This window comes from Streptomyces sp. NPDC102278, from assembly GCF_044766345.1.
In the GTDB taxonomy this organism is placed as follows: domain Bacteria; phylum Actinomycetota; class Actinomycetes; order Streptomycetales; family Streptomycetaceae; genus Streptomyces.
On the sequence record NZ_JBIWLV010000002.1, the window covers coordinates 1 to 110,106 of the forward strand.

The 110,106-nt window shown below is 71.3% G+C and carries 110 protein-coding genes and 5 pseudogenes; 51 read left to right on the forward strand and 64 right to left on the reverse strand.

Going from position 1 to position 110,106, the window contains the following annotated elements; translation table 11 throughout:
- Positions 1–435: pseudogene (locus tag ACIRO3_RS04710) on the forward strand (carboxyvinyl-carboxyphosphonate phosphorylmutase); the annotation flags it as partial.
- 242 nt (positions 436–677) lie between these two features.
- Here the strand turns inward: ACIRO3_RS04710 and ACIRO3_RS04715 are convergent.
- A complete protein-coding gene (locus tag ACIRO3_RS04715) occupies positions 678–1,682 on the reverse strand; it encodes a glycosyl hydrolase (protein ID WP_366146999.1) in 1,005 nt (334 codons plus the stop codon).
- A 368-nt stretch (positions 1,683–2,050) separates the two neighbouring features.
- Here ACIRO3_RS04715 and ACIRO3_RS04720 point away from each other — a divergent pair, with 368 nt between their 5' ends.
- Both ACIRO3_RS04720 and ACIRO3_RS04725 read left to right on the forward strand, forming a co-directional pair.
- A complete protein-coding gene (locus tag ACIRO3_RS04720; RefSeq protein WP_404132392.1) occupies positions 2,051–2,524 on the forward strand; it encodes a hypothetical protein in 474 nt (157 codons plus the stop codon).
- 155 nt (positions 2,525–2,679) lie between these two features.
- The gene (locus ACIRO3_RS04725) at positions 2,680–2,937 is read left to right on the forward strand and encodes a hypothetical protein (protein WP_361781483.1); all 258 of its coding nucleotides are present in this window, start codon (positions 2,680–2,682) and stop codon (positions 2,935–2,937) included.
- Between the two features lie 22 nt (positions 2,938–2,959).
- On the opposite strand, the gene ACIRO3_RS04730 is transcribed toward ACIRO3_RS04725, so the two are convergent.
- Positions 2,960–3,865, reverse strand: coding sequence for a restriction endonuclease (locus tag ACIRO3_RS04730; protein ID WP_404132396.1), 906 nt, complete (start codon positions 3,863–3,865; stop codon positions 2,960–2,962).
- A 144-nt stretch (positions 3,866–4,009) separates the two neighbouring features.
- Here ACIRO3_RS04730 and ACIRO3_RS04735 point away from each other — a divergent pair, with 144 nt between their 5' ends.
- Positions 4,010–5,971, forward strand: a complete 1,962-nt coding sequence (locus tag ACIRO3_RS04735; RefSeq protein ID WP_404132399.1) for an acyl-CoA dehydrogenase — start codon at positions 4,010–4,012, stop codon at positions 5,969–5,971.
- Between the two features lie 77 nt (positions 5,972–6,048).
- On the opposite strand, the gene ACIRO3_RS04740 is transcribed toward ACIRO3_RS04735, so the two are convergent.
- The 3 genes from ACIRO3_RS04740 to ACIRO3_RS04750 all read right to left on the reverse strand — a co-directional run bounded on the left by ACIRO3_RS04740 (position 6,049) and on the right by ACIRO3_RS04750 (position 9,418).
- Entirely contained in the window at positions 6,049–6,336 is a 288-nt protein-coding gene (locus ACIRO3_RS04740) for a hypothetical protein (RefSeq protein ID WP_404132402.1), read from the reverse strand.
- 84 nt (positions 6,337–6,420) lie between these two features.
- Positions 6,421–6,885 carry a hypothetical protein gene (locus ACIRO3_RS04745; RefSeq protein WP_404132405.1) on the reverse strand — a complete coding sequence of 155 codons (465 nt, stop codon included), beginning with the start codon at positions 6,883–6,885 and terminating at the stop codon, positions 6,421–6,423.
- Positions 6,886–7,054: 169 nt separating this feature from the next.
- Entirely contained in the window at positions 7,055–9,418 is a 2,364-nt protein-coding gene (locus tag ACIRO3_RS04750; protein WP_404132408.1) for an FG-GAP repeat domain-containing protein, read from the reverse strand.
- A 269-nt stretch (positions 9,419–9,687) separates the two neighbouring features.
- On the opposite strand from ACIRO3_RS04750, the gene ACIRO3_RS04755 reads away from it, so the two are divergent.
- Positions 9,688–10,476 (forward strand): SDR family NAD(P)-dependent oxidoreductase, encoded by a 789-nt coding sequence (locus ACIRO3_RS04755; protein ID WP_404132410.1) that lies wholly within the window; start codon positions 9,688–9,690, stop codon positions 10,474–10,476.
- Positions 10,477–10,602: 126 nt separating this feature from the next.
- On the opposite strand, the gene ACIRO3_RS04760 is transcribed toward ACIRO3_RS04755, so the two are convergent.
- The 3 genes from ACIRO3_RS04760 to ACIRO3_RS04770 all read right to left on the reverse strand — a co-directional run bounded on the left by ACIRO3_RS04760 (position 10,603) and on the right by ACIRO3_RS04770 (position 12,845).
- Positions 10,603–11,814 carry a mannosyltransferase family protein gene (locus ACIRO3_RS04760; protein ID WP_404132413.1) on the reverse strand — a complete coding sequence of 404 codons (1,212 nt, stop codon included), beginning with the start codon at positions 11,812–11,814 and terminating at the stop codon, positions 10,603–10,605.
- Between the two features lie 94 nt (positions 11,815–11,908).
- A complete protein-coding gene (locus tag ACIRO3_RS04765) occupies positions 11,909–12,355 on the reverse strand; it encodes a hypothetical protein (protein WP_404132416.1) in 447 nt (148 codons plus the stop codon).
- A complete protein-coding gene (locus tag ACIRO3_RS04770) occupies positions 12,348–12,845 on the reverse strand; it encodes a SigE family RNA polymerase sigma factor (RefSeq protein WP_404132419.1) in 498 nt (165 codons plus the stop codon). Before ACIRO3_RS04770 ends, ACIRO3_RS04765 begins: the two co-directional genes overlap by 8 nt.
- Before the next feature lie 292 nt (positions 12,846–13,137).
- On the opposite strand from ACIRO3_RS04770, the gene ACIRO3_RS04775 reads away from it, so the two are divergent.
- From ACIRO3_RS04775 to ACIRO3_RS04785, 3 genes are all read left to right on the forward strand, one after another.
- Positions 13,138–13,821, forward strand: coding sequence for a HEAT repeat domain-containing protein (locus ACIRO3_RS04775; protein ID WP_404132422.1), 684 nt, complete (start codon positions 13,138–13,140; stop codon positions 13,819–13,821).
- A gap of 3 nt (positions 13,822–13,824) precedes the next feature.
- Complete coding sequence (locus ACIRO3_RS04780; protein WP_404132425.1) at positions 13,825–14,832, forward strand: MerR family transcriptional regulator; 1,008 nt, start codon at positions 13,825–13,827, stop codon at positions 14,830–14,832.
- 191 nt (positions 14,833–15,023) lie between these two features.
- The gene (locus ACIRO3_RS04785) at positions 15,024–15,959 is read left to right on the forward strand and encodes an FG-GAP repeat domain-containing protein (protein ID WP_404132428.1); all 936 of its coding nucleotides are present in this window, start codon (positions 15,024–15,026) and stop codon (positions 15,957–15,959) included.
- 187 nt (positions 15,960–16,146) lie between these two features.
- Here the strand turns inward: ACIRO3_RS04785 and ACIRO3_RS04790 are convergent, their stop codons facing one another.
- The 4 genes from ACIRO3_RS04790 to ACIRO3_RS04805 all read right to left on the reverse strand — a co-directional run bounded on the left by ACIRO3_RS04790 (position 16,147) and on the right by ACIRO3_RS04805 (position 18,776).
- Positions 16,147–16,368 carry a hypothetical protein gene (locus ACIRO3_RS04790; protein WP_404132431.1) on the reverse strand — a complete coding sequence of 74 codons (222 nt, stop codon included), beginning with the start codon at positions 16,366–16,368 and terminating at the stop codon, positions 16,147–16,149.
- Between the two features lie 237 nt (positions 16,369–16,605).
- Entirely contained in the window at positions 16,606–17,460 is an 855-nt protein-coding gene (locus tag ACIRO3_RS04795; RefSeq protein ID WP_404132434.1) for an NmrA family NAD(P)-binding protein, read from the reverse strand.
- A gap of 157 nt (positions 17,461–17,617) precedes the next feature.
- Positions 17,618–18,088, reverse strand: coding sequence for a hypothetical protein (locus tag ACIRO3_RS04800; protein WP_404132437.1), 471 nt, complete (start codon positions 18,086–18,088; stop codon positions 17,618–17,620).
- A gap of 169 nt (positions 18,089–18,257) precedes the next feature.
- Positions 18,258–18,776 carry a MarR family transcriptional regulator gene (locus ACIRO3_RS04805; protein WP_366147014.1) on the reverse strand — a complete coding sequence of 173 codons (519 nt, stop codon included), beginning with the start codon at positions 18,774–18,776 and terminating at the stop codon, positions 18,258–18,260.
- 247 nt (positions 18,777–19,023) lie between these two features.
- Between ACIRO3_RS04805 and ACIRO3_RS04810 the strand changes: the two genes are divergently transcribed.
- Positions 19,024–19,266 carry a hypothetical protein gene (locus ACIRO3_RS04810; RefSeq protein WP_404132441.1) on the forward strand — a complete coding sequence of 81 codons (243 nt, stop codon included), beginning with the start codon at positions 19,024–19,026 and terminating at the stop codon, positions 19,264–19,266.
- 565 nt (positions 19,267–19,831) lie between these two features.
- Positions 19,832–20,050, forward strand: coding sequence for a hypothetical protein (locus ACIRO3_RS04815; RefSeq protein ID WP_404132445.1), 219 nt, complete (start codon positions 19,832–19,834; stop codon positions 20,048–20,050).
- A gap of 524 nt (positions 20,051–20,574) precedes the next feature.
- Here ACIRO3_RS04815 and ACIRO3_RS04820 read toward each other — a convergent pair.
- From ACIRO3_RS04820 to ACIRO3_RS04830, 3 genes and pseudogenes are all read right to left on the reverse strand, one after another.
- Positions 20,575–20,841: pseudogene (locus ACIRO3_RS04820) on the reverse strand (hypothetical protein); the annotation flags it as partial.
- 445 nt (positions 20,842–21,286) lie between these two features.
- Positions 21,287–21,913, reverse strand: a complete 627-nt coding sequence (locus ACIRO3_RS04825; protein ID WP_404132448.1) for a nucleoside/nucleotide kinase family protein — start codon at positions 21,911–21,913, stop codon at positions 21,287–21,289.
- Between the two features lie 190 nt (positions 21,914–22,103).
- Entirely contained in the window at positions 22,104–22,448 is a 345-nt protein-coding gene (locus tag ACIRO3_RS04830; protein WP_404132451.1) for a DUF5713 family protein, read from the reverse strand.
- A gap of 304 nt (positions 22,449–22,752) precedes the next feature.
- On the opposite strand from ACIRO3_RS04830, the gene ACIRO3_RS04835 reads away from it, so the two are divergent.
- Together ACIRO3_RS04835 and ACIRO3_RS04840 are read left to right on the forward strand one after the other, a co-directional pair.
- Positions 22,753–23,184 (forward strand): SRPBCC family protein, encoded by a 432-nt coding sequence (locus ACIRO3_RS04835; RefSeq protein ID WP_404132454.1) that lies wholly within the window; start codon positions 22,753–22,755, stop codon positions 23,182–23,184.
- 222 nt (positions 23,185–23,406) lie between these two features.
- The gene (locus tag ACIRO3_RS04840) at positions 23,407–23,673 is read left to right on the forward strand and encodes a hypothetical protein (protein ID WP_361781539.1); all 267 of its coding nucleotides are present in this window, start codon (positions 23,407–23,409) and stop codon (positions 23,671–23,673) included.
- A gap of 180 nt (positions 23,674–23,853) precedes the next feature.
- Here the strand turns inward: ACIRO3_RS04840 and ACIRO3_RS04845 are convergent, their stop codons facing one another.
- Positions 23,854–24,213 (reverse strand): hypothetical protein, encoded by a 360-nt coding sequence (locus ACIRO3_RS04845; protein WP_361781542.1) that lies wholly within the window; start codon positions 24,211–24,213, stop codon positions 23,854–23,856.
- A 206-nt stretch (positions 24,214–24,419) separates the two neighbouring features.
- On the opposite strand from ACIRO3_RS04845, the gene ACIRO3_RS04850 reads away from it, so the two are divergent.
- Positions 24,420–24,908 carry an isochorismatase family protein gene (locus tag ACIRO3_RS04850; protein WP_404132457.1) on the forward strand — a complete coding sequence of 163 codons (489 nt, stop codon included), beginning with the start codon at positions 24,420–24,422 and terminating at the stop codon, positions 24,906–24,908.
- A 42-nt stretch (positions 24,909–24,950) separates the two neighbouring features.
- On the opposite strand, the gene ACIRO3_RS04855 is transcribed toward ACIRO3_RS04850, so the two are convergent.
- The gene (locus tag ACIRO3_RS04855) at positions 24,951–26,069 is read right to left on the reverse strand and encodes a helix-turn-helix transcriptional regulator (RefSeq protein ID WP_404132460.1); all 1,119 of its coding nucleotides are present in this window, start codon (positions 26,067–26,069) and stop codon (positions 24,951–24,953) included.
- A 116-nt stretch (positions 26,070–26,185) separates the two neighbouring features.
- Between ACIRO3_RS04855 and ACIRO3_RS04860 the strand changes: the two genes are divergently transcribed.
- Entirely contained in the window at positions 26,186–26,584 is a 399-nt protein-coding gene (locus tag ACIRO3_RS04860; RefSeq protein ID WP_404134065.1) for a VOC family protein, read from the forward strand.
- Positions 26,585–26,686: 102 nt separating this feature from the next.
- On the opposite strand, the gene ACIRO3_RS04865 is transcribed toward ACIRO3_RS04860, so the two are convergent.
- The gene (locus tag ACIRO3_RS04865; protein ID WP_404132463.1) at positions 26,687–27,571 is read right to left on the reverse strand and encodes a hypothetical protein; all 885 of its coding nucleotides are present in this window, start codon (positions 27,569–27,571) and stop codon (positions 26,687–26,689) included.
- 302 nt (positions 27,572–27,873) lie between these two features.
- Here ACIRO3_RS04865 and ACIRO3_RS04870 point away from each other — a divergent pair, with 302 nt between their 5' ends.
- The 3 genes from ACIRO3_RS04870 (at position 27,874) to ACIRO3_RS04880 (ending at position 31,837) form a co-directional block, all read left to right on the forward strand.
- A complete protein-coding gene (locus tag ACIRO3_RS04870) occupies positions 27,874–28,104 on the forward strand; it encodes a DUF6479 family protein (RefSeq protein ID WP_361781557.1) in 231 nt (76 codons plus the stop codon).
- 555 nt (positions 28,105–28,659) lie between these two features.
- On the forward strand, positions 28,660–30,435 hold the full coding sequence (locus ACIRO3_RS04875; RefSeq protein ID WP_404132466.1) for an immunity 49 family protein: 1,776 nt from the start codon (positions 28,660–28,662) through the stop codon (positions 30,433–30,435).
- Between the two features lie 238 nt (positions 30,436–30,673).
- A complete protein-coding gene (locus ACIRO3_RS04880; RefSeq protein ID WP_404132469.1) occupies positions 30,674–31,837 on the forward strand; it encodes a tyrosine/phenylalanine carboxypeptidase domain-containing protein in 1,164 nt (387 codons plus the stop codon).
- A gap of 43 nt (positions 31,838–31,880) precedes the next feature.
- Here the strand turns inward: ACIRO3_RS04880 and ACIRO3_RS04885 are convergent, their stop codons facing one another.
- Positions 31,881–32,768, reverse strand: coding sequence for a hypothetical protein (locus ACIRO3_RS04885; protein WP_404132471.1), 888 nt, complete (start codon positions 32,766–32,768; stop codon positions 31,881–31,883).
- A gap of 129 nt (positions 32,769–32,897) precedes the next feature.
- On the opposite strand from ACIRO3_RS04885, the pseudogene ACIRO3_RS04890 reads away from it, so the two are divergent.
- A pseudogene (locus ACIRO3_RS04890) lies at positions 32,898–33,222 on the forward strand (hypothetical protein); the annotation flags it as partial.
- A gap of 249 nt (positions 33,223–33,471) precedes the next feature.
- Here the strand turns inward: ACIRO3_RS04890 and ACIRO3_RS04895 are convergent.
- The 3 genes from ACIRO3_RS04895 to ACIRO3_RS04905 are packed head-to-tail and all read right to left on the reverse strand — an operon-like array spanning position 33,472 to position 34,669.
- Complete coding sequence (locus ACIRO3_RS04895; protein ID WP_404132474.1) at positions 33,472–33,999, reverse strand: hypothetical protein; 528 nt, start codon at positions 33,997–33,999, stop codon at positions 33,472–33,474.
- On the reverse strand, positions 33,969–34,328 hold the full coding sequence (locus ACIRO3_RS04900) for a hypothetical protein (protein WP_404132477.1): 360 nt from the start codon (positions 34,326–34,328) through the stop codon (positions 33,969–33,971). The genes ACIRO3_RS04895 and ACIRO3_RS04900 overlap by 31 nt, the downstream gene beginning before the upstream one ends.
- On the reverse strand, positions 34,325–34,669 hold the full coding sequence (locus ACIRO3_RS04905) for a PadR family transcriptional regulator (RefSeq protein ID WP_404132480.1): 345 nt from the start codon (positions 34,667–34,669) through the stop codon (positions 34,325–34,327). Before ACIRO3_RS04905 ends, ACIRO3_RS04900 begins: the two co-directional genes overlap by 4 nt.
- A gap of 866 nt (positions 34,670–35,535) precedes the next feature.
- Between ACIRO3_RS04905 and ACIRO3_RS04910 the strand changes: the two genes are divergently transcribed.
- Positions 35,536–36,270 (forward strand): DUF1775 domain-containing protein, encoded by a 735-nt coding sequence (locus ACIRO3_RS04910; RefSeq protein WP_404132484.1) that lies wholly within the window; start codon positions 35,536–35,538, stop codon positions 36,268–36,270.
- 142 nt (positions 36,271–36,412) lie between these two features.
- On the opposite strand, the gene ACIRO3_RS04915 is transcribed toward ACIRO3_RS04910, so the two are convergent.
- The 4 genes from ACIRO3_RS04915 to ACIRO3_RS04930 form a co-directional block, all read right to left on the reverse strand.
- Positions 36,413–37,885 carry a PepSY-associated TM helix domain-containing protein gene (locus tag ACIRO3_RS04915; protein ID WP_404132487.1) on the reverse strand — a complete coding sequence of 491 codons (1,473 nt, stop codon included), beginning with the start codon at positions 37,883–37,885 and terminating at the stop codon, positions 36,413–36,415.
- 384 nt (positions 37,886–38,269) lie between these two features.
- Positions 38,270–40,255 carry a copper resistance CopC/CopD family protein gene (locus ACIRO3_RS04920; RefSeq protein WP_404132490.1) on the reverse strand — a complete coding sequence of 662 codons (1,986 nt, stop codon included), beginning with the start codon at positions 40,253–40,255 and terminating at the stop codon, positions 38,270–38,272.
- Between the two features lie 379 nt (positions 40,256–40,634).
- A complete protein-coding gene (locus tag ACIRO3_RS04925) occupies positions 40,635–41,060 on the reverse strand; it encodes a DUF3592 domain-containing protein (protein WP_404132493.1) in 426 nt (141 codons plus the stop codon).
- 200 nt (positions 41,061–41,260) lie between these two features.
- Entirely contained in the window at positions 41,261–41,497 is a 237-nt protein-coding gene (locus ACIRO3_RS04930) for a hypothetical protein (protein WP_361781592.1), read from the reverse strand.
- 208 nt (positions 41,498–41,705) lie between these two features.
- Between ACIRO3_RS04930 and ACIRO3_RS04935 the strand changes: the two genes are divergently transcribed.
- Complete coding sequence (locus ACIRO3_RS04935) at positions 41,706–42,107, forward strand: PPOX class F420-dependent oxidoreductase (RefSeq protein ID WP_404132497.1); 402 nt, start codon at positions 41,706–41,708, stop codon at positions 42,105–42,107.
- 68 nt (positions 42,108–42,175) lie between these two features.
- Here ACIRO3_RS04935 and ACIRO3_RS04940 read toward each other — a convergent pair whose 3' ends face one another.
- The 4 genes from ACIRO3_RS04940 to ACIRO3_RS04955 are packed head-to-tail and all read right to left on the reverse strand — an operon-like array spanning position 42,176 to position 45,286.
- Complete coding sequence (locus ACIRO3_RS04940; RefSeq protein WP_404132500.1) at positions 42,176–42,901, reverse strand: glycosyltransferase; 726 nt, start codon at positions 42,899–42,901, stop codon at positions 42,176–42,178.
- Positions 42,898–43,485, reverse strand: coding sequence for a class I SAM-dependent methyltransferase (locus tag ACIRO3_RS04945; protein ID WP_404134068.1), 588 nt, complete (start codon positions 43,483–43,485; stop codon positions 42,898–42,900). Before ACIRO3_RS04945 ends, ACIRO3_RS04940 begins: the two co-directional genes overlap by 4 nt.
- A 35-nt stretch (positions 43,486–43,520) precedes the next feature.
- A complete protein-coding gene (locus tag ACIRO3_RS04950; protein WP_404132503.1) occupies positions 43,521–44,291 on the reverse strand; it encodes a PIG-L deacetylase family protein in 771 nt (256 codons plus the stop codon).
- Complete coding sequence (locus tag ACIRO3_RS04955) at positions 44,288–45,286, reverse strand: acyl-CoA dehydrogenase (protein WP_404132505.1); 999 nt, start codon at positions 45,284–45,286, stop codon at positions 44,288–44,290. Before ACIRO3_RS04955 ends, ACIRO3_RS04950 begins: the two co-directional genes overlap by 4 nt.
- A 441-nt stretch (positions 45,287–45,727) precedes the next feature.
- Here ACIRO3_RS04955 and ACIRO3_RS04960 point away from each other — a divergent pair.
- Positions 45,728–47,382 (forward strand): annotated as a pseudogene (locus ACIRO3_RS04960) (catalase).
- Between the two features lie 42 nt (positions 47,383–47,424).
- Here ACIRO3_RS04960 and ACIRO3_RS04965 read toward each other — a convergent pair.
- The 4 genes from ACIRO3_RS04965 to ACIRO3_RS04980 form a co-directional block, all read right to left on the reverse strand.
- The gene (locus ACIRO3_RS04965) at positions 47,425–48,222 is read right to left on the reverse strand and encodes a DUF5984 family protein (RefSeq protein ID WP_404132507.1); all 798 of its coding nucleotides are present in this window, start codon (positions 48,220–48,222) and stop codon (positions 47,425–47,427) included.
- A gap of 116 nt (positions 48,223–48,338) precedes the next feature.
- On the reverse strand, positions 48,339–49,082 hold the full coding sequence (locus tag ACIRO3_RS04970) for a carbonic anhydrase (RefSeq protein WP_404132510.1): 744 nt from the start codon (positions 49,080–49,082) through the stop codon (positions 48,339–48,341).
- 125 nt (positions 49,083–49,207) lie between these two features.
- The gene (locus ACIRO3_RS04975; protein ID WP_404132513.1) at positions 49,208–49,561 is read right to left on the reverse strand and encodes a VOC family protein; all 354 of its coding nucleotides are present in this window, start codon (positions 49,559–49,561) and stop codon (positions 49,208–49,210) included.
- Between the two features lie 73 nt (positions 49,562–49,634).
- Entirely contained in the window at positions 49,635–51,095 is a 1,461-nt protein-coding gene (locus ACIRO3_RS04980; protein ID WP_361781607.1) for an MFS transporter, read from the reverse strand.
- 201 nt (positions 51,096–51,296) lie between these two features.
- Between ACIRO3_RS04980 and ACIRO3_RS04985 the strand changes: the two genes are divergently transcribed.
- Complete coding sequence (locus tag ACIRO3_RS04985; protein ID WP_366147029.1) at positions 51,297–51,914, forward strand: helix-turn-helix domain-containing protein; 618 nt, start codon at positions 51,297–51,299, stop codon at positions 51,912–51,914.
- 61 nt (positions 51,915–51,975) lie between these two features.
- On the opposite strand, the gene ACIRO3_RS04990 is transcribed toward ACIRO3_RS04985, so the two are convergent.
- From ACIRO3_RS04990 to ACIRO3_RS05000, 3 genes are all read right to left on the reverse strand, one after another.
- Positions 51,976–52,578, reverse strand: a complete 603-nt coding sequence (locus ACIRO3_RS04990) for a DUF1062 domain-containing protein (protein ID WP_404132517.1) — start codon at positions 52,576–52,578, stop codon at positions 51,976–51,978.
- Between the two features lie 246 nt (positions 52,579–52,824).
- Complete coding sequence (locus tag ACIRO3_RS04995; protein WP_404132520.1) at positions 52,825–54,021, reverse strand: spore photoproduct lyase family protein; 1,197 nt, start codon at positions 54,019–54,021, stop codon at positions 52,825–52,827.
- 155 nt (positions 54,022–54,176) lie between these two features.
- On the reverse strand, positions 54,177–55,679 hold the full coding sequence (locus tag ACIRO3_RS05000) for a cryptochrome/photolyase family protein (protein WP_404132523.1): 1,503 nt from the start codon (positions 55,677–55,679) through the stop codon (positions 54,177–54,179).
- A gap of 253 nt (positions 55,680–55,932) precedes the next feature.
- On the opposite strand from ACIRO3_RS05000, the gene ACIRO3_RS05005 reads away from it, so the two are divergent.
- The gene (locus tag ACIRO3_RS05005; RefSeq protein ID WP_404132525.1) at positions 55,933–56,571 is read left to right on the forward strand and encodes an HdeD family acid-resistance protein; all 639 of its coding nucleotides are present in this window, start codon (positions 55,933–55,935) and stop codon (positions 56,569–56,571) included.
- Positions 56,572–56,643: 72 nt separating this feature from the next.
- Here ACIRO3_RS05005 and ACIRO3_RS05010 read toward each other — a convergent pair whose 3' ends face one another.
- Positions 56,644–57,063, reverse strand: coding sequence for a PLD nuclease N-terminal domain-containing protein (locus tag ACIRO3_RS05010; protein WP_404132528.1), 420 nt, complete (start codon positions 57,061–57,063; stop codon positions 56,644–56,646).
- A gap of 85 nt (positions 57,064–57,148) precedes the next feature.
- Positions 57,149–57,982, reverse strand: coding sequence for a class II glutamine amidotransferase (locus ACIRO3_RS05015; RefSeq protein ID WP_404132531.1), 834 nt, complete (start codon positions 57,980–57,982; stop codon positions 57,149–57,151).
- 270 nt (positions 57,983–58,252) lie between these two features.
- Between ACIRO3_RS05015 and ACIRO3_RS05020 the strand changes: the two genes are divergently transcribed.
- The 4 genes from ACIRO3_RS05020 (at position 58,253) to ACIRO3_RS05035 (ending at position 61,134) form a co-directional block, all read left to right on the forward strand.
- Positions 58,253–58,507 carry a hypothetical protein gene (locus ACIRO3_RS05020; protein ID WP_404132534.1) on the forward strand — a complete coding sequence of 85 codons (255 nt, stop codon included), beginning with the start codon at positions 58,253–58,255 and terminating at the stop codon, positions 58,505–58,507.
- A 150-nt stretch (positions 58,508–58,657) separates the two neighbouring features.
- The gene (locus tag ACIRO3_RS05025; protein ID WP_361781631.1) at positions 58,658–59,245 is read left to right on the forward strand and encodes a DUF4352 domain-containing protein; all 588 of its coding nucleotides are present in this window, start codon (positions 58,658–58,660) and stop codon (positions 59,243–59,245) included.
- A gap of 286 nt (positions 59,246–59,531) precedes the next feature.
- A complete protein-coding gene (locus tag ACIRO3_RS05030; RefSeq protein WP_404132538.1) occupies positions 59,532–60,137 on the forward strand; it encodes a hypothetical protein in 606 nt (201 codons plus the stop codon).
- Between the two features lie 205 nt (positions 60,138–60,342).
- The gene (locus ACIRO3_RS05035; protein WP_404132541.1) at positions 60,343–61,134 is read left to right on the forward strand and encodes a DUF4328 domain-containing protein; all 792 of its coding nucleotides are present in this window, start codon (positions 60,343–60,345) and stop codon (positions 61,132–61,134) included.
- A gap of 157 nt (positions 61,135–61,291) precedes the next feature.
- On the opposite strand, the gene ACIRO3_RS05040 is transcribed toward ACIRO3_RS05035, so the two are convergent.
- Positions 61,292–61,774: a cupin domain-containing protein gene (locus tag ACIRO3_RS05040; protein WP_366150544.1), complete on the reverse strand. Its 483-nt coding sequence runs from the start codon at positions 61,772–61,774 to the stop codon at positions 61,292–61,294.
- A 193-nt stretch (positions 61,775–61,967) separates the two neighbouring features.
- On the opposite strand from ACIRO3_RS05040, the gene ACIRO3_RS05045 reads away from it, so the two are divergent.
- Complete coding sequence (locus tag ACIRO3_RS05045; protein ID WP_404132544.1) at positions 61,968–62,504, forward strand: DoxX family protein; 537 nt, start codon at positions 61,968–61,970, stop codon at positions 62,502–62,504.
- Between the two features lie 108 nt (positions 62,505–62,612).
- Positions 62,613–62,990 (forward strand): hypothetical protein, encoded by a 378-nt coding sequence (locus tag ACIRO3_RS05050; RefSeq protein ID WP_404132547.1) that lies wholly within the window; start codon positions 62,613–62,615, stop codon positions 62,988–62,990.
- Positions 62,991–63,069: 79 nt separating this feature from the next.
- On the opposite strand, the gene ACIRO3_RS05055 is transcribed toward ACIRO3_RS05050, so the two are convergent.
- Positions 63,070–64,575, reverse strand: coding sequence for a SulP family inorganic anion transporter (locus ACIRO3_RS05055; RefSeq protein ID WP_404132550.1), 1,506 nt, complete (start codon positions 64,573–64,575; stop codon positions 63,070–63,072).
- Between the two features lie 272 nt (positions 64,576–64,847).
- Here ACIRO3_RS05055 and ACIRO3_RS05060 point away from each other — a divergent pair, with 272 nt between their 5' ends.
- Positions 64,848–65,735, forward strand: coding sequence for an NAD-dependent protein deacetylase (locus tag ACIRO3_RS05060; protein ID WP_404132552.1), 888 nt, complete (start codon positions 64,848–64,850; stop codon positions 65,733–65,735).
- Here the strand turns inward: ACIRO3_RS05060 and ACIRO3_RS05065 are convergent.
- Together ACIRO3_RS05065 and ACIRO3_RS05070 are read right to left on the reverse strand one after the other, a co-directional pair.
- A complete protein-coding gene (locus ACIRO3_RS05065; protein ID WP_404132555.1) occupies positions 65,732–66,766 on the reverse strand; it encodes an ArsR/SmtB family transcription factor in 1,035 nt (344 codons plus the stop codon). The two genes, ACIRO3_RS05060 and ACIRO3_RS05065, sit on opposite strands and share 4 nt — an antisense overlap.
- A 169-nt stretch (positions 66,767–66,935) precedes the next feature.
- Positions 66,936–67,274 carry a DUF6355 family natural product biosynthesis protein gene (locus ACIRO3_RS05070; RefSeq protein ID WP_404132558.1) on the reverse strand — a complete coding sequence of 113 codons (339 nt, stop codon included), beginning with the start codon at positions 67,272–67,274 and terminating at the stop codon, positions 66,936–66,938.
- A gap of 276 nt (positions 67,275–67,550) precedes the next feature.
- Here ACIRO3_RS05070 and ACIRO3_RS05075 point away from each other — a divergent pair, with 276 nt between their 5' ends.
- The 4 genes from ACIRO3_RS05075 to ACIRO3_RS05090 all read left to right on the forward strand — a co-directional run bounded on the left by ACIRO3_RS05075 (position 67,551) and on the right by ACIRO3_RS05090 (position 73,204).
- Positions 67,551–69,614, forward strand: a complete 2,064-nt coding sequence (locus ACIRO3_RS05075) for a SpoIIE family protein phosphatase (protein ID WP_404132561.1) — start codon at positions 67,551–67,553, stop codon at positions 69,612–69,614.
- A 259-nt stretch (positions 69,615–69,873) separates the two neighbouring features.
- Positions 69,874–71,037 carry an agmatine/peptidylarginine deiminase gene (locus ACIRO3_RS05080; protein WP_404132564.1) on the forward strand — a complete coding sequence of 388 codons (1,164 nt, stop codon included), beginning with the start codon at positions 69,874–69,876 and terminating at the stop codon, positions 71,035–71,037.
- Positions 71,038–71,168: 131 nt separating this feature from the next.
- On the forward strand, positions 71,169–71,384 hold the full coding sequence (locus ACIRO3_RS05085) for a hypothetical protein (protein ID WP_404132566.1): 216 nt from the start codon (positions 71,169–71,171) through the stop codon (positions 71,382–71,384).
- A gap of 332 nt (positions 71,385–71,716) precedes the next feature.
- Complete coding sequence (locus tag ACIRO3_RS05090) at positions 71,717–73,204, forward strand: APC family permease (protein WP_404132569.1); 1,488 nt, start codon at positions 71,717–71,719, stop codon at positions 73,202–73,204.
- 19 nt (positions 73,205–73,223) lie between these two features.
- Here the strand turns inward: ACIRO3_RS05090 and ACIRO3_RS05095 are convergent, their stop codons facing one another.
- On the reverse strand, positions 73,224–74,411 hold the full coding sequence (locus tag ACIRO3_RS05095; protein WP_365997042.1) for a glycoside hydrolase family 64 protein: 1,188 nt from the start codon (positions 74,409–74,411) through the stop codon (positions 73,224–73,226).
- A 363-nt stretch (positions 74,412–74,774) separates the two neighbouring features.
- Between ACIRO3_RS05095 and ACIRO3_RS05100 the strand changes: the two genes are divergently transcribed.
- The gene (locus tag ACIRO3_RS05100; protein WP_404132572.1) at positions 74,775–76,382 is read left to right on the forward strand and encodes an alpha/beta hydrolase; all 1,608 of its coding nucleotides are present in this window, start codon (positions 74,775–74,777) and stop codon (positions 76,380–76,382) included.
- 124 nt (positions 76,383–76,506) lie between these two features.
- Here ACIRO3_RS05100 and ACIRO3_RS05105 read toward each other — a convergent pair whose 3' ends face one another.
- Complete coding sequence (locus ACIRO3_RS05105; RefSeq protein ID WP_365997040.1) at positions 76,507–76,809, reverse strand: hypothetical protein; 303 nt, start codon at positions 76,807–76,809, stop codon at positions 76,507–76,509.
- A gap of 139 nt (positions 76,810–76,948) precedes the next feature.
- Here ACIRO3_RS05105 and ACIRO3_RS05110 point away from each other — a divergent pair, with 139 nt between their 5' ends.
- Positions 76,949–77,173, forward strand: a complete 225-nt coding sequence (locus tag ACIRO3_RS05110) for a hypothetical protein (protein WP_361781670.1) — start codon at positions 76,949–76,951, stop codon at positions 77,171–77,173.
- A 99-nt stretch (positions 77,174–77,272) separates the two neighbouring features.
- Here ACIRO3_RS05110 and ACIRO3_RS05115 read toward each other — a convergent pair whose 3' ends face one another.
- The 3 genes from ACIRO3_RS05115 to ACIRO3_RS05125 form a co-directional block, all read right to left on the reverse strand.
- Positions 77,273–78,310, reverse strand: a complete 1,038-nt coding sequence (locus tag ACIRO3_RS05115; protein WP_404132576.1) for a magnesium and cobalt transport protein CorA — start codon at positions 78,308–78,310, stop codon at positions 77,273–77,275.
- Positions 78,311–78,470: 160 nt separating this feature from the next.
- The gene (locus ACIRO3_RS05120; RefSeq protein WP_361782586.1) at positions 78,471–78,863 is read right to left on the reverse strand and encodes a VOC family protein; all 393 of its coding nucleotides are present in this window, start codon (positions 78,861–78,863) and stop codon (positions 78,471–78,473) included.
- 271 nt (positions 78,864–79,134) lie between these two features.
- Positions 79,135–80,301 carry an acyltransferase family protein gene (locus tag ACIRO3_RS05125; RefSeq protein WP_404132579.1) on the reverse strand — a complete coding sequence of 389 codons (1,167 nt, stop codon included), beginning with the start codon at positions 80,299–80,301 and terminating at the stop codon, positions 79,135–79,137.
- A gap of 173 nt (positions 80,302–80,474) precedes the next feature.
- On the opposite strand from ACIRO3_RS05125, the gene ACIRO3_RS05130 reads away from it, so the two are divergent.
- The gene (locus ACIRO3_RS05130) at positions 80,475–80,858 is read left to right on the forward strand and encodes a VOC family protein (RefSeq protein WP_404132582.1); all 384 of its coding nucleotides are present in this window, start codon (positions 80,475–80,477) and stop codon (positions 80,856–80,858) included.
- A gap of 100 nt (positions 80,859–80,958) precedes the next feature.
- On the opposite strand, the gene ACIRO3_RS05135 is transcribed toward ACIRO3_RS05130, so the two are convergent.
- Positions 80,959–81,663 carry a DUF4386 domain-containing protein gene (locus tag ACIRO3_RS05135; protein ID WP_404132584.1) on the reverse strand — a complete coding sequence of 235 codons (705 nt, stop codon included), beginning with the start codon at positions 81,661–81,663 and terminating at the stop codon, positions 80,959–80,961.
- 173 nt (positions 81,664–81,836) lie between these two features.
- Between ACIRO3_RS05135 and ACIRO3_RS05140 the strand changes: the two genes are divergently transcribed.
- Entirely contained in the window at positions 81,837–82,598 is a 762-nt protein-coding gene (locus ACIRO3_RS05140; RefSeq protein WP_404132587.1) for a TetR/AcrR family transcriptional regulator C-terminal domain-containing protein, read from the forward strand.
- Between the two features lie 66 nt (positions 82,599–82,664).
- Here the strand turns inward: ACIRO3_RS05140 and ACIRO3_RS05145 are convergent, their stop codons facing one another.
- The gene (locus ACIRO3_RS05145; RefSeq protein WP_404132590.1) at positions 82,665–83,525 is read right to left on the reverse strand and encodes a metallophosphoesterase; all 861 of its coding nucleotides are present in this window, start codon (positions 83,523–83,525) and stop codon (positions 82,665–82,667) included.
- Between the two features lie 428 nt (positions 83,526–83,953).
- Positions 83,954–84,598: an SRPBCC family protein gene (locus tag ACIRO3_RS05150; protein WP_404132593.1), complete on the reverse strand. Its 645-nt coding sequence runs from the start codon at positions 84,596–84,598 to the stop codon at positions 83,954–83,956.
- 21 nt (positions 84,599–84,619) lie between these two features.
- On the opposite strand from ACIRO3_RS05150, the pseudogene ACIRO3_RS05155 reads away from it, so the two are divergent.
- Positions 84,620–85,038: pseudogene (locus ACIRO3_RS05155) on the forward strand (TetR-like C-terminal domain-containing protein); the annotation flags it as partial.
- Positions 85,039–85,110: 72 nt separating this feature from the next.
- Complete coding sequence (locus ACIRO3_RS05160) at positions 85,111–85,827, forward strand: HAD family hydrolase (RefSeq protein ID WP_404132595.1); 717 nt, start codon at positions 85,111–85,113, stop codon at positions 85,825–85,827.
- On the opposite strand, the gene ACIRO3_RS05165 is transcribed toward ACIRO3_RS05160, so the two are convergent.
- Both ACIRO3_RS05165 and ACIRO3_RS05170 read right to left on the reverse strand, forming a co-directional pair.
- On the reverse strand, positions 85,817–86,341 hold the full coding sequence (locus tag ACIRO3_RS05165; RefSeq protein WP_404132598.1) for a DUF4232 domain-containing protein: 525 nt from the start codon (positions 86,339–86,341) through the stop codon (positions 85,817–85,819). The two genes, ACIRO3_RS05160 and ACIRO3_RS05165, sit on opposite strands and share 11 nt — an antisense overlap.
- A gap of 95 nt (positions 86,342–86,436) precedes the next feature.
- The gene (locus ACIRO3_RS05170; protein WP_404134071.1) at positions 86,437–86,907 is read right to left on the reverse strand and encodes a hypothetical protein; all 471 of its coding nucleotides are present in this window, start codon (positions 86,905–86,907) and stop codon (positions 86,437–86,439) included.
- 171 nt (positions 86,908–87,078) lie between these two features.
- On the opposite strand from ACIRO3_RS05170, the gene sigJ reads away from it, so the two are divergent.
- Entirely contained in the window at positions 87,079–88,056 is a 978-nt protein-coding gene (gene sigJ / locus ACIRO3_RS05175) for an RNA polymerase sigma factor SigJ (RefSeq protein ID WP_404132601.1), read from the forward strand.
- Between the two features lie 111 nt (positions 88,057–88,167).
- Here the strand turns inward: sigJ and ACIRO3_RS05180 are convergent, their stop codons facing one another.
- Positions 88,168–88,605: a glutaredoxin domain-containing protein gene (locus ACIRO3_RS05180; protein WP_361782557.1), complete on the reverse strand. Its 438-nt coding sequence runs from the start codon at positions 88,603–88,605 to the stop codon at positions 88,168–88,170.
- 71 nt (positions 88,606–88,676) lie between these two features.
- On the opposite strand from ACIRO3_RS05180, the gene ACIRO3_RS05185 reads away from it, so the two are divergent.
- Positions 88,677–89,771 (forward strand): NAD-dependent epimerase/dehydratase family protein, encoded by a 1,095-nt coding sequence (locus ACIRO3_RS05185; protein WP_404132604.1) that lies wholly within the window; start codon positions 88,677–88,679, stop codon positions 89,769–89,771.
- A 125-nt stretch (positions 89,772–89,896) separates the two neighbouring features.
- On the opposite strand, the gene ACIRO3_RS05190 is transcribed toward ACIRO3_RS05185, so the two are convergent.
- Entirely contained in the window at positions 89,897–91,084 is a 1,188-nt protein-coding gene (locus ACIRO3_RS05190) for an FAD-dependent oxidoreductase (protein WP_404132607.1), read from the reverse strand.
- Between the two features lie 225 nt (positions 91,085–91,309).
- On the opposite strand from ACIRO3_RS05190, the gene ACIRO3_RS05195 reads away from it, so the two are divergent.
- Positions 91,310–91,924, forward strand: a complete 615-nt coding sequence (locus tag ACIRO3_RS05195; protein WP_404132610.1) for a TetR/AcrR family transcriptional regulator — start codon at positions 91,310–91,312, stop codon at positions 91,922–91,924.
- An 83-nt stretch (positions 91,925–92,007) separates the two neighbouring features.
- Here the strand turns inward: ACIRO3_RS05195 and ACIRO3_RS05200 are convergent, their stop codons facing one another.
- The 4 genes from ACIRO3_RS05200 to ACIRO3_RS05215 form a co-directional block, all read right to left on the reverse strand.
- Positions 92,008–93,054 carry an alpha/beta fold hydrolase gene (locus ACIRO3_RS05200; RefSeq protein WP_404132613.1) on the reverse strand — a complete coding sequence of 349 codons (1,047 nt, stop codon included), beginning with the start codon at positions 93,052–93,054 and terminating at the stop codon, positions 92,008–92,010.
- Positions 93,055–93,437: 383 nt separating this feature from the next.
- Positions 93,438–94,199, reverse strand: coding sequence for a class F sortase (locus ACIRO3_RS05205; protein WP_404132616.1), 762 nt, complete (start codon positions 94,197–94,199; stop codon positions 93,438–93,440).
- The gene (locus tag ACIRO3_RS05210) at positions 94,196–95,026 is read right to left on the reverse strand and encodes a hypothetical protein (protein WP_404132619.1); all 831 of its coding nucleotides are present in this window, start codon (positions 95,024–95,026) and stop codon (positions 94,196–94,198) included. Before ACIRO3_RS05210 ends, ACIRO3_RS05205 begins: the two co-directional genes overlap by 4 nt.
- A gap of 337 nt (positions 95,027–95,363) precedes the next feature.
- Positions 95,364–95,939: a ribosome-inactivating family protein gene (locus ACIRO3_RS05215; RefSeq protein WP_404132622.1), complete on the reverse strand. Its 576-nt coding sequence runs from the start codon at positions 95,937–95,939 to the stop codon at positions 95,364–95,366.
- A gap of 408 nt (positions 95,940–96,347) precedes the next feature.
- Here ACIRO3_RS05215 and ACIRO3_RS05220 point away from each other — a divergent pair, with 408 nt between their 5' ends.
- Together ACIRO3_RS05220 and ACIRO3_RS05225 are read left to right on the forward strand one after the other, a co-directional pair.
- Positions 96,348–96,884, forward strand: a complete 537-nt coding sequence (locus ACIRO3_RS05220; RefSeq protein ID WP_351752739.1) for an NUDIX hydrolase family protein — start codon at positions 96,348–96,350, stop codon at positions 96,882–96,884.
- Positions 96,885–97,415: 531 nt separating this feature from the next.
- Positions 97,416–97,655, forward strand: a complete 240-nt coding sequence (locus tag ACIRO3_RS05225; protein ID WP_329447589.1) for a hypothetical protein — start codon at positions 97,416–97,418, stop codon at positions 97,653–97,655.
- Positions 97,656–97,878: 223 nt separating this feature from the next.
- On the opposite strand, the gene ACIRO3_RS05230 is transcribed toward ACIRO3_RS05225, so the two are convergent.
- Together ACIRO3_RS05230 and ACIRO3_RS05235 are read right to left on the reverse strand one after the other, a co-directional pair.
- The gene (locus ACIRO3_RS05230; RefSeq protein WP_361974768.1) at positions 97,879–98,151 is read right to left on the reverse strand and encodes a hypothetical protein; all 273 of its coding nucleotides are present in this window, start codon (positions 98,149–98,151) and stop codon (positions 97,879–97,881) included.
- A 152-nt stretch (positions 98,152–98,303) separates the two neighbouring features.
- On the reverse strand, positions 98,304–99,431 hold the full coding sequence (locus ACIRO3_RS05235) for a glutamate--cysteine ligase (protein WP_365997019.1): 1,128 nt from the start codon (positions 99,429–99,431) through the stop codon (positions 98,304–98,306).
- Between the two features lie 307 nt (positions 99,432–99,738).
- Between ACIRO3_RS05235 and ACIRO3_RS05240 the strand changes: the two genes are divergently transcribed.
- The 3 genes from ACIRO3_RS05240 (at position 99,739) to ACIRO3_RS05250 (ending at position 101,736) form a co-directional block, all read left to right on the forward strand.
- Positions 99,739–100,545 carry a GNAT family N-acetyltransferase gene (locus ACIRO3_RS05240; RefSeq protein ID WP_404132627.1) on the forward strand — a complete coding sequence of 269 codons (807 nt, stop codon included), beginning with the start codon at positions 99,739–99,741 and terminating at the stop codon, positions 100,543–100,545.
- 82 nt (positions 100,546–100,627) lie between these two features.
- Positions 100,628–101,245, forward strand: coding sequence for a TOPRIM nucleotidyl transferase/hydrolase domain-containing protein (locus ACIRO3_RS05245; protein WP_404132630.1), 618 nt, complete (start codon positions 100,628–100,630; stop codon positions 101,243–101,245).
- Between the two features lie 218 nt (positions 101,246–101,463).
- A complete protein-coding gene (locus ACIRO3_RS05250) occupies positions 101,464–101,736 on the forward strand; it encodes a hypothetical protein (RefSeq protein ID WP_361782519.1) in 273 nt (90 codons plus the stop codon).
- A 106-nt stretch (positions 101,737–101,842) separates the two neighbouring features.
- Here the strand turns inward: ACIRO3_RS05250 and ACIRO3_RS05255 are convergent, their stop codons facing one another.
- The 3 genes from ACIRO3_RS05255 to ACIRO3_RS05265 are packed head-to-tail and all read right to left on the reverse strand — an operon-like array spanning position 101,843 to position 105,392.
- Complete coding sequence (locus ACIRO3_RS05255) at positions 101,843–102,205, reverse strand: UBP-type zinc finger domain-containing protein (RefSeq protein WP_404132633.1); 363 nt, start codon at positions 102,203–102,205, stop codon at positions 101,843–101,845.
- On the reverse strand, positions 102,202–103,719 hold the full coding sequence (locus ACIRO3_RS05260) for an ATP-binding protein (RefSeq protein ID WP_404132636.1): 1,518 nt from the start codon (positions 103,717–103,719) through the stop codon (positions 102,202–102,204). The genes ACIRO3_RS05255 and ACIRO3_RS05260 overlap by 4 nt, the downstream gene beginning before the upstream one ends.
- Positions 103,716–105,392, reverse strand: coding sequence for an FAD-dependent oxidoreductase (locus ACIRO3_RS05265; protein WP_404132639.1), 1,677 nt, complete (start codon positions 105,390–105,392; stop codon positions 103,716–103,718). Before ACIRO3_RS05265 ends, ACIRO3_RS05260 begins: the two co-directional genes overlap by 4 nt.
- Positions 105,393–106,176: 784 nt before the next feature.
- Between ACIRO3_RS05265 and ACIRO3_RS05270 the strand changes: the two genes are divergently transcribed.
- From ACIRO3_RS05270 to ACIRO3_RS05280, 3 genes are all read left to right on the forward strand, one after another.
- Entirely contained in the window at positions 106,177–107,586 is a 1,410-nt protein-coding gene (locus tag ACIRO3_RS05270) for a family 2B encapsulin nanocompartment shell protein (RefSeq protein ID WP_365997014.1), read from the forward strand.
- Between the two features lie 64 nt (positions 107,587–107,650).
- Entirely contained in the window at positions 107,651–108,988 is a 1,338-nt protein-coding gene (locus ACIRO3_RS05275; protein WP_404132643.1) for a family 2 encapsulin nanocompartment cargo protein terpene cyclase, read from the forward strand.
- A 14-nt stretch (positions 108,989–109,002) separates the two neighbouring features.
- On the forward strand, positions 109,003–109,884 hold the full coding sequence (locus ACIRO3_RS05280; RefSeq protein WP_404132646.1) for a geranyl diphosphate 2-C-methyltransferase: 882 nt from the start codon (positions 109,003–109,005) through the stop codon (positions 109,882–109,884).
- Positions 109,885–110,106 lie beyond the last annotated feature (222 nt).

The window sequence follows — 110,106 nt, forward strand, 5'->3', positions numbered from 1 at the left end:
GTCGTCGCCCGCACCGACGCGACCGAGGAAGACGACATCCTGCGCCGAGCCGAAGCCCTCGCCGCCACCGACGCCGACGTCATCCTCGTCGACGGAGTCCGCAGCGTCGAATGGATCCAACGGATCCGCACGGTCGCCCACGGCAAGCCGCTGCTGTTCAACCAGATCGCCGGCGGCAAATCCCCCCGCCTCTCCCTCGGCGAACTCACCGACCTCGGCGTCGACGTCGCGATCTACAGCACCCCCTGCCTGTTCGCCGCCCACCGCGCCATGGACACCGCCCTCGCCGAACTCCGCCTCTCCGACGGACGCCTCCCCGCGGCAGAGGACGGTCTGGAGATCGGGGTGAGCGAGTCCACCCGCCTCCTGGCCCGGAACATCGCCCGGCACCACGCCCTGCCCTCCGCTCGGGACAACGCGGACGCGATCGTATGATCCGGGCCGTCGACATGCCTGCCGCCCCCGTCGACACGGCACACCCCGCACAGGACGGTGGCTGAGCCGCGACGCGGCCCGCGGTGAGCCACGCCGCCATCACCTTCCGCAGCGGTCTCCCGCGGGCGTGCCTGGGCGGTGCGGTGCCGGTGCACCGCCCAGGCACGGTGGCGAGCCGTGGCAAGCCGCTGTCCTCGTCGGCTGCTCGAAAGAGGACGGCGAGCGGCGCGGCAGGGAAGGCGTCACCGGCCCCGGCGGGCCGACAGGAACGTGCGGAACACCTGTGCGGAGCGCGGGTTCTGGTCGCACTGCCATACGCCGTGGGGGCAGTAGTCCGTGATGCTGTGGTAGAGCGGTTTGTGCTCGGCGATCCATCTCAGCATGCGCCGCATGTACTCGGGGTTGTCGCCGTTGCGGAACAGCCCCCATTCGGGATACGAGATCTGCTTCCCGTGCGCCCGCGCGAAGTCGACCTGCTGTCGAAGCCCGTACGGCTGGGTCACCTGCTCGTCGAAGGTGTCGCCGGGCGGCTGGTCGTAGCTGTCCATGCCCAGTACGTCGACCACGTCGTCGCCGGGATAGCACGCGGTCCAGGCGATGGCGTCGCTGCCGCGGTTCGGGGCGAAGTCGAACCGCAACCGCTGTCCCTCGACCGAGCGCATGGCGGCCACGATGCGCCGCCAGTACCTCTTCCAGTTCTCGGGGTCGGGACGGCACCGGTGGGTGTAGTTGAAGCCGTTCATCTCCCAGCCGAGCACGATCACCGTGTCCGGCACGCCGAGGGTGACCAGACGCTTGGCCAGCCTCCGGAAGTGGCGATCGTGCTCGCCCCGCGCGCCGGCGCGGATCAGCTCGGCCACCTGCTCGTCGGAGACGTCGGCCTCGTTGCGTTCCTGCATGGGCACGTTCAGAACGAAGAGCCGATCGGCTCTCGCCCTGCGCCACCGGGCCCAGCTGCGCAGGGAATCGGGGGCTCCCTCGATGTTCGACCAGGTGTCTCCGGGCAGGTAGGTGTGCCCGGCGCGCAGCTCGGTGCCCCCGAGCCAGTGCGAGAGGCCCCGCATCCTCTCCACACCGGGCGAGCCGTAGTGGAGGTAGGCGCCCACCGCGACCTCGGTCCCGGCGTTGCCGCCGGGCCCCCCGAGGCCCTCACCTGTGGGCGAGGCCAGGGCGCACCCGGTGACAAGCATGCCGACCAGGACCGTACGGGTGCAGGCGCTCGCCAACCGACGGCCCCGAGGGAACATGACGCCTCCATGGAAATCTCGAACGGTGTGCGTGGTCGCTGGGTGCGCCTTGCACCGATGCTAGGCATCTCGCCCGTTCCCGGCCTGTTCGGTGGCCCGATGCTCGGCTGAACGAACGACGCGGCCGTCGAGGGCTCGACCGGTCGGCCGCCTGTTACGAATGTGCCTCGAACTCGACGAGGAGACGCGTGGGGAGGTGCGGTAAGGCAGCGTGGTCGGGGCCCAGTTGAACGCCCGCCCGTCGCCCAGGGGGACACATGCGGACCCGCGCATTCGCACTCGTACTGACCGTTGTCGGCGCCGCCCTGTCAGCCGGCTGCTCCGGTGGACCCGAAGCCGCCGCGCCGAGCCCGAGTCCCAGTCTCAGCGTGAGTGCGAGTCCCACCCGTACCCCGACACCGACCTCGCCGCCCGAGCCGACGCCCGCCGGTGAGCTCGTCGCCCTCTGGTACAAGCAGGACGGCTCGGAGCGGTACAACGAACTCGCCAAGCGGACGCGCGGCGTCCATGACCTTCACGAACAGGGCCGCGGAGTCATCGACTTCGAGAACCTGTCCGCGGCACTGCGCGCCGCCGAAGCCCACCAGGAGATCCCGGACGCGCCGACCCAGGCGGTGTGGGCGAACGCGCAGAAGCAGACCCGCAGCGGAATGGCGGACGTGCTGTCCGGTTCGTCGCTGGCCCTCATGCCCCTGCCCGCGGACGAGGCGAGGGAGGCGCAGGCCCGGGGGTGGGAGAAGATCGGCAAGGGGCTCGCGGAACTGAAGGACCTGGACGCCCGATTCCGCGCCTTCGGAATCAGCCCCGATGTACTGAAAGACCCGTGGGCTTCCTACAACTGAGCCGTCGACCCGTGACCGCACGGTCCCTCGACGTGGACCGGTGAGGTGAACCTGTACGCCGGATGGCTGAGGGGACGGGTGGCAGCGGTGGCAGTCCACCGGGGCGCACCCAAGGCTCGTGGCCGGAGACGCGCACGAGGGAAGGGCACCAGGGAATGTCGCAAGCCGAGGAGGAAGACGTCGCCGCGCGCCCGATCGGCGGGGTGGGTCGGCACCGGAGCAGAGCCGGCCACCTGCGGACCGCGATCAGGCGAACCAATCTGCTACCGGCATTCTTGGTGCTCACGGTCATGATGGTGGCCTTGTGGCTGATGGGGATGCCATTTCTGCAGGCGCTGACGATTTCGACCGCGGTGAAGATCGCGGTGGCTCTGCTCGAATTCCGTCACCTGCCCGATCCGCCCCGCGGCTGAACGAGCGCCGGCCCACCGCTGTCTACCTACCGGTGGCGTCGGCTTCCTGGGGTCGGGCGTTCCAACGGATCAGGAGGACGGCGGCCGCCAGGCACAGCACGGCCGGTGTGGTCGGTAGGAGGAGGTCGGAGGCATCGCCTTGCCACAGCTGGGCGTTGGTCACCCAGGCCAGGGGCAGGTCCAGCAGGAAGAGGCCCAGGCCGGTCGGCCAGAAGCGGCGGTGTGACCTCGTGGTGAGGCCCCACAGGAACAGGACGCAGGGGATGACGAGGAGGACAGCCGTCGCCACGGCCCGGTCGGGTCGTGGGGTGTAGGAGTCGGAGCCCGGCATCGTCAGTGCGATGACGGTCAGGAAGACGGCGAGAAGCAGGTGCGCGGTGCCGGGGCGACGCTTCTTCGGCTGCGCGGTCGCCGGTGCGTTGTGGCTCGGACGGGGTGCCTCTGTCGCGGTCCCCGGGGAACAGGCGCGCCCGGACGCAGTATCAACCCGTGGGCGCGCCGAGACGCGCGCGGCGTTGATGATCCGGTGGGCGGGGGCGTTGACCGCCGCCATCGATCCGTCGAGACCGTACACGAACAGCGCGATGTCGTTCTCCAGCGCGTAGCTGACCGCCGTCGTGGTGTAACCGCTGCCCGTGAAGAAGAGGAGTTGCCGGTCCAACCTCTGGCCGCGCGCGCCGAACAGGCGCTGCAACTCAGGACGCCCCACCGCCGCCGCCTGGTACTTGACCTGTCCGAGCGCCCGCGCCGACCGCACATCAACCCCGCCGTCGGAGCCTCCGGGCCTGGCGGTCGCGTCGAGGTATCCCCAGTGGCGCATCCACGTGGCCGCGTTGTGTTCGGCGTCCTGCCACGTTCGGACCGCACGTGTTTCTGGCGGAGGCCCGGACCGTACTGCCCGAGAGGATGTTTCGCTGGTCACAGCCACGAAGTATGGCAGGGCATGCCGGGGCCCGGTGGGGGAGGTCCACTCAGAGCACGCGGAGGGCACGCCAAGGGGTGCGCAGGAGGCGGGGGGTTCCGGCGACACGCGTGCGCGGTTGATCGTCTCGCGGCGGGGTAGCGGAGCGGCATGGCTCCCGAGAACGCTTCCACCCCCGCGACCGGTTACGTGCAGCCCGAGATCGACGTCTCGTCGCTCACCGAGGTGCTCGACGGCGAGTACGCCGGGATCCGCGACCTTGTCCGTACGAACCTGGCGACCTACGCCTCGGTCCTCGAAGAGGCCGACGAACTCGACATCGAGGCGTTTCGCGAGCGGGTGCGTGAGGTCGTCGTCAAGATGGCCGCGACGGGCCAGACCGGCATGGGCTTTCCCGCCGAGTACGGCGGGGGCGGCGACGTCGGGGCCTCGATCGCCGCGTTCGAGACGCTGGCCTTCGGCGATCTGTCGGTCCTGGTGAAGGTCGGCGTGCAGTTCGGGCTCTTCGGCGGCGCGATCCTGCACCTGGGCACCGGGCGCCACCACGACGCCTACCTCCCGGACCTGATCACCGGGGAGCTCATGGGCTGCTTCGCGATGACCGAGACCGGGCACGGCTCCAACGTCCAGGCGCTCGGCACCGTCGCGCGGTACGACGCCGCGAGCCGGGAGTTCGTCATCACCACCCCGGACGACCAGGCACGCAAGGATTACATCGGCAACGCGGCCCGTCATGCCGAACTGGCCGTCGTGTTCGCCCAGTTGGAGGTGGACGGCCGGTCCCGGGGCGTGCACGCCTTCGTCGTCCCGCTACGGGTCGGCGGCGAGACGGCCCCCGGCGTCCGCATCGAGGACGACGGCCGCAAGATGGGGCTCAACGGCGTGGACAACGGTCGCATCTGGTTCGACGGCGTGCGGGTGCCGCGCGAGGCACTGCTCAACAGGTTCGCCGACGTCACTCCCGAGGGCGTCTACGAGAGTGCGATCGACAACCCCGACCGGCGCTTCTTCACCATGCTCGGGACCCTCGTGCAGGGCCGGGTCAGCGTCGCCGGCGCCGGGATCAGCGTCTCCAAGGTCGCCCTGACGATCGCCACGAAGTACGCCGTGCGCCGCCGTCAGTTCGAGGCGACCCGGGACAGCGGGGAGCAGGTGCTCCTGGATTACGGCCTGCACCAGCGCCGTCTGCTGCCGCTCATCGCCCGGACGTACGCCCTGCACGTCGCGCAGGACGTCGTACGCACCCAGCTGCACGAGGTCTTCTCCGGTATCGAGGACGACGCGCAGGCGCGGCGCCGGCTCGAATCACGGGCCGCGGGCATCAAGGCGCTCGGTACCTGGCACGCCACCCGGGTCGTCCAGGAGTGCCGCGAGGCGTGCGGCGGCGCCGGTTATCTCGCCGTCAACCGGTTCGCCGCCCTCAAGAGCGACAGCGACGTCTTCACCACCTTCGAGGGCGACAACCACGTCCTGCTGCAGCTCGTGGCCAAGGGACTGCTCACCGATCACGCGAGCGAGTTCGAGGACCTCGACCAGCTCGGCATGGTCCGCTACGTCACCAACCTCGCCGTCGAGACGGTCATCGAGCGGACCTCGGCCCACAAGCTGCTCGAACGGGTACGCGACCTGCTGCCCGGCGGCGACGAGTGGGACCGGGAAGCCGGTCTGCTCGACTCGGAGTACCAGCTCGCCATGGTCCGGTTCCGTGAGGAGCACATGCTCGCCGGCCTGGCCCGGCGGATCAAGCGCGGGATCGACCAGAAGCGCGATCCCGGCGCCGTCTTCTCGCAGGTGCAGGACCACGTCATCGCGCTCGCGCGCGCACACGTGGAGCGACTGGTGACGGAGGCCTTCGTCGACAAGGTGCGCGCACTGCCCGAAGGGGGCGAGAAGGCGGCGCTGTCCCTCCTCTGCGACCTGTTCGCCCTGTCGACGATCGAGGCGGACCGGGCTTGGTTCATGGAGCACGGACGGTTGACCGCCCAGCGTTCCAAGGCGATCAGCCGCGAGGTGACCGACCTCTGCCGCAAGGTGCGTCCCCTCGCGGTCGATCTCGTCGACGCGTGGGGCATCCCGTCCGCCATGCTGCGGGCGCCGGATCTCGTGGGCTGATCCGGGCCGCTGCCGGGCGCGAGAACGCTGGACCGGTCGGCTGTCCGGGGAGCGCCGACTCAGGCGGGCTCGCTCGTTCAGGCGTTCGCCTGGCGCGGGGCGACGACCCGTCGGGGCGCGGCATGGTGCGCCGGCCTTTCGCTGGGGCGAAGGCGCCGCAGCCAGACGGAGGCGGTGATCAGCAGACCGGTGAACACCGTGAGGAGAAGGACGGAGACCCACATCTGCCGGCTCCCCGGATGCAGCCATCCCGCCCACGCGGCCGAGGCCGCCCACAGCAGGGCCCCTGCCATGTAGAGGGACCGGACCCGGCGCAGCCGGCGCGCGGCCCGCAATGACGTGAGAAGTTCCCGCTTCGATGCCATGCCGGGTCGCATACCCCGAAGATGCGCATCTCCACGGGTGAATCTCCACGGATGAATCCTGCGGGTGTTTGATCGGGGACCGTCTCAGGTCTTGGGTGCCCAGGCGGCTTCGGAGGGCGCGGGGCCTTCCAGGGCGTGACGGAGCTTCTCCTTGAGGGTTTTCGGTGGGGCCTGCGTCTCTTCCTCCGTGTGGACGAGGCGGGCGGTGCTCACGCGGATGTGGCACTCGCGGTGTCGCTGCTTGAGCTGGACCAGCCAGGCGCCGTCCTGGGTGAGGTAGGCCTGCCGGGCCGGGGTGTCCCCCGGTCTCGCGTGACGGGCCAGTGTCGCCGGCAGGTGGTGCAGGGCCGCGTCCTCGGCGACGGCACGGGCCTGTGCCTCCGTGCCGGTGACGGCGTGGCTTGCCACCAGTGCCCAGCGGTGCAGTTTGAGTTCCACGCCGTCGGCGCTTCGAGTCGTGCGGGTGTCCTCCTCGATGAGGACGTACCACTGGTCAGTGCCCGTGTGTTCCGTGGGGGCGTGGTCCGTAGGGGTGTGGTCCGTAGTCATGGGCGGAGCCTAGGGCGGCGTTCCGGGGGTGGGAAGCACGACCCCGTGAATCGGCGCCGATCGCCCGGCGGATCACGTACACGGTGGGTCGTGGCCGTCGCCGTGGCCCCCGAGGGGGCCACGGCGCGGGCGACGGGCGATCGGTGAGCGGCGCCCGTCACGTCTTGGGTCAGAACACCGAGTCGAAGCCGGCGGCGGCCACGTCCGAGTGCACGCTCGACGGGACGGCGGGCTTGAACGGGGTGGCAGCGTCACCGGTGCCCGCGTAGAGCTTCGAGCCCGTCGGTCCGACCACGTACAGGTCGCCGCGGCCGTCGCGGTCCGCGTCGCCGACGCCGACGAGGTGGGTGAAGGCTCCCCAGCCGCCGCCGACCTTCGTGCGGGCGGAGAACGTGCCGTCCCCCTTGCCCTCGTACAGCCACAGGACGCCGGAGGTGTCACGGGCGACGAGGTCTCCGGCGGGGCTTGCGGTGATGTCGCCGACGGCCGTGAGCTGGTTGTAGGTGCCCCAGCCTCCGCCGAGCTTCACGCGTCCCGCGAACGGCGTGCTCGCGTTGCCCGTGGCCTTGTAGAACCACAGGGTGCCCGCCGTGTCGGTGGCGAGCAGGTCGGACCTGCCGTCGCCGTCGAGGTCGCTTCCGCCGGTGAGCCGGCTGTAGATGCCCCAGCCTCCACCGATCTTCGTCCGGGCGGCGAAGTTGCCGTCCCCCTTGCCCTCGTACAGCCACAGGACACCGTCGGCGTCGCGGGCGACCAGGTCTGCGGCCCCGGCCCCGGCGATGTCGCCGACGGCCTCCAACTGGTTGAAGATCTGCCAGCCACCGCCCATCCGCACGCGTCCCGCCGAGTACGTGTCCGCGGAGGACGGCGTCTTGACGGTGTCGTCGCGCCACAGCACGCCCGAAGCGTCCCGGGCCAGCAGGTCGGGGCTGCCGTTGTCCGTGTAGTCGTGCATGTTGGTCGCGCGGACGACCTTGAAGGTGCCGGACTCCTTGACGTCCGGGCCGATGCCGTTGAGCGGGGCGGCGTCGAGCTCCCACGTGTAGTCGCCGCTGGGGGCGAGCGAGGCGTAGTCCTGGGCGTTGAGGAGGAGCCCGTCCCAGCGGAAGGTGACGGGACCGCTGCCGTGGGCCGTGTTGTGGTCGAACGTGAACTGCTTGCTCTGACCCGTCCTGACATGACGCAGGGTCACGGTCCCCTTGGCGTTGTACCGGGAGAGGGTCCAACTGAGCGTCGTTGCGCCGCCGTTCTTGTCGAGCTCGGCGACCTGCGGGACGTCCGTCTTGACCAGCGTGAGCGCGGTGGACTCGCCGGTGCTCGCGATGAGCGTGGCGAAGGGCGCGCCGTTCTCCCCGAGCGCGATCCGGTAGATCCCCTCGCCCTGGGCGAGCGTGCCGCCGCGCACCAGGAGCGCGCCGTCGGGGGTGGGAACCGCGGACGTGGCGTGGTCGAGCAGCTTCACCGTCGACTTGTCGATGACGTTGACGGCGTTGAAGACGAAGCGCTCGGAGGGGCTGGTGTGGTTCTGCGCGTACGGCAGGGGGGCGTACGCGACCCAGTCGCCCAGGAGACTGACGTGCGTGCTGTTGGCGTTGCCCAAGTCGGCCAGGATCACGGCCGGAACGCTGCCGTTCCCGCCGCGGTCGGCGTACTTCAGCTCGTAGCCTCCCCCCGGCGTGCCCTCCACCCAGGCCCAGCGGTTGCCGGAGACGGCCGAGTCCACGGAGTACGGGGCCCTCGCCGTCTCGCGCTGCTCGACGACGGAGGCGGTGGCGACGTCCACGACGGCGAGGTAGTAGCGGTCGGTGTCGGCATCGGCCACGGAGTAGCGGACGAACATCCGGGTGGCCGAGATGGGCTCCATGCTCTGGAACCCGAAGTTCGCCGGGAGACCCGTCACCTGCCGGTTCGAGTCCCCCTGATTGCCCTCGCCGATGAGGCGGAGCTGCCCCTTGCGGGTCGCCGCGTCCCGGGAGGAGAAGACGAGCGTCCTGCCGACGGTCCCCGCCCACGAGAGGCCGTTGTCCGACTGGTTGATGTACTTCGGGGCGCTGCCGGGCGACGCCATGTCGTGGAGGGCGTAGCGGCTCGTGCCGTTCTCACGGGTCGCGACGATGTCGGAGCCACCGATGGAGTAGCCGTTGTACCGATCCGGAAGTTCCGTGGTGACACCGCTCGCGGTGTTCGTCCACCGGAAGACGGTCTTCTGCTGGTCGGCCAGGACATCGGCGGACAGGAACCCGCTCTGCCCGGCGCCGACGATCCGGGAGGTCCGGGGGATGGAGATGACGCCGTTCTTCGCACGGGTGGGGGCCCCGGAAGCCGCCTGGACGCCGGCGGGCACGACGGGTGTGACGGCCGCGACGGGTGCGGCGGCGGTCGCGGGGGCCGCCGTCAGCGCGGTCCCGGCGGTCACGGCGAGGACGGCGGTCACGGCGGCGGCGAGTCGGCGCCGCGGCACGCGGGTGCCGGCGGCGGCACTGTCGGCGACGTCGGTTGAGCGGCGACGAGCGGCGGCTCGGTCGTGGGACACGATGGGTCCTCCCCCAGAGAGACCGGACGCACCATGCGCCACGCCCGGTCAGACTCATGATCGCGACGAAGGGTTGTACCGGCCCGGGCGAAGCACATCGGCGGCCGGTGTCGTCGCTCGCATTGCGTCAGTTGCCGCAGTGCTTGGTGAACACATCGCGAAAGGGGGAAGGCGACCCGGTACCGACAGACGGGCCGACGTCCGACGTCCACCGACGTCCGACGTCCACACGGACACAGCCGCCGAGCGGCAGACAGGCAGGTACCGCCGTGCTCATCGATCTTTCCGGGAAGACGGCCCTGGTCACCGGATCCACCCAGGGCATCGGCGCGGCCATCGCCTCCGGCCTCGCCCACGCCGGTGCGCGGGTGGCCGTCAACGGCCGCAGCGAGAAGTCCGTCGACGAGGCGATGCGGCGCATGGAGGTGGGAGACGGCTCGCTGATCGCGGCCCCCGGTGACATCTCGACGGACGAGGGCGCGCGGGCGGTGTTCGACGCCGTCCCGCAGGTCGATGTCCTCGTGAACAACCTGGGCATCTTCGGCTCACTGCCGGCCCTGGAGATCTCGGACGACGAGTGGCGCCGCTACTTCGACCTGAACGTCCTGACGGCGGTCCGGATGATCCGGCACTACCTCCCGGGGATGATGGAGCGGTCGTGGGGCCGGATCCAGAACATCGCCAGCGACTCGGCGGTGGTCACCCCCGCCGAGATGATCCACTACGGCATGTCCAAGACGGCCCTGCTCGCGGTCTCGCGGGGCTTCGCCAAGGAAGCCGCCGGAACGGGGGTGACCGTCAACTCCGTGATGGCGGGCCCGACGCACACGGGTGGAGTGGAGGACTTCGTCTACGAGTTGGTGGACAGCGAGCTGCCCTGGGAAGAGGCCCAGCGAGAGTTCATGCGCACGCACCGCCCCCAGTCGCTGCTCCAGCGCCTCATCGAGCCCGAGGAGATCGCGAACATGGTGGTCTACCTCAGCTCGCCCTTCGCCTCGGCGACCACCGGCGGGGCGCTGCGCGTGGACGGCGGCTACGTGGACTCGATCCTTCCGTAGCCGATCCGCGCCGCTCCACCGCGGTCCCGGCCACTGCCCGGCCAGCCGGCCAGCCGGTCGCTCGGTCGCTCGGCGGGCCGGCCTCTCGGTCGGTCGGTCGGTCGGTTGCCGACCACGTCGACGATGTCAGCCGGCCCAGCGACCGGTCAGGAAGGTGACGGCCACCACCACGCCGAACGGGGCCACGACGTACAGGTACGCCGCCCGCACCCGCGGCCGGCGCAGGCTCCACCCGGCCAGGGCGATCCACAGCGGCCACCACAACAGGGTGGAGCGGGGGATCGAGGTGTACCAGTACGAGGTCCCCAACGCCCAGAGGGTCAGGGCCGTGTAGAGCGCCTCGGGCAGTCGACGCCGGCGGACCAGCACGACCAGCAGGGCGACGCCGGCGAGCATCGCCGACAACTCCACCTGCGACATCAACGCGTAGCCGGTGGGCTGCGTGTGGTGGAAGGCGGCGTCCCAGGTGTTCGACCAGGCCTCCCAGGGTGAGTGGAAGTCCCGGTACCAGCCGCGTTCTTGGGCGTGCTGCCACGCCATCCAGTCCCCGGTGCGGGCCGCGAGGAACCAGCCGTGGAGCGCCGGGGCGAGCGCGGGCAGGACCAGCCAGGGAGCCGAGCGCCAGGGAGCCCGGTCGCGGGCGGTGCGTACGAAGTGGAGCGCGAGCGCGGCGGCCAGGAACAGGCCGGTGACCCGTACCGAGCAGGCGAGGCAGGTCAGGACCGCGGCCGCCGGCCAGTTCCCGCGCTGCGCCGCGAGCCACGCGGGCAGCGCCAGTGCCAGGAACAGGGACTCCGTGTAGCCGGCCGCGAGGAACACCGCGCAGGGCGACAGCAGGAAGAACACCGCCGTACGCCGGCCCCCTTCCAGGTCGCGCAGTTGGCGGCGGGCGATCCGGGCGAGCGCCAGGACGGCGATCCCGCCCGCGACGAAGGAGATCAGCGCCGCCGCCGCGGCCCAGTGCGGGACGATCACGTGAACGGCGCGAAGGGTGAGGGGGAACCCGGGGAAGAAGGCCTCGCGGTTGTCCCAACCGACCGTCCACGGGCCGGCGCCGTCCGGGAAGTACCCGTCCTGGGCTATGTGGAGGTAGTGCCACCAGTCCCACTGCTGCCACGGGGAGAGCAGTGAGGCGGGCCGCCGGGACCGGGCGTCGGCGGGGAACAGCCGGCTCACGGCTCCGGCGGTGATCCAGATCCCGATGCGCGTGAGGACGTACAGCCACAGCACCTCGCGGTCGGCGGGACCGAACCGCGGCAGGCGACGCATGGGCCGTGACGCGGGCCGGGCGGGGGGTGCGGCGACGGTGACGGGTCGCGGCGGGGTGGAAACGGACATACGGGTACTCCTGAGTCGACTGAGGGCGCGCCGGACTGCCGGCCGAGGACGATCGGCCGGTGGGGCGCCGGTGTTCCCGGACTGACCGGGTCGGTTATCGCGTGGCGGTCGAGGAGGGCTCCCCGTTCGGCCCCCCGGTCGGAGGGGGCACGGTCGCGTGGGGCTGCGCCGGCTCGGTGGTGCGGCCGGTGGGCGGTGGGCTCGACGGGAACGAGGTCGCCGATGAACGCGGCGGGGAGGTGGGTGACGAGGGCGGCGACGAGGGCGGGGGCGGCGCCGACGAGGGGGACGGTGACAGCAGGGGCGACGGGGTGGTGGCCGGCAGGTTCCCGCCCCCACCGTCGGGCAGCAGCCCGCTCAGCGCGGCGCCCGAACCGGCGAGCACGAGGCATGCCGCGACGGCCAGGCCGGCGATCCGGCGGCGCCGGGCCCGCTCCCCGCGCCGGGCGATGACCGAGACGGGGGCGAGAGCGGTCCCCTCCTGCCCGGCGGAAGCCGCCTCCTGGAACAGCGACCGCAACGGATCGTCGGGATCAGGCATCGGGAGCCTCCTCAATGCGGGGGTCCTGCAGATGGCGGGAGAGGGTGGCGCGCCCCCGGGACAAGTGGGTCTTGACCGTGCTCGCGGACAGGGAGGTCTCGGTGGCGATCTGCTCCACCGTCAGGTCGCACACGTAGTGCAGGACCATCGTCCGGCGCTGTTTCGGCGGCAGGTGCCGCAACGCCTCCACGAGGGCCACCACCTCCGGCCCCGGACCGTCCACGTGCCCGGCGGGGGCGGCGCGCTCCCAGGCGTCGGCGGTGCGCCGCAGGCCGCGCCAACGGCTCACCGCGAGCCGCCACGCGACGGTACGGATCCAGGCCTCGGGCCGCCCCTCACGATCCAGCTGCCGGCGCCGGTCCCACCCCTTCACGAACGCCTCCTGCACCACGTCCTGCGCCTCGTGGTGGTCGCCGAGCATCACGTACAGCTGTCCCGTCAGCCGTACCGCCGCCTGCGCGTAGAACTCTTCGAACTCCTCGACGGTCAAGAATCACTCCTGCGCTCACTCCCGCGTCCACGTATCCCTCCCACGGGGAATACGCCCGCCGCACCGCATCCGGTCTACACGGGATGCGGTGCAGTCTTGTGAGTGGCGTCACACGAGCCCGCCGGGACACGCGTCCGGACGGCCGGCCTCGCCCGGCAGGACACGGCGCGGAGCCGGACGGACGCGTTCTCCGCGCCCGTACCGGCTACCCGGCCGGCCCGGCCCGCAGGCCGCCCTGCTTGACCTTGACACGGTGACAGGGCTTTCACTGCTCGCCAAGGAGGTGGTCTCGATGACGATCACGAATCAGGACACTGATGCGAAACGGGCGCTCCAAGGTCTGCTCCAAGGTCTGGAGGACGGCCGTTCGTCGGTGCGGCTGCGGGCTGCGCTGGCGATCGGTACGACGCCTGACCCGCGCTACGTCGGCACGCTCATCGAGCGATGCGCGGTCGAGCCCGAGTTCTTCGTCCGCGACATGCTGACCTGGGCGCTCACCCGCCATCCCGCGTCCCTGACGCTCCCCGGGCTGGTCCGCGAAGTACGCTCGGGGCGGGCGCAGGCGCGGAGCCAGGCGCTGCACACACTGTCCAAGATCGGGGACCGGCAGGCGTGGCCGGTGATCACGCGGGCGCTGTTGTCCGACGCCGACGACGAGGTGGCGCGGAGCGCCTGGCGGACGGCGGTCGTGCTCGTGCCGGAGGGCGAGGAGTCCACGTTGGCCACGATGTTGGCGACGCAACTCGGGCGCGGTGAGCGGGAGACGCAGCTCAGTCTCAGCCGGGCACTGGTCGCGCTGGGTGAAGCGGTCGCGCCCGCTTTGCGTGCTGCGACGACGGTGCCTGATCCGCGCGTGCGCGCACACGCGCTGGCCACACAACGGTTGCTGCGCGACCCGGACACCGGATTCGGGTTCGCGATCGAGGAGGCGAAGCGCGTCGTGGCTCTCGGCGGGTCCGACGATGAGGGACGGTAGGGCGTGTTGATCGGTGAGGTGGCGCGGCGGTCCGGGGTCAGTGCCCGCATGCTCCGGCACTACGAGTCCCTCGGTCTGGTGCGTCCTTCGGGCCGTACGGACTCCGGCTACCGGGAGTACTCCGGCGAGGACGTCCGGCGGATCTTCCACATCGAGAGCCTGCGGTCGCTGGGGTTGTCGCTGCGTGAGATCGGGCGCGCGCTCGACGATCCCGGCTTCGTACCCGCGGCGCTCGTCGGCGACCTCATCGGTCGGACACGCGAACGCATCGAGGCGGAGACCGAGCTGCTCACGCGGCTGCGCCGGATCGATGCCGCGGACCCCACCGGTTGGGAGGACGTCCTCCAGGTCGTCGCGCTCCTCCAGGCACTGGGCTCGAAGAGCGCCGGCGCGCGTCAACGCGCGGCCCTCTCCTCGGGCAACGAGGTTCCGCCTCCGGTGGAGGCCCTGGTCGAGGCGGCGCTGCGCGAGAAGGATCCGAACGTCGCCGGAGCCCTTCGGTGGGCGCTGGCGCGATCCGTTGACGACGGCGGTCCGGCGCTGTTGGCGGAGGGCCTCGGCTCACCGGTGGCCGCGGTGCGGGAGCGCGCCGTCCAGTCCCTCGCGGAGATGCCCGGCGACGAGGCCACCGTGCGGCTGCGGCAGGCCCTCGCGCACCACGATGTCGTGGTCCGCGGACATGCGGCTCTGGCACTGGGGGTACGTGGCGTTGCCGATGCGGCCCCGACGCTCATCGACATGGTCGTGGCGGGAAGGAACGACACCGACGCGGCCGACGCACTGAGCGTGCTGGCGAGCGACACGGCGGCGGCGGATCGGATCGCGACCGGGCTCGTCGAGCGTCTCGCCGACGGCTCCACGCGAGCGTCGGCACGCGGACGACTCACCCAGGCGCTGGCGGACATCCCGGGTGCGCGGGCGTCACGTGCCCTCGTGGAGCTGTCGGATGACGAGGATCGCGCCGTCGCACTGACCGCTACGTATCTGCTTCGGCTACGCGAAACACGGTGACGCATCGCGTCCCCCGGGTGCCGCGCGGGCCGCTCGCCGCGGGGTGGGCGATGGCCGACGGAACGCGCAAGAGCCTTGTCAGTGCCTCGTGCAAGGCTTTGGACCAACGGCGGCATCCGAACCGTGCCGTCACACGCATCGCAGGGGGGACTTTCATGTTCACAGACCGACGTCGGCGTGCGCTTCGCGGCGTGCTCGCCGCCACTGCCGTCACGGCCGCGATGGCCTCCACCGCCGGTACGGCCTTCGCTTCCGGCGATCCGGCCGGGGCCGACCGGGCCCGCGCCGCGGCCGTCGCGGAGCAGCAGGCCCAACAACGGGCCCCGCACCGTGCCGAGGACGCCCGGGGCGTGGGACCGCTCGGCCGCGCGGCCGGTTCGGTGGAGACGCCGAGCTTCTCGATGACGGCCGTGGACAAGCAGTCCACCGAGCTGTACCTGTACTTCCCTGACCACAAGGGCGCCTTCGAGGACCGGTACCCGGTGGAGGTCAGCTTCGACGGCTTCGCCGACTCGATCAATGTCGACAACGACAAGGACGGCTACAGCGACGGCACGTGGAGCGTCTACAAGAACGGAATTCTGAACTACAGCTGGATCGACGACAATCTCGAACACCACAGCACGCAGGTCGGCACGGCCTGGAACATCTACACCACGGTCCTGTCCCCCGGCAATCTCGGCGGAGCCCAGGAGGCCGACCTCATCGGCCTCGACACGTCCGGTGATCTGTGGGGGTACCTCGCCAACCCGGACGGCACGCTCGGCGAGCGTACGCGCATAGGCGGCGGCTGGGGCCAGTACACCCAGCTCGCCGGCCAGGGTGATCTGACCGGAGACGGCAAGGCCGACATCGTCGCCCGGGACAAGGCCGGCGTCCTGTCGCTCTACAGGGGCACGGGCGACCACAAGGCTCCGTTCGGGCCCAGGACGCAGATCGGCGGCGGTTGGAACACGTACGACCGCCTCCTGTCGGTCGGCGACCTCGACGCCGACGGCAGGGCGGACCTGATCGCGCGCAAGCCGAACGGTGACCTGTACCGCTACTCGGGCACGGGCAACGCCGGAGCCGTGTTCCGGAATCCGGTCAAGATCGGATTCGGGTTCCAGATCTACAACCTGCTGTAGCAGCAGCCACCGACGGCACGCCGCTGCACGGGACGGGACGGGGCACTTGCCTCCGCGCGGGGGACGGGACGGCTGCCCCGTCCCGTCCCCTCCCACCTGCGATGCTCCGAAGCCCAGGTCACCGCGTTCGCCCCGCGGCTACGAGGACCGACCGAGGTCAGCGCACGGCCGCGAGGACCGACCGAGGTCAGCGCACGGCCGCGAGGAGGGGCGCCGGTGCGGCCTGCGCGACGCGGGCCCGGTGCGCCTGACGGCGCGCGACGTGCACGCTCCGTCGGGCCAGGCAGAGTTCACCGGCGGAGACGTGGCAGGTCGGGCAGCGCTCGGCGAACGCACCGTGCCGGAAACGGCGGTGCGTCTCGTACGTGGCGTCCAGCATCGCGTCGAGCGCGGACGGAGACGGGAGCACCGCTGACATCGCGGCTGTCACGAGTTGTCCCCCGCGGGCTCGGCGAGCGCCGACGGGACCAGCCTGGTGTTTCCTCATGGAGGGCGTCTCCTGTGCAGTGGAGTGCGGGGCCACGGCCTTCACCCTCCATACGTCGAAACCACGATCCCTGTTAAGGCTGCCCCGATAACCACTGCTCAGACACTCGCCGCCTCGCGACCTCAATCCGCGTAGCGGATCCGGCCTGAGGCGGCGCGCCTATCGGCTGAAGTGGGCGCGGTGTTCGTGCAGGAAGGCGTCGAGGGTGCGGGGCGGGCGGCCAAGGATGTCGCTGACGGTGGTGGTGGGGGTTTCGGGTCGGGCGATGGCGAGTTGCTGGATCTCCGTCACGTGGTCGGCGAGCCAGGTGGGCATGTGGGCGTTGCGGATGAGGTGGTCGCGCAGTTCGTCCGGGCGGAGATCGTGGTACTGGACGTGCTGGCCCGTCAGGACGCCGAGTCGGGCGGCGAGTTCGGGTTGCGAGACGGCTTCGGGTCCGGTCAGGGTGTAGGCGCCTCCGGCGATGTCGGGCCTGGTGAGGGCGGCGGCGGCCACGTCTCCTATGTCGCGGCAGTCGATGTGGTTGTAGGGCGCGTCGCCCGTCGTGCCGAGGATGATGCCCTGGGCGACGGCTTGGGCCAGGCGCAGGAGGTTCTGCATGAACGCGTAGGGGCGCAGGATGGTGTGGGCGAGGCCGACGGCGCGCAGGTGTTCCTCGATGGCGTGGTGTCCGCGGGAGATGGCGACCGGAGAGTCGGGTTCGGCGGCCGGAGCGGAGATCTTGACGATGTGTCCGATGCCGGCGTGTGCGGCGATGTCGATGACACGGGTTTCGAGTTCGACCTGTGCGGGGCTGTTGGCCATGGCGAGGAAGAGCTGATCGGCGCCCTTGAAGGCGGTGTGCAGGGAGTGGGGAGCGGTGGCATCGGCGTACCGCACCTCGACGGACCGTTGGTGTGCGCCGGTTACGCCGGGGATCGGCTGGTGCGGGGTGCGGGTCAGTGCGCGGACGGTCGCACCGAGTGTGTGGAGGCTGTGGAGCAGGGCGTTCCCGGTGGCTCCGGTGGCTCCCATGACGACGATCATCGCGTGCTCATTCCTTGGTGACTCCCCCGGTGGCGGGTGCTGCCGGGAGAGGTTCGGTCGGGTTCAAGTTCGGTCTCGGGCCTGGGATTGGGCTTGGTTCCGGGCTTGGGATCGTGGGGCGGGTTGGGTCCGGCGCCGGGGCGGGTTATGTCGCGGACGTCGTGGTGGTGCGCCAGCGCAGGGTGACGATGGTGGTGGCGAGGGCGGCGGAGACGGGCAGGTCGATGCGCAGTCGCTCCAGCCACGGGGTGGCGGGGATGGAAGTGTGAGCGGGTAGCCACTGGGCCGTGAACCATCCCAGTAGGGCCGCCGCGCCGGCGGCGGTGATGACGAGTGCGGTGGTCAGGGCGACGCGCGGCGTGGTGGTGGTCCACCGTCGGGGTTGCCCGCCGTTGCGCAACCAGGTACCGATCAGGAAAGCCACCAGGGCGGAGGTGCCGGCTATGGAGGTGCAGGCGGCCACGGCCAAGTCCTGTTGCCCGGTGGCGACTCCGGCCACGCCGGCCGTCAGTGCCGGGGCGACGTAGGCGGTGAGCACCTCGCGCCACAGGGTGAACGGTCGGGATTGCCGGGAGGCCGTTCGGTTTCGATTGGTTCTGCCCTTGGTTGCGGGCATGTCGGCCTCTTTCTCATTCGTGTGAGGGAACCGAAGTGGTGCGGAGGGAGAGAACAGGACCGATCCACCCTCGCGATGCCATGAGGCAGTTATGTCATTAGCCAGCTAACTATTGCCTCGAAAAAAGGGCCCTGCCCGGAGGGCGGGGCCAAGACGACTTGGAGCCCGGTCAGTCGGCGACCAAGGCCGTGCTGCCGCGCACGACGCGGGCGAGCAGATCCAGGAACACCGCGCGCTCCTCGGACGAGAGCCCGCTCACCATCGCCTCGAGCCGCCCGAAATGATCGGATGCCATGTCGCGGAGACGCTGCGCCCCGCGTGCGGTCAGGACTGCCACCGTGCCCCGGCCGTCCTCCACGGACGGGCGGCGGGCGATCAGCCCCTCCCGCTCAAGGCCGTCCAGCAGGCCGGTGATCGTGGCCCTGGAGACATCGAGGTCGATCGCGAGACGCGAGGGGGACTTCTCGCCACCGTGGTCTTCGAGGTCGGCGAGCAGGCGGTAGCGCCCCGTCGACAGGCCGAACCTGGCGAAGTGCGCCTCGGCCGCCCGGCCGACTCTCGCGCCTGCCGAGATCAGCCGTACAGCGACCAGCACCGCTTGCGGATCGACCTCCAGGCCGTAGTGCTCGACCTGGCGCCTGGCCTGGTCCAGCGTGGGCGCCTCGCCATCGATGCCGTTCCTCGTCATGGAAGTAATATGGCGGCTAACCATTTGGCCTGTCAAGAGCTGTACCCGGCACCGTGCCCAGCCGGCTCCGCCCCCGTCAGCCGTCGCCTCATCCGGTGGAGCGACGCGGCTTGACCCCATCGTGAGCTCTGGCGGCTCATCCGCGTGGCGCACGCCTCCGATGCGCATTCGCCGCGCAAAACTGAACCGGGTGGGTGGGTGACTGCCCCGCGAGGCGTACCAGCGATTCCCGGCCAAGGAGGCAGCCATGACGGAGCAGCGCAAGTTCAGCTACTCCATCCCGGAGGAGTTTGGCGAACTGATCGTGGAGTTTCGCGGTCTGCTCGAAAAGCGTCCCCATGCGAGCCGGCACTTCTCTCCCGCCTACCACCCTGCGGGCCTTGGATCGGAAACGGGCACGCCAATGACGGTGGGGATCTCCCAGCCGGTCTTCGAATGCTCGGAGATCGAACCCGGATTCGTCGTGTGCGAGCGCGTCGACGAGCAGTGACCGTGCAGGAAGCCGTCCGACGGCCTCACTGACGAGCACGTGCGAGCTCTCAGAGAGGCGGCGCGGCTGGTCAATCAGGCACGGGGTGCAGCTGCCGAGTGGCTCGCCCGGTCCGGAATCGACCCGGGTCCATGTCACCCGGGTCCTTGGAATTCTGCGCCGAGGTGCATTCGCTCATCCCGCCGGTCCGGCCCTGCGGATGTCCGGGATTCCGTGGCGACTCCGACTTCTGCTCCAGCCAGTACCAGGACTTCACGGGGCCGGACATCGGCGCAGGCGCGATCATCCGCGTCTGCGGGCACGCACGGGTAGAGCACGAGGCGATCTGACGGCGCCCGATCGACGACCTGGCAATGCCCGGGCGTGGGGTTGCCCTCGGACTACAAGCTGCTCGCTGCGGCCTACCCGTCCATGGTCTTCGGTGACTTCCTGTGCGTCGGCTTCCGGCCCCCCGGGCGGGAGAAGGCGTGGGCCGAAGACCCGGAGGATCTCGATCCTCGCGGAGTGGTGCGAAGACGCCGAAACCGCCGTCCCCCTGAACCCGTCTCCCGCGCCTGGAGGACTGTTGCCCTGGGCCACGTCGAACCAGGGTGACTACTTCCTCTGGAGCACCGGTGAGGCCGGCCCCGATGAGTGGACTGTCACCGTGACCTCCCGTAATGGCGGCTGGTGGCACTACACGGGAGGCGCCGTTCAGTTTCTGGCGGACCTGATCAGCGGGTCCCTGGAGCTGTGGTCGTTGCCTTCGGTGCGGCCTTCCGTCGAGGCCTTCGGAGTCAACTGAGACGGTCTACGTCTGTCCGGCCGACGGTGGCCGACGGTGGACAGACGAGGGCGGCGGCTGTGCGACAAAAGCTCGGGCTGCCGGTCCGTCGCGAGTCGGCGCTGAAGCCATGGCGGGGACGGCGTGCACGTGCCCCCCAGCCATGGCTTCAGTGGCCCCGAACGGCCTCTGGTGGCTCAGAGCACGCGTTCGACGCGGGCTCGGCGGATCAGGTTCTTGCCCGGCTCCCGGACCTTCTCGAACGCCGCGTTGTTCAACAGGACACAACTACCGGACGGACCATTCACCGTCACCGTCGTCGCCTGACCGTTGTCCAGGTTCGTCACCTTCAACTTCGTACCCACCGGGAACGTCCCACTGCTCGCCGCCGGCGCACCCCCCTCACCCGACAACGTCACCGACGACCCCTTGCACACCACGTCGCCGGCGGCCGGCGGTACCTGTACGGCCCCTGGTGCCGCCGCGCCCGGAGCTCCGGCCGCGCCCGCCGATCCCGCGGGGCCGGACGGCGCGCCACCGCCACCACCCACACGTTCGACGCGGGCTCGGCGGATCAGGTTCTTGCCCGGCTCCCGGACCTTCTCGAACGCCGCGTTGTTCAACAGGACACAACTACCCGACGGACCATTCACCGTCACCGTCGTCGCCTGACCATTGTCCAGGTTCGTCACCTTCAACTTCGTACCCACCGGGAACGTCCCACTGCTCGCCGCCGGGGCGCCCGCCTCACCCGACAACGTCACCGACGACCCCTTGCACACCACGTCGGGTACGGCGGCGTTGCCGGTCGCCACCGTGGCGGCGACTCCTCCCGCCACCATGGCTCCCGCGACGACTGAGAACACGAGCTTCTTCGTACGGCTCATGGTCCTTTTCCGCGACATTGACACTCCTCGGCTCGATGGACGCTGTCCTTCCGTCCTGCATACGGCCGAGAACTCAGGCGAGTTCAGTCCTGTCGCCGGGTGACAAATCCCGCCGTGCGGAGGATCTGGGCGTCGCGGGGCGGGGCAGCGTGGGGGCGAATTCGCGGGGAGCGTGTTCAAAGCTGCAGGTGGAAGGCTTGGCGCCCGAGAGGTCGACGGGGGTATCGCAGCCGCGCTGTCCGCCTCTTTCGACGCGGATGCGAGGCGACCTAAGGAGGGCTTAAGGCCCCGTTGTTCTGCCCTTAAGGGGCCCCGGCGCAGGCGGCGGCCCGCCAGGTGCCCCACTGCCGGTGCAACGCGGGTCCGTGCCTCATTCCACCACCAGATCCGCCCGGGTCCGCCCCGGGGCGATCAGCCGGGCGTTCGCCTCGTCGGAACGGCGGACCCATTCTGTGGCGGCCGCCCGCTCCCGGCCGTGGCGGACATGGCGGTCGACGAGCCGCCGCACGCGCATCGTGTCGTCCGGCGCGAGGTACCAGGCCTCGTCGAGGAGCGGCCGTACCGCCGCCCACTCCCCCGCCCCGTACAGCAGGTAGTTTCCCTCGGTGACGACCAGGGGCACGGCGGGGTCGACCCGGATGCTCCCGGCGATCGGCTCCTCCAACGACCGGTCGAAGGCCGGGGCGTACACCTCACCGGCCGCCGGCTCACCGACCCCCGCCGAACGCAGCCGGCCCAGCAATGCGGTGTATCCGGCGGCGTCGAAGGTGTCGGGGGCACCCTTGCGGTCGGCCCGGCCCAGGCGCACCAACTCGGCCTGCGCCAGGTGGAAACCGTCCATGGGTACCACGACGGCCAACTCCGGCCCCAGGGTTCGGGCCAGCCGCTCGGCGAGGGTGGACTTCCCCGCCCCGGGTGGCCCGGCGATCCCCAGGATCCGCCTGTCCCCCGACGCCGCGAGCCTGCGCGCCCGCTCCTCCAGCTCCGTGAACTCCATGGCCCCATCCTGCGCCATGGCGTGGCCCTTGGGAGTCGTATGAGGTCGAGACCAGCCGGTGCCGCATCGAGGTCCCTTCGGCAGGAAACCGATCGAGGGCGTCACCCTCCTGAACGGAGTCGTCGATCCGCAATGGTTCGAGATGGCCTGGAAGACGTAGGACGACGTAAGGCGCGTGGGCCGTGACCGCTCACCAGTCGCGGGTCGCGATCAGCGCCTCGACGTCCGCGTCGGCGAAACCGTACGCCGACGCGACATACCAGAAGTCCTCGGCGATCTCCTCGCGAGCGACGGTCTCGATCGCGCTTCCCGCCTTCTCGAACTCCCCGTCCAGAGCGTTGAATTCCTCGGTGGCCGCGTGGGTGAGCGCGTACAGGGCTGTCAGGTCCGCCGGCTTCTCGGCCTCGATCCGCTCGCAGAGTCTCAGCAGGATCTCCCTGCCCCGGTCGAGAACGTGGTTCGGGAAGTAGGAGTCCGCGTACAGCGGTCGAAGGAAGGCGCGACTGGTGATCTGCTGGTTGGTGAGCTGCGGCATGGGGCTTCCGTCCCGTATGGAGTGTGGGCGACGTGCGGAGGGTCCGATCCTCGCGCACCCCACTGACAGTTGGGCCGTGAGGTCGCCCTGACGCGGCCGTGAGGGTCGTGAGGTTTCCGGCCTCGCCCCGGCGCCGAAGACCCTCTCGCGGCTCCAACCGCCACTCCGGGCGGATCGCGCGGTTCTGCGCCCGCGTGCATCCGAGGCGTCGCCCGCGGGGGAAGGGTGTATCACAAGCCGAAGCAGAGGTGCCGGTTCAGGCTGGTTTCACGAGTCCGGCCGGTTTCACGAGAGGGAGTCCGCCGTGGTCTTCGTAGAGCGATCATTCACGGTCCCCAGGCCCCAGGCGGTCCTGATCGACTATCTGAAGGACTTCTCCCGGGCACAGGAGTGGGACCCCGGCACCAAGACCTGCGTGCGCCTCGACGACGGGCCCGTGCGGGTCGGCTCCACTTGGAGGAACGTGTCCGAGTTCCGTGGACGGGAAACCCGGCTCACGTACCGGCTGGTCCGCCTGGACGAGGACCGCCTGACCTTCGTCGGCGGCAACTCGACGGTGACCACGACCGACGATCTCCTCCTGGCCGCCGTCCCGGGCGGGACGGCTCTCACCTACCGGGCCCGATTGGACTTCAAAGGTTTGTACAAGTTGGCCGCTCCGTTCCTCGGAAAGGAGTTCAACCGTCTCGCGGACGAGGTGGAGCGCGTCATGCCCCAGGTGCTCGCGGATCTCTGATGGAGCAGTGCGGGTTCCGCGGTGGCTTCCGCCCCCTCGGCACGTGAGGCGGCCTGACGCGGACGGACCCGTACGCCGCCGACAGCCAGGCCGCCGCGCGCGCCCGTGCCCCCGCGGGAAGTTCGGCCGCCTCGCCCCAGTCGGAGTAGTCATGCGGCTGGATCCGGTGCCGCCGTCATCTTCGGGGGCCTTCCCGCGTTCACGAACGGCCACAATGGAACCATGAGCGAGCAGCGCTTCACCCTTGACCAGTCCGGCACCGGCTACGCCCCGCGCCCCGCGCGCAAGCCCCAGTACCGCCACAACCTCCGGTACGAGAACCCGGCCGGTGAAGCCTGGACCACCCCCGAGGGGCATACACAGCGCACCTCGTCCGAACTCACCGTCGTCACGTGTGCCTGCGGCCTCGCCACCGCCGCGCTCCCGAGCGACGATGCGAGGCTCGTCTACGAAGAACACCGCAACGCCATTCGCGACGAGTCGGCGTGAGCGGCGCAGCCGGCGCGCGGGTGCCGTGACGGGGGCCATCGCGGGCAGTGTCCGCGTCCGCCCGATCGGCAGGACTGTCAAGGCGCCGACGGCGATGCCGACGCAGGTACCGAGGAGCGCGTGGCCCACCGCCACCGGGCCGATCGTCCCGTAGACGGGGAAGTCGTACCGCCGTCCGTCCTACTGCGACGTCACGTGGTCGACGACCGTGCGGAACTCCTCGGTCGGTGAGAAGTCCACGTACTCGACGTCCTCGATCGCTTCCGGGGCGTGCCCCGGCGCCCAGTAGAAGGCCTCGCCCGCGGAGTAGTCCCGCTCGCCGTCCTTCGTGTGCATCCTGAGTGTGCCCTTGAGTAGGTAGCCCCAGTGCGGGCACTGGCACAGGTCGTCCGGCAACCCCTTGAGCGCCGGAGCCATCTCCATCCCTTTGGAGAGGCTCATGAAGGCGACGGACAAGCCGCCGCCGATCTCTTTCAGCCGCAACTCCACACCCTCGCCCGCGATGGCCACGGGGGTCTGGTCGCGCGTGATCGCCGTCATGGTTCCTCCACGGCTGTGCGTCCCGCCGTCCCGAGAATCCCCGCCCACCCTTCCAGTCTCCTCCGAACTCGCCCGGCCTGCGCGGCGCGCGGCCGGCAGGGGCCCGTGCAGCGGGCACGGGGCACGGGGCACGGCGCGGTGACCACCGCCTTTGCCCCCGAACGGCCCGGCGCCGACCGGCCGGGGAGGCGGTCTACGATCGGGGGGTGAATCCTGCGCTGGTTCTGATCGATCTGATGCCTCGTATCGTCGCCCTGCCCCTGGCCCCGTACTCCGGTGCCGATGTGGAGGAGCGCTGTCGCCGGCTGGCCGAGGCGTTCCGGGGGCGGGGGCTGCCCGTCGTGGTGGTGCGGGTGGAGCGGCCGAACGTCGCCGAGCAGCCGCCTGGCAGCGGGTACGCGGAAGGGCTGGTACGGCCCGGGGACATCGAGATCGTCAAGCGGACGGTCGGGGCCTTCGAGGGCACCGGCCTGGACGACCGGCTGCGCGAACGGGGCGTGGACACGGTGGTCCTCGCGGGCCTGGTGACCACGATGGGGGTGGCGGCCACCGCGTGGGCCGCCTCGGACCGCGGGTACGAGGTGGAGTTCGCGGCGGACGCCATGTCGGGGTTCGCCGCCGACGAGCACACCCTGACCGTGGAACGGGTCTTCGCTCGGATCGGTGAGATCCGAACCGCCGCCTCCTATCTCTGAGTGCCTCGCCTCTCTGAGTGCCTCGCCGGACCCTCCCGGCCCTCATACGCGAGGTGCTGTGCGCCGGGCGGACTCCACGAGTCTGCGCGCGAACGCCTCGACGAGGTCGCGGAGCTCATCCGGCCGCTCGACGACGAACGGCAGGTCGAGCGACGCGAGTACGGCAGGGAGCCAATCGAGGCGTTCCGCCCGGATCTCGACGCGGGACCAGCGACCGGCATCCGTGTCGGCGTCGGCGTCGGCGTCGGCGCCCACAACCTCGTCCGTTTCGGCGTCCCTGTCCGTTCCCGCGTCCCTGTCCGTTTCCGTATCCGGTTCCGGTTCCGTATCCGCGGCGCTCGCGGGCGGCGTCTCCTCCACGATCGCGATGCCGGCCGGGAGACGGGCACGGATCTCCTCGGCTCTTCCCCGGACTCGCAGCGTCACCTCGTGGCGGTAGGGGGCGGTCGCGAGTCCTGTCAGGACGTCCTCCGCCGGGTCGATCCCGGCTGGCCGTTCGAACGCGCCGGGCAGGACCCTCGCACCGGTGATGCGGTCCAGACGGAACGTCCTGTCCTCACCGATCGCGGGATCCACACCCCTGACGTACCACCTGCCGGAGTGGGCGACGAGCCCGTACGGGTGCAGGGTGCGCTCGCTGCGCCGGCCGTCGGCGCCGGCGTACCGGATCAGGATCGGCCGGTGATGGCGCACCGCGTCGGCGATCGAGAGCAGGACCCCTGTTTCCGGGGCGGCGGCCGACCCACCGGGCGGACTCGTGAAAGCGACGGAGCCGAGTACGGCGTCGAGTCTGCCGGCGAGCCGATCGGGCAACACCCGTCGGATCTTGGCTGCTGCCGTCTCGCTCGCCGTGCCGCTCGCCGTACCGGCGGTCGGCATCAGCCCGGCTCGCCGGCCCGCGATCAGGCCGAGAAGCACGGCGAGCGCTTCGTCGTCGCTCAGCATGAGCGGGGGCATGCGGTACCCGGAGCCGAGCCGGTAGCCGCCGTGGCGCCCGCGCACGGACTCGACCGGCACGTCGAGGTCGAGGAGATGGCCGACGTACCGGCGCACCGTTCGCTCGTCGACATCGAGCCGATCGGCCAGGTGGGCCACGGTCTGGATGCCCCCCGACTGCAGGATTTCCAGCAGGGCGAGCACGCGAGCAATGGGTCGGGACATGTCCCGAAGTCTCTCGCAGATACCGGGCGGATTCTGTCCGGTATTGGTCGTAGCGTGCGGTCAGAGGCACTGAGCCACTGATGCATGAACCCACTGACCACCACCGGAGAGAACCCATGGACTTCGTCTCGATCCGCATCATCACGGGCGACGTCGCCCGCCTCGTACGCTTCTACGAGCGCGCCACCGGCATTCTGGCGAACTGGGCCAACGAGGACTTCGCCGAACTCAGGACCGCCTCCGCCACCCTCGCGATCGCCGGCACCCGCACCGTCCCCTTGTTCGCACCGGATTCCGCCCGCCCGGCCGAGAACCGCAGTGTCATCATCGAGTTTCTCGTCGACGACGTGGATGGCGTGCACCAGAACCTGACCGGCTTCGTGGAGGACTTCGTCAACGAGCCGACGACGATGCCCTGGGGCAACCGCGCGCTCCTGTTCCGCGACCCCGACGGCAACCTCGTGAACTTCTTCACTCCCGTCACCGCGGCCGCCGTCGAGAAGTTCGCTCGCTGACGGAAGGGCCGCCGTCGCGGGTAGTATCGGCGAACATGGCCGCGCCGAGGGCCACTTCAGCGGCCGGGTCCGGCCGCCGAGGAGATCCTCGGCGCGGGGGTGCTACTTCTTGACCTTGGTCAGGTGCACGGCGGCGATGTCGCTCGCCGTCACCGTGACCTGGTAGTCGGCGTCGTACCCGGCGGCGGTCGCCTTGACCTCGACGTCACCGGCCTGGAAGGGCGTCGTACCCGTGGGGTCGGCCTCGGCGCTCCAGGTGACGGGCGCGCCCGGCACGCACGAAACCCTGGTGCTGTACGGACCGCGGATGAGGACCTTGCGCTTGACCTGGGTCACCAGGCCCGACACGTCGACCTCGGTCGGCTTGTTGCAGCTGACCTTGCCGTGCACGGTGGCCCGGCCGTTGAGGGCGCCGGCCCTCCCCTCCACCGATACACCGACGCCCAGGGACAGTTCGGTGGGCGGCGCGGGGTTCGTGATGTGCACCTCGCCGCGCAGGGCGGGTTCGCCGCCCTCGCAGTGCTGCTCGTAGGCGGCGTCGAGGGCCTCGACGTAGCCGTTGGGGCCCCAGGTGATCTTCGAGATGGTGAAGGATCCGGTCAGTTCGTTGCAACCGCGGCCGTTGCCGGAGTGGCTCAGGCCCGGGGCGTTGCCACCGTTGAAGGGGTACCGGGTGGCCCCCTCGTACGTACCGGCCGTGAGTTGCCGGCCGGCGGGCGCGGCGAGCGAGAGGGACCACCAGTCCCCGTTGGTGCCGCTGACGCTGACGTCGACCAGCGAGCGGGCCGCCGAGCCGGTCACTTGGATCACGTCCTGGCCGGCTGAGTACGCGTAGCTCTCGCCTCCGCTGATGTAGTCCCCCGCGTCACCGCTGAAGGCGACCGTCCCCTCGGTGACGGGCTGCGCGTGCGCGACGCCCGCCGCGAGCACGCCGCTGGTCGCCAGGGCCAGCGTGAGCCCCAGCCCGGCGACCGTACGCGCCACCACGTTCCCCCGGTAACGAGTCCCCCGGTATCGATTCAAGATCGAACTCCCCCCTGTGCGTCGAACGCCGACTCCCGGGCGGCGGAGCGCCACCCCAGGGCACCGGAGTCTGGCAAGGGCATGTTTTCGCGGACAACTCCTTTTACTGGTGCGGCAGATGGGGCCGGCCGAAAGGTGTGGTGGATGAGCCCCGGGACCGCGCGCCGAGCCGATCCCTCTCGCGCCTGTGCGACGAACGGGTTGCTTCCATCCGCTTCGCGCGAGTGTTGCTCATGGAGATGCGGGACAGCGGGTAGACGGCCCTCATGATCACTTCTCTCCATGTCGCGGCCGACGCTTCGTCGTCCCTCTTCTTGCTTGTCGCCGGTGTGGTCGTGGCCGCCCTGCTGATCGGCGCGTTCTGGTACGGCAGCCGGCGCTCCGCGCGCCGTAAGGATCCGGGCGCCGCGCCGATGGACCAGAGCCCGCAGGCGGCGGCCCGGCAGGACTCGTGGCAGACCCCCGACGAGGACCCTGAGCGGGACCCGCGCCCTTGACCGCCCGCCCGGACGTAGCGGCGCCGCGCCTCACCGCGCCGCGCCTCGCTGACGAGACGGGCCGGGACGGAGACGAGACGGGCCGGGACGGGGCGGGCTGAGACGGGACGAGGCCGCCCTGCCGGCCGGGCCCCTTGGACACGAAGGGCCGTGCCGCGGCGGAGGCTATTGCGGTTGGGGCCATCGCTTGACGATCCGCGGCGGGGAGAACGAAGCGGGCCAGGTCTGCAGCCGGATCTCCTCGGTCGTCTCGGGCGTCTCGGGCAACTCTGGCTCCTCGTCCGACTCCATCCTGCGGACGGCAGCGGCGAGGTTCCGGCGAGAGGCTCGGGCTCGGGTCCAGCCGGCGGGTACGTCACATCGCGCCGCGGCGTCGAGGGAGTCGGTGCAGCCCATCACGATGAGCCGTCCCGAGGGCGCGTGGAGGCTCGCCTCGACGACGTGGTCGAAGTCGTCGCTGTCGCCGTCCGGCTGATCTGCGAGGAAGCTCGGCGGCCGGCATGTCGGATGCCGCGCCTAGGCTGTCCGCACAGACCGGCATCGAGGAGCAGCGCAGTGCGGATAGAGCGTCATCAGGTGGGCGAGACAGCTGTTTCGGCGGCACGCGAGGACTTCGTCGACCGGATCGGAGGACAGGTCCGGTCCATGTCGAAGGCAGGCCGGATGGCCACCTACGAATGGCAGTCGATCGCCGACGAGTTCCTCGACTACCTGGGCGCCCTCTCCGTCGAGACGCCCCTTCTCGACACTCCGGAGGCCAGGGCCGCGCTCAAGGACGCCACCGAGGCCGCGGCCGGTGCCGTCTCCTTCGCGGCGTACCACCCCCACTGCACGTTCCAGGTCTTCCTCGACTACGTGAACTTCGGCCTGAGCTACGGCCCGGGTGACGAGGACGATGCCGAGGAGAGCATCACCCCTGGCGAGTGGATCGACGCGTTCTGCCTCACGCTGCTGAGCGACAGGGCTTCGTCGCACGGTGAAGCCTTCCACTTCGCTCGCGAGAAGTTCGCGGAGCAGGCACAGGGGAGCCCCGCCGGCGAGCTGATCACAGGGTTCATGGCGCAGGTCCTCGACGACACCGGAAACGATCAGGAGTACCCGCCGAGCGCACAGGCGAAGCTCGCCGCCATCGACGCCGCGCTGGGCCGCATCGCCGGTCGGGCCGAGGAGACCGGCGAAAGCCTCCTCGACCGGCCGGACAGCGTGGCGCTGAGGACCCTGCGCGCCGTGGCCGCGGAGGATCGGGAGGAGTTCGACTCCGGGCTGACCGCGCTTCTGCTCGCGCACAGCGCCGCCAACAGCATCGTTGCCCCGCCGAGCAGTCTCCTGCCGCTCCGACCGCTCGGTCTGGCCGCGCTGGCGTACCGGACCCGGGGCTGGATGCCGGCTCTCCACACCGACTACTTGCCGCACGCCCTGGTCACGAACTTCGAGGGGCGCGGCCCGAGGGTGCGGGGCTTCGGCGTCGACCGGCGGCCGGATGCGGTCGCCGCGCTGGCGGCGGCCCCACTGGTGGTCGCGCGGCCGGCCGGCGGGCAGCCCCGGAGCGCGGAGATCGAGGCTCGATGGGACCGCTACACCCAGGAGGCCCTGACCCGGGAGGCGGGAAAGCCCCTCGCCGCGTCACAGCTCGGGAGTGCCATGCACTACCAGGAACTCCTCTTCAAGTGGCGCGCGGGGCATTCGACCGATGTCGGTTCGGCCGACGTCACGGACGACCAGATCGCGAACCTCCGGCTGGCCTCCCGGCTGGGAGCTGCCCTGTTCCGCATCGCCATGGCGGAGCCGGGCACCGAGGTCGAGGTGACCGTCGACGGCCGGACCCTGAGCTGCCCGGCCGCCCGGGGCGAGGCGGCGGGCGCCGGCAACTGGACGAGCGCCGTTGCCTTCGCCCTGATCACGGGGGTGCGCGAGGATCTCGCTCCCATGGTCCTCGCCGGCCCTTCGATCGCCGGCAAGGACGGCTCGGCCTTCGCCTCGTACCGGGAGGCCCTGCACGCCTACCTGACGGGAGTCGATCCCGAACAGGCGGCGGAGCGGGCGCTGCGCGGGGCCGAGCAGGCCAAGGAGTGGGGGTTCTTCCCACCGCCCGCCGTGCTGCTGTCGCAGCTGGTGGAGGGCGACGAGGAGAGTTTCAACCTGGCTCTGGCCGATGCCCTCGAAGCCCACCGCGACCACTACCAGGTCGCCGACCGCGCCGACACCATCGACGTCGCGATCAACCTCGACGTGCTGGCCCTGGCCTGCCACGCCCGACGCCGGGGCTGGGCAATCCGCGTCGAGTCCCCCTACCTGCCCCAGCGGCTCCTCACGGCCGCCCGCCCCTGGTAGGCGGGCTCGGCAGCCGGTCTCGGTAGGCCACTCGGTGGGCCGACTCCGTAGGTCGACGCGGGACCGTCCGAAAGCGTGGTCGAGCGGCCGGGGGTGGAGGACGGAGTTCCCGCTTAGTGCTCGAACGGATGGGAACAGTGGGGAACAGGGAGGTGAGAGCAGGGAGATGAGCACGCCTCCGCCCAGATCCGACGATGACCCACCCCCGATCCGACCTCGACCTACGGAGACCCCAGGCGTGAAATCCGAGATCGACCGTATGCGGCGCGCCGATTCCGCGGCCACCCGCTACAAGTCCGCCACGGCCGGCCTGTCGCTGCTGGGAGTGGTGTTACCCGAGGACCTCGAAGGGCACCGCGAGCGGTTCCTCGGTGACGCCGGACGGGGGGTCGCGGCCGATCCCCGTTTCACGTACCGCGAGGTGGACGAAACCCGCGTGCGGGCCCTGCGGGAGATACACGAGGAGGCGGCCGCCCGCGACGATCCCTGGCACCGGTTGATCGCGGACGAGGCCGCCCGGTACCTGGACCGGTACCACGCGTGTGCGAGCCACGACGGCGCGCGGCTCACGGAGGCCACGGTGTCGGAGAACGGCACGCCGGACGCGGCTCTGCTCGCCGACGCGCTTGCCTTGCTCGGGAAGGACCCGGAAAGGCAGGGCGGCGGTCCAGAGGAGGACCGCGACGACGGTGCCGGGTTGAGTGCCGACGTCGCCGCCACCGCGATCTCGGACGTACTGGCCGCCGAGGGCCTCACGGACTGGACGGTACGGGTCAAGCCGGGTGCGGCCGCGCGGATGAGCGTGTCGACGGGCGACCGGTCGGTGCGCATTCGGGCGGATGTCGAGCTGTCGCGGGACGAGTTGGTACAGCTGATCGTCCACGAGATAGGCACGCACGTCTTCCGCTGGGTGAACGCCGTGCGCGGGGCCCATGTCCTGGGCCTCCAACTCTCCGGACACACGGCCACCGAGGAGGGCTTCGCCGTCTGGAACGAGCAGCGGGCGGCGGACGGGAACGGGCTGGACCGGCGGTTCGCCCTGCGTGTGGTCGCCGTGGACGCGGCCCTGCGCGGGAGTTTCACCGACGTTGTGGACGCCCTCGCGCCGTACACCTCGCCCGGCACGGCCTTCGACGTCGCGGTGCGCGTGAAGCGGGGGCTCGTGGACACGTCGCAGCCCGGGGGCTTCATCAAGGACCACGTGTACCTGGGGGGTTACCGCATGCTCGACGCGCACCTGACCGCCCACCCGGGGGACCACGACTTGCTGATGAGTTCCAAATGGCCGCTCCACCGCCTGGACCTGCTTCGGGAGGCACAGGTCCTGGAGCATCTCGGCGACGCCCTGCGGCGGCCCGACGAGGCGTTCATGGACCGCGTCCGGACGATCGTACGGGGTTGAGCACGGCCGGGCGGGGGCCATGCCCCCGCCCGGCCGTGGGTGATCAGGCGCCGGGACCCTCGCGGCGCGGCGGCCCGGAGTCGGGCGCGCCGGTCTCCGGGGTCGCCTCGATTTCCGTGGCCGCGTCACCCGTCCTGGCCGCGTCGCCCGCCCTCGCCGCCTCGACCGTCGTGGGCGGATCGGTGTCGTGCCGCGGCGCGGGCACCGCTCCCCCGGAGCTCGTGTCCTTCCCGGTGGCCTTGCCTGCCGGTGCTCCGACGGTCGCCGGTGCTCCGGTGGTCGCCAATGCTCCCTCCTGCGGTGTGCGGAACCGGGCCGGCCGGTCCGTCCAGCCGGCGTGGGGTTCCTCTCGTTCGATCTTGAAGCCCTTCCCCTTCTCGAAGACGCCGTAGGCCATGGCCTCGAGGGCAGGCTCGTACTTCACCTCGAACTGCCGCCCGATGCCGGACATCCCGTCCCGCGCGAAGCACCGGAAGCGAAGGTGTGCCGGGCGGGTGCCGCCGGCCGTGCGCTCCGCGATCATTGCGATGACGTCCTCGGCGTACGCGATGGTGTAGACCCCCGCGACACTGTCGGCCTCCGGCTTCCTCCTCCAGCTGCGGCCCTTGATGGACATCGGGTCCGGCCGATTGCGCTTGATCAGCTTGGTCTTGTTCCGGCCTTCTGTGTTCTTGTAGACCAACACCAGCTCGAACTTGATGTCCACCAGCGTGCGCCGGCTCTTGTTCACCAGTTTGATGCCGTATCGCAGCCCGCCGGCCTCCTCGGACCACCGGACCGTCATCTCGGGCGAGAGCTTCACGCGCGGCCTGAAGAAGCGCATTCCCACCAGCGAGAGCGTCGAGGCCGAGACGGCGACGACGACTTTTTCGGCAATGCCGATCAATAAGTCCACTTGAGCATCACGGACCCTTTCCTGACGCTGGACCAATCGGGCCTTCCTGATCATTTAGCTGGCCCGATCGGGCGGGAGCAGCTTCCCAAAGCGGACCGAGCGGCAGGGGTGGATCCCGCCACTTGACCAGATCCCGGTCATGGATGGCCGAAAGACGCAGCCGGACTGGAGTTGGCCGTTCACGAGGTCAATGACGCGGGCGGGATCGCCGGAAGACCCCTTGAGTGGTGGTCCGGGACACCACCGCTGATCCGCATGGCGTATCCACGCCGATTTCCTTCTCGGCGCGGGCCACCGTCGCGTCGCCGTGGTGGCCCAGCCGAGTGTCTACCGGGCGGTCGGGGTCCGCATCCTGCGGGACCACCCGGCGTTACTCGGCGGTGGCGTCATCGAGCTCGACGCGACCACGCTCACCCCCGCGGCCGTCTGCGACGAACTCGTCGCCCGTCGCGCCACGGCCGTCCCCCACTCGGTGAACGAGTCGCGACCGCCCTCCGCGGGCGACTGGGCGAAGCGCCCTCCCTCGTCGCACGGGCTCGCGTGGCCACGTCCTGGCCGAGCGTCGCGGTCGGAATCCGATCGCTTTCGAGTCCTTCACGGCGGCTGAGAGGGCGCGTTGGTCCGACGGCCGGATCTGCTCGGATTCGTGGCGGAGCGGGCCGCCCCCGACGGGGACGGCCCGCACTCCGATCGTTCGGGCGCCTCGTTCCGCCCGCCCTCGCGCGCGCTCCCGCGTGCCTCACGGCGAGGGTGTGACCGGTCCTCGGCGTCGGTTGCGGATGCCCACCACCGCGGCGAGCGGCAGGGCGAGGACGAGGGGCAGCAGAAGCGCGTCCACCGCTCCGATGATGATGCCGATCGCCGCGAACGGCAGGCTCGCCAGGAGGACTGCGGGAGCCGTACGCAGCCGGGTGAAGGCCTGCCTGCCGGCGAGCAGCAGTCCGACGGCCGTCGGTACGGCGGTGGGCAGCGGGTGCGGCAGCAGCCACAGTGCGGGCGCCGTGGTCAGTACCACCGCCCCCGCCGGCGCGGCGGCCACCCCCACCTTCGAGGCGCGCGGGCGCAGCATCGGGCGCAGGTCTGGCGGGCAGAGCACGACCATCAGGGCCAAGAGGAGTGCCGGACCGCTGAAGAAGACCGCGAACTCCAGCCTCAGGCCGGGCCGTAGGAGCTGGGCAGTGGAACTCGCGGTGAGGCCCGCCAGTACGGTCCAGGTGCCCGCCGTCCAGCAACCGGTCAGGGCCGGTACCGCGCCCGCGAGGGCCACGGCGCCCCGGCCCCCGTCAGGACGACGGGGCCGATGTCGCCGATCCGGTCGGCGACGCGGAGGGCGGAGACCGTCAGCCTGGTCAGGAACATCGTGTACACGCCGACGGCGATGACGGCGAACGGTGTCACGGCCGCGAGGAGCCGGCCGGTACGCCCCGCCGAGCCGAGTCCGAGCCGCATGCGCAGCGCGTGCCCGGCGATGTCGGCGGCCTCGCGCGTCCGCGCCGTCCTGCTCGCGCCGTCGGTGGCCTCGCGGTAGGCATCGGCGATCTCGTCACCGAACTCCCGGCGGTAGGAGGCCGGGTAGAGCTTCAACAGCGCGGTCATGCCGTGACCGCCTTGCCGAGGCCGCCGAGGTTCAGACGCCGGGTCGCCTCCTGGGCGGTGCGTGCGACGCGGGCCGCCTCGGCGGCCAAGACCTCGCGTCCGCGCGGAGCCGGCGTGTAGCTGCGGCGCCTGCGCCCCTCCACCACCTGGTCCTCGTGGACGGCGATGAGGTCCTGTTCGAGGAGGCGCTCAAGGACGCCGTACAGCGTTCCCGTACGCATCTTGGTTCGACCTTCCGAGATCTTCTCGACCTCTTGGGCGATCGTGTACCCGTGCCGTGGGGCGTCGGCGATCGCGGTGAGGATGAGCAGGGTCGGTTCGCGCAGAGGCTGATCGTTCACAACGATCACCACAGCTCGCTGTCCGACATATGTCGATGGCCGACCCATGAGGGGCGAGCTGGGTGAGGCCGACCCCGCGCTCCGGGAAAACTGCTCCTCAATTGACAGTTCGGCCTGACGGCGTCGGGGGCCGGTGGATGATGGGCCCGACATGGTCGGAGCTCCTGCGGGGATGCGCTCGTGTCCGCGGCCCGGGTGGCGGAGCGGACGGTGGCTGCGGGCTGCCGTGTTCACTCTGCTCAGTTCGGCGTTGGCGGTCGTGGGCCATCGTCTGGCCTCGGAGGGGCCGGTGTCCTGGCCGTGGCCCGCGGCCGGGGCGGCCACCGTCTTCTCCGTCTCCTGGCTCGCGGCCCGCCCGCCCCGGCCGTGGTGGCAGGTGGTCACGGCCACCGGCGCGGCCCAACTCCTTTTGCACCGGGCCCTGTCCGTGCCGCGGCCGGCAGGCCTCGGGGACACCGCAGGACACGGCGGGGTGCCGGAGATCGTGCACGCGGCTCACCGCGGCGTGTGGGCGATGACGGCGGCCCATGGTGTGGCCGCATGGGTGATGGCCCTGCTCATGTACCGCGCGGATCAGGTGCTCAGCCGGCTGCCGCGGACGGTGGGGCGATGGGCGCAATCGGCGGTCGCGGCTGCCGGAGCGGCTTTCGGCTTCCGCTCCCGGCCATGGGTCCGAAGACACCTGCGGGCCGTCTCGGTACCCCTCAACGGTCTCGCGTCGCGGCCGGCGGTGACGGCGATGCTCTGTCACGCGGTGGTACGTCGGGGGCCTCCTGCGGGATGTGCGGGAGACGTTCCCCTGATCCTGGCGGGCTGCGCACCTGCGCGGTGCGGCCGGCCCCCCGTACCGAGAGGCTTCCTCCATCGTGAACAGCTCAGACACCCGCCTTCAGCTCCGCAGGCTGGGCCTCGCGGCCGTCGGCGCCCTGGTGGTCGTGGGCGTGGCTGCCGCTCCGGCCTCCGCGCACGCCGAGGTCACCGCCTCCGACCCGCGCGCGCTCGCCGAGAACGTCACCGTGTCCTTCACCTCCGAGGCGGAGTCGGACACCGCGGGCATCGCGGAGTTGCGGGTCGTGCTCCCGAAGGGCATCACGCCGGACGCGGTGACGTTGAAGACCGCTCCCAAGGAGTGGAAGCTGACGGCCACCGCGGACGGGTACGCGATCGGCGGTGCGGCTCTGGCGACCGGCACGGACGCCGAGTACAGCATCGTGGTGCGCCAGTTGCCCGACGAGAAGACCCTCGCGTTCAAGACGCTGGAGACGTACGGCGACGGAAAGGTCTCCCGTTGGATCGAGGTGCCCACCAACGGCGAGAAGGTCGACAACCCGGCCCCCGTGCTCGCGCTGGAGGCGGCGGCCCCCGGGGCCAGGCCGATCGCCCCGGGCCCGTCACCGTCGCCGACGCCGAGCGCCGCCACGCCCGTGCAGCCGTCGGCGGCGGTTCCCTCCGCTCCCGTCGCGTCCGCGGGCGCGCAGGCGGCGACCGAGGAGGACGCGGGCGGCGGTACCGGAGTCGTCGTCGGCGTGGTCGCGGTCGTCCTGCTGCTCGCCGGCGGCGGCGCCTTCTGGTGGATGCGCCGCGACCGTAGTCAGGTCTGAGCGAAGCGGCCGGGGTCTGCCCACGGCGTGAACCGTGCGCAGACCCCGGCCGCGAGCCGATCGGGACCCAGGCCCCGGCCGCAGGCCGGTGCGGGGTGGCGCGGATCGGTCCGCGCGTCACCCGGCGTCGACGCCCCGCGGGTCAGCCCGCCTGGGTTCCCCCGGGCCGGCGTACGAGGCCGACGGCCACATCGATCATCAGGAAGGCGAGCAGCGTCACCCCCAGGACCGGCAGCGCCCAGCCCAGCACCGCCACGGCCGGGAGACCGACCGCGAGGGCCGGGAGGGGGAGGCTGCGCCAGGCGCCGCGGGCCGGGGCCCTGCCCATGGTGGTCGTGCGGTCCTCGCGGGTGGGGCGGCGCTGCCACCACATGCGGTATCCCCACAGGGTCAGCAGGATCAGGCCGAGCGCGATGGCGGCCAGCACGATCTGGTTGGCGATGCCGAAGAGCACGCCCATGTGGCCCTGGACGCCGAGTTTGCTGAGCTTGGCCGACAGCGGGTGGTCCGCCCAGCGGGTGTGGGAGGTGACCTCGCTCTTGGCGGCGTCCACGGCGACCCGGTCGTAGTGCACCGGCCAGACGTTGTCGTTCTGCGCCACCACCCACGCGCTGGAGGCGTCGGCGGGGGGCGTCACCTCGACGGCGCCGCCCAGGCCGGCCTTGCGGGCGGCGGCCAGTGCCGTGTCGAAGGCGGCCGGATCGGCGTCGGCCGCCGTCTCGGCCCCGCCGTGTCCGGCGTGCGCGCTGCCCTCCGCCTCGGCGGGCGGCTGTGCGCCGGGCAGCAGCGTGTCGAGTTCGGGGGCACGGCCCTTGGTCACGTCCAGCAGCTGCCCGAAGCGTTCGCCGGCGTAGTGGGACCAGGTCAGGCCGGTGGCGCTGAGGAAGAACAGGCCGAGCGCGAGCCATACGCCCGTCGCCGCGTGGAAGCCGCGGGTTCGTCGCACGCCCTTCGCCGCCCGCTCGGGCAGCAGCACTCCGCGGACCGACCTGGCACGCTGCCCGCGGCTGCGACCGATCCACAGGACGAGGCCGCCCGCGACGACGACCCACAGCCAGCTCGCGGCGACCTCGGAGTAGAGGCGGCCGGTCTCCCCGAGGTGCAGGTTGCGGTGCAGGTCGTCCAACCAGGTGGTGAGCGGCGTCGATCCGTACCAGGTGGTGAGCTCACCTCGCACGTTCGCGGTGTACGGATCGACGAAGACGGTCCGCTGTCTCTCCCCCAGGTCTGGCACGGACAGCACCACACGGGTGGTGAGCTCCGGGTCCGCCGGCGTGGTGATGGTGGCGAGCGAGCCCTCCGGATGCGCGGACCGTGCCGCGGCGATCTGCTCGGCCAGAGGACGGACCTGGTCGCCGACCTGTTCGACGCGCAGCTCGTCGCCGTACACGAGCTGGTCGAGCTGCGGGGTGAAGGTGTAGATCAGCCCGGTGAGGGCCGCCACGAGCAGGAACGGGGCGATCAGGGCCCCGGCGTAGAAGTGCAGCCGCAGCAGCAGGGCGCGCGCACCTCGCCACGAGCGGCGTGGGTATTCATCCGGTGCTGTTCGGGCCGTGTCCCGTGGGTCCTGAGTGTCCGGTGTGACCTGTGTGTCCTGGTCAATGGTCGAAGACATGTGTGTTCCCCAATCGGTACGGGCGCCCCGTGCGCGCGCGTACGGCGAAGCCGATGAGTGATGGACGCCGAGAGCGAGGGTCGTAATCGCGGGGCGGCGATCGGGCGGGCATTACGGCGTGGGGCGTCGTGGGATCCGGGAGCGGGTGAGGGGAGCGTGGAGGTGCCCGCGGTGGGGTGACCGGTCTCGGAGATCGGCCGCCGGACGTGCTCGGCGGGCCGGCCGCCGATCGGGGCGGTCTCCCGGTACGTCCGCTCCGGCATCGCTTCTCCTCCTGTGGTGCATGCGTGATCGCGGGCGATCGCGCACGCGCGAATCCGTGACCGTGTGAAGGTCACCGCGAGGTGGCCCCTCTCACGGAAGCCTCCAGGGCAGACAGCGGCCCTACGGTGACGGCGTGATGCGTACGCTGTCGTGGACGGTGACCTGGTCGATGTCGGTGGTGCGCACCGTGAGGTTCAGGGTCCACACGCCGGGCACGGGAAGCCGCAGGTCGTAGGCGGCCCAATACCCCTTCTGATTCTTGAGCTTGGCGTCCAGGGGTCCGATGTCCAGGTCGTCCTGGGTGAGGGTGAGGCGGAGTTCGGGAACGGTGGCCAAGCCGCCGTCCGCGGTGTACACCACGGCTTCGACGGTGTTCTCCCCCACCCGGCCCGGTGCCAGCGTGACCTGCACCGTGCCGCGTCGGCCGGCGGTCCCCATGTCGAACGGCACCATGAGCACCTTCGCGCGCGGCTCCTGCACGGTGGCCGCCGCGGCCTTCTCGTCGGCGGCGCGGCTGGGTTGCGTACCGGTGAGCAGGGTGGTGATCGCAAGGACCACGACACCGAGCACCGCTTCGGCGGTGACGGTACGGCGCAGCCCGCGTCGCTGTCCGTCGGCCTCGGAGACGAGCGGTTCCTCGGAGACGGGCGGCGGTTCCTCGGAGACGGGTGGCTCGTCGGAGACGGGTGGCTCGTCGGAGACGGGCGGCCCCCCGGCGACGGACGCCCCGGGTTCGCCACCAGGATCCGCTGCCGGCGGGGAGATCGGTGCGCCGACCGTCTGCGCCACCCTCGCCCGCCGGGGCACCGGTACCGTCAACGTCCCCTTGGCGGGCGGCACTTCGCGAACGAGGCGCACGGTCCAGCGGCGGGAGAAGGACGCCGCCCACAGGACGAGGATCACGGCGGCGATCTTGACGCTGAGGATTCTGCCGTACGAGGTGGTGGACAGCGCCTCCCATGAGCCCACCTGCCGCCAGGACTGGTACACCCCCGTGCCGACCAGCGTGGCGACGGCGGTGAAGGCCAGGGTGGAGAAGCGGCCGATCGCCGACGCCGGGATGTCGCGGGCGTCGGGCGCTCGGCGCCACAGCACGACGAGCAGCGTGATCAGGCCGCCCAGCCAGACGCCCATGGCCAGCAGGTGCAGTACCGCGACGGGTACGGCCAGCGGCACTTGGATGCCGGCGGAGGCGTGCTCGGCGGCGGCCCAGGTCAGGGCCAGGGCCAGGGCGAAGGCGGCCCCTACCAGGCGAACACCGGTACCGAAGTCCCGCCGCCGGGATCCTTCGTCCTGCCCGTCCTGCCCGTCCTGCCCGTCCAGTCGTGCGGAGAACCGCTTGAGCAGCAGGGCGCCGACCGCGAGGAGCACGAGCCGTGCGATCAGGGCGATCCCGGGTCTCCCGGCGGCGGTTCGCCCCAACCCGGACGGGTCGAACGCCGAACTGAGCGGGCCGGCCGCCTCGTAGGGACCGCGTAGCAGCAACAGGGCCACGCCGGACACCATCAGGGCCGCCCAGCCCGTCGTCAGCACCTTGCGCACCGGGCGAAGCGCGCCCGCGCCGGGCCTGCACACCACGACGAACGCCACGGCTCCGACGAGGAGGGCGAGGCCGCTGTAGGCGACGTGGCGGAAGAAGCCGTACAGGCGGCCGGCGGCCGTGTCGTCCGGGGAACCGGTCGCCACCACGGCGGCCGTCTCGGACGGCTTGCCGATGGAGAAGACGAACGCGCCCGAGATCGGGTGGCCGTCGGCGGACACGACCCGCCACGCCACCGTGTAGGTGCCCTGGGGCAGTGTGCCGGACAGCTCCACCCGGGCGGTGTTGCCCTTGCCGTCCACGTGTTGCGCCGGGCGGGGGTTCGCGCGCTCGTTCTCCGGCGACAGCACTCTGACCGCTTCGTCGGAGAGACTGACCGACTCGGTGAAGGTGAGCGTGACCTGCTGCGGCGCTGTTTTGAGGACGGCCCCGTCCGCGGGATCGGCGCCGCTGAGGCCGGCGTGGGCGAAGGCCGAGCCCGCCCCGCCCAGGATCAGGGCGAGTACGGCGGCGACCAGCGCGAGGACGGTCAGGGACGTCCTCGTGGGAGGCGATCCAGTGTGCATGAAGGGGCAGTCTCCGGTGTGGCGGTCGTCATGGCGCATCGTTGGCGCATCGCCGTCCGGACTCGGTCCTGCGGGGCGGCATCCAGGCGGTGGCCCACCGTGTGCGACATGACGGACTCTGGCAGGGGCTGGAACTCATGGCGCGATGTGGACCATAGTCCTGCCTGCCTCGGGAGTGAGCGGGTTGCGCAACTTCGGCTAAAGCGCGGTGCGCAAGGCCTTTGCTCGGCCGCTTTCCGTGTACCTTGCGCTCCTCCCGAGGTGAATCCCTCGCCGACTCACTGGGCCCGCATCACCGGCGCTCGCTCCCGTGCACCCCTGGTTCACCACAAGCAACCGCCGGGGCATCCCGCGCCGCGGCACCCGACAACCGGTCGGTTCAGGCGGTGAGCAGACCTATGAGCAACGCCGTCAGGGCGCCGGAGACGAAGAGCGCTCCCAGGACGGTGAACAAGCGGTCGACCGTCGCGACGTCCCAGCCCTGGATCTCGAACCGGCGGGGATCCTCCGGGTCGTACCGGACCACGACGGAGGCACCCACGCGGAAGGCGCTCGCGACGGAACCGCGGCCGAACCTCGATGGGTGCTCGCACAGGCGGCCGTCTCCGGTCGTCCAGGCCGCGACCGGGTAGTGGAGCGTGGCCCCTTCGTCGCTTCGCACGGCGTCGTGACGAACGATCCGCCCCCGCGCGGTGACGCCCGTACGGCGCAGCGCACCGGCACGGCGGAGTCCGTGCACACCGAAGCCGAGGAAGCCCACGCCGATCGTCAGCGGGATGAGCGAGGTGAGCCATTCGCGTTCCATGCCTGGTGGGACGCGGGGCGTGGGGGTGCCGGTTGCGCACCCCGCCCGGGGGGGGGGGGCCGGGCGCGCCCCCCCCCCGGGGGGGGGGGGGGGGGGGGTTCCGGGGGGGGGGGGGGGGGGGGGGGGGGGGGGGGGGGGGCGCCGCGCGGGGGGGGGGGGGGCCGGGGCCGCCCCCCCCGGCGGGGTGCGACAGGGCGGAGCTAATCCGGGGGCTCGACGGGGGCGGGGCCCTCGGTGGGGCCGCCGCTCTTGGGAACGTCGGCGGGGCGCTTGGCACCCGACTCCCCGGCCGGCTTCTTCGCGTCCCGCGCGCCGACGGCCCCCTCCAGGTCGGGCGCCAGGGGGCCCGCCGGGGGCAGGTCGGGCGTCAGGCTCTTCTTCCCGTGTTCCGGAACGGGAGGGGGCAGTTCAGGGTCCTGGCCGTTACGTTGTGTCATGCCCTGCGCATACCCAGTGGACCGGCTCTGACGCGGTACGGTCCGAATCGTCCGACGCGCATGCGCACGGCCTCTTGCCGCGCCGGCGCAGCCAACCGGATGACATGCCTCTTCCCCCGGCACGGGCCCCGCGCGGAAGCGGGGCCGGGGGCGGTCTGCCTGGCTACGGTGGCCCCGGCCGACCGCTGCGACACCCTGGAGATCCTCCGTGCCCGTACCCCTCGGCGAGGACGTGGTGGCGCTGCTGCGTCGCCCCAGTACTTGCTACATCGCGACGACGATGCCCGACGGCTCGCCCCAGCTCACGCAGACGTGGGTCGACACCGACGGCGAGCACGTCCTGATCAACAGCGTCGAGTCACATCAGAAGACCCGGAACATCGCGCGTGACCCGCGGGTGGCCATCGCGGTCGCCGACCCCGCGGAGCCCGCCTCCTACGTCCAGATCCGCGGCCGTGTGGTGCGCGTGACCACCGAGGGGGCGGTCGCCCACATCGAGGCGCTCGCGCGGAAGTACCTCGGCGGCCCCTATCCCTGGTACGGCGGAACCGACCAGGTCCGGGTGATCTACGTGATCCGCCCTGAGCGCGTCAGTTCGCCCACCGCCTGACACCGGGCATCCGCCGTCCCCGCCCGCACGGGCGGCGCCGCTCCGGCGACGGACCCGCGTCGCGGAGGTCAGCCCACCGTCCGCTGTCGTCCCTCCGGCGCGTGGGAGCACAGGGCCGCCAGGTCGTCGGCGAAGCCGCCGCGGGCGCGGCCTCGGACTCGTGCCGAGGTGAGGACCGGGCAGGCCGCCGTGGTGAGGACGCGGTGCCCACCCCGGTACAGGGCGTCGACCAGGGCGTGGTCCTCTCCGACGCCGAGCGGTGGGAAACCGCCGACGGAGAGGTACGCCCGAGCGGTGACGCCGAGGTTGGCGCCGTGCACGTGGGGGTGGTTCCACTCCCCGTCCGGGGGCCGGGTCGCCTCGTACCGGGTGCGGAGGCGGTCCGCGAGGGGCGAGGTGCGGGGAAGCACCACGGTGCCCACGACCGCTTCCCAGCCCTCGCGGGCGCGCGCGAGCTGGTGGTCCAGCCAGTCCGCGGGCACTTCGCTGTCGGCGTCCGTGGTGGCGATCCAGGCACGTGACGCCGGCCGGTCGAGCTCCCGCAGGGCTCGGCGGACCCCGACGGCACGCGCCCGGCCCGGGTTGCGGAAGCTGCCGGTGACGACGGTGGCACCGGCTTCGTGTGCGAGGTACGCGGTGTCGTCGCGGCAGTGGTCCGCGACGACCACGGTGAGGACGCGCAGGCGGCCGAGGTCCGGGTGCCGGGTGGCGGTTCGGACGGCTTCGAGCGCGGCCGGCAGGAGGCTCTCCTCGTCGTGGGCGGGGATGACGACGGCCACGGCTTCGATGTTCACACCAGGCCTTCCCGCTCGGCGGGTGTCGCGGGCCGGCTGCCGTCCGGGAGGAGGCGCTGGTGGACCTGGAGGACGAAGTCGTCTTCACGGTGGTCGGCCAGCAGGCGCAGACCGGGCGTCCCGGCCAGGCTTCGGGCGATGTCGCTCCCGGTGGACAGGTGCTCGGGAACGGCGTGGTTCCAGTGGACGGTCACCAGGGTGCCGCCCGGTTCCAGCGCCGCGCGGACGTGGTCCAGCAGCGTCCGTACCGTCGGCGCGTCGAGGTAGTAGAGCAGCTCGGACAGCACGACCAGGTCGAAGGTTCCCTCGGGCCACTGGGCGGGGACGGTCATGTGCCGGATGTCCACGTGCGGGTACGCGTCGTTGCGCCGCCGGGCGGTCTCGACGGCCGGCGCCACCCGGTCGCAGGCGAGGACCGCGTCGCAGCGGGCCGCCAGGCGGCGGGTCAGTTCCCCGACCGAGCAGGCGGGTTCGAAGGCCCTGCGGTAGCGCTCCTGCGGGAACGCGGCGATGGTCAGGTCGTACTTGCGGCGTTCGTACCAGCGTTCGGCGAGGTGCCAGGGGTCCTCGGCGTGTCGGTACATGTCGTCGAAGTACGACGCCGGGGTGGGCTGCTCGGTCACGTGAAGAACACCTCGATGTCGCGCAGGTGGTGGGCGAGTTCCTCGGGCGGCAGGACGGCCGCGTCGGCCGGGTCCGGTCCCAGGGGCGCGATCTGGCTGACGAAGTGTCGAACGGCTCGCCGCTTGAGGGCCGCCGCCGCAGGAGGGAGACGGACCGCCGAGGCGGCCCCCCAGGGCACCCGGGGATCGCCCGGTCGCGCCCAGTGCCACATCCAGACCGGGTACGTCCAACAGGGCACGGACGCGGCACGGGACGCCTTCACCGCGGCGCGCCCGACGGCCTCGTGATCGCCGTGCACGTCGTCCGTCCAGGGCGCCAGGCACAGTCGGGCGCCTGCGAGGAGGTGCTCCAGCGCCGCGGCGACCTCGTCCTCGTGCAGCGCCACGCGGGTGTCCGCCACCTTGAGGCGGACCACCCGGGCATCCGGCGCGCCCAGGGTGTCGAGCGCCCGCCGCAGTTCTTTGGCCCGGGTGGCCGCCAGTTGGTCCGGTGTGACGCGGGTGCTGCCGGGGTGGGAGCCCTCGCCGTCGGTGACCGTGACCACCGTGAGGGCGAGCCCGGCCCGGGCGAGGAGGGCGATGGTGCCACCGGCCCCCAGCACCTCGTCGTCGGGGTGGGCCGCCACGACTACGGCCCGGCCCCGCTCGGGCAGGGCCGCCTCGGGCAGGTCGGCGAGGCCGTTCCAGTCGCGCCATTCCCGTTCCGGGGTCCCGGGGGCCTGAATCGGGTCGGCGGGCGGTGCCGGTTCGGTCGGTGTGGCCGTCATGGCCGCCCCGCACGGGCGACGAGGCCGCCGAGCTCCGCCAGGTTGCGTTCGCCGTGGTGTTGGCGGATGTAGACGGCGAGGTCGGTGGCGTGTCGGGTGTGGGACGGGTCGTGGCACAGCGGTTCGGCGCCGGTGGCCCGGCCGACGTGGGTCAGGACGTCGGCGCAGACCGATTCGACGAAGGCACGTACCCGCAGGCTCCGTCGCCGACTGTCGCCCCCGGCGTCCGCGGGGTCGCCGTCGATCTCCGCGGCTGCTCCGGCCAGGACGGCCGCCGCGGCGTGCAGGCGCATGTCGACGGCCCCCAGATGGGCGTCCGTGAGCGGGTCCGGGCCGCGCCGGGCCGCCGTGCGGGTGAGGACGCCGGCGACGGCGCGGGCGCCGCCGTACCAGCAGGCCGCGACCCCGATGCCGCCGTGCTGGAAGCCGGACCGCTCCACGTAGGCCTCCACGCCACCGACCGGCACCGCCGCAACGTCCTCGAACGCGACATCGGTGCTGTCGCTGGCCGCCATGCCCAGCGCCTGCCAGGTGCCGTCCACCGGCCGGCATTGGCCGGCTCGCGCGCCCGTCTCCTCCCCCGTCGCTCCGGTGCTGACGGCGAAGAGGCGGCGTCCGTCGTCGGCCGTGGCCGTCACCAGGGCGTGGGTGCAACTGTGCGCTCCCGAGCAGTACCGCTTGAGCCCGTTCAGCACCCAGCCGTGCTCGCTGCGGGACGCGGTGAGCCCCTGGCCTCGGGGCTCGGCCGCCCACACGCCCCAGCGCTCCCGCGGCCCCACGGCCGGTCCCCCGAGCTCGGCGAGGATCGCCACGGCGTCCGCGTGCCCCTCCACCAGACGGGCCAACGAAAGGTCTCGCTCCGCGACCGAGGCGAGCGAGCGGAACCGGTCGGCCGTCCGGCCCGCTCCGGGCAGCGGAAGGTCGAGCTCGCCCGTCGCGATATCGGCGACGCAGGCCGCGAAGTCGGCCGCGCTCTCCCTGCGAACCTCCTCCATCCAGGCCGCACGGCCTGGGCCGCGGGAGACTCGCGCGCTCGAACGGGCTCCTTGTGCGGTGCCTTGCATCTGCGGTGCTCCTTACCGGAGGCATCGGGCGCCGGAGGCATCGCCCACGGTGCGACCGGGCTGCGCGGTGGGACGAAGCCGGCCCCGGGACGAGTGACGACGCCTCTCATCTTGGGCAGCGGGCGAGCGGCCCGCATCACGGCGTGAGCGATCCGGGCGTACGGGCTTACGGGCGAATCCGAGATGCCGGCACCCGGTGGAGGAGGAAGGGTTGCGCGGGGACCCGGGACCCGTCGGCACCTGTGTCCGGCGCGCAAGGCAAGAGGAGACACCAGCGATGGCTGCGAAGAAGACCACGAAGGCCACGAAGGCCGCCACCAGGAAGCCGCGGCGCCCAAGGACGCCTCCGGCGGGCGGGCACGGCGCTCCGGCGTGCCGGGAAAGCCCGCGCCCGAGCCGCCGTCGCCCACCGAGCCGACCAGGCCGCGCGAGCCGCTGCCCCCGAAACCGGACCAGGACGGCCCGGACTCCCTCAGCCCCACGGGTCAGCCGACCGGGGCACCGCAGGCCGTGGTGGCGCAGGGCGGCGCCTATCTGACGACCGCGCAGGGGGCCCGGCTGTACGACAGCGACCACTCCCTGAAGGCGGGTGCCCGGGGGCCGGTCCTGCTGCAGGATCACCACCTGCGGGAGGAGATCACCCACTTCGACCACGAACGGATCCCCGAGCGCGTGGTGCACGCCCGCGGCGCCGCGGCGCACGGCGTCTTCCGGGGTTACGGCGCCGCGGAGAAGGTCACGAAGGCGGCGTTCCTGGCGAAGGGAGTCGAGACGCCCGTGTTCGTCCGGTTCTCCACCGTCCTGGGATCGCGGGGCTCCGCGGACACGGTGCGTGACACGCGTGGATTCGCGACGAAGTTCTACACCGGCGAGGGCACCTTCGACCTGGTGGGCAACAACATCCCGGTCCTCTCGCCGAGACCGAGCAGGTCGCCTTCCATCCCGGCCACCTGGTCCCCGGGATCGACGTCACCGACGACCCGCTCCTCGCCGGACGGCTCTTCTCCTACTTCGATACGCAGATCAGCCGACTCGGCGGACCGAACTTCGGGCAGATCCCCATCAACCGGCCGCACGCCCCCGTCAACGACATGCTCCGCGACGGCATGCACCAGAGCGCCGTCCACGCGGGCACCGCCCCGTACCGGCCCAACAGCCTCGACGGAGGCTGCCCCTTCCTCGCGGGAGCCGACACGGGCGCCTTCGTCGAGACACCCGTCACGGTCCCGGAGGCGAGCAGGGTCCGGGAGGCTCCCGCCTCGTTCGCCGACCATTTCAGCCAACCTCGGCTCTTCTGGCTCAGCATGACGCCGGTGGAGCGCGAACACATCATCGCCGCCTACACCTTCGAACTGAACAAGTGCCACGAGCAGGCCGTCAAGGAACGCTCCCTGGCCGTCCTCGCCAACGTCGACCCCCGGCTGTGCGAAGAGGTCGCCACCGGACTCGGGCTCCCCGCGCCGACGGCCACGGCGGCGCCGGCCGACCCCGAGCCGAGCCCGGCCCTCTCGCAGCTCGGGCGGGAGTGGCCGCTCGACGGCCGGGTCATCGGCATCGTCGCGGATTCCGACAGCGACCTCGCCGGGGTGAGGGCCGTACGGGACGCCGTCCTGTCCGGCGGGATGGTGCCCCTCGTGATCGCACCCACCGGCGGCACACTGGGCACGAGGAAGAACCCCGTCACGGTGCAGCGCACTTTCGCCACCGCCCGCTCCGTCGAGTTCGACGCCCTGCTGTTCGCGGGAGTGCCCCGGGTGGCCGCCGACGCCCACGGCGCCCGCGACGCCAAGGCCGGTACGCCGCAGCGGAGCGGCCCCGACCCCCGGGTCCTGATGCTGCTGACCGAGGCGTACCGCCACGGCAAGGCCATCGGCGGATGGAAGGACGCCTCGCAGATCCTCGACGCCGTCGGAATCGGGACGGACGAGCCGGGCATCGCCTTCCACGGCACCCCCTCGGCCACGCTGAAACAACTCAAGCGGGCCATGGCACAGCACCGTGCCTGGGACAGGTTCCCCCTCGAGTGAACCCGGCACCGCCGCCGACCGGGCCCCTACACGCCGTCCCGCTCACGGGGCGGGCGGAGGGTCCCCGGCGGCAAGGAGCGTGCGCACACCGATCCGTACGGCGTTCCAGTCGGTGCCCGGCTCGCGATCCCGGGCACGCCGGAGCCAGGTCGCCCGATCCCGGTGCTCACGGCGCAACTGCTCCACGTCCGGTCGGAGTCCGGGCACGGGGCCCGACTTCTCCAGCTCGCCGACGCGTTCTTCCATGGCGGTCAGCAACGCCCGGTCCAGTTCGGCCACCGCCGCGAGGAACTCGCTCGTCGGCAGGGTCACCCGGCCCTGCCGCGGACCGGCGAACTCGATCAGGCCCTCCGGGTCCGCCCGTTGTTCCCAGCCGACGGTCACGGTGTCCTCGTCCCCGTCGACGGCGCGCCAGACGCGGATGTCCGGGGCGACGCGCAGGTGGCCGGTGTACAGGTAGCCCTCGCCGTGCCATGCCAGTGCGGCCTCGGCTTCCGGCGTGTCGAGCCACGTCCAGTCGGGCGAGAGGTCGGACGCGACCTCCACCAGGTCGTGGGGCACCGGTTCCATCGCTCCCGACACGAGTGCGATCACGTCCTCCCACAGGCGGACGACGTAGTGGTCCACGTACGGGTGCGGTCGGCCGCCCTCCCGGTCGTCTCCGAGTTCCCGGACAGTGCGCTCGGAGTAGCGCAGCACCTCGTGGCCGTCGATGTCGACGCAGTACCAGCCGGCGGTCAACCCGAACCAGTGCGGTGCGCGTTCGGCGCCCCACGGCTCGACCTCCTCCAACGGGGTCAGTCCGAAGCGGAAGCGAAGGGCGGAGTCGGTGGGGATCACGGGTCCAGTGTCACCGATCCCGACGACGTGCCGGGCGGGCCCCCCGGTCCGCTCGCCCCCCAGGACTTCGCGGTGAGCCGGGGTCAGTGGGTCGCGTGGGTGAGTGGGGCAGTGGGTCAGTGGGTCGTGTGGACGCTCTGGTTGTCGAGTTCGTAGCGGGCCCCGATGACGGCCAACTCGCCCGACGCGACCTTCGCCGCGAGGGTGGGTTCGGCGGCGACTCGGGAGCGGACCAGCCGCACGTTCGCCGTGATGGTCGCGTCCACGCGCGCCGCTCCGCGCAGGTCGCGGTCGATCGCCGGACGGATCTGGTCGACCAGGTACTGCATGTGGCCGGCGAGGCTCTCACGCGCGTCGGCGGCGTGAATGGCGGCGGTGACGGCCCCGCAGGACTGGTGTCCCAGCACGACGACGAGCGGAATGGCCAGCTCCAGAACCCCGTAGGTGATGCTGGCCAGGACCGCCTCGTCGAGGACGGAGCCGGCCGAGCGGACGGTCAGCAGGTCACCGAGGCCCTGGTCGAAGACCAGCTCCGGGGGAACGCGGGAGTCGACGCAGCCCAGGACCACGGCGAAGGGATGCTGCCCGGACACCAACGTCTGCCGCACGGCCCGCGTCCGGTCGGGGTGGCTCTCGTGGAGGGTGCGCCAGCGGACGTTGCCCGCGAGGAGTTCCCGCAGGGCCGCCGGCGGGTTCGTGGGCCTCGTACGCGTCGCACCGGCCTGGGCGGGGGTCGAGGGCGTCGGGGAATCGGGGACGGCCCCGACGGCCCCGGCCGCGGCGGCCGCCGCTCCTGTCAACGCCGCACGGACGACTTCGCGCCGGTCCAGGCTTGGGTTCGACTCCTCGATGCCGGCCATATCGGGAAACGGTAGGAGCATCGCGGACCGGGTACGGGCGCGGCACGAGGTTCGGACCGCTCTTGAAGAAGACTTGATCAACCTGCGGGCGCCCGCACACCGGCGCGGCGGAGGTGGGGGCGGGGTCAGGCGGGCTGCCACAGCTCGATCCGATGGCCTTCGGGATCGGTGACCCAGCCGAATCGACCGACCCCCTCCATGTCCTGCGATTCCTCGGCCACGTCCGCTCCCCTGGCGCGCAGTTGGGCGAGCATCGCATCCAGGTCGCGGACCCGGAAGTTGAGCATGACCTGCTGGGTGCGGGAGCCGAAGTACTCGGTCTCGGGCTCGAACGTCGCGAACACCGTAGGCCCGGTTTCCTGCTGCCAGAGGCCGTTCGCATCGGCGTCCAGGCCCAGACAGTCGCGGTACCACGCGCTCAGGGCCGCCGGGTCCGCGGCCCGCATGAAGTATCCACCGATTCCAAGCACACGTTCCATGCCGCCATCCTGCCAGGACGGCGGCCGGGTCCGGCAGCGACCGGCGGGCCGGGCCCGGGCCCGGGCCGGCGCCTTACGTGGCCGCGGGGGCGTGGGCGGCCTCCGTCGCAGGTCCCGCGGCGTCCCGCAGGGCCGGCCGTTGCGGACGGGCGGCGGGAATCAGGGCGGCGACGGTCGCGGAGACGAGGGCGAGGGCGCCACCCAGCAGCAGACCGGTCCGGAAGCCGTTCTCGGAGGTGAACGTGTGACCGCCGACGGTGGTGGTCATCTGCGCCAGGACGACACCGACGACGGCGGCACCGACCGAGGTGCCCAGGGAACGCATGAGGGTGTTGAAGCCGTTGGCGGCGCCCGTCTCCGCGAGCGGCACCGCGCCCATGATCAGGGCGGGCATGGCGCCGTAGGCGAGGGCGACCCCACTGTTCATGATCATCGCGGCGCACATCAGGCCGGGGGCGGTACCGGACAACAGGAGCGCGGCGCCGTAGCCCGCGGCCAGGACGAGCGCTCCACAGACGAGGGTGACCTTCGGGCCGCGTGCGTTGGTGAGCCTGCCGCCGAGGGGTGAGACGACCATCATCATCAGGCCGCCGGGGAGCATCCACAGGCCGGCCGCCACCATGGACTGACCCAGGCCGTAGCCGGTGGCCTCGGGGAACTGGAGGAGCTGCGGCACGACGAGCATGCTCGCGTACATGCCGAAGCCGATGAAGACCGACGCGAGGTTGGTCAGCAGGACACGCGGACGGATGGTGGTGCGCAGGTCGACCAGCGGGTCGGTGGTCCGCCATTCGAACCAGCCCCAGGCCGCCAGGACGACGACGGCGGTGACGATGAGGCCGAGGGTGGTGGACGAGTCCCAGCCCCAGTCGGCGCCCTTGGACACGGCGAGCAGCAGGGACACCAGGCCCACCGCCAGGCCCACCGCGCCGACGAAGTCGAAGCGCTGACCCCTGGCGGCCGCGGGGACGTCCGGTACGAAGACCACGATCATCACGGAGACCGCGGCGGCCAGCGCGGCGGCGCCCCAGAACAGGAAGCGCCAGTCGGCGTACTGGGCGACGGCCGCGGAGACGGGGAGCCCGATGCCGCCGCCGATGCCCATGGACGCGCTCACCAGGGCGATGGAGGAGCTGAGCTTCTCGGCGGGGACGACGTCACGCAGCAGAGCGATGCCCAGCGGGATCATGCCCATGCCGACGCCTTGCAGGCCGCGGCCCACGATCATCGGGACGACGCTGCTCGACAGCGCGCACACCACGGATCCGACGATCAGCGGTATCGAGCACGCCAGGAGCATCCGGCGCTTGCCGATCATGTCGCCCAGGCGCCCGCTGATGGGAACGCACACACCCGCGACGAGGAGAGTGGCGGTGACGACCCAGGCGGCGTTGGAGGAGGAGGTGTGGAGGATCTTCGACATGTCGGCCAGCAGGGGGGTGACCAGGGTCTGCATGACGGCTGCGGTGACCCCCGCGAGTGCGAGTGTCGCGATCACTTTGCCGGTGCGGGGGTCCGTGGACGGCTGTGGCATGGAGGGTTCCTCAGGGGCGTGGGTCCGATGCCCGACCGGGCAGGCGGCGGGCGTGCGTGATGCGTGGGGTGCGCTGTGCGGGGCGGTGGATGGGCGTACCCGGCGGGCGCGCGCACCGTAATCAGTAGCCAACTATCACTTCAGGGCACACGGGGTGTCAACTCGAACTGATCGTCGACTATCGATTGCTATCCTGGTGGTGTGCCGACCGAAACCCCCAAGCCCCTGCGCGCCGACGCCGTGCGCAACATCGAGAAGATCGTGAGGGCGGCACGCCACGTCTACGCGGAGCAGGGTCCCGACGCCGGGCTCGATGAGATCGCCCGACAAGCCGGCGTGGGCATCGCGACCCTCTTCCGCCGGTTCCCGGACAAGGCGACCCTCCTGCGCGCGGTACTGGAACAGCAGTTCACCCAGGAGGTCCTCCCCGCCATCGAGCGCGGGCTCGACGACGAGGACCCGCGCCGCGGCCTGAGCGTGGTCATCGAAGCCGCCCTGACCTCGGCGGCCGGCGAGCACCACGTACTGACCGCGGCACGCAACGCCGGCATCTTCACCGCGGAGACCAGCGCCCGCTTCTTCGACGCGCTCGACCCGCTGGTGGCACGCGGTCAACGGGCCGGGGTGATCCGAGAGGACCTCGTACCCGACGACCTGAAGCGGATCATGGGCATGCTGGTCAGCGTGCTGTGGACCATGGACCCGGCCGAAGGGGGCTGGCGGCGCTACGTGACCCTGGTCCTGGACGGCCTGACCCCCGCCGCGGCCAGCCCCCTGCCCAACCCGGCCCCCCCGCTGCTGCGGAGGCAGCCGAGCTAGACAGGGCCCAGGCCCCCTCCGGCGGTATCGGATCCGCCGGACGGGCCCCGGGCCGGAAGGCTCAGCGCTTGAGCGTGAAGGTGAAGTCACCCGAGAGCTTGCCGCTCAGGCGGACCGTCGACACGAGGTTCCCCTCGGCGAGCAGCCTCTCGACCTCGGCTCGCGGCAGGCCGAACCCTTCGGCGATCAGTCGCACCGGCCGCACGGGAATCCGCGCCGCAAAGCGGACCGAGACCTCGATCGCCGCACCCTCCGAAGGAGCCGACCGGGCCGACCGGGCCGGCCGGCGCGGCCGATGTGACTGAGGGGCTCGGTCCTGCGCGCCGCCGTCGAGGCGCCAGGCGTTGTCCCAGTCGAGGGCGACGCGATTGCGGCGCCGTACGACCGGATCCTGGAGCAGCTCGGCTGCCAGGCGCGGGTCGTTGTCGTGGAGCAGGTTCAGGAACTCGGGTCGTACGGAACGCACGTGCATCCGCTCCAGGACGGTGAGCTTGGTGGTGTCCCCGCACACGGTGCACAGGGCGAGGAGCCAGGCGTCGAGGAGCTTGTGGTTCGCGTTGACGCGGAATTTGCCGTTCGCCCGGAAACGCCCGGAGGCGCACCTGTGGCAACGGCGGAGGACTATCGGCAGGCAGGTGGGCGTGACCACCCAGGTTTCGGACACAGAAGTACACCGGTTCCAGTGAGAAGACCGCAGCGAAAAGGAGCGCGGCGCACAGGTGCGACGCGCGACGGATCAGCGCTCGGGGGGTCTCACTTGGTGTACAACGGCACGTCCTTGACGGGCGGACAGCGGGCGGGAGCACGGTAACGGCACGCGGGAGCGCGGCTCCACTGAATTTCGGACGGGCGGCGCCGTGTCCCTCGCGTCCGCCCCGGGTCAACGTCTCCCGGATGGGGCCCACTTGCCTCAGAAGGCGTAGCGGATCCTCAGCCACGGTGCGTGGGTGGCGACGAGCGTGCGCATGGTCTGGACGGCCTCGGCCTTGACCGCGCCGCGGTATCGGACGTTCAGGCTGCCGTTCTGGGAACGTTTCGGTTGCTGGAGGTCAGGCCGCCACAGGGCCTCTTCGGCGCGCGGGTGCCAGCCGAGGTTGAGCTCGTGCAGGTCCTTGTTGTGGGTCAGCATGATCACCTCCGCGGCCGCCTGCTCCTTCACGGCGCGGGGCAGGGCGTCGTCCATGTGCCGTAGCAGGAGGGACCAGTCCCGTTCCCAGTCCGGGCGCAACACGACGGGCGAGAGGTTGAAGTGGACCTCGTACCCCGCTTCGAGGAAGTCCCCGGCCGCGGCGATCCGGTGCTCCACCGGGCTGGTGCGGATGTCGAGCAGTTTGGAGTCCGCCTGCGGCATGACGGAGAACCGCACCCGGGTGCGGCCTCGCGGGTCCAGCAGGAGGAGGTCCGGGTTGACGAACTTGGTGGCGAAGGAGGCCTTGGCGGTGGGCATGCGTGCGAAGGACCGGATCAGGTCGGCGACGTTGTCGCTGATCAGGGCGTCGACGGAACAGTCGCTGTTCTCACCGATGTCGTAGACCCACGCGGTCGGATCGCACTGGTTGGCCTCGGTCTTGGGGCCGAGGCGCGCCACGTGCCGGGAGAGGTGGACGATGATGCTCTCGATGTTGGTGAAGACGGTGATCGGGTTGGCGTAGCCCTTGCGGCGCGGGACGTAGCAGTAGGCACAGGCCATGGCGCAGCCGTTGGCGGGTCCGGGGGCGATCCAGTCCGCGGAGCGTCCGTTGGGCCGGGTGGTGAGTGTCTTCTTCTCCCCGAGGACCAGGGTCTCGCTCTTGACGCGGACCCAGCGGTCGACGTTTCCCTCGTTGCCGTGGAGGTCCGGGATTCCCCAGTGCGAGGCCACGGGTACGACCTCGGCTTCGGGGAAACGCGCGAGGATCTGCCTGCCGCGCGCGGAGGCTGCGGCAGCGGGCTCGGCATGGATGGCGCGTACGGACAACAGCCGGCGCGCGGCCGGTGAGTCGCGGAACATCGGGCCGGCGTCGGCCGGGGCGGGGCTCCCGTGCCCCGTGTCGATGTCCTCCAGGGCGAACAGGGCGTCCGCGTACTCGTCCTCGTCCGGTCCGCCCCCGTGCTGCTGGGCGCCCATGTGCGTCTCCTGCGGGGTCTTGGGGGCCGGCCTCCGGGGCCGTGTCCGGGGGGAATGGGGCCGGGTCGCGTGCTCCCGGACTGACCTTCCACTGTAGGCGGCCCGGGGCGTCTGTCAGCGGCCCGGCGCGTCGGCGGGACCTGCCCGGGGTGCGCTCAGGGTGGACAGTCGCCCGCGTCGCGGTGCGCCCGGACGACCTGCGCCGCGTCGCCCAGCCGGTCCAGTCCGCGCACGGCCCGCGCCATGCGCGGGTTTCCCTCCAACCGTGCGCGGTGCCGGTTCAGAAAGGACCAGTAGCCGACGGTGTAGGGGCAGGCCCGATCGCCGACACGGTCGGCGGGTCGGTACCGGCAGCCCCCGCACAGGTCGCTCATCCGGTGGATGTAGGCGCCGCCCGAGGTGTAGGGCTTGGTGGTCATCAGCCCGCCGTCGGCGTACTGCGACATGCCCACCACGTTGGGCAGCATCACCCAGTCGTAGCCGTCCACGAAGCACCGGTGGAACCAGTCCGTCACCTCGGCCGGGTCCCAGCCCTGTTGCAGGGCGTGGCTGCCGAGGACCATCAGCCGGGGAATGTGGTGCGTCCATCCCGTGTCCCGGACCTGCGCCAGCACCGTGGACAGGCAGCGGGCGCCGAGCGCGTCCGCGTCCAGTTCCCTGAACCAGCCGGGCAGTGGCGCGGTGTGGCGCAGGTCGTTCCGGTGCCGGTAGTCCTCGCCGAGGTGCCAGTACAGGTTCCACACGTACTCGCGCCAGCCGCAGACCTGCCGGATGAACCCCTCGGCGCTGTTGAGCGGGACGTCCCCGGCCCGCCAGGCGGCCTCGGCCCGGCTCACGCACTCCCACGGATCGAGGAGCCCGAGGTTGAGGGAGGAGGACAGGAGGCTGTGGCTCATCACCGGATCGGCCGCCAGCATGGCGTCCTCGTGCGCACCGAAGCCGGCGAGGCGGTGCGTGACGAAGTGGTCGAGCGCGGCCAGTGCCTCGCGGCGGCTCGCGGGGAAGAGGCGGGGCCCGTCGCGGCCCACGAAGGTGATGCCCTCCCGTTCCCAGCGGTCCAGGTCCCGCCGGACTCCTTCGTCGATCTCGTCCTCTCGGGGCCGGTACGGCGCCGGCGCCCCCAGGGTGGTCCCCACGCGGGGCGGGGGCTCGCGGTTCTCGTGGTCCAGGTTCCAGCGCCCGCCCGCCGGCCGGTCGCCGTCCATGAGGATGTCGTGGGTGCGCCGGGTGTGTTCGTAGAGGTTCTCCTGGAGCAGTCGCCGGCCTTTCTGCCGAGCGGCCCACTGCGCGAACTCCCGGTGTCCGACGAGGAACCCGCGGGCGGGGTGGACCGTGACCTGCGGAAGCGAGTCCACCAGGGCGAGGGCGGCGCGGGAGGTGGGATGGTGCACGGAGACGGGTGCCTCGCCCACGGCCCGCGCCAGGCCTTCGCGGTAGGTCTCCGCCTCGACGAGGTGGGCGCTCTCGCCGAGATCGGCCGCCCGGTGACGGATGGCGCTGAGGATCAGGTGGGCCTTGGCCCGGTGGAACCGGCGACGGCGAAAGACGGCCCGCGACTCGATCAGCAACCATCGGGTGTGCCGCGGTGTCCCGCCGGCGGCGGTGGCGGTGAAGTGCGGGCCGAGCTGGTCGCCGAACAACCAGTGCACTGGACTCATGGCCGTATCCAACCAACGCGGCCGGGGCTGAGGCCGGCTGACGCGGCCGTTCACCGCCGACGAGCGCGATCGGTCACCGCCGACGAGCGCGGCCGGTCATCGCCCACGCGGACGGCACGGTGGACGAGGACGACCGGGGCGACGAACGGCGGGATGAACCGGTGCGGCCTAAAATTGGCTCGACAGGCAAGCCCGGCACGTCCGACGGCCCGAGGTGCCACGAAGGGTGCTTTCGGCCGGCCCGGGAGGCGTGATGACAGTACCCTCCGCCCACGCGGCACCGCTGGGCCCGCAGGGCGACCCCGAGGACGTGCTCAAGCGCGTCGGAAGCTCGTGGCACTGGGCCCTCGGTTTCGCTCTCGCGACCTTGATTCCAGGCATCCTGGTCCTCGTCTGGCCCGACGAGACGCTGCACATCCTGGCCGTCATCATCGGTCTGCAGCTCCTGGTGGCCGGCGGCTTCCGTTTCGTCACGGCCTTCTCGCACAGCAGCGACGGGGGCGGCAGCAGGCTGGCGGGCGTCCTGATCGCCATGTTGGCGTTCCTGGCGGGCGTTCTGGTTCTGCGGCATCCGATGCAGACCATCGGCGCCCTGTCCCTGATCGTCGGGGTGTTCTGGCTGCTGACCGGTGTGCTGACGGCGTACGTCGCGATCGCGGACCGGGCGCTCGTACACCGGGGCCTGCTCTTCGCGCTGGGCGCCCTCGGCACCGTCGCCGGAATCGTGGTGCTCTGCTTCCCGGTGGACTCCGCGGTCGCGCTGACACGGCTGTTGGGGCTGTGGCTCGTCCTGCTGGGCGTGTTCGAAGTGGTGATGGCCTTCGCACTGCGCTCCGCCACCCGGACGATGGTCGCTTCCGCCCGGGTGACACGGGGCGAGGACGGACCGTGACGGGCCGGTGACTGGTCGGGCGATGACGGGCCGGGGCGATGACGGGCCGGTGTCGGGCCCGCTCCCCCGGCCTCAGGAACCGAGGACTCTCCCCTTGGCCTGCTCGTACTCGGCTGCCGTGAGGTCGCCGCGGTTCTTGAGTTCCGCGAGCCGCGACAGTTCCTCGGCCTGGCCGGTGATCGCGGCGCTCTCGCGTGCGTAGGTGCGGAACGCCTCCTCCTGCCTCTGGGTGCGCCGGAGTTCGCGCTCACCCATCCCGCGCCCGCGGACGATCAGGTAGACGAAGACACCCACGTAGGGCAGCAGGATGACGAAGACGGTCCATCCCGCCTTGCCCAAGCCGCTCAGGTCGTCGTCACGGAAGACGTCCCCGATGACGCGCATGAGCAGGACGAACCAGAACACCCAGAGGAAGCACAACATCATGGTCCAGAAGATGTTCAACAGCGGGAAGTCGTAGTCCTGCGCCAGGTTGAGCAGTGGGTTCCGCATGGCCCGGTCTCCTGTCGGTCGGGGCCGGCCGGCGGCCCGGGAACATCCGCGCCGACGGGGGCGACGCTCGGGGGCGACGCTCGCGTCACGCGGGCGTCGGGGCGAAGGAGTGCATCTCGTCGGCGCCCGGCTGTACGACGCCGTAGCTGCTCTCCGGCACCTCGTTCCAGGCGCCGGGCAGGTCACCGAGGGGCTCGGACACGATGAGGCGGGTCTCCTCGGAGATGTCCCGCAGGAACGCCATGTCCGGGTGCAGCCTGCGCAGCGCGTCCACCCGGCTGCTGTAGAACAGCGACCGGGAGTCGTGCCCGCTGGAGTAGCGGAAGGCCCACACGCGCACGCCGTCGCTGATGGCGAGTGTCATCTGGAGGGGGAACTCCACCCCGTGATCGTGGCCGACACGCTCCACCACGCCCGCCATCCGGGCCACGGCTCTCGGCGGGTCCCGGTCGAGGCCGAAGGTGAGGGCCAGGAAGAACATGACCTCCGAGTCCGTGGTCCCCTCGATGTCGGCGTAGAGCTCGGGGTCGACGAGCAGGGTGAGCTCCCGGCGCATCAGGTGGAACCCCGTGACGGCGCCGTTGTGCATGAACATCCAGCGGCCGTGCCGGAAGGGGTGGCAGTTCGACTGCTGCACCGCCGTCCCGGTCGATGCCCGGATGTGGGCGAAGAACAGCGGCGAGCGGACGTGGTCGGCCATCTCCCGCAGGTTGCGGTTGTTCCAGGCGGGACCGACGTCCCGCAGGAGCGCCGGAGTGCTGTTGTCCTCCGAGTACCAGCCGACGCCGAACCCGTCGCCGTTCGTGGTCTCCACGCCGAGCTTGGAGTGCAGGCTCTGGTCGATCAGGGAGTGGGCCGGCTTGTACAGGATCGTGTCGAGCAACATGGGCGTTCCCGAGTACGCGAGCCACCGGCACATGCGTCATCACCTGGATCCCTACGGCACGGCGAGCGCCGCATCGTCGTCACTCGCGCCCGGCGTCGAATCGCCGGGACGGACCCGCCCGCACCTCTCGGGTGCACCCACTACGCGGGCAGTCTCATTCTCGGCTTCCGGGCGCAGGAGCGCGATACGGGACGGCCCACCGCTCGCGCCCGACGCACGGCGCAGCCCTGGCCACGATCCGGACCCGGCCGAACGGAGCGCGCCCGGCGTGCCGGAGCGACGGGTGTCCCGCAGGGTGGAGGAATGGAGCGAGCACCGATCGTCGTACACCGTGTCAGCCCGTCCGGCGGCCGCCGGGTGGGCATCCGCGTCGGCGCAGTGGACACGATCCTCGGCGTCGCGCACGAGGACACCGATGTGATCGAGATGCTCAGGCGGATCGAGGTCCCCGACCCGGACGCGCTGGTGCTGGGGGACTCGCCGCTGATCGAGTGGCAGGTCGACGGCCCGCACGTGTACGAGGCCGAGACCGGTCCGCCGCCCGCCGATCTGCCCTGACCGCCCGACTGCCCTGCCCCGTTGTCCGACACGGGCGGCCGACCGGATCGTTGAATCTTTGATTGTCACGATTCGGGAACTCCCGCGCGCCGCGCGGGCACGGGCCATAACGTGGCGCGATCACACCGGAACAGCCAGTGAGGTACGCCCATGTCGCAGCAGCCCCCGTACGGCAACCAGCCCCCGCCCGGATACGGATACCCTCCCCCGCAGCCGCCGCCGCGGAAGTCCGGTGCGGGGAAGATCGTCGGGTTCTCGTGCCTCGGCATCGTCGGCCTGGTCGTGGTCCTCGCCGTCGCGGGGTCGATGCTCGGCGACGACACCGACGACAAGACGGTCAAGCCCTCGACCGCCGGTGCCTCGCAGCCGTCGAAGCAGGCGGACCCGGCGCCGGCCGCGAAGCCGGAGAAGAAGTCGCCGATCACGGTCACGGCGAAAGCCGCGGCGTTCAAACCGAGCGTGTTGGCGCAGGGTGACTACACGAGCGTGTCCGTCACGGTCACGAACAACTCGACCAAGCAGATCAGCGTCAACCCGTTGTACTTCGCGATCACCGACACCGCCGGGACGAAGCACGGACCCGAACTCGGCGTCGACGAGGCCCAGATCGACACCGTGGACCTCGCGCCCGGCGAGAACGTGACCGGTGTGATCAGCGGGAAGGGCAAGTTCACGGCGAAGAAGGTGACGTACACGGACGGCTTGCTCGGGGACGGCGTCCGCGCCGACGTCTCCTGACACCCCGCCGACACGCAAACCCCCGCCCGGCAACGTCCGGCGGGGGTTCCGCACGCCGGGGGGGTCCGCGCACCGTCCGGGCTTTCCACATCCCGGCGGGGTCTCCGCACGCCCTCAGGGGCGCACGGCACGGTCACGCGTCGAGGCCGTCCCCCCGCGGGGAGGAATGGAATACTCGAGGCCCCGTACGGTCAAGCGACCGGCCGAGCCCCGCCGACCCGAACGCCGCACCTCACCTGGCTGGATCCGGCCGTCTTCGATGCCACCACCGGAACAGGAGCGCGCCATGCGCCTTTACGCCCAAATCCCGGCGAGGCGAAGCCGGCAGGTGCTCGCGGACCTGGTCGCCGTCGCCCTGATCGCGGCCGCGGTGTGGTTCGCCCTGGCAGTGCACGACGCGATCATGCGGCTGGCCGAGCCGGGCCGCAGGATGCAGAGCGCGGGCGGCGACCTGGCCACCGGCCTCGACAACGCCGGTGACGCCGCGTCCGAAGTGCCCCTCATCGGGGGCCTCCTGAAGAAGCCCCTCCAGTCCGCGGCCGAGGCCGGCACCGGGCTCTCCGACGCCGGACAGTCCCTCCAGCACACCGTGGAGAATCTGGCCACGCTGACCACGCTCGCCCTGATCGTCCTTCCGGTCACCTTCGTACTGGTGCTGTGGCTCCCCCCGCGCATGCTCTGGATCTGGCGCGGCGTCACCACCCGTCGCCTCCTGGAGGCCCCCGGGGGCGCCGATCTGTTGGCCTTGCGTGCCCTCACCGGGCCTCCGGGCGACCTCAAGGCGATCCCCGTCCCGCCGGCCGGCCTCGCCGACGCCTGGCGCCGCGGGGACCGACAGGTCATCGCCGCACTGTCCGAAGTCGCGCTCAGGCGGGCGGGCTTGCGGCCCTGAAGGGCGGAGCGCGGGGCGGTGTCCCGGCCGAGCAGGGTGCTTGACCCGCGTCCGTCGCCCCGACCTGCGGATTCGGCCGATGCCCCGCCGCCGAACCCTTTGGACGGCGGGCGTGGACATGGCATATCGTCAGTCGGCTCGGGCCGCCCGTCAGGCGGCCCGTTCTCATGTCACACGCACACGTTCCCGTGGGGGGTTCTCCGTCATGTCCGTCAGCACGCCCGACCCGTCTCCGCCCCCGTCCTCCCCGCAGGCCGAGGCCGGGCCGGCGACGGCGCCGCCGCCGCCGGTACCCGGTGCCGCTCCCGTTCCCGTCCCGCCGTCGCGGGCCATCGGAGTGCTGCATTCGCCGGAGGGGTTGGCGACGGCCCTGACCGCGCTGTTGTCCGTGGGGGCCGCGGTCGATCTCATCTCGTCCGGGGTCAACTTGTACATCTGGAAGCTGATGAAGGACTTCATCAGCGACCCCGCGGGCATCGAGGACGACAGCGGCGACCTGGCCGACGTCCTCAATGTGGCGGTCGCCGTCGCGCAGGTCGCTCTCCGCCTGGCCACGATCGTGGTCTTCCTCGTCTGGTTCCACCGGGTCCGGTGCAACGGCCAGGTCTTCCGTCCCGACGGCTTCACCCAGTCCGCGGGCTGGGCCATCGGCGGCTGGTTCGTCCCGATCGCCAACCTCTTCTTCCCCTACCGGACCGCACGGGAGACCTGGGGTGCCAGCACCCAACTCGCGCCCGACGGCTCCTACCGCCACACCTCCAGCGCACCGGTGACCGCCTGGTGGACGGTGTTCGTCGCCTCCCTGGTCCTCGATCGCGTCTTCTCGAAGCGGTACACGGCGGCCGAGACGCCGGAGGAGATCCGGGACGTCTCCGTCCTCGGAGCGGTCACGGACGTGACCACCATCGTCGCCGCCGTACTGGCCGTCGTCTTCGTGCGCAAGCTGACCGCGCTCCAACGCGTCAAGGCCGCGCAGGGCCCGCTCGCCGCGGTGTGACGACCCGACGGCCGCACGCTCCGCGCCCCCTCCCCCGGCGCCACGAACCGGCGCCACGCACCGGCGCCACGGCCCCGCGCCACGACCCCGCGCCTGTCGCGGAACGTGCGGCCGGAACCGGGCTCGCGCCCGGTTCCGGCTTCGCGGGCTCGGCCTCCTACTCGACGAAGTACGAGTCGTGCTTGACGAAGAACTCGGTGCGTTCTTCGTCGGTCGCGTCGGCGAGCTGCGACAACCCCTCGAAGTACTCCTCGCGCGGCGCCCCCGGCGCGAACAGCATCAGCATCTCCGCCGGGGCCCGCGAGTCGTTGCGGAAGGCGTGCAGACCGCCCTGCGGCACGAACAGGAAGTCGCCCTTCCGCGCGTCGATCCAGTCGACACCGTTGAACAGCCGCACCGTGCCGTCGAGGATGAAGAACGACTCCGAGATGGTCTTGTGGAAGTGCGTCTTCGGGCCGCCGGCCCCGGCGCTCATCTCCACCCGGTAGAGGCCGAACTCCCCGTTGGTGGAAGCCTTCGTCGCGAGACGGTGCGTTGCGTCGCCGTTCGGCGACACCAGGTCGGCCGGCGTGTCCACGGGCCTGAACACCGCGCTGACCTCGCCCTTGCTCCCCGCGTAGCGGGCCTCCGGATACGACATGTGGGTCCCCTCCCGTGCCATTTCCCGTGTCACTCGTGCACGTACGCGTGCGGAAATGACAACCGGTCGCCCGATGCCGTTCTTCCCTTGGAGACCGCTGCTCCGTCCGCCCTGCCGAGCCCTTCGACCGGGAGTCGAACGCCAAGGGCGACCCGGGCCGGATGGACGGGCCGAGTCGGGGCAGCAGCGGGACATGGCTGTCCTTCGAAAGCTCGCCCGTCCCCTGCTCGCCGCCCCGCACGTCGTCGGCGGGCTACGTACCCTGCGCCGCCCCGAGAGTGCGGCGGAACACGTCCAGCCCCTTGCCCAGGCCGTCGGGAAGCGCGTCCCGGCGCTGGCCGGGGATCCTCTGAAGCTGGTGCGCGTCCACAGCGCGATCCAGGTCGGAGCGGGCCTGATGATGGCGACGGGACGCGTCCCGCGTCTGGCCGCGCTCACGCTCGCCGCCTCGCTGGTGCCGACCGCGCTGACGGAACACGCGTTCTGGACGGTGGAGGACCCGAAGGAGCGGGCACGGCAGCGTGCTCACTTCCTGACCGACCTCTCCGCGCTCGGTGGTCTGCTCATCGCCGCCGCGGACACCCATGGCAAGCCGTCGCTCGCCTACCGTTCCCGGCACGCGCTCGACCACAGGCACCCGGTGAGGGCCGTTCGCCATCCCGTCGAGGTGGCCGCGGCCAGTACGGCCGCCCGGGTCAAGGCCGTCGCCGCCCTCGCCGATCCCCGCTGAGGATGCCGGCGGTCCGCCGCCGCCGCCGGTCCCCGTACGCATCGCAAGGCGCAGCGAGTCCTCACCACGCCCGTCCCGGTCAGGACCGCCGCAAGGAGGAGGAGCCCCATGACAGACATCCGCCGGACCGTTCGGCGCGAATCCGTCGGCTCCCTGTTCGGGCCGGCCACGCGCGGGCCGCGTCTGTTGGCGCGGACCGTGACCGGCGCCATCCGCAGCGCACGGCGCCGCAGGGCCGCGGGCCCCGCCGCCGTCTGCTCCACCGCCGGCGAGCACCGGTCGTGCCCCGGCCGGCGGGATGGTTCCGGGTCGGCCGTCGCGGACCCGCTGCGGTGCGGCGGGGACACCTCCCCCGGTGGCGCCGCCCGTCGTGAGCGGGCTCACGAGGCGGTCGCGTCCCGTACCACCGGCCCCGACGACCTGGCCTCGCTCCTGAACATGCTGGACCTGCGCACCGGGCCGGACGAGGAGGGAACGGGGTCCTGAGGCGACGGGCGGCCCTGCGAAGCCGAGGCCGCTGACCGCCACGGGCCGGAGAGCGGGAAGCGGGATGTGGGAAGCGGGCTCAGTGGCCGGCGAGTTCGCCGCTGAGCCTGCCGTGGAGGTGGGCACTGGGGTCGTTGAGACCGATGATCTCCACCGCCTTGCCGCGCTGGGCGTACCTGGTCTCGATGGCGTCCAGGGCCGCCACCGAGGAGGCGTCCCAGACGTGCGCCGCCGACAGGTCTATGACGACCTTCTCCGGGTCTCCCGCGTAGTCGAACCGGCCGACGAGGTCGTTGGACGAGGCGAAGAACAACGCGCCGGTGACCGCGTAGACCACGGTGGTGCCCTCGGGATCGGTGACCGCGGTGACCTCGGCGAGATGGGCGACGCGTCGGGCGAAGATGACCATCGCCGTGACCGAACCGGCGATGACGCCGACGGCGAGGTTGTGGGTGGCCACGACGCAGGCGACGGTGACGATCATGACGGTGATCTCGCCGGGGGGCATCCGCTTGAGGGTCTTCGGAGCGATGGAGTGCCAGTCAAAGGTGGCGAAGCAGACCATCACCATGACGGCGACGAGCGCGGCCATGGGGATCTCGGAGACGATCGGCCCGAAGACGACGCACAGCACCATCAGGAACGCGCCCGCGAGGAAGGTCGACAGGCGGGTGCGGGCACCCGACACCTTCACGTTGATCATCGTCTGGCCGATCATCGCGCAGCCGCCCATGCCGCCGAAGAAGCCGGTCACGATGTTGGCGATGCCCTGTCCGATGGACTCTCGTGTCTTGGAGGAAGGGGTGTCGGTGATCTCGTCGACCAGCTTGGCCGTCATCAGGGACTCCATCAGGCCGACCAGCGCCATCGCGAACGCGTAGGGGGCGATGGTGGTCAGGGTGTCCGCGGTGAACGGCACGTCCGGCAACCCGGGCACGGGCAGCGAGGAGGGCAGCGCGCCCTTGTCGCCGACCGTCGGCACCGCCACGCCCGCGGCGACCGTGATGACGGTGAGGATGGTGATCGAGACCAGCGGGGCCGGAATCACCGTGGTGATCTTCGGGAAGAACACCATCAGCGCCAACCCGGCCCCGATCAGCGGGTACACCGGCCAGGGCACATCGCGCATCTCGGGAACCTGGGCCATGAAGATCAGGATGGCGAGGGAGTTGACGAAGCCGACCATGACCGAGCGGGGGACGAACCGCATCAGCTTCGCGACACCGAGGACACCCAGCACGATCTGGAACACCCCGGCGAGGATGACGGCGGCGACCAGGTAGCCGAATCCGTGCTCACGGTTCAGCGGGGCGATCACCAGCGCGACCGCGCCGGTCGCGGCGGAGATCATCGCGCGACGACCGCCGACCACCGAGATGATCACGGCCATCGTGAACGAGGCGAACAGACCGACCGCCGGGTCGACGCCGGCGATGATCGAGAACGAGATCGCCTCCGGGATCAGCGCGAGCCCGACGACCAGGCCCGCGAGGACCTCGGTGCGCCACACCTTGGGGTCGGATACCCAGTGGGGCCGCAGGCCGCGCAGCCGCACGGCGCAGGACGTCAAGGAAACGGAAGGCAAGGGTTCGGACACCTGTCGGGCTCGGGCACACCCCGCTCCGGACAGGCCGGGGGCGTACGTAAGGACACGGGCCGACGCGCCGCGGACGGACCGCACGGCCGAACCGGAAGAGGACGGAACGGGGCCGGCGCGAGCACCGGCTCGGGCTCAACGTCAGGGGCACGTCACGTCGGGCAGGCCGCAACTCTACCCTCGCCACGAGGAGGCCCGCCCCGGCTGCCGTACATCGGCCGAGCACGGCCCCGGGCCCGCGCGTTCCGTACCCTGGCGGCATGCGCATGCGCCCCACTCTGAGCTGGACCCCCACCGAGGACCTGCGACCGGGCACCACCGACCCGGAGCCGGTCGCCGACGCGCTGCGGGCCGGAGGCGTGCTGGTGCTCAGCGGCGCCGGCATGTCCACGGAGTCGGGCATCCCCGACTACCGGGGCGAGGGCGGGAGCCTGCGTCGGCACACCCCGATGACCTACCAGGACTTCACCGCGGGGGCCCAGGCCCGGCGCCGCTACTGGGCGCGCAGTCACCTGGGCTGGCGCACCTTCGGGCGCGCCCGGCCCAATGCCGGGCACCGGGCCGTGGCGGCGTTCGGACGACAGGGCCTGCTGTCGGGCGTGATCACGCAGAACGTCGACGGCCTGCACCAGGCCGCCGGCAGCGAGGACGTGGTGGAGCTCCACGGAAGCCTGGGCCGGGTCGTCTGCCTTTCCTGCGGCGACGTCGGCTCGCGCCGCGAACTGGCCCGGCGGCTGGAGGAGGCCAACACGGGCTTCGCACCGGTGGCCTCGGCGTTGAACCCCGACGGTGACGCCGACCTCAGTGACGAACAGGTCGGGGACTTCCGCGTGGTCCCCTGCACGAAGTGCGGCGGCGTCCTCAAGCCGGACGTGGTGTTCTTCGGCGAGGCCGTTCCGCCGCGGCGGGTCGCGCACTGCCGCGAACTGGTCGGTGCGGCGAACTCCCTCCTGGTCCTCGGCTCCTCGCTGACGGTGATGTCCGGGCTGCGCTTCGTCCGTCAGGCGGCCGAGGCCGGGAAACCCGTGGTGATCGTCAACCAGGACCCGACCCGGGGCGACCGGCACGCCGTCACCCGCGTCGCGCTCCCCCTCGGGACCACCCTCACCGCCCTGGCCGACCGACTGGGCATCGCCGTGGACGGCTAGGGCCTGTCTCCGGAAGGGTTCACCGGGGCGCCGACGCCCCGGTGAACCCGGGCCCCCAGCAGGGCGATCCCCAAGGGCGTGATGAGGTGCAGCACGGACCCGCCCCGGCGGCTGGTGGTGATCAGGTTCGCGTTCCGGAGCACCCGCGCGTGCTGGCTGGCGGCCGCGACCGAGACGTCGAGGCGGCGGGCCAGCTCGGTCGTCGTGCTGCCTTCCGCCGTCACGCGCAGCGCGGCCGCTCGCGTGCGGCCGAGCAGTGATTCCAGGTTCCGGCCCGCGGGGCCGTCCGGATCGGCCGGTCCGGCACCGACCAGCGGCTCGCGCAGCGCCGGTACCGTCAACCTGGGGGGTTGTTCGCTGTCGAGCGGATCCCACAGGAGACTCACCGCGCGCGGCGAGAAGACCGTGGGCGTGATGATCAGCCCTCTGCCCCGTAGACGCACCTCGACCTTGCGCGGGTAGGGAGCCTCCAGGGTCGGCGGACACCAGCGGACCAGCGGTGTGCAGAGCGAGCGCAGCAGCAGATCGACGCCTCCCTCAAGCACCGCGTTCGTGTAGCGGGAGGACAGCGCGACCAGTTCGGGCCGCCCCTTGTGCCAATAGGGCTCCACTGCCAGGTGATGGCAGGCGCGCAACGCCGTGGCGAGCTCCCGCCGGGCCTCCGGGTCCCCCTCGGACAGCCGCCTCGCCCAGGGCAGGTGCCGGGGATGGAAGTCGACGCCTTCGAACTCGCGTCGGATCCGGGACACCGGTACGTGCAGCAGGTTGTCCACGGCGTGTTCCAGGGAGGGAACGTCGCCCATCAGGGCCAGCAGGTCGAGTCCGGGCCCGCGCACCGGGAGCAACGAGGTCAACGGGCGGGTGTCCGGCCCCAGCTGCCCCGCGAGGGCTGATCTCCACGAGCGGAAGTGGGGGTCGTCCCGGTTCTCACGCAGGAGTTCCAGGCTGTGATAGGTCTCCGCCGCGACGCCGATCGTCGCGGCGACGCGCGTCCGCGCGAGGTCTTCCGCCGTGAAGTGGATGCGTAACACCGATCGGCCCCCCTGCCGGCGCCGGCGCGGGCCCGCGCGCACCCGCAGCATTCCCCGACCGGGCTCACCACACGCCTTCTCGTCGCCTCTCGGATCGGGGCGAACCGGGCTCGGGTGGGCTTCGGCCGGGGACGGATGCGCCGCGCGCCGTGTCGTGGGGGGTGCAGGGTCAGGTGATGGGGCAGCCGGCTCCGCCGACGTAGCTCGCGTCCCTGATCTGGCTCTTGAGACCGAGTCGCGTTTCGCCGGGTCCGACGCAGATGGTCCGGTCGAAACCCCGGACGATGTCGAGCTTGATCTTGATCGTGGTCGGACCGCAGTGGTTGTAGAAGGCGATCTCCCGGCCCGCGAAGTACCCGCACGGCGAGGCGACGGCCCGGACGCCGGCTCCCTGGGAACCGCCGGCACCACCGGCGCTCGCGGGGGTGATCGTGCTCAGCACCGCAGCGGAGCCGAGAAGGCCGACCGCCACCCATCGCCGCAGACCCTTGACCCGTAACTGACGCATTCCGGCCACACTCCTCTTCGTGTCGGACGGCTCGTGAAGCGAGCCGTTCCCTTTGCGCCGGGGCCGTTGCCCCTTTGCCGCAGCACAGACTGGCAGAGGTCTTCGCGCACCGGCAAGCCTCTAAGTCACCGCTTAAAACCGCAGGTGGATCCGCCTTTCCTCAGGGCCCGCGCCCTCTCGCCCCGTGGTCGCAGCCCCATACCGAGCGGCTGAAGCGGCGGTAACGTAGGCATATGAGGCAGCTCCTCCAGCGGCGGGCGAGAGGCGGTGCATCGCATGGATCCCGAGCCCTTCGACGAGGTCACGAGCCCCGCCGCCCGAGCGGCGGGCGGCTGGCTCGGGGGTCTGCCCGTGGCCGTGCTCGCCACCGGCAGCGACGGCCGGATCGTGCGCTGGGACCAGGCCGCCCGCGAGCTGCTGGGGTACACCTCGCGGGAGGTCATCGGCCGACACATCGCCGATCTGCTGCATCCGGGCGCGGACCGCAGCCTCGGCAGGTCGTTGTGGGAGAAGGCCGTCAGCGCCCGTGGCGTCATGGGTACCGTCACCGCCTGGCACCGCGACGGGCACCCGGTGGAGGTGGAGATCTGGGCTGCGCCCGTCCCGGCCCGTCCGCGCGGCGGTACGACGGTGCTGGTGTTCGCCGCCGACGCCGCCACGGCCCAGCGGATCCGCGGTTCCTCGGCGGTGTGGGACGGGTTGTTCGCCCGCTCCCCGGTCGGTATCGCCCTCTTCGACACGCGCTTGCGATTCCTGCGGGTCAATCCCGCACTGGAGGCGATGAACGGCCTGCCGGAGGCCGCTCACGTCGGGCGACGCCTGGCCGAGGTGCTGCCGGGGGTGAACGCGGCCGCCATGGAAGTCCTCATGCGGCAGGTGCTCGAAGACGGCCGGCCCGTCCTCGACTCGCGTCGCATCGGCCGCACGCCGGCCGTACCGGACCAGGACCGGGTGTGGTCGTGCTCGTACACCAGGTTGGAGGACACGGACGGGCACCCGCTGGGGCTGGCGGCCTCCCTGATCGACATCACGGTCCAGGAGCAGACCCAGCTGGAGGCCGAGGCCGGCCGCCGGCGCCTCGCGCTCATCAACGCGGCCACGTACCGCATCGGCACCAGTCTGGACCTTGAGCGCACCGCCCAGGAACTCGCCGAGGTCACCGTCCCCGACCTGGCCGACCTGGTCACGGTCGACGTCCTGGAGTCCCTGGCCGCGGGCGCGGAGGTCGGCCTCGGCCTGGTGGCCGGTACCCGGCTGCGACGCCTGGGCAAGGCACCGTCCGGCTCACCGCTGGCCGACATCCTCGCCCCCCTCGGGCGCACCCTGACCTTCCCGCCGGCCGCCCCCTACACCCAGGCCGTCGCCGACCGCCACGCCTTCGTCATCGCGCGGCTCGACGAGGAGGCCATCGCCCCCGCGGCCCGCCATTCCCAAGCACCGGCCGAGCTGCTGAGGCAGGGCGTGCACTCGTTCATGATGGTGCCGCTGCTCGCACGGGGGACGGTGCTGGGCCTGGCCACGTTCTACCGCTGCACCACCCCGGAGCCCTTCAACGACGAGGACACCGCCCTCGCGACCGAGCTGGCCGCGCGGGCCGCCGTGTGCGTGGACAACGCCCGCCTGTACCACCGCGAACACGACACCGCCGTCATCCTGCAGCGCAGCATGCTGCCCCAGCACATCACCCCGCCCCCGGGCATAGAGGTCGCCCACCGCTACTTGCCCGCCAGTGACGTCAACGAGGTCGGCGGCGACTGGTACGACGTGATCCCCATGTCCGGCGATTCGGTGGCGCTCGCGATCGGCGACGTCATGGGCCACGGAATCCAGGCCGCGGCCGTCATGGGCCGACTCTCCGCCAGCGTCCGCGCCCTGGCCAGGCTCGATCTCGACCATGACGCCATGTTCCACCAGCTCCAGGCCGCCCTCGACGACCTGGCCGAGCCGATGCTCGCCACCTTCCTGTACGTCGATCTCGACACGGCCACCGGGGCCTGCCGCATCACCTGCGCCGGCCATCCTCCGCCCGCGCTCGTCACCCCCGACGGCGCCGCCCGGCTTCTCGACGTACCGCCGGGACTCCCCCTGGGCGTCGGCCCGACCCGATTCACCACCACTCACACCACCCTCGTGCCGGGCAGCGTGATCGTCCTCTACACCGACGGCCTCATCGAGGCGCGCGGCACCGACATCGACGACCGCCTCGGTGAACTCACCCATCTCCTCGCCGAGCCCGCCCCCTCCCTCGACGCCCTCTGCGACAGCCTCGTCACGCACTTGGTGCCGGCCTCCGCGGACGACGACATCGCCCTCCTCGCCGCCCGCCTGAGCGGCCTCTGAGACCTGATCGGGGTAGCGCCCCGCCCCGGGTCGAACCGGTGGGCCACGTTCCCCATAAGTTGACTGAAATTTCAGTCAGTGTCAGAGTGGTTCCACGAGGCCGCAGCACTCACCGTGCACCGCAGCCGTTCGTGGCGCGGACCGCGCATTCTTGTCCGTAAGGACCGGTTTGCCGGACCTGCCGCGCACCCGAGCCGCATCCTCTCGCTCGCCCTGGCCGGACTCACCCGTTCCGCCGGCCCACGATCGGAGTTCTCCCGTGTCCTTCCTGCCCCCCACCCGCCGGACCGTCCTTCGGACCCTCGCCGGAATCGGCGCCGCCGTCGCGGGCGCCTCGGCCTGCTCCTCCGCGTCCGGCGTCCAGGTCGACGCCACGACCGGTTCCTCCCGGCCCGCCACCTCGGGCGGCAAGCGCCGCCTGGGCGCCGAGTGGGAGAGCCACACCCGCACGTTCATGTCCTGGCCGGCGCTGAGCTCGGTCTGGCACGAGGACCTGCGCTACGTACGCGAGGACATCGCGAGGATCGCGCGCGCCGTCGGGGAGTACGAGGCGGTCGTCATGATGGCCCGGCCCGACCAGGTGGACGCGGCCCAGCGGGCCGTCGGCTCCCAGGTCGAGGTCGTCCCACTGGCGGTCGACGACCTCTGGGCCCGCGACACCATTCCCGTGTTCGTCGAGGAGGGCGGCAAGGCCGTCGGCGTCGACTTCAACTTCAACGGCTGGGGCAACAAGCAGAAGGAGCACCAAAACGACGCCCGGGTCGGGCGGGCGGTACTCCAGAAGTACGGGATCCCCCGGGTCCAGGCCCCCCTCGTCGCGGAGGGCGGCTCGTTCGAGCCCGACGGCGAGGGCACCCTGATGATCACCGAGAGCTCGATCGTCAACGACAACCGCAACCGCGGCAAGAACCGGGACACCATCGAGAAGGAGCTCAAGCAGACCCTCGGCGTCGAGAAGGTGATCTGGCTGGCCGGCGTCCGCGGGGAGGACATCACCGACGCCCACGTGGACAGCCTCGTGCGCTTCACCGCGCCCGGTGTGGTCCTGCTGGACCGCGCGCACCCGGGCACGCCGGCGGACTCCTGGTCGCGCTCCGCCGACCAGGCCAAGTCCGTACTGTCCAAGGCGACGGACGCACGCGGCCGGCGCTTCGAGGTCATCGACCTGCCGCAGCCCGACCTGAACAGGATCACGGGCGAGGGCGACGACTTCGTGTCGACCTACGCCAACTTCTACATCGCCAACGACTCCGTCTTCATGCCCCGGTTCGGGGACCGCAAGGCCGACGACCGGGCCCGCGCCATCCTGCGCGAGCACTTCCCCAAGCGGGACGTGGTGCCGATCGCGATCGACACGATCGCCTCGGGTGGCGGTGGCATCCACTGCTCCACCCACGACCAGCCCGGCAAGCCCGCCGCCTGACCGCACGCACCCGGCGCGCGGCAGGTCCGTAACGCGCGCCGGGGCACACGGCGTTGGCGGAGGACAGCGTGCCGGTGGCCTTGTCGAGGATCGCGGCGGCGCCGCCGCCCCAACCGCGCAGGTCATTGCCGGTGATCCAGGTACCGACGCAGCCGGGGAGCACGGCGATGGCCGCCTCGGCGGGAACCGGACCGTCACCCTTGCGGACGACGTTGCCCTGGCAGGACGCGTTCGCCGCGTTGCCGCCGAAGCGGATGCCGTACGTGGCCGTCGCCCCGGCCCGGTTGGCGCCGGTGATCTGGTTGTCGCGCAGGGAGATGTCGTTGGTGCCCGCCGCGATGCCGTGACCGGTGGGGTTCAGGACGGTGTTGTGGGCGATCAGGGTGCCCGGTGCGTCCGTGTCGACGCCGATGCCGTCACCCTGGTGGTCCCGTCACCCTTCGCCCCGTAGGCCAGCACGTCGTGGACGCTGCGTCGGCCGCCCGCCGCCGCGGCGGCCGGGCCGGCGGCCACCACCTGGCCGGCGCCCAGCCGTCGATGGGCAGGGCCGCCGGAGGCGGATCCGCCTTCGCGGGGTCCGAGTCGCCCGTCCGGGGGGCCGGCCCCGTGAGTCGACCGTGACCGGCGCCGTGGAGGCGGGACCGGACGGGAACACTGGGCCGGGACCAGGAGAGGCGAGGTGGCCGAAGTGACGGAGACGGCGCAGGACGGGCCCGACGGTGGGCGTTCCACCGAGGCCACCGGCTATCGGCAGGAGCTGAAACGCTCGCTCGGCTCCTTCCAGGTGTTCGCGATCTCCTTCGCGTTCATCTCGGTGGCGGTCGGGATCTTCGCCACCTTCGATCAGGTGCTGCTGACGGCGGGGCCGGTCGGGATCTGGCTCTGGCTCGTCGCCGCGGTCGGGCAGACCCTCGTGGCGCTGGTGGTCGCGCAGTTCGCCGCCCGCATCCCGCTGAGCGGCTCGTCCTACCAATGGGCCTCCCGGCTCGGGAACCCCAGGGTCGGCTGGTGGTTCGGCTGGCTGACGTTCTGTTACCTGGCCATCGCCGTGGTCGCCGTCGACAACGCCCTGGCGAGCCAGGCGTTCATGCCGCTCGCCGGCATGGGCCCGGACGAGGACACCGCGCGCGTCATCACCCTGGTGGTGCTGGTCGTCCAGGCCCTGCTCGCCATCGCCTCGACACGGCTGGTCAGCTGGATCAACTCGGCCGCGGTCGGCCTCGAACTCGCGCTCGTCGTGGTGGTGGCTATCTCACTCGTCGTCGCCGTCCTGGTCACGGGCAACGGATCGGCGGGCAACCTGACGTCCCGCGGGGTCACCGAGGGCTCTCCCGGCTACTTCGCCGTCGGTGGCGGCCTGATGCTCGCGATGATCATGGGGCTGGCCACCCTCGTCGGCTTCGACTCCGCGGCCAACCTCGCCGAGGAGGCGAAGGACCCCCACCGCAGTGTCCCGCGCGCGATCGTCGCGTCGGTCGTGGCGGCCGGCGTGCTCGGCATGCTCTTCCTGATCACCCTCACCGTCGCCATCGAGGACATCCCCCGGATCAGCAACGAGGCCTCGCCCGTGGCGGCGATCATGCACGACCGTCTCGGCGCCGTCGCCGAGCGGGTGCTGCTGGTCGCCATCACCTTCGCCTTCTTCGGCGCCGGCATCGTCGTGATGGTCTCCTGCTCCCGCCTCGTCTACGCCATGTCCCGCGACTCCCGTTTCCCCGCCCATCAGCTGATGCGGCGCGTCAGCCCCCGCACGCACACGCCCATCCCGGCGACCGTCCTCATCCTCGCGCTCGGGGCCGTCCTGATGGTCGCGCTCCCCGGCGCGGCCCTGCTGGAACTGATCACCGCGTCGACCATCCTCCCCGCTCTCATTTACGGGTCCACGATCGTCCTCTACCTCGCCGTACGCCGACGGCTCGACCGCCAGAAGGGCGCGTTCGACCTGGGGCGCTGCGAACTGCCCGTCGCGGTCTGCGCACTGGCCTGGACGCTCTTCGCCCTCTTCGTGCTCGTGGCGCCCGCCGAGGCACTCACCTCGGTCGTCATCGTGGCGGGCCTCCTGGTCCTCGGAGGCGTGTTCTTCCTCGGCATGCTGGTCTTCGACCGCCGGGCCCTGGTCTCCGAACCCGGCTCGGGGCCCGGGGGCGAGAACACCCCCGGGCCCTGAACGTCTCTGAAGAGAACGCCTAGTTGTACGGCTCCAGCGTCATGAAGGCCTCTTGCGGGTTGCCGTCGTGCACCAACGACTCGTGGGCGCCCACGTCGTCGAAGGCGAAGCCGTACGCCTTGCCGTCGGCCATCTGTCCGTGGATGACGCGGGAGTAGTGGTTGGTGACGGCGTCACGGTAGAAGTTGGCGCCGTTCGGGTCGGGTTGGGCGGGGTTGGTCAGGAGCGTCGACCGGTTGTAGCCCGCGCACAGGGTGCGGGAGATCGGGCCGCGGACGAGGTCGTTGGGCGCGTCCAGGAGCTTGTAGCAGCCGAAGACGCTGTCGGAGTCCGGCTTCTGGAAGCTGGTGACCACCGCTCCCGCACTGTTGGTGAAGTTCATGACGTTGCCCGAGACCCGGCCGAAGTACTTGGTGTTCGGTTGGTTCGCGAACGGCGTCACGGTGAGCGTGGAGGAGCTGTACTTGCTCCAGACCCGGTTGACGTAGTCGTTCATGACGCCGGCCGGAATGCCGCCGGCCTCGATGCCGTGACCGGGTGAGAGCGCCCGCAACGGCGTCCCGTCGGGGCGGTTCTGGATCAGCCCGCCCCAGCCGGCCGAACGCAGCTGGCTGAACACGGCGTTGTAGCCGCCCGGCTTGAGCCGACCGACGGTGCTGACCGTACCGCCCGCGGCCTTGACGCCCACCGCGTACGGAGCCGAGAACATGTCGACCTGGGTGCTGTTGATCCACAGGCCGGCGTCGTTGAGCGTGTACTCGGACCAGTTGAACAGGGTGTTGCGGTTGGGGTCGGAGGGATTCTGCACGGCGGGCTGCACCAGGCCGCCGGTGGTGAGCCTGAAGACGAGCTTCTGGCCGATGGAGAAGTAGACCCGCCCGGAGAACTTGGGCATCCGGATCGTCTTGGTCTGCCCGTCGGCCGGGCCCGTGATCGACGCGTCGGGCGCGGGGGTGGGGGGATTGCCCCCCGCGGGCCATGGGTGGAACGTGCCGTTGGCGTCGGCCCAGCCCTGCTGCCCGGTGGTGAGCAGGGTGCCCAGGTTGTAGACGTAGACCGGCTCGCCACGTCCCGAGTTGTTCTTGATCGTGAGCGGGATGGTCGTCGGTACGGCCTCCGCCGACGTCGACGGGCCGAGAACCATCAGGCCGGCGGCGACGACCAGCGCCGAGGCGCCCGATCCAAGCACTTTCGATAAGCGGAACATGCTCTTCCTCCTGGTGGGGGGAGCCTGCCGGGGAGGTGCCCCACCTCTCTCACCCTGGGGGCGAGGCGGGCGGAGCGGGCAGGGCGGGGAGAGACGCCTTGAATGCTGAGAGCGCTCTCAGAATCGGGTTGTGTTCACCTCCTGTCAATGAATCCGGCACGGCTTTGAGAACCCGATCGCCTTCGCGGCAGGTGAGAGGACGGGTGCGGGGTCCCGCGCACCGTGTCGCGGCGCCCCGGGGGCGACAGGAATTCGTCGGGAGTGCGAGGGGAATCGGCGACAGGCCGTCAACTCCTGGTGGCCGGCCGGGTCGACGGCTACGTTGTCGCCTGTTCCCCAGCACTCGTGACGGAGGATCACCGCATGCAGACCCGCTTCACCCACACCCCGCGCAAGCGAGTGGGATGGGGAATGTCCCTCGTCCTGATCGCGGTCACCGCGCTCCTCGGTACCTCACCCGGGGCCGCCACGGCGACGACTCCCGCAGCGCCATCCGTTCCCGTCCTGTCCTGGGGCCCCTGCGCCGACCCGGGGGACGGTTTCGAGTGTGCGACCGCCCAGGTGCCGCTGGACTACCGCCGCCCCACCGGGCCCACCCTCCCGCTCGCGGTCACCCGCCACCGGGCGGCCGACCCGGCCCACCGCACGGGTGTCCTGGTGCTGCATCCCGGCGGCCCCGGCAACTCCGGGGTGAACTTCGCCCGTGACAGTTACGACGCGCTCCCCGCCGCCCTCCGAGACGCTTTCGACGTCGTCGGGTACGACATGCGCGGCGTGGCGCGCAGCGGACAGGTGGAGTGCTGGAACGACACGGAGTACTCCGCCGCTGTCGACGCCGCACGCGGCGTACCCGGCCCGGGGGCCCTGCGCGACGCCGTTCGGCAGGGACTCGACTTCGCCACCGCCTGCCGGCAACGGTCGGGGGACCTCGTGCCGTTCATCGGCACCGCCTCGAACGCCAAGGACATGGACCTGCTCCGCCAGGCCCTCGGCGAGGAGACGCTCTCGTTCTACGGTCGTTCCTTCGGGAGCTACGTCGGCACCGTCTACGCCGCGCAGTTCCCCCGACGGGTGCGCGCCATGGTCCTGGACGGGGCCTACGATCCGCGGCACTACGCCGACGTGCCGTACGCGTACGACGCCAAGCAGTTCGTCGCCCTGGACGCGGCGGTCGGCCGGTTCCTGGACTGGTGCGCGCAGAACGCCACCACCTGCGGATTCGGCGACGGGCACCCGCGGCAGGCGTTCGAACAGCTCAAGCGGGCCCTGGACGCCGACCCAGTCATCACGGCGAGCGGACGTCCGGCCACCGGCTACACCCTCGCCTACCGTCTGATGTTCAACATCAACTCGGGCAAGGAGATCTGGCCCTACCTGGGAGAGGCCCTGCGGGCGGCCCAGGCGCGCCAGGGTTCGTTCCTGTTGTCCCCGCCCTCCCCCGCGTCCTTCGACTTCCTCAACGTCAACATGGCCGTCGAGTGCGCCGACCGCGTCTACCCGACGAATCACCTGCTCCTGGGCGCGCTGGTCAGCGCGCACGTCGCCGCGGCCCCGCTGCTGGGACCCCCCATCGGCCTCGGACCGCCCACCTACGACCACAACCACGCGCCCACCTGCGCCCAGTGGCCGGCGGAGCGCCCGAGCCGCTTCGAGGGCTCCTACCGGGCGGCCGGTTCCGCCCCGATCCTGATCCTCGGCACGACCGGTGACCCGGACACCCCGTACCAGGACGCCCGGGCCCTCGCCGCGACCCTGGACAACGGACGACTGCTGACCTTCGACGCCGAAGGACACACCGCGTACAACCGGAGCGCATGCGTCAGCGCCCTGGTCAACGACTACCTCGCCACCCTGGCGCTGCCCGCGCGGGGCACCGTCTGCTCGGACGAGACACCTCCGCAACCGCCGGCCCTGCGCACCGAGAGGATCGAAGTCGACGAGACGCGCGATGTGATCCCGGCCCTGCGCTGAGCCACCGCGGCGCCGCGCCGGGCGCTGTCGCCCCGTCCCTCGTCCGGCGATCGCCCGGGTACGGATCGTCGAGCGGGGCTGGCCGCACGTGGGCCGCGGCCCCGCCTCGTGGGGGAACGCGGACTCAGCGGCGGCAGGGCATGTGCGGGCCGTGGCCGAGCACGTAGGACACCGACACGATCGCCGCGGTCCAGACGGCCACCCCGGCCCAGACCAGCCGCCCTTCCCCGCTCATGCCGGCCGCCACCACCAGGGCCAGCGCGGCGCAGAGCAGCGTGCCCATCACCGCCATCAGGCCGATCGGCGGCCGACGCTCGGCTCGCCGACCCGGTCGACCACGACTCCCGCCCCGCGATTCCTCCCGCAGGCCCGCGACCAGTTGGTCCCAGGCCGCCGTCTCCCGCACTGTCAGCCGTTCCCTCTCCATGCCACACCCCCGGACCCCACCCAGCACCGCGCTGGTCCTGCGCGGATACCCTGCCGGCCGCACCTCATGCGCGGCCCCGACCGCACCCGACCGGATCGCTCGGGGTGCTCTCGGGGTCGCCCGGGCGCAGGCTGGGTGAATGGCCGACCAGACGGAGATCGTCATCCATCCCGTTTCGCCGAGGGGCGGGCGGAAAGTCACGGTGCACGCGCTGGGTGTGGACGCGGACCTGGGCCGCGCACACTCCACGAGCGACGTCTCCGAATTCCTCCGGCGCGCCGGGCTGGAGGGCGTGGACCTGTCGGAGGAGGGACCGATCCGCTGGGAAGGCGGCGGCCCCGAAGTCTGGACGGCCGACACCTGACGGGGAGCGCGGGCCGGCCGGCACGTCGGGGCCGCCCAGGTCGTCTCTCGCGGCCCCGGCAAGATCCGAAAGAGACGGCCTAGGGCCGCTCGTGCCGGTCTACAGCCATTTGTTGCGCCGCAGGGCCCGGTACACGACGGCGCAGACGACGATGATCAGCACCCAGACGGCGGGGTAGCCGTACGGCGACGAGAGCTCGGGCATGTGGTCGAAGTTCATCCCGTACACACCGACGATCATGGTGGGGACGGCGATGAGGGCGGCCCATGCGCTGATGCGGCGCATGTCCGCGTTCTGCTGGACGCCGAGCTGGGCGATGCCGGCGCTGAGCATGCCGGTGATGAGTTCGTCGAAGGACAGGATCTGTTCCCTCACCCGCTGGTGGTGGTCGGCGACGTCCCGGAAGTACGTCGCCACCTCTTCGGGGACCTGCGCGCTGCCTTCGCTGAGGCGCCGCAGCGCCGGGGCCAGGGGCATGACGGCGCGTTTGAATTCGAGGAGTTCCCGCTTGAGCTGGTAGATCCGCCCGGCATCGACCGGGCGGTCCGGGGAGAAGACCTCGCTCTCCAGCGTGTCGACGTCACCGGCGAAGGAGTCGGCCACCTCCAGGTAGCGGTCGACGACCATGTCCGCGACCGCGTGCAGGACGGCAGCGGGGCCGCAGCCCAGTTGGCGCGGATCGTCCTGCAACTGTTGGCGTACGCCTTCCAGGGACGGGGCGCTCCCGTGGCGGACGGTGATCGCGTACCCGGGGCCGGCGAACACCATGATCTCGCCGGTGTCGACGATCTCGCTGGTCGCGGTGACCTTGTCGTGGTCGACGTAGACGATCGTCTTGAGCACCAGGAAGAGCATGTCTCCGTAGCGTTCCAGTTTGGGACGCTGGTGGGCATGGACGGCGTCCTCGACCGCGAGGGGGTGCAGGCCGAAGGCCTCGGCGACCTCCTGGAGCTGCTCCGCCGTGGGCTCGTACAGGCCGATCCAGGCGAACCGACCCGCCTGCGGGTCTATCCGCTCCATCACCTTGCCCAGGTTCACCTGACCGGGGATGCGGAGCCCGTCCTCGTAGAGGGCGCAGTCCACCACCGCCGACGGCAGGCCCGTACCGTCCTTGCCGTCCTGCTGCGCCGCCGCCATGTCGTGCCCCTTGTTCCGTCGTCCGCCGGGTAGGCGGGCAACCTACCCCCGGCCAACGACTTCTCACCCGGCGGCGCCTGTGACACAGGTCGGCCGGCGCGTCGACGGGTGCCGCACGGGGTCCGTACGCGTTGCGTACGCGTTGCGTACGGGCCGGCTCCTACTGCGGCTCGGTCGCGATCTGGATCAGGTTGCCGCAGGTGTCGTCGAAGACGGCGGTGGTGACCGGGCCCATCTCCACCGGCTCCTGTGTGAAGCGGACACCGAGGCCGCGCAGGCGCTCGTACTCGGCCCTGACGTCGTCGACGGCGAACTGGGCGAGCGGGATGCCGTCGCCCACGAGCGCGTCGCGGTACGGCTTGACGGCGGGGTGTCCGGCGGGCTCCAGGAGGAGCTCGGTACCGCCGGGCTCGTCGCGCGAGACGACGGTCAGCCACCGGTCCTTCTCCCCCACCGGGACGTCGTGCTTCTTCACGAAGCCGAGGATCTCGGTGTAGAAGGCCAGGGCCTTGGCCTGGTCGTCGACGAAGACGCTGGTCATGTGGATCTTCATGGGGTGTTCTCCTCCGGTCCGGATGCCTCTTGCACGGGCCGTCGCTCGGCGTGCGCGGGCCATCGCTCGGCGATCTGTCGCAAGGGGGCCGTGTTGGGCAAGTATCCACTTGCATATCAAGCGCGGGGCCGGACGCGTCCCACATCGGTGCAGGCTGGACCCCCGGACACGCGAGAGGGGGCGAGCACACGGCTCGCCCCCTGCCCTCCTTGCCCTCCTCGCCCTCCTTGTCCGCAGCGTGTCCCCTCTTCCCCGGACGGGGGACACAGGCTCAGCGGCGCGTCAGGTCGGGTTCGGGAACGCGTTCCCGGCGCTGCGCGGGCAGCGTCGCCGGTGGCGGAGGAACCTGGGCCGGAGTGCTCTGTCGGATGTCCTCTATGCCGGACCGCATCGCGGAACGGAGCCTGCGCGAGAGAGGTCGTTCCACGAACCGATGAATCAGCCAGGAGACGGCGAGCATCGCGGCGGTGACCGTGCCGACCAGCGCGTATGGGGGCATCTTGTCCCGGAAATGGTGGATCAGGGTGATACCCGCAGTCATGTGGATGATGTAGAGCGGGTAGGTGATCGCACCGACGGTGGACAGCCAGCGCCACTGGATGCGGTCGAGCAGGCCGAGCGCGATGGCGGCCATCGCCAGGAAACCGACGGCGATGACGAGCCGGGCCGGCCAGGCCGGCAGTTGTTCCGCCAGACGTGCGCCGAGATTGGTGACCATGCGGCCGCGCACGTAGTGCTGGGCCAGGAGGAACTGGCAGCCGACGATGGCCCAGAGCAGCCCGGAGGGCCGGAATCGCCGCATCAGGTAGAAGGCCACGCCCGCGATGAAGTACGGGGAGTACTGAGGGATCGCGAAGAAGTGCAGCAGCTTGAAATCGGTGGAGGGCGCCACGATGCCGGCAACCGTCCACAGCCCGATGAACATGACGCAATTGCGGTACGTGACCCCGACACGGATGACGAGCGCGAAGAGCGCGTAGAACTTGAGCTCTTCGAAGAGGGTCCAGTACGCGTGGTCGAGGTGCGGAACACCCATCCCGCCCTGGAACATCGTGAAATTGACCAGGATGTCGGCCCACTCGTCGATGCGCCACAGCTCGGGCAGCGTCCACAGCACCACGGTCGTGAAGGCGATGCCCGCCCAGTACGCGGGAAAGAGTCGCGAAATGCGCGAGGTGGCGAAGTCGCCGACCGTACGGCCCCAGGCGCTCATGCAGATGACGAAGCCGCTGACGATGAAGAAGATCTCGACGCCGAGCCAGCCGTAGAGTGCGAACGGGCGGAGCGCGGGGAAGAGGTGCTGTGTGCCACTGAGCCCCCAGGCGGTGCCCAGCGCCACGTAGTGGTACAGCACGACGACGAGCGCCGCAGTTATTCGTACCGCGTCGAGCGCGTAGAGCCTTACCGGCGCCCGGCTCGCTGTTCGTATCCCGGCCATTCGGCGGCCGCCTCCCCTGCAATTCTGTGAAACTGGTCAACGGGGACCGTACAGGCTCCTCACAGGAACAGAGGTAGCCGGCCCCGACCGACAGGGGCATGACAGTCACCGAGCGCCCGGAGGCGCAGTCCCGGCGGGGGCTCCGCCCGGGACGGCGCGACTATCCTGGCGGTATGGCATGCCGCATCAGTGAACTCGTCGTCGACGCGCACGACCCGGACCGTCTGGCCACGTTCTGGTGCGAGGTCCTCGGCTACGTCGAGCTGGGTCGAGAAGACGACGGCGGCATCGAAATCGGGCCGCCGGGGGTCGGATTCGGCGGAGCGCAGCCGACCCTCGTCTTCAACGCGGGCCGCGATCGCCGGCCCGGGAAGTTGCCCCTGCACATCGATGTAAACGCCACCGACCGCGACCAGGACGCCGAACTGGACAGGCTGCTCGCACTGGGGGCGGTGACCGTCGACATCGGCCAGACCGGGCAGGAGAGCTGGCACGTCCTGGCCGACCCCGAGGGCAACGAGTTCTGTCTCCTGCGTACTCGGCTGGAGCCTCTCTGACGTCCCGCCCGGCGCGCGCGGACCCGCCGTACGGGCCCGCTCCCACGGTCCGGCCTCAGGACCGGAGCCGCACGGACCCGGCCGCACGCCGTCGGGGCGATCAGCGCACGTGAGTCGTTTGCGGAGTGCCGACCACGTCGGCGCGCCCCCGTGCCGGCTCGAACCCCTTGGCGATGAGCCGGACGGCCAGCACCACCTCCCAGGCGAAGACCGGGACGGCCAAGGCCGACCCCGCAACCGATACCTGCTCGTAGGCCCCGAACATCACGGCCACCCCGGAGGCACATATCAGGGGGCCTCCGACCAGTCCGAGCACGGCGATGAACCGGGGCACGAGCCGGGAGCGGTACATCACGTACGCCAGGAGCGCCGTGTTCATGCCCAGGGCAATGTTCGGTCCGAGCAGGAACGTCCAGTCGTGCAGGGCGACGAGGGCCCGGTCGACGCCGGCCGCGCCCCCGACCCCCGCCGCTTCCTGCCGCAACGTCACGAGCGTGAGGACGCCGAGGACGCCGACCGTGATGACGACCGCCTCCAGGAGGCGGAGGCAGGCATAGCCGAGCGCCATCCCCTCGTGCCGCCTCCTGATGACGGGGAACAGCACCGCTCCGGTGCCGATGACGGCGGCCACGAGGACCAGTTCGCACAGTGCCCCGCGGAGCGCCGAGGTGGCGGCGCCGGGGCCGAGGGCTCCCGGCGCCGCGTCCAGGAGGGGTTGGTAGAGGGCCAGCCCTCCGATCGCGGCGATCTCGGTCACCAGGAACAGCACACCCGCGGCCACCGCGGTCCTTCTGTCTGAGCTCATCTTCGGTCCTTTCGACCCAGAGGTGTACGCCGTACACCTCGCGGTCACGGTAGGTGTACGACGTACACTCGTCAAGTGGGGATGCGGACTTGACGCGATCGCCGAGCACCGAGCACCGAGCACCGAGCACCGAGCACCGAGCACGCGAACGCCCGAACGCGAGGAGAGACGAGATGGCACAGCAACCCGAGGCCGGGCGCCGCGCACCGCTCAACAGGGAGCGCGTACTGCGGGCGGCCATCGCGCTCGCGGACGAGGGCGGTGTCGAGTCGCTCAGCATGCGCAAACTCGCCCAGGAGCTGGGGGTCGTACCGATGGCCCTCTACAAGCACGTGCCCAACAAGGAGCGGCTCCTGGACGGCATGGTCGACACGGTCGTGGCCCGGATCGACTTCCCCGCGAGCGGTTCCGGCTGGAAGGACGCGGTCCGCGGGCGAGTGCTGTCGGCCCGCCGCGTGCTCGTGCGGCACCGCTGGGCGGCGCGGGTCATCGAGTCGCGGACCGGGCCGACCCCCGCCGTGCTGGAGTATCTGGATGCGATGATCGGGACGTTCCGTGACGGCGGGTTCTCCGTCGACCTCACCCATCACGCGATGCACGCGATGGGCAGCCGGCTGCTGGGTTTCAGTCAGGAGCTGTTCGAAGGCTCCGGGAGCGCCGACCCGAACGGCGGGACCGACCCGAGCGGCGCGGCAGAGACGAACGATGGGGCCGAGGCGCTCGCGGAGGCGGGGGCGGCGATGGCGGCGAAGTACCCGCGGATCGCCGAGCTGGCCGCAGGAGTGGCCCATGACGCCGAGTCGGTCGCCGGCGACCGGGGCTGCGACGACCAGTTCGAGTTCGAGTTCGCGCTGGACCTCCTCCTGGACGGCCTGGAGAAGCTCCACGAGCAGGGGTGGACCTCCGCCGGATCGACCGGGAGCGCGGCCACCTGATGCACTGCGGCCGGTGGCAGCCGCAGCCGGCACCGTCTCCCCCGGCGCCGGCCCCGGCTTCGTCGGTCAGCGGCGGGCGTGCGGGAAGCTCACGTTCTGGAGCGTGAACTGGTTCTTCGCGTCGGTCAGGTTCTTGTTGAGGTACGGCGAGTAGGTCTGGACGCTGACCGTCTTCGCCGTCGGGTTGAATTCGAGGATCCGGAGGTAGCTGTTCGGGCCGAGCGCGCCGGGGTTCTGGTAGTCGGCCTGGATCTGGTGGACGGTGTTTCCGCCCACCCCCTTCTCCACGATCACTCCCTGGTTGACGTAGTGCCCGGAGAACACCATGGACACGTTGGGGTGTCGGCTGACCATCTTGTTCCAGAGCTTCTGGCCGACGGAGTCCTTCGTCGCGCCGTTCTGGTAGGCATGGGTCACGACCATGACCTGACGGTCCGGGTGGTCGGAGATCACCTTGTTGCCCCAGGCGATCTCGTCGTCGGTGGGTGCGTACTTCAGCGCGAGGATCAGCCAGTTCGTGCCTCCGGCCGAGAACACGTGGAAGCTGTTGTCGTTCTGCGCGGCCGGATAGCTGCCGCCGAAGGACGGAAGGGTCGCGAAGGCGCTGCGCGGGAAGTGGCGGTTGAACGCCGCCGCGTCCCGTACCACGACCGGATTCTGGCCCTTGGGCATCGCGTCCATGTCGTGGTTGCCCACCGCGAGGATGTACGGGGTCGCGCCGTTCAACTGGCCCAACGCGTCGGTCGCGTTGGCCCATTGGGAGGGCCGGTCGGAGTCGTCGACGATGTCGCCTTCGTGGATCGCGTACTTGATGTTCCGCGCGACCGTGTTCTCCTTGATCCATTTGCCTTGAGCGTTGAAGGCCTGCGGGAAACTCTCCGCCGAGTACTGCGTGTCGGGGAGGACCACGAGGCTGAACCTCTCCAACGCCTGTGCCTGCGGCGCGGATTGGTCGGGTGCGGATCGGTCGGTTGCGGATCGGCCGGTTGCGGATCGGCCGGCGGCTGTTGCGGGGAGCGCTACGAGGCTGACCGACAAGGCAGCCGCGACAACGCCGAGTACCCGTGCCCTGAAACGCGTCATCACCATCTCCGTAGACGTCGAACGGGCGATCGCCCTCACGATGGCAAGGGCGTCCGGCCGTCAGGTGTCGGGAGGGAAGTCGGGGATGAACGGCTCGCGGCGAACGAGTAGGGGCGGCCCCGAAAAGGATGAATGCCCGTCAGCACCGTCGCTGGTGCAGGGCGTTCGGGAGGCGACAGCGGGGTCATTTCGGAAGACCGCGAGGACGATGCCCCTCGCCGTCAGGACGGGGGCAGGTCCGCAGGGCGCGTTGCCGGTGACCGCCTCGCAGGTCACCGAGGCCATGCCTCGGCGCGGGCCTCGGGGGCGGACTTCAGGTCGCGCAGCCATGCTTCGAGACCCTCGCGCAGGATCCTGGTGGCGGTGGGAACGTCGGCCTCGACCTGGGCGCCGGTGTGGGTCTCCTCGGTGCTCACCCGGACGCCGCCTTCGACCTTGGTGAAGTTCCATACGTGGATGCCGTCGATGCGCAGCTCTTCGCCGATGGCGGGACCGGTCCAACGGATGCAGGCGCCGTGCTTGAGCTGCCGGACGGTGGAGGTGATCTCCAGACTCGTGGCGGGAGTCGAGGGGTTGGGGGGTACCGGAACCGTCCATCGGAATGCCGAACCGCTGCGCAGGGGGCCGTGTTCCAGGCGCTCCGCGGTCTCGACGGGGCTCTGCCGGCGCGGCCGGCGTTGCACGTCGGTCTGGACCTTCCAGACGGTGTGCAGCGGGGCGTTGATCACGATGTCGGTGCGGTGGCGCACGAGGGCGTCGGGGTCGACACCCTCGCCGCGGCAAGCGAGGGACGCACCGGCGTGGGAGGCGCGGGGGCCGGCGGCGCCGGCGGGTTCGGCAGCGGCCCCGAGAAAGCCGAGGACGAGCGGGACGGCTAAGAACGTGGCGCGGACGCCGGTTCCACGAAGGCCGGACATGGTGGTCTGCCGACACCCGCCCTCCGCGAAGCCTCCGCCGCCGGCGCCGACCTTGCCGGGCCGGCCCACGTCCTGCGCGGCTGGGTCCTGGCGGACCCTCAGCGGTACTTCCTCGCCTGCGGAACCCCCGTGCCCGGCTGCGAAGCCCCCGCGGACACCCTGACGATCCACTCCGAGATCATGACGACGCTGCTCGACGCGTGTACGGCGCTCCCCGCGGCAACGCCGCGACACCCTTCGGCACTTACCTGGAGGACGACCGGAACTGGGCCGCCGACAACCCCGCCCCACCTGAGGTCCTCCACCGGTTCCTGACGTTCTGGACCCGGCTGCACGGCGTCCTGTCGTTGGAGCTCGCCGGCCACTTCGCCGGCATGGACCTCGACCCGGCCCTGCTCTTCGTGGCGGAACTGGAAGACCTGTTGGCACCCCGCCCCTGAACCCCCGGCCCCGCCCCTGGCGGGCGAAAGGGCAGCTGTCTGCACGCTCGGACCGCCACCTATGCTGCCGGGATGATCAAGCCGATTGAACTCGTCATATTCGACTGCGACGGTGTACTGGTCGACAGCGAACGCATCGCGGCCCGCGTCCAGGTCGCCCTGGGCGCGGAGTTGGGCTGGCCCCTCACCCGGGAAGAGGTCGTCGACCGGTTCATCGGCCGATCGCACGCCTCGATTCGCGAGCTGGTCGCCGCCCGGCTCGGCGAGGAGACGGCCGCGATGTGGTCGGACCGGTTCGAGCAGCTGCATCGCGAAGCCGTGGACGCCGACCTCGCTCCCGTGGAGGGACTGCCCGAGGCACTCGACGCGATCACCTTGCCGACGTGTGTGGCCTCCAGCGGATCCCACGACAAGATGCGCCACACCCTGGGCCGTACCGGCCTGTACGAGCGCTTCGCGGGCCGTATCTACAGCGCCGCCGAAGTCGCCCGCGGCAAACCCGCCCCCGACTTGTTCCTCCACGCCGCCCGGCACTTGGGCGTGGATCCCGCTGCCTGCGTGGTGGTCGAGGACAGCCGCCCCGGTGTCCAGGCCGCGCGCGCGGCCGGCATGCGCGCCTTCGGTTACGCCGGCGGCCTGACACCGGACGAGAGGCTCGAAGGTCCCGCCACCACCGTCTTCCACGACATGCGCGAACTCCCCGCCCTGATCGCCGGGCTGTCGGCCACGGCCACGGCCACGGCTACGGCTACGGCTACGGCCCCGGCTACGGCTACGGCTACGGCGTAATCGCGCCGGCCGGGCTCACCGGGCTCACCGGACTGACCGTGAAGCGGTTCGAGCAGACCTGGAAGGGGACCTTGAGGAGGACCGCGTCCTTGGAGGCCGGCGGGTAGACCTTCAGGAACGCTCCCTTGGGCAGACACGGGCCGCCGATCGGCCCGTTCGTCGTGTGGAGGACGGCCGTGGCGCTGCGTCCGGGCGCGAGGGAGACGGCGGCGGGTACCTGTCCGTCCCGGTCCGCCGGCTTCCCGATCTGCTTCTGCTCCTTGTTCAGGACGCTGACGCCCGGGTATCCGAGCAGGGTGCACGGGCGGTCGCCGGTGTTGGTGAAGCGCAGCGGTACGTACAGCTGGCCGGCTCCGACGTCCGGCGGCCCGGCGGACACGTTCAGGTTCGTCGACGCGCAGGTGCTCTCCCCTACGGGCCTCTCGGCGCCGGCCGCCGGACCGACGGTCACCAGCGTGGCTCCGACGGCCACGGCCAGCAGGGCAGGGATCGCCGTGCGTGCGGAGGTCACCATGATTCACCCCGATCGTTCGGCCGGCGCGGGCGCCGGCACGGTTGTTGACGTCCGTCCCGCCTACCCGTGCGCCGGCCCTCGATGCGTGGTGGGCGTCAGGAACTACGTCGCGGTGAATGGCTGTCGGAGGTCCTGGACAGGACCTGGCACAGCGCCCACACGCTCAGACCGAACATCAGCACGCCCAGGGGTACGTGCAGCGTCGGCTCGTGCGCGATACCGAGGACGACCTGCACGGAGGCGAGTGCGAGGAAGCCGGATGCGTACAGGATGGGGCGGGGCTTCCCGCCGCCCGGCCGCCACGCCAGGATCGCGGCGAGCAGGTACAGCATCGACGCCCCGTACATCACGCGCGCTCCGACGCCGTGCAGCACCTCGCCGTACGACGAGGACAGCAGAAGGCCGGCGGTGGCCGCCTGGAAGAAGATGGCCACGGTCTGCAGCGCCACGGCAACCTGCGAGAACGTGGGCCTGCCCCTGCCCGGAACCGCCGGCGTCCGGGTGGCCGTCTGGTGGGAGGCCGTCGTCTGGAGGGTCGTCGGGGTGGTCGTCGTCCGCCTGGCCATGATGTGGTCCCCCTCTTCTGCCTCGCGGCAGTGGATCAGTAGTGTCTGCATCACCCGACGACGCAGGCCCGCGAAATGTGAGGCGAGGCGCCGAACTCGCGGGCCGGCGGGGCGATTCACCGACGGCAAACAGCGGAATCGAACGAGGAGAACCAGGGAGTGGTCGCGAGCATGAGCACCGGCGCCGAGCCGGGCCGGGGCCGGTCCGAACCGCATCCGGGCGGGCCCGAATCGTCTCCGGGCGGGCCCGAATCGTCTCCGGGCGTGATCGTCGACGAGCGGCGTCGACTGATCAATGTCGCCTACAGGTTGCTCGGTTCGTCGGCCGAGGCAGAGGACGCCGTCCAAGAGGCCTACACCCGCTGGTTCGCGCTGTCACGGCAGCAGCAGGAGGCCGTCGCGTCGCCCGGGGCCTGGCTGACGACGGTGGCCGGACGCATCTGTCTGGACGTGCTCGGTTCGGCGCGGGCCCGGCGCGAGCGTTACGTCGGCCCGTGGATACCCGAGCCGCTGCCCGACCGCAGGGAGTGGATCGGCGGCCGCGCGGGCGGTGGAGCCGAACCGGCCGACCCCGCCGACCAGATCGTCCTGGACGAGTCGGTGGACATGGCCTTCCTCGTCGTACTGGAGTCGATGACGCCCGCGGAACGTGTGGCGTTCATCCTGCACGACGTCTTCCGCTACCCCTTCGCCGAGATCGCCGCGATCGTCGGCCGGACGCCTGCGGCCTGCCGACAGTTGGCGTCCTCGGGCCGTCGGCGCGTCCGTGCCGCGCGGACCCCGGCGCCTCCGGCGGCCGGGCAGGTCGGTCTCGTACGGCGGTTCAAGGAGGCATGGGAGTCCAAGGACATCGAGGCCCTCGTCGCCCTCCTCGATCCCGACGCCACGATGACGGCCGATGGCGGCGGCCTCGTCGGAACGGTCCTGCGCCCGGTCGAAGGCGGCAAGAGCATCGCCCAGTACCTGCTCCACATCGCCGGCAAGGCCCCCGGGCTGGTGCTCCTGGAGCGAACGGTCAACGGCCGACCCGGCCTGGTCGCCGAGCACACCGGCGTCCCCGTGACCGTGGCCGCGTTCGACATCACCGACGGCAGCATCAGTCGCATCTGGGCGGTCCGCAACCCTGAGAAGCTCCGCGCGTGGACGTAGCCCCCCTCCCCCACGCAGGCCGGTCGGGGGGTTGCGGGAAACGTACGCGGGCCAGGCCGGCTCAGGGGCGCCGCGGCCGGACGGCGCGCCGTCTTCGGCGCGCCGTCTTGTTCACACGGAACGGGAGAGCTGCTCGCGCACCCATCGAGGGTCGGGGTTGACGTGGGGCCGGCCCGCCACGACGACGGTCGGTACGGTCTCGTTACCGTCGTTGGCCGCCCTGACCGCAGCCGCGCCTTCCGCGTCCCGCCAGATGTCGACCCAGTGCAACCGGCCGGCGTCACGCCCCAGGCGGATGCGCAGGCGGATGCAGTACTTGCAGCCAGAGCGCCAGAAGACGATCGGCCGGCCGTCGACCGCGCTGCGGCGTTCCGCTTCCCGTGCGCTGATCGACCTCGGGAAGACCAGGGGCGAGTGCATGCCCGCGAGCAGGACGAACACCAACAGAAGGACCGCGGCCACCACGGGAGTTCCGCGGACGAACACCCCGGCCGCGAGGAGTGCACCGCACAGGAGGAACATCGTCGACAAGCCCCAAGCGCGCGTCATGCGGTAGAGCCTACTGAACGCCCGCTCCCGCGAAGGCTGCGCATGGTCGCACGAGCCTGCTCGGAGGGATCTTGGCAGAGATCGCGGAGGGTGAGAGTCTGGTGATCATGAAGCTCCTCATCATCGGTGGGACCGTTTTCCTCGGCCGTGCGCTCGTCGACGAGGCCCTTCGGCGCGGCGGTGAGGTGACGTTGTTCAACCGCGGGCGGTCGGGCCCGCCTCCCGGCGGCGTCGAGGTGGTCCAGGGCGACCGCGAGGACGAGGACGCGCTGCGGGCGCTGACGGAAGGGCGGACCTGGGACTGGGTGATCGACACCTGCGGGTTCGAGCCCCGGACGGTGCGGCGTTCGGTGCGGGCGCTGGCCGGGCACGTGGGAGCGTACGCGTTCGTCTCGTCCTTCCATGCCTACGCGGACTGGCCCGCCAAGGCGGTGGACGAGTCCCTCCCCCGCCACGCCTGCGCCCCGGACGCCGCTCCGGACGACGTGCCGTACAACGCGCTCAAGGCCGGATGTGAGCGGGCGGTCGAGGAAGGGTTCCCCGGGCACTCCTTGATCGTCAATCCCGGCATCATCGTCGGTCCTGGCGAGAACGTCGGACGCCTCCCGTGGTGGTTGGAGACCATCGCACGGGGAGGCCGCGTACTGGCTCCCGGTACCCCGGACCGTGCCATGCAGTTGATCGACGCCCGCGACATCGCCCACTTCGTGCTCGACCGGCTCGCCGAGGGAGGCTCCGGCCGGTACCTGACCACGGGCGTGCCGGGGAACACCACCATGGGCGAACTGCTGCGCGCCTGTGTCGTCGCCACCGGCGCCGACACCGAACTCGTGTGGGCCGACGAGCGGTTCCTCCGGGATCACGACGTGGCCCCGTGGACCGAGGTTCCGCTGTGGGTGCCGGACGATCCCGAGCTCTCCGGCGCCTGGACCGCGTCCTCGGCCAAGGCGCTGGCCGCCGGTCTGCGGTGCCGCCCGATCGCCGAGACCGTCGCGGACACCTGGCGGGCGCTCGCCGACGGCGGGTACCCGCGGCCCAAGTACCTTCAGGGGAAGACCCCCGTCGGCATGACCGAGGAGAAGCAGGACGCGGTCCTCGCCGCGTGGGATGCCCGCGGCGCGCAGGCCGGTTCGGACGCCGGTACGGAAGCCGGTACGCAGGTCTGAGGCGTCACCGCCCCTGGCGGGCGGCCACGGGAACCCCTGACCGCCACGTCCGGGCCGGCTTCAGTCGGTCCGGTGGGGCAGTGCGAACGTCCTGCGACGCCCGGCCGCCCGATCCGTCCCACGGGTCAGTGGTGCCGGGCCATGTGGGCGAGGGTCTGTTCGGCGCTGTCGGGGGCAAAAGCGCCGTCGATGCCTTCGGCGGCCCCTTCGGCGGCTTCGATGGAGCGCGGCAGGAGGATCTTCTCGTACGCGGTGACGGCCTGGTCGATGGTGGGGTGCTCGACGATGGCCTGGGCGAGGTCGGCTCCGTCGAGCATGGCGAGGTTGGCGCCCATGCCGGAGAAGGGGGACATGAGGTGTGCGGCGTCGCCGAGGAGGGTGAGACCGGGGGTGGGGGTCCAGGTGTGCGGGACGGGCAGGGCGTACAACGGACGGTTGGTGTAGCCGCTGTCGGTGCGGGTGATGAAGCCCAGGAGGTCGGGGCTCCAGCCGCTGAACCGGTCGAGCAGGGCGCCGCGTACGGCCGTCGTGTCGGTCAGGTCCAGGCCGGCGTGCCGGTGCCAGTCCTCGCCGGTGCGTAGGCCGATGTAGACGCGGATGTGGCCGCCACTGTTGCGCTGGGCGACGAATCCACGGTTGTCGTCCAGGGCCATCATGGTGCCGTTGCCGGTGAGTTCGGCGAGGGCGGGGTGGCGGATGTCGGCGTCGTCCAGGCCCGTTTCGACGAAGGTGACGCCGGTGTAGACGGGTGTCGCGTCGGACAGGAGGCGCCGGACCCTGGACCAGGCGCCGTCGGCGCCGATGACGAGGTCGACATCGACGGGGGTGTGGTCGGTGGTGTCGTCGGCGAAGTGCAGGCGGTGGGTGCCATCGTCGCGGGGTTCGACGCGAGTGAGTTGGTGTCCCCAGCGCACGGCGGTCGGATCGAGCGAGTCGAGGAGGAGGTCGCGCAACTGACCGCGGTCGATCTCGGGGTTGCCCTCGGCCGCATCGGCCTCGGTCGGTAGCGCGTCGAACAGAACGTGTCCGTCGCGACCGACCAGGCGCATTTGTTGGCCTTCGGGACGGGCGAGGGCGAGGAACTCGTCCAGCAGTCCGGCCCGGTGCAGTGCGTGCCGGCCGGAGTGGGGGTGCATGTCGAGGGTGCCGCCCTGGTCACGGGCGGCGCGGGAGGCGTCCCGCTCGTAGAGCGTCGCGGCGATGCCGTGCCGGCGCAGGATGCGGGCGCAGATCAGGCCTCCGGGGCCGGCGCCGATGATCGCGATTCGGGGTGTGGGGGTGCCGGCGTGCGTACGGGTGCGGCTGGTGCTCATGGTGGTGCTCCGTTCAGGGCCGTGCCGTGCCGTTCCGTGCAGCGCTTCGCTGCCGCGGGACCGGCGCGGGTCGAGGGAAGAGCCGGGAAGAGCCGACCCGGGCAGCGCCTCAAGGTCGCCTCATGGCCACCGCTCCAGGGGCTACCGCTCCAGAAAAGCACAGCGACTCCACAAGTGCAACGGTTCCACTTTCACACCTGCTCAACAAAGGCGTAGGCTTCTCCTGTGAACGACACCGACCCGAGCCTCCCGTCGGCACCGCTGGGGCGCCGGGAGCGCAAGAAGGCGGCCACCCGGCAAGCCATCGCCGATGCCGCACTGCGCCTGTTCCTGGAGCGCGGATACGACGCGGTCGGCATCCGCGAGATCGCGGACGCCGCCGACGTGTCCACCACCACGCTGTTCAAGCACTTCCCGGTCAAGGAGGCCCTCGTCTTCGACGAGGACTCCGAGCGCGAAGCCCGACTGCTCGCCGCCGTACGCGAACGATCGCCGGGCCGGTCCATCCCCTCGGCGCTACGCGAGCACGCCCTGTCCCACCGCCTGGCGGCCGCCGATGGCGACGCCCGCTTCACCGGCTTCTTCGAGCTGGTGAACGGCACTCCGGCCCTGCTCGACTACCTCCAGAGCATGTGGCTGCGCCACACGTCCGCTCTCGCGCAGGTCATCGCGGAGGAGAGCGGCCTTCCCGCCGACGACCCCGGCTGCGCCGCCCTGGCCCACTTCGCCCTCGAAGCACCCCGCGTCGCACGCGGTCAAGACGATGCCCGCGAGGCCCTCACCCGAGCCTTCGACCTGCTGGAGTACGGCTGGTCCGATCGGTCGGGCCCCCGACGATGAACCTCGGGCACCGGGGGACGTTGCTGCGGGACGGGGCGGGATGACCGTCCAGCATGTAGTCCAGCCGGGCTTCGGGCCCGCGCTCAGGCGGGCAGGGAAGCCAGCCAGGTGGTCAGGAGCGCGCTGACCTCCTCGTGACGCTCCTGCTGGATCCAGTGGCCGCAGCCCTCGAGGATGTGTGAGGAGACCAGACCGGGCAGGGTGGTGGGGTACGCCCGGATCGCTTCGGCCATCCAGGTCGTGGAGGCGTCCAGCGCCCCGCCGAGGAACAGGGCCGGCACGGTGATGGGTTTGCCGTGGAAGTCGGCGAGGTCCGCCCAGTCCCGGTCCATGTTCCGGTACCGGTTGAGCGCTCCGCCGAGTCCGGTCCGCTCGAACTCCCCGGCGTAGAAGTCCAGGTCGTCCTCCCCGAGCCACGCGGGCAGCCGGCCGGCGGGGAACCGCTCACGGAGCGTCCGACCGCGGCCGAGGAAGTGCGGGTCCGGGGCGCCGGGTGCGGGCATGGTCTCGGCGGAGAAGGCGGCGTAGAAGCCCGCGAGCCAGCCGCGGACGTCGGGTTCGATCTCGGCTTCGGCCCGACCGGGCTCCTGGAAGTAGGAGACGTAGAGCTCCTCGTCCCCGCCCATCCCCGCGAAGACCTCGCTGGGCCGCGGACCGCCCGGCGGCGCGTAGGGAACGCTCAGCAGTCCGACGGCGCGGAAGACGCCCGGCCTGAGGAGCGCGGAGTTCGCGGCGATGGTCGAGCCCCAGTCGTGCCCGACGATCACCGCGGTCTCCTCACCGAGTGCTCGCACGACCGCGACGTTGTCCTCGATCAGGTCGAGCATCCGGTACGCGGTCGCGTCCTGGGGCCTGGAAGAACGCCCGTAGCCGCGAACGTCCATGGCGACCGCGCGGTATCCGGCCGCGGCCAGCACCGGCAGTTGGTGGCGCCAGGAGTACCAGGACTCCGGAAAGCCGTGCACCAGCAACACCAGCGGCCCGACGCCCTGCTCGACCAGGTGGATCCTGCCGGCGGGTGAGGCGACCACACGGTGGGTGGCACGCACGACCTGATCGGACGTCGAGTGGTCGGGCCTCGCCTGGTCGGGCCTCGCCTGGTCGGGCTGCGGCTGGTCGGGCTGCGACATGGGGTCCTCCGGAGCTGTCGATCGGTCGGCCTGCGGCGTGTGCGCCCCCGCCCTGTACGGGTTGCTCGCGGCGCGGGGCCCAGGACGATCATGCGTCGTCCATCGAGGCCGCCGCGACTCCTGTTGCCGACTCGGCAAACCGGGTCGTGGAGGACCCGTACCGGCTGCTGCGCCCTGGCGGCACGCTGCTCGCCGGCCATCTGATGCTCTGCCCGTTGCCCGCGGTGACCCGCCGCCTCGCCGACGCCGCCCGCCGGCGCACCCGTCACCTCGGGGAGAGCACGCTGTGCGTGAAGTACCCCTGGGCCACCCTTCGGAGGTTCCGCCGGCCACGGGGCGGTCCCGCGGCCGGCGGGCCCCCTCCGTGGCTCGCCCGTTCCCGGCTACGCGGTGCCCGCCATGCTGGCGAACACGACCACGTTGCTGTCGTAGTAGTGCTTCTTGGGATCGAAGTCACCGCCGCAGGTGACCAGTCGAAGGCCCGCGTGGTCGAGGTTCTTGTAGACCTCGACCGTGGGGAACTTGGCCTTCGGGTACTCGGCGACCCGGTCCACCTTGAACGTGACCGTCTTGTTGTCCCGCCGGGCCACCTTGATGGTGTCACCGGCCTTCATCGTCTTCAGCTTCTCGAACACGGCCGACGCGCCGTTCCAGGTGACGTGGCCGGCGATCACGGCCGGCCCTTGGGAGCCGGGGGTCGGACCGGGCTCGTACCAGCCCGCGAGGTCGGGGTCCTTGGGGGTCTCCATGGTCCCGTCCGCCTTCTGACGGAGCGTCTCCAGGGAACTGGAGAGGCCCAGGGACGGGATCGTGATCTTCTGCGGCTCCGAGCGCGCGAGGGCGGGTTTGGCCCCGGCCGCACCCGTACCGTGCTGCGTCCCGCCCGCGGGCGTCGTGGGGTGGCCGCCGGAAGAGGGCTTCCCGGACGGCGCGCCTCCGACGGCGGCTCCGGCCGGAGCCCCGCCCTGCGGGGCCTGACCCTGCTGGGCCTGCCCCGCGGGGGCCGGGGGCGCCGCCGTGTCCCCGCCGCCACACCCAGCGAGGAACAGGGTGGCGAGCGCGGCGGCGGCCAGGGGGACCGCGGTCCTGCGGCGGCGACGCCGCGCGGTGGCCGTGGCGGGTACGCGGACCTCGGCGGGCTTCACGCGGCCTTCCCGGTGTTCTCCGTACGGACCGGGACCGGGACCGGGGCGGTGCGCCTGCGCTTGATGACCGCCGCACCGGCCATCGCCGCGGCCGCGGCGAGCGCCGCACCGGTCATCGTCGTGGTCGGCGCCGCCGCGTGCTGCGGGGCGCCGCCGCCGGTTTCGATGCCGCCGACCGGAATGGCCCCCACGGACGCGCCCTTGACCTCTCCGCAGTTGGTCGGGGCCGTCGCCTCCTGGGGCAACTTCGGGTCGAGCTCGCTCTTGCCGGCCCCGTCGAAGTCGTACTTGTCGTCGTTGTTGCGGTCGATGCCGTGCTGCACGACGTGCAGGTCCTTGATGTGGTCGACCACGTCCTGCCCGACGGTGATCGTCCGGTTGTAGGAGAGCTTGCCCAGGTTGTCGGCGACGGGCATGCGCTCCACCGCGAGACCACTGGTCGCCTTGGTGTCCCCGGACGTGGTGAGCGAGATGTTGATGTCGCCGTAGTCCACGGTGGCCTCGGTGTTGCTGAGGATTCCGTCGCCGTCGGTGTCGTCACTGGCGTCCGGGCAGTGGAAGTCGTGCCCCTTGGTGGATCCGTGCAGGTGTTGGGCCGACGGCTGCCCGGGCACCATGCCCTCGGACTCTATCCGCACGGTGAGTTGGTTGCCCTTGAGGCTGAGCATGACGGTGCCTCGGGAACCGGACTCGTTCAGCTGTGCCAGGTCGATCTGGTACGCCTTACCGCCCTGCGCAAGAGCCGGGCCGGAGAGCCCCAGGGTCAGGAAGACGGCGGCGGGCACGGTGGCGAGCACCACGAGGCGACCGGTTCGCTTGACTATCACATTCGCTCCTGCTCCGTGTATTCCCGTAGGGGAATCGCAGATCGTACGGGGATGGAATGATCCCCCGGAAAGGGTCTCGCTGCTTCTTCGGGGCCCCAACGCCCTTGGATTGGTGCTTGGTTGAAGAATCTTTCGAAAGTTCGGCGGTCCGCACCCCGACCAGCGAAAAGGTCTCTGGAAATCGGATCCGGCGACACCGCGTTTCCTCCGCGTAGGAATGACGGGGCGTGCGCTTCTGCCATGAGTGCGGGAACACCCGAAGGCGTCGCGAGGCGTCTCGCGCCGTCCCACGGCGTGCGCTGTGGGAAACGCGCCGTCCGCTGTGGTGCGACCGCTGCTATGCGACCGCCCTCGGCGCGGCCGAAAGCGGCCCACCGATCATCCAGATGCGTGACATCTCGTCCGCCACGACCGGGGAGCCCGCGGCCTCGCACAGCATTTCCGAGAGCACCAGGATCCCGTGGGCGGTGCGCCTCGGCTCCCGGTTCCGGTGCAGCCAGACGACCGCGTTGTTCATGGGGCGGCGCCCCAGGGCGAGGCCGGTTCGCTGCACGTCCGCCGCCGCCTCCAGAGCCGAACGCCCTCCGCCGAACGGCAGGGCTTCCGCTCGGCGGATGCCGGGTGGCGCGACCGAGTCGCGCACGTGACGGAAATGCCCTTCGGGCGGGGCCTGACCGTTCTCGTATGTATTGCGGAATCCGACGATGCGAAGTCCCGCGTTCTGTGCCCGGAGTTCGAGGTAGAGCTCGATGAACAAGCCTCTCAGCTGAATGCGCACGGGGAGGTAACGCATCCTCCCTTCGCCGTGCCCCGCCCGCCTGGTGAATCCATCCGCCTTCGCCGCTCGGGACCGAATGGTCAAGGCGAGGAGGCGGTAGGCATCCACCGATGCGCTCTCCACGGAGAACGACACGGGTTTCAACATGGCGGCACACATCAGGTCGCGGCACCGAAACTCGGATTCCCCGAAGGGAAGTCGACCGCAATCGGTTCGATCCTGCCGCACTCACGCACGAAACATCCACCGCCTTCGACGCAATCCCGGTCGTCGACGGCTGGAATCATCCGCGTCGCCGGGCCTGGTTCAGTCCGGTCCTTTGTAGTCGTTCGTGACACGGCGGTGCCAATACTTGGCCTCTGATGCCAAAAACTCATCGCGTGATCCCACGTCGACGGGTGGCCGGGCGACGGTGGCCGATGAGGCCGGCACGCGGCGAGCGGCGGTGGCCGATGAGGCCACCCGCGATCGCCGACGGCGGGTGCGAAGGGCCGGACGCGCCCACTTGCCCTGCGCGCTCCACCCGCGACGTATGATCGAGCAATGTCTGACACGACCGAGACCACGCCCGGCTGGCTGACCGCGGACGAACTGGAGACGGCTCGCGCGCGCATGCCGATCCTGTACGTGGACGCCGTGCCCGTGCGCGTGGACGACAGCGGCGAAGTCACCAGCATCGGACTGCTGCTGCGCATCGGTCCGGACGGAACGGTCAGCCGGACCCTGGTGTCCGGTCGCGTCCTGCACCACGAGCGGGTCCGCGACGCGTTGCTGCGCCACCTGGAGAAGGACCTCGGCCCGGTGGCCCTGCCCCGCGTCCCCGCCTCGCCGCAGCCCTTCACCGTCGCCGAGTACTTCCCGACGGCCGGTGTCACCTCGTACCACGACCCGCGCCAGCACGCGGTGTCCCTCGCCTACATCGTGCCGGTGGCCGGCGACTGCCGACCCCGGCAGGACGCGCTGGACCTGGTCTGGTTCAGCCCTCGGGAGGCGGCCTCGCAGGCCGTGCAGAGCGAGATGCCGGGCGGGCACGAAGTACTGCTGAAGCAGGCGCTCGCGCACGTGGGGCTCGTCTACTGAGGGATCGGCTCCCATCGTCCGCCGTCAGCCGCCGAGTTGTGCCGGTGCGCGCCCCCGGTTCGCCGCGGGCGCGACAAAGTCCCCGGCCATCATCCCGTCGTACGGCTCCCCCGCTGTGGCAAGTGGACGCGCCACCAGTGCCCGGAAGGGGCCCGGGCGCCCCCGGCGCTCCGGGATCGCGGGCCCCGTCTCCTGGAGCCTCCGCCTTCCAGGCCCAGCCGACACGGCTTTGAGCTGCGCGGATGCCGACCCGTTCGCCGACAAGATGCCGAGTCGCCGGCGTGTGACTAGCCTTTGTTGATGAGAGCCGCAACTGCGGGGAGCATTCTCGACCCACAGTGGTGCGCCACAGCGCGAGGCTTGATCAAGCGCCCCGGTCCAAAAGATCCGCGACCCGATGAGGACGCGTTGACAGTGGGGACGCCATCGCATTCATGTGGCCATCTGCGCGAGCCGCGCGCATCCTCCGCGCGCGACGGCATTCGGCTCCGTGTCGCCGTGAGTGGCACACAAGAGAAGGGGAAAACCACCATGCAAGGACTGAGAGTGAAGCGGCTCTTCGCCATTTCGGCAGCCGGCGTTCTGATGGCCGGTGGCGCCGCCCTCGGGGCAGCCGGTACGGCCTCGGCGGCAGCCCCCACCCACTCCGTCACCTCGGTGAGCCACGGTGGCGGCTGGGACGACGATGACGACCACGGGTACAACCACGGCTGGTACGACGACGATGACGACTGGGGCGGATGGGGCGGAGGTTACGGCGACGACTGCTGACCAGGCATGACAGACCCGGTCTGGCGGTCCACGGCGCCACGCGCGCCTCGCATCGGCAGGCCGTGGTCGGCCATCCCCCGTGGACGGGGTTCCCGCACCGGCCCAGCGACTGGGCCGGTGCGGGAGCCAGTGGCGGCCGACCCGATCTCGCTTCGGGATCGGCGCCCCCGCCCCGGTCCGTCCGTCGAGACGGCGACCGGTCACGGCGGGGGTGCGGGTGGCGCTAGTTGCCGATGCCCGCGCTGCCGATACCGGAGTTGCCGATGCCCGCGCTGCCGATGCCCGAGTTGTCGATACCGGCGCTGCCGATGCCCGAGTTCACGATGCCGGCGTTGCCCACGCCCCAGTTGCCGATGCCGGCGTTGCCCACACCCGAGTTGCCGATGCCCGCGTTGCCGACACCTCCGTCGGCGGCGGCCATGGCGGCTCCGCCGAGGGTCAGGACCGCAGCGGTACCCGCGACAGCCGCCATGCGGAGAAGACGTGCACGCATCATCACATACCTCCTGTTTTCTGCTGATTCCTCCATATCTTTAACACGCTGATCCCACGAACTCCCGGTGCAACCTCGCGCACGCACCCGTGTGGCGCACGAGGGGGCGTCGGACGCGTCACAGGTGCTGGGGCAGATGGGGGCTCCGGGGTCGCTCAGGCCGTGACGGCGGTCTCGACGGAGATCTCCGCGCAGCGGGTGACGACCCCGGCGAGGTCCCCTCCGGCGCGCAGGAGCTCGCGCTGCACGCGGGCGCCGTTCCCTTCCCGGAGCAGGACGGCAAGGCCCTCGGTCACCAGCGCGTCGTCCCCGTGGTCACGGAGCGCCTCACGCACGTGCTGGTAGAGGGCGTCGACCGCCTCCTCGGGCGAGGTCTTCTGCATGGTCGCCGGATGCAGCAGGGCGCCCTCCAGGCCCGAGCGCCCCGCCTGCCATGCCGCGAGCCGCAGCAGGCTCGTACTGACCGGGGCCGGGGGCCGCCCCGAGCGCCAGGAGCGGGCTTCCGTTTCGACGAGGCCCCGTACGAGAGCGGCCAGCAGGACCGGGGTCGACGCGTCGAGACATACGTCCGCGGCCCTCACCTCGACGGTGGGATAGGCCGCCGACAGCCGGGCGTCGAACCAGATCATGCCCTCGTCGTGGAGGACACCGCTGTCGACCATGGCCCGGACCTGCCGGCGATAGCCCTCGGCCGAGCCGAAGAGGTCCACCGGACCGGCGGACGGCAGCCTGTTCCACACTCGGCTCCGGTAGCTCCCGTACCCGGTGTCCTGCCCCTGCCAGAAGGGGGAGTTCGCGCTGAGCGCGGTCAGGACGGCCAGCCAGGGGCGCATCCGGTCGAGCACCGCGACGCCCTCCTCATCGGACTCCACCGACACGTGGATGTGACAACCGCAGGTCAGCTGCTCCTGGGCCGTCAGCCCGAACTGCTCCGCCACCCACTGGTAGCGGCGGCCGGTGTTCAACGACGGCTCGATCGGCAGTGGCGAAGTACCCAGGGCGGCCACGACCGCACCCACGCCTTCCGCGTGCCGCGCGGCCTCCCGGCGCCACCGGCCGATCTCGCGTGCCAGTTCGCCCATGTCCGTGACCGGCTTGGTGGCGAACTCGACCTGCTCTTTGGCGAGCTCCCGCTCGAAGGTGTGGCCCTGCTCCCAGTCGTCCTTCGGGCGCTGCCCGAAAGACCGGTCCGCCGCCTCCAGGACGTGCCCCGACAGGGCCAGTGGAACACCGCTGGTGGCGTCCACCAGGAGCAGTTCCTCTTCCACGCCCACACTTCGCATGCCTTCACCCATCACATCGTCGATCAGATGGGCCCCGCCTTCCCCAGACCGCCCCCGGCCATGCGGACCGCCCCGACACCCACCCGGATGTCCCGTCCGCCGCCCACGACGTTCACCGTCATGGAGCAGTCGTGCGTGCTCACCGGCGCGTGGGGGCCGCGGACCGCCGTGACGGAGTCCGCGGACTTCCCGGCCGTGGACGGGTGACGACACGTGGTCGGGTGACGACAGGGGGGGGACGACCCGCGCCCGGCCCGACGGGGGCCCTGGCGGGGGCCGGGCCAGGAGGTCGCCGTAGGCTGGGCGGGTGACCCTGCGCAATCTCCACGACCGATCCGCCCTGGCCGACCGTTTCCGGCGCGACCCGGCGATGCACCTGATGGAACTCGGGGACCTCGACGACCTGTTGTGGCCGCACACCAGCTGGTACACGGTGTCACAGGACGGCCCGGTCGCGTTGGTGTACTCCGTCGGCGACATCCCGACCGTGCTCGCCTTCGCCCGTCCCGAGGAGGACGCCCGGCTGGAGGAGCTGACCGATGCGCTGCTGCCGGTCCTCCCCCGTCGCTTTTTCGGACACCTCACGGGAGCCGCCGGCAAGGTGCTGGAGGCGGCGTACGAGGTACGGCCCCACGGCACCCTGGTGCGCATGGCGCTCACGGATCCCGACCGGGCCGCTCGGCACCCGGAAGGTCCGTGGCGGCCCGCTCCGCTGGACCGGAGCGACCTGCCGGAGTTGCTCGCCCTGTTCGAGCAGGCGTACCCGGGCAACTGGTTCGACCACCGGATGCTCGACACCGGTCAGTACCTGGGCGCCCGGCAGGACGGGCGCCTGGTCGCGGTCGCGGGCGTCCACGTCCACTCGGCCACGTACCGGGTCGCCGCGATCGGCAACGTCGCCACGCACCCCGAGGTGCGCGGGCAGGGCGCGGGCGGGGCGTGCGTCGCCGCCCTGTGTCGGCGGCTGGGATCGACGGTGGACCACGTGGGACTGAACGTCCGTGCGGACAACGCCACGGCCGTCGGGCTCTACCGCAGGCTCGGCTTCTCCGAGGTCACCGAGTTCGCGGAGGCCACGTTCACGGCGCGTGCCGAAACGGCGGAGACCGTCTGACGTCCGAGCGGGGAACGACCGACGCGGGCGGGGCCGAGGAATATCGCGTGCCCTGCCGTCGGCAAAGGAGCAGACTCGCTCCATGGCGGACATACAGGCGTTCCGGAACGCGGTCGGTGACTGGGCGAACGGCGGTCCCGGCAAGCCGGCGGGCGATCTCGCGGAGCTCCTGGGGCTGCGGACGGCGGTACTGCTGGAGGGCCCGAGCGACCTCGTGGCCGTCGAGGCGCTGGCCGAACGACGCGGCCGGGACCTCACCGCGGAGGGAGTGGGCGTGGTGTCGATGGGCGGGGCGATGAGCGTGGGGCGCCACGCCGGACTCCTCGGACCACCCGGCCTGGGCCTGCGCCTGACGGGATTGTGCGACGAACGCGAACAGCCCTTCTACGAGCGTGGGTTGGAGCGGGCCGGGGCGCCGCGGCAAGGCTTCTTCGTGTGTGTGGCGGACCTCGAGGAGGAACTCATCCGCGCGCTGGGCACGGCACGGGTGGAGGAGATCGTGCGGGCCGAAGGCGACCTGCGCGCCTGGCAGACCTTCCTGCACCAACCCGCACAGCACGATCGACCCCGGCACCGGCAGTTGCGTCGCTTCCTCGGCACGAAGAAGGGCCGCAAGATCCGCTACGGACGCCTCCTCGTCGAGGCTCTCGACCCCGAAGGGGCGCCGGCCCCGCTCGACGACCTCCTCGGGAGCCTGTGACCGAAGCGCGCCAGCGGGCCGACCAACCCAGCGGATGCGCGTCCCAGGGGGCTGCTCTAGCGTCGAAAGGGGAGGGAAGGCCCTGCCGGGCCGGTCCGGTGCGGGAGCCCGGACCCAATGGCCGCACGTCGGCCGCTTGCGCTCGGCACCGTTCCCACACGGATCCGGGACCTCCAGGCCCCGGGCCGCGCGATCATCTCGGAGAGCAGGTGCGTCCCATGCGCGCGTCGACCCGAATCGCAGGTGTCCTCACCGGCCTGACCCTCGCGCTCGGCGGAGCGGGCCTCATCGCCCCCGCCGCCCACGCGGACGTCACGGCCTGCATCAACCAGGTCGAGCGGGAGCTCCAGGGCGGCGAGGCCCCGGACTCGGTCCGGATGGCGTGTTACGTCGGATTGACGGGCGACCACGCACAGTGCGTCTCCGGCCTGACCGGAGGCGGCGTCACCAACGGAACCGCGGTCTCCGCCTGCCGGGTGGCCCCCGAGTAGGTCTTCCGCGACTCCCTGTACGGCCCGGGCTCGTTCGGCCCCGCACACGAGGGTGTGTGCGGGGCCGCACGGTCCCGCGCGGGACCGTGCGGTCACCGAGGGCCGTTCAGTCGTGCAGCAGGCTCTGCCAGTCCTGCGGGACCCGACCGGCCGGGCCCGGCGCCGGCTGGTCCGCCGGGTGGTCGCCCGGCGGCGTCAGCTCGGGCCCGGACTCGTACAGGGCGTTCTTGGCGTAGTCCCAGTACCACTCCTCACCCGGCTCGAAGCTCTGCACCACGGGATGACCGGTGGACTTCCAGTGGGCGGTGGCGTGCCGGGCGGGTGAGGAGTCGCAGCAGCCGATGTGGCCGCACTGGGCGCAGCGCCGCAGGTGGACCCACCAGCCGCCGGCCGCGTCGCACTCGACACAGCCGGTGCCGGAGGGCGGGGCGCTCGGGTCGATTCCGTCGATTCCGCTTGTTCCGGTCATGCGGACTCCTCTGTGGTCTCGGTGTCGGTGTCGGTGTCGGATCCGGCCTCGGTCCCGGCTACGGTCTCGACTTCGGTCTCGGCCTCCGGGGCGGTCAGGGGCAGCAGCACCTGGAAGCGGGTGTCACCCGGTTCGGACTCGACGTGGAGGCTTCCGTGGTGCTTGCTGACGACGATCCGCCAGGAGATGTCCAGACCGAGACCGGTGCCCTCACCGACCGGTTTGGTGGTGAAGAAGGGGTCGAAGATGCGGCTGCGGATGTCCGCGGGGATGCCCGGCCCGGTATCGCGGAACTCGACCAGCAACCGGTCCCCCTCGCGTGCCGTGCGGACCGTCAGCGTGCCGTCGCGCCCGGTGCTCCCGATGGCGAAGACGGCGTTGTCGACGAGGTTGGTCCACACCTGGTTGAGTTCCGCCGGGTAGGCGGGCACGTCCGGCACGGAGCGGTCGTACTCCTTGACCACCCGGACCCGGGAACCGATCTTTCCTGACAGCATCAGCAGGGTGCTGTCGAGGAGTTCGTGCACGTCGACGACCCGGTGCGGCGCGCGGTCGAGCTGGGAGTACTGCTTGGCGGCGTCCACGAGGTGGGAGATGCGGGTGGTGGAGTCGTCGATCTCGTCCAACAACAACTCTGTCTCGACCGTGTAGTTGAGCCAGCCGATGGCCCCGGGCAACACGTCCTCGGCCACGGTTGCCGCGACCTGTTCCAACCAGTCGATGTCGAGCCCGGCCTGTACGAAGGTCGGTGCGATCCGCCAGCCCTCCGGGATGCCGTGGTCGTCGAGCCAGTCGGCGAGTTCGTCCTCGCGGTCGGATGCCTCCAGGGGGCTCAACACCGGCGCCTTGGCGACACGTTCGGCGGTGCGGTCCTGGATCTCGATCAGGTCGGCGAGGGCCTCGCGGGAGTAGGGTCCCTGGGCGATGACCGCGAGCTTGTGGCGCATCTTGCCCACCCGTTCGCGCAGCGTCGCGGTGGCCCGGACGGCGGCCGCGGCCGGGTTGTTGAGTTCGTGGGTGAGTCCGGCGGACAGCGAGCCGAGCGCGAGCAGCCGTTCGCGCTGCCCGATGGCGCGCTGGGTGTTCTTCGAGCCGAAGAAGAGCCCCTCCAGCAGGTGGGCGGCCATCGGGAACCACTCCCGCATGACGTCCGCGAACGACTGTGCGGGCAGCACGAAGAACCGGGTCGGCTCCGTCACGCGCATCGAGTTGTTGTACGTCTGCGGCACCCGGTCGCCCAGATAGGCCTGCATGGCTCCCGAGTAGACGCCGCGCTGGGAGGTGCGGCTCACCTCGACGTCGTCGCCGCCGACCCGGCGGGACAGCACGACGGTGCCCTCGATCATCACGTAGAAGCAGGTCGCCGGGTCGCCCTCGGTGTACACGGGGCCGGCCTCGAACCGCTCCACCCCTCCCTCTCGGCACAGCCGTCCGAGTTGCTCCGGGGACAGCTTCTCGAACAGGAACAGCGAAGCGATCTCCTGCGGGCCGCAGGGCATGGCCTGCCCGCTCATGACTGCTCCAGGTACCGGTGGACGAGCATCACGGCCATGGCTCCCTCTCCGACGGCGGACGCGACGCGCTTCGCGGACCGGGCGCGCGCGTCGCCCGCCACGAAGACGCCGGGAACGTTGGTCTCCAGGTGGTAGGGCGGTCGGTCCAGTTCCCACTCGGCCGGCGGTCGTCCGTCCGGCGTGAGGTCCGGTCCGGCCAGGATGAACCCGCGCTCGTCGCGCAGCACCGTGCCGTCCAGCCAGTCGGTCAGCGGAGCCGCACCGATGAAGACGAACATCCACTGCGCGTCGACGAGTTCGGTCGCGCCGCTGTCCACGTCCCGGAGCGTCAGCTGCTCCAGGTGTCCGTCACCGTGCGCGGCCTCGACGACCGTCCGGGTGCGCACCGTGATGTTCGGCGCCTCTTCGATCTGCTGGATCAGGTAGTACGACATCGACGCCGTCAGGGACTCCCCGCGCACCAGCAGCGTCACCGACTTCGCGCCCCGTGCCAGGTACATGGCCGCCTGCCCGGCGGAGTTGGCGCCGCCGACGATGTACACGTCCTGTTCCAGGCAGGAGGCGGCCTCGGTGAGCGAGGAGCCGTAGTAGACCCCGCACCCGGTCAGGTCGTCGCAGCCCGGCGCCGTGAGCTGCCGGTACGAGACGCCGGTCGCCAGGATGACGCTGTGCGCCGCGACCGCCGAACCGTCGGAGAAACGGACGACGCGCGCCGAACCCTGGACCTCCAGGCCCGTGACCTCGCGCGCGGTGAGGATCTCGGCGCCGAACCTGCCGGCCTGGCGGCGGGCGCGTTCCGTGAGTTGCGCGCCCGACACGCCGTCCGGGAAACCGAGGTAGTTCTCGATGCGGGAGCTCTGTCCGGCCTGCCCGCCGGTCGCGGATCGCTCGACCAGTACCGTCCGCAGCCCTTCGGAGGCCCCGTACACGGCCGAGCCCAGCCCGGCCGGTCCCCCGCCGATCACGACGAGGTCGTAGAAGTCCGCGGCCGGTGTCGTCGCGAGTCCCACTCGGGCGGCCAGCTCGGCCGCCTGCGGCTCGATCAGCACGGCGCCGTCCGGAGTCACCACCAGCGGCAGTCGCTGCCCGTCGGCCCCGGCCGCCTCCAGCAACCGCCGCCCCTCGGGCTCGTCGGAGGAGTACCAGCGGTACGGAACCTGGTTGCGGGCGAGGAACTCCCTTATGTCGGAGGAGCGCGCCGACCAACGGTGCCCGATCACCTTGGTGGCGGGCACCGGCTTGTGGTCGCTGGAGCGCCAGGCCACCAGCAGGTCGTCGATGACCGGGTAGAGCTTCTCTTCGGGCGGGTCCCACGGCTTGAGCAGGTAGTGGTCGAGGTCCACGACGTTGATCGCGTCGATCGCCGCATTGGTGTCGGCGTACGCGGTCAACAGCACGCGCCGCGCGCCCGGGTACACGCTCAGGGCCTGTTCGAGGAACTCGATGCCGTTCATCTGCGGCATGCGGTAGTCGGCCAGGATCACGGCCACCAGGTCGCCGCGCAGCTTCAGCTCGCGCAGCGCGTCCAGGGCGGACCCACCGGACTCGGCACGCACGATCCGGTAGGTGGCGCCGTAGCGGCGCCTGAGGTCACGGGCGATGGCGCGGGACACTCCCGGGTCGTCGTCCACGGTCAGGATGACGGTCCGCGCCGTCTCGGCGACCTCTGCCATACGTCCTCTTCCACCCCGAGTACCAGGGGCACGGCAAGCCGCCCGCGCCGGTTCTCGCCCATCGTATGTTCGATCGTCCGGGGTCGCCCCGGGACGCCGTGGACTGTGCACTCCCGGTACACATGGGGTCGCCCACGGTCAAGCGGGGGGGGGCGTCCCGGGCTCCGGCCGGTCGCGCTCCGTCACACGTGTGTCCGGCCTCGTGCGGGTGCGCGGGCCACGTGCGTCCGGCCTCGTACGGGTGCGCCGGCCCCGGTCTGGCCGAAAACCCGGTGCTTCCGGGGGCGACCGCCTGCACGGCGCCGACCGGTACACGGCCTCCGCGTACGGGGCCGGATCGTCCGGCCGGCGTCGACCCGCCCGGGCGGCGGCGGCTGGCTCCGTGTCCGGCGCACGGGACGCGCCGCGCGGCGTTGACCTGGGCGGACCGAGCCGGCAGCGGCATCTCCCACCCGCCGCGCCGTCGGTCGAGATTGCTCCGTGACACCCGTCCCGCGAAGGGCCCGCCGGGCCGGCGCGGCGCTTCTCGGCGTCCTCCGCCGGTCCCGCTCCGGACCTCGTCTCCGGGCCGAAACACCACGGGTGGGAGCCCCAAACACCGCTACGGGACAGATCACCGCATCGAGGTAACACCGCCTGCTTTCGGGGACCGATCGGGTGCACCGGCCGTTAACGTGCTCAGGGATCCGGGTGGATTGCCCACATATTCGCCCCCCCTTTTCTTCTTTCACCGGTGCCGTGGACGTGCGCCGACGCACCGCCCTTCCGAAGGAGAACCTGCCCGATGACCGTGGACACGAGCCCCGAGACACAGTCGGAACCCCGGCAGAGCAGCCTGGGTACGGCGGCTGCCCGCAACCTTGCCACCACGACCAAGTCCGCCCCTCAGATGCAGGAGATCACCTCCCGGTGGCTGCTGAGGATGCTCCCCTGGGTGGAGACCAAGGGCGGCACGTATCGGGTGAACCGCCGGCTGAGCTACACCGTCGGCGACGGGCGCATCGAATTCGTCCAGGACGGGGCTCACGTCCGGGTGATCCCCCGCGAGCTCGGCGAACTCGCCCTGCTGCGCGACTTCGACGACGTGGACGTGCTGACCGCGCTCGCCGGCCGTTGTGTCCAGCGGGACTTCCGCGCCGGTGAGGTGTTGGTCGAGCGCGGCACCCCGGCGGAACAGATCCACCTGATCGCCCATGGTCGGGTCGGCCAGACCTCCGTGGGGAAGTACGGTGACGAGGTCGCCCTGGCCGTGCTTGCCGACGGCGACCGGTTCGGCGAGCACGCCTTGTTGGACGCCGACGCCCGCTGGGAACACACCGCGACCGCCGAGACGGCCGGCACCCTGCTCACCCTGTCGCGCGCGGACTTCGACGCCGTGCTGGCCACGGCACCACAACTCCAGTCGCACGTACAGCGGTTCGCGTCCCTCCCCCTCCAACGGCAGAACCGGCACGGCGAGGCCGAGATCGCGATGTCGGCCGGCCACACCGGCGAAGCCGAACTGCCCGGCGCCTTCGTCGACTACGAACTCAACCCGCGCGAGTACGAGCTCTCCATCGCCCAGACCGTCCTGCGGGTCCACACCAGGGTCGCCGACCTCTACAACGAGCCGATGAACCAGACCGAGGAGCAGCTCAGGCTGGTCATCGAGGCGCTGCGGGAGCGCCAGGAACACGAGTTGATCAACAACCGCGAGTTCGGTCTGCTGCACAACGCCGCGTTCAAGCAGCGGATCCAGACCCATTCCGGTCCCGCCACCCCGGACGACCTCGACGAGTTGCTGTGCCGCCGCCGCGGATCGAAGTTCTTCCTCGCCCACCCGAAGGCCATCGCCGCGATCGGGCGCGAGTTCAACGCGCGCGGGCTGTATCCGGATCACGTCGACCTCGGCGGGCAGCAGGTACCGGCCTGGCGCGGGGTCCCCATCCTGCCGTGCAGCAAGATCCCCATCAGCAAGGAGAACACCACCTCGATCCTCGTGATGCGAACCGGTGAGGACAAGCAGGGCGTCATCGGTCTGCACCAGACCGGTCTGCCGGAGGAGTACGAGCCGGGCCTGTCGGTGCGCTTCATGGGAATCGACGAGCGGTCGATCATCTCGTACCTGGTGAGCACCTACTACTCCGCCGCCATCCTGGTGCCCGACGCGCTGGGCGTGCTGGAGAACGTACAGATCGCCCGCAGGCACGGATAGGTCGTCGACCGTGCCCGGGAACCGGAACGACCCACCACCTCACCAGGAACCCAAGGAGCTTCGGATGCCCGAGCCCGGGCCTTCCCCCCGGCAGTCGAGCCTGCCCGCCGCCGCGGTCCACTTCGGGACCCACGGTCACGGCCGGGGCATCGAGGCCTTCGGCGGCGGCCGGCCCGCCCTCCCGTCGGCGCCCGCTCCTTCGGCCCGTCCCCTCCCCTCGGCGCCCGCACCGTTCTCGGCCCCCACCCTGCCACCCCTCCCGGCGCCGGCCGAGGTCGCCGTGCCCGCAACCGTGCCCGTCGCCGTACCCGAACCCACACCGGCTCTGCGGCGCATCCTTCGCGGGCCCAGCGGCCTGGGCACGGCGGGGCTGTATCCGACGCGCGGCGAGGAGGCGTCCGCGCCTTCCGAGTCGGCCCCCGCGGGCCATCCGATCCCCGGTCTCCTCTACCACCCGGTACCGGAACCCGACCCGGTGCGGGTCGAGGAGGTCGGGCGCAGGATCAAGGCGTGGGCGGTGGACGAGGTCGAGCTGTTCCCCGCTGACTGGGAGGACCAGTTCGACGGCTTCTCGCTCGGCCGGTACATGGTCGCCTGTCACCCGGACGCGCCGACCGTCGACCACGTGATGATCGCGACCCGGCTGATGGCCGCCGAGAACGCCCTCGACGACTGCTACTGCGAGGACCACGGGGGCTCTCCCGTCGGCCTCGGCGGACGCCTCCTGCTGGCGCACACCGCTCTCGATCCCCTCCACACGACGCCGGAGTACCAGCCGGCGTGGGCGGAGTCGCTCCATTGCGACGCCCCGCGGCGCGGTTACCGCTCGGCCATGGAGTACTTCGTGCGGGAGGCGAGCCCCTCCCAGGCCGACCGGTACCGGCACGACATGGCCCGGCTCCACCTCGGGTACCTCGCCGAGGCCGCGTGGGCCCAGACGGATTACGTCCCGGAGGTGTGGGAGTACCTGGCGATGCGGCAGTTCAACAACTTCCGCCCCTGCCCCACCATCACCGACACCGTGGGCGGCTACGAACTCCCGGCGGACCTGCACGCGCAGCCGGCCCTGCAACGGATCATCGCGCTCGCCGGCAACGCCACCACCATCGTCAACGACTTGTACTCGTACACCAAGGAACTCGCCGCCCCGGGCCTCCACTTGAACCTCCCCGTGGTGATCGCCGAGCGCGAGAACCTGTCGGCGCGAGACGCCTACTTGAAGGCGGTCGAGGTCCACAACGACCTCATGCGCTCCTTCGAGGGCGCGGCCGCCGACCTCGCCGCGCAACTGCCCGATCCCGGCCTGCTGCGCTTCCTGCGGGGCGTGGCCGCCTGGGTCGACGGCAACCACTACTGGCACCAGACCAACACCTACCGCTACAGCCTGCCCGACTTCTGGTAAGGACGGATCCACCTGTGACCAGCACCGATCTCAGCATCGCCCCCGCTTCCGCGTTCGTTCCCGGCCCGGCGACGCCCTATCAGGGTGACATCGCCCGCTACTGGGACCACGAGGCCCGGCCGGTGAACCTGCGTCTCGGCGATGTGGACGGGCTCTACCACCACCACTACGGCATCGGGGACGTCGACCACGCGGCCCTCGGAGACACCGCCGACGGCGAGTACGAGAAGAGGTTGATCGCCGAACTCCACCGCTTGGAGTCCGCACAGACCGAGGTCCTCCTCGACCACCTCGGTCCCATCGGGAACACGGACACGCTCGTGGACGCCGGCTGTGGTCGCGGCGGCTCGATGGTCATGGCCCACCAGCGGTTCGGGTGTGATGTCGAGGGCGTCACCCTGTCGGCGAAGCAGGCCGAGTTCGCGAACCGGCGCGCCCGAGAGCTGGGCATGGAGAACTCGGTCCAGGCCCGCGTCTGCAACATGCTCGACATGCCCTTCGAGACGGGTCGGGCCGCGGCCTCGTGGAACAACGAGTCGAGCATGTACGTCGACCTCCACGACCTCTTCGCGGAACACGCACGTGTGCTCGGCGTCGGCGGCCGGTACGTGACGATCACCGGGTGCTGGAACCCCCGTTACGGCCAGCCCTCGAAGTGGGTGTCGCAGATCAACGCGCACTTCGAGTGCAACATCCACTCCCGCCGCGAGTACATGCGCGCGATGGCCGACAACCGACTCGTGCCGCAGGCCGTCATCGACCTGACGGCCGCGACCCTGCCGTACTGGGAGGCACGGGCGACTTCCTCCCTGGTCACCGGCATCGAGGAGGCGTTCATCAACTCCTACAAGGACGGCTCCTTCCAGTACCTCCTGATCGCGGCCGACCGCGTCTGAGGCCGGCGCGGGACGGAAGTGACCGGTCGGGCCCGTCACCCACGGGCCCGGCCGCGTCCCCGGGCCGCGACGCGTGCAGACGCACCCTTGCCGGTCGGGGGCCACGACCTGCGCGGCCGCACGGGTTGGGGGCCGCGCGGGTTGAGGTTCCGCGAACGGGGTGGATGTCCGAGAAATGGGCACTGGCTGGGTGTGGAGCATACGGAGGACAGGACCGAGGGG

Excerpts from the sequence above, each read along its gene's own strand:
- ACIRO3_RS04715 (WP_366146999.1), bottom strand. The coding sequence starts at position 1,682 with ATGTTCCCTCGGGGCCGTCGGTTGGCGAGCGCCTGCACCCGTACGGTC.
- ACIRO3_RS04725 (WP_361781483.1), top strand. The coding sequence starts at position 2,680 with ATGTCGCAAGCCGAGGAGGAAGACGTCGCCGCGCGCCCGATCGGCGGG.
- ACIRO3_RS04735 (WP_404132399.1), top strand. The coding sequence starts at position 4,010 with ATGGCTCCCGAGAACGCTTCCACCCCCGCGACCGGTTACGTGCAGCCC.
- ACIRO3_RS04740 (WP_404132402.1), bottom strand. The coding sequence starts at position 6,336 with ATGGCATCGAAGCGGGAACTTCTCACGTCATTGCGGGCCGCGCGCCGG.
- ACIRO3_RS04745 (WP_404132405.1), bottom strand. The coding sequence starts at position 6,885 with ATGACTACGGACCACACCCCTACGGACCACGCCCCCACGGAACACACG.
- ACIRO3_RS04760 (WP_404132413.1), bottom strand. The coding sequence starts at position 11,814 with ATGTCCGTTTCCACCCCGCCGCGACCCGTCACCGTCGCCGCACCCCCC.
- ACIRO3_RS04765 (WP_404132416.1), bottom strand. The coding sequence starts at position 12,355 with ATGCCTGATCCCGACGATCCGTTGCGGTCGCTGTTCCAGGAGGCGGCT.
- ACIRO3_RS04775 (WP_404132422.1), top strand. The coding sequence starts at position 13,138 with ATGACGATCACGAATCAGGACACTGATGCGAAACGGGCGCTCCAAGGT.
- ACIRO3_RS04795 (WP_404132434.1), bottom strand. The coding sequence starts at position 17,460 with ATGGGAGCCACCGGAGCCACCGGGAACGCCCTGCTCCACAGCCTCCAC.
- ACIRO3_RS04800 (WP_404132437.1), bottom strand. The coding sequence starts at position 18,088 with ATGCCCGCAACCAAGGGCAGAACCAATCGAAACCGAACGGCCTCCCGG.
- ACIRO3_RS04805 (WP_366147014.1), bottom strand. The coding sequence starts at position 18,776 with ATGACGAGGAACGGCATCGATGGCGAGGCGCCCACGCTGGACCAGGCC.
- ACIRO3_RS04810 (WP_404132441.1), top strand. The coding sequence starts at position 19,024 with ATGACGGAGCAGCGCAAGTTCAGCTACTCCATCCCGGAGGAGTTTGGC.
- ACIRO3_RS04825 (WP_404132448.1), bottom strand. The coding sequence starts at position 21,913 with ATGGAGTTCACGGAGCTGGAGGAGCGGGCGCGCAGGCTCGCGGCGTCG.
- ACIRO3_RS04830 (WP_404132451.1), bottom strand. The coding sequence starts at position 22,448 with ATGCCGCAGCTCACCAACCAGCAGATCACCAGTCGCGCCTTCCTTCGA.
- ACIRO3_RS04840 (WP_361781539.1), top strand. The coding sequence starts at position 23,407 with ATGAGCGAGCAGCGCTTCACCCTTGACCAGTCCGGCACCGGCTACGCC.
- ACIRO3_RS04845 (WP_361781542.1), bottom strand. The coding sequence starts at position 24,213 with ATGACGGCGATCACGCGCGACCAGACCCCCGTGGCCATCGCGGGCGAG.
- ACIRO3_RS04855 (WP_404132460.1), bottom strand. The coding sequence starts at position 26,069 with ATGTCCCGACCCATTGCTCGCGTGCTCGCCCTGCTGGAAATCCTGCAG.
- ACIRO3_RS04860 (WP_404134065.1), top strand. The coding sequence starts at position 26,186 with ATGGACTTCGTCTCGATCCGCATCATCACGGGCGACGTCGCCCGCCTC.
- ACIRO3_RS04870 (WP_361781557.1), top strand. The coding sequence starts at position 27,874 with ATGATCACTTCTCTCCATGTCGCGGCCGACGCTTCGTCGTCCCTCTTC.
- ACIRO3_RS04900 (WP_404132477.1), bottom strand. The coding sequence starts at position 34,328 with ATGACCGCGCTGTTGAAGCTCTACCCGGCCTCCTACCGCCGGGAGTTC.
- ACIRO3_RS04915 (WP_404132487.1), bottom strand. The coding sequence starts at position 37,885 with ATGTCTTCGACCATTGACCAGGACACACAGGTCACACCGGACACTCAG.
- ACIRO3_RS04920 (WP_404132490.1), bottom strand. The coding sequence starts at position 40,255 with ATGCACACTGGATCGCCTCCCACGAGGACGTCCCTGACCGTCCTCGCG.
- ACIRO3_RS04925 (WP_404132493.1), bottom strand. The coding sequence starts at position 41,060 with ATGGAACGCGAATGGCTCACCTCGCTCATCCCGCTGACGATCGGCGTG.
- ACIRO3_RS04930 (WP_361781592.1), bottom strand. The coding sequence starts at position 41,497 with ATGACACAACGTAACGGCCAGGACCCTGAACTGCCCCCTCCCGTTCCG.
- ACIRO3_RS04945 (WP_404134068.1), bottom strand. The coding sequence starts at position 43,485 with ATGTACCGACACGCCGAGGACCCCTGGCACCTCGCCGAACGCTGGTAC.
- ACIRO3_RS04950 (WP_404132503.1), bottom strand. The coding sequence starts at position 44,291 with ATGACGGCCACACCGACCGAACCGGCACCGCCCGCCGACCCGATTCAG.
- ACIRO3_RS04955 (WP_404132505.1), bottom strand. The coding sequence starts at position 45,286 with ATGGAGGAGGTTCGCAGGGAGAGCGCGGCCGACTTCGCGGCCTGCGTC.
- ACIRO3_RS04970 (WP_404132510.1), bottom strand. The coding sequence starts at position 49,082 with ATGGCCGGCATCGAGGAGTCGAACCCAAGCCTGGACCGGCGCGAAGTC.
- ACIRO3_RS04975 (WP_404132513.1), bottom strand. The coding sequence starts at position 49,561 with ATGGAACGTGTGCTTGGAATCGGTGGATACTTCATGCGGGCCGCGGAC.
- ACIRO3_RS04980 (WP_361781607.1), bottom strand. The coding sequence starts at position 51,095 with ATGCCACAGCCGTCCACGGACCCCCGCACCGGCAAAGTGATCGCGACA.
- ACIRO3_RS04995 (WP_404132520.1), bottom strand. The coding sequence starts at position 54,021 with ATGGGCGCCCAGCAGCACGGGGGCGGACCGGACGAGGACGAGTACGCG.
- ACIRO3_RS05000 (WP_404132523.1), bottom strand. The coding sequence starts at position 55,679 with ATGAGTCCAGTGCACTGGTTGTTCGGCGACCAGCTCGGCCCGCACTTC.
- ACIRO3_RS05005 (WP_404132525.1), top strand. The coding sequence starts at position 55,933 with ATGACAGTACCCTCCGCCCACGCGGCACCGCTGGGCCCGCAGGGCGAC.
- ACIRO3_RS05010 (WP_404132528.1), bottom strand. The coding sequence starts at position 57,063 with ATGCGGAACCCACTGCTCAACCTGGCGCAGGACTACGACTTCCCGCTG.
- ACIRO3_RS05015 (WP_404132531.1), bottom strand. The coding sequence starts at position 57,982 with ATGTGCCGGTGGCTCGCGTACTCGGGAACGCCCATGTTGCTCGACACG.
- ACIRO3_RS05020 (WP_404132534.1), top strand. The coding sequence starts at position 58,253 with ATGGAGCGAGCACCGATCGTCGTACACCGTGTCAGCCCGTCCGGCGGC.
- ACIRO3_RS05025 (WP_361781631.1), top strand. The coding sequence starts at position 58,658 with ATGTCGCAGCAGCCCCCGTACGGCAACCAGCCCCCGCCCGGATACGGA.
- ACIRO3_RS05030 (WP_404132538.1), top strand. The coding sequence starts at position 59,532 with ATGCGCCTTTACGCCCAAATCCCGGCGAGGCGAAGCCGGCAGGTGCTC.
- ACIRO3_RS05035 (WP_404132541.1), top strand. The coding sequence starts at position 60,343 with ATGTCCGTCAGCACGCCCGACCCGTCTCCGCCCCCGTCCTCCCCGCAG.
- ACIRO3_RS05040 (WP_366150544.1), bottom strand. The coding sequence starts at position 61,774 with ATGTCGTATCCGGAGGCCCGCTACGCGGGGAGCAAGGGCGAGGTCAGC.
- ACIRO3_RS05045 (WP_404132544.1), top strand. The coding sequence starts at position 61,968 with ATGGCTGTCCTTCGAAAGCTCGCCCGTCCCCTGCTCGCCGCCCCGCAC.
- ACIRO3_RS05050 (WP_404132547.1), top strand. The coding sequence starts at position 62,613 with ATGACAGACATCCGCCGGACCGTTCGGCGCGAATCCGTCGGCTCCCTG.
- ACIRO3_RS05060 (WP_404132552.1), top strand. The coding sequence starts at position 64,848 with ATGCGCATGCGCCCCACTCTGAGCTGGACCCCCACCGAGGACCTGCGA.
- ACIRO3_RS05070 (WP_404132558.1), bottom strand. The coding sequence starts at position 67,274 with ATGCGTCAGTTACGGGTCAAGGGTCTGCGGCGATGGGTGGCGGTCGGC.
- ACIRO3_RS05075 (WP_404132561.1), top strand. The coding sequence starts at position 67,551 with ATGGATCCCGAGCCCTTCGACGAGGTCACGAGCCCCGCCGCCCGAGCG.
- ACIRO3_RS05095 (WP_365997042.1), bottom strand. The coding sequence starts at position 74,411 with ATGTTCCGCTTATCGAAAGTGCTTGGATCGGGCGCCTCGGCGCTGGTC.
- ACIRO3_RS05100 (WP_404132572.1), top strand. The coding sequence starts at position 74,775 with ATGCAGACCCGCTTCACCCACACCCCGCGCAAGCGAGTGGGATGGGGA.
- ACIRO3_RS05105 (WP_365997040.1), bottom strand. The coding sequence starts at position 76,809 with ATGGAGAGGGAACGGCTGACAGTGCGGGAGACGGCGGCCTGGGACCAA.
- ACIRO3_RS05110 (WP_361781670.1), top strand. The coding sequence starts at position 76,949 with ATGGCCGACCAGACGGAGATCGTCATCCATCCCGTTTCGCCGAGGGGC.
- ACIRO3_RS05115 (WP_404132576.1), bottom strand. The coding sequence starts at position 78,310 with ATGGCGGCGGCGCAGCAGGACGGCAAGGACGGTACGGGCCTGCCGTCG.
- ACIRO3_RS05120 (WP_361782586.1), bottom strand. The coding sequence starts at position 78,863 with ATGAAGATCCACATGACCAGCGTCTTCGTCGACGACCAGGCCAAGGCC.
- ACIRO3_RS05125 (WP_404132579.1), bottom strand. The coding sequence starts at position 80,301 with ATGGCCGGGATACGAACAGCGAGCCGGGCGCCGGTAAGGCTCTACGCG.
- ACIRO3_RS05130 (WP_404132582.1), top strand. The coding sequence starts at position 80,475 with ATGGCATGCCGCATCAGTGAACTCGTCGTCGACGCGCACGACCCGGAC.
- ACIRO3_RS05135 (WP_404132584.1), bottom strand. The coding sequence starts at position 81,663 with ATGAGCTCAGACAGAAGGACCGCGGTGGCCGCGGGTGTGCTGTTCCTG.
- ACIRO3_RS05140 (WP_404132587.1), top strand. The coding sequence starts at position 81,837 with ATGGCACAGCAACCCGAGGCCGGGCGCCGCGCACCGCTCAACAGGGAG.
- ACIRO3_RS05150 (WP_404132593.1), bottom strand. The coding sequence starts at position 84,598 with ATGTCCGGCCTTCGTGGAACCGGCGTCCGCGCCACGTTCTTAGCCGTC.
- ACIRO3_RS05160 (WP_404132595.1), top strand. The coding sequence starts at position 85,111 with ATGATCAAGCCGATTGAACTCGTCATATTCGACTGCGACGGTGTACTG.
- ACIRO3_RS05165 (WP_404132598.1), bottom strand. The coding sequence starts at position 86,341 with ATGGTGACCTCCGCACGCACGGCGATCCCTGCCCTGCTGGCCGTGGCC.
- ACIRO3_RS05170 (WP_404134071.1), bottom strand. The coding sequence starts at position 86,907 with ATGGCCAGGCGGACGACGACCACCCCGACGACCCTCCAGACGACGGCC.
- sigJ (WP_404132601.1), top strand. The coding sequence starts at position 87,079 with ATGAGCACCGGCGCCGAGCCGGGCCGGGGCCGGTCCGAACCGCATCCG.
- ACIRO3_RS05180 (WP_361782557.1), bottom strand. The coding sequence starts at position 88,605 with ATGACGCGCGCTTGGGGCTTGTCGACGATGTTCCTCCTGTGCGGTGCA.
- ACIRO3_RS05190 (WP_404132607.1), bottom strand. The coding sequence starts at position 91,084 with ATGAGCACCAGCCGCACCCGTACGCACGCCGGCACCCCCACACCCCGA.
- ACIRO3_RS05200 (WP_404132613.1), bottom strand. The coding sequence starts at position 93,054 with ATGTCGCAGCCCGACCAGCCGCAGCCCGACCAGGCGAGGCCCGACCAG.
- ACIRO3_RS05220 (WP_351752739.1), top strand. The coding sequence starts at position 96,348 with ATGTCTGACACGACCGAGACCACGCCCGGCTGGCTGACCGCGGACGAA.
- ACIRO3_RS05225 (WP_329447589.1), top strand. The coding sequence starts at position 97,416 with ATGCAAGGACTGAGAGTGAAGCGGCTCTTCGCCATTTCGGCAGCCGGC.
- ACIRO3_RS05230 (WP_361974768.1), bottom strand. The coding sequence starts at position 98,151 with ATGATGCGTGCACGTCTTCTCCGCATGGCGGCTGTCGCGGGTACCGCT.
- ACIRO3_RS05235 (WP_365997019.1), bottom strand. The coding sequence starts at position 99,431 with ATGCGAAGTGTGGGCGTGGAAGAGGAACTGCTCCTGGTGGACGCCACC.
- ACIRO3_RS05245 (WP_404132630.1), top strand. The coding sequence starts at position 100,628 with ATGGCGGACATACAGGCGTTCCGGAACGCGGTCGGTGACTGGGCGAAC.
- ACIRO3_RS05250 (WP_361782519.1), top strand. The coding sequence starts at position 101,464 with ATGCGCGCGTCGACCCGAATCGCAGGTGTCCTCACCGGCCTGACCCTC.
- ACIRO3_RS05255 (WP_404132633.1), bottom strand. The coding sequence starts at position 102,205 with ATGACCGGAACAAGCGGAATCGACGGAATCGACCCGAGCGCCCCGCCC.
- ACIRO3_RS05260 (WP_404132636.1), bottom strand. The coding sequence starts at position 103,719 with ATGAGCGGGCAGGCCATGCCCTGCGGCCCGCAGGAGATCGCTTCGCTG.
- ACIRO3_RS05265 (WP_404132639.1), bottom strand. The coding sequence starts at position 105,392 with ATGGCAGAGGTCGCCGAGACGGCGCGGACCGTCATCCTGACCGTGGAC.
- ACIRO3_RS05270 (WP_365997014.1), top strand. The coding sequence starts at position 106,177 with ATGACCGTGGACACGAGCCCCGAGACACAGTCGGAACCCCGGCAGAGC.
- ACIRO3_RS05275 (WP_404132643.1), top strand. The coding sequence starts at position 107,651 with ATGCCCGAGCCCGGGCCTTCCCCCCGGCAGTCGAGCCTGCCCGCCGCC.